Annotated in this window: 114 protein-coding genes, 2 tRNA genes and 1 riboswitch (2 of these 117 only partly in view); of the genes, 49 read left to right on the top strand and 67 right to left on the bottom strand. The window is 72.8% G+C overall.

Features of this window, described 5'->3' with window-relative positions:
• On the top strand, nt 1-681 hold the 3' end of the coding sequence (locus RMN56_RS10985; RefSeq protein WP_313723712.1) for an NHL domain-containing thioredoxin family protein. Its footprint begins 1,152 nt before the window's first position; only the last 681 of its 1,833 coding nucleotides appear in the window; its start codon lies off the left edge, out of view; the stop codon is at nt 679-681.
• A 60-nt stretch (nt 682-741) separates the two neighbouring features.
• On the opposite strand, the gene RMN56_RS10990 is transcribed toward RMN56_RS10985, so the two are convergent.
• From RMN56_RS10990 to RMN56_RS11000, 3 genes are read right to left on the bottom strand one after another with little or no spacing between them, the layout of a single operon-like run.
• Nucleotides 742-1,491 (bottom strand): LamB/YcsF family protein, encoded by a 750-nt coding sequence (locus tag RMN56_RS10990; RefSeq protein WP_313723713.1) that lies wholly within the window; start codon nt 1,489-1,491, stop codon nt 742-744.
• Complete coding sequence (locus tag RMN56_RS10995; RefSeq protein WP_313723714.1) at nt 1,475-2,353, bottom strand: 5-oxoprolinase subunit C family protein; 879 nt, start codon at nt 2,351-2,353, stop codon at nt 1,475-1,477. Before RMN56_RS10995 ends, RMN56_RS10990 begins: the two co-directional genes overlap by 17 nt.
• Nucleotides 2,350-2,961 (bottom strand): 5-oxoprolinase subunit B family protein, encoded by a 612-nt coding sequence (locus tag RMN56_RS11000; RefSeq protein WP_313723715.1) that lies wholly within the window; start codon nt 2,959-2,961, stop codon nt 2,350-2,352. The genes RMN56_RS10995 and RMN56_RS11000 overlap by 4 nt, the downstream gene beginning before the upstream one ends.
• Before the next feature lie 76 nt (nt 2,962-3,037).
• Here RMN56_RS11000 and trhA point away from each other — a divergent pair, with 76 nt between their 5' ends.
• Nucleotides 3,038-3,715 (top strand): PAQR family membrane homeostasis protein TrhA, encoded by a 678-nt coding sequence (gene trhA / locus RMN56_RS11005; RefSeq protein WP_313723716.1) that lies wholly within the window; start codon nt 3,038-3,040, stop codon nt 3,713-3,715.
• Nucleotides 3,716-3,783: 68 nt separating this feature from the next.
• Here trhA and RMN56_RS11010 read toward each other — a convergent pair whose 3' ends face one another.
• Nucleotides 3,784-4,074, bottom strand: a complete 291-nt coding sequence (locus RMN56_RS11010) for a DUF6458 family protein (RefSeq protein WP_151465410.1) — start codon at nt 4,072-4,074, stop codon at nt 3,784-3,786.
• A 117-nt stretch (nt 4,075-4,191) separates the two neighbouring features.
• Here RMN56_RS11010 and RMN56_RS11015 point away from each other — a divergent pair, with 117 nt between their 5' ends.
• Nucleotides 4,192-4,728 carry a SixA phosphatase family protein gene (locus RMN56_RS11015; RefSeq protein WP_313723717.1) on the top strand — a complete coding sequence of 179 codons (537 nt, stop codon included), beginning with the start codon at nt 4,192-4,194 and terminating at the stop codon, nt 4,726-4,728.
• Between the two features lie 28 nt (nt 4,729-4,756).
• On the opposite strand, the gene RMN56_RS11020 is transcribed toward RMN56_RS11015, so the two are convergent.
• The 4 genes from RMN56_RS11020 to RMN56_RS11035 all read right to left on the bottom strand — a co-directional run bounded on the left by RMN56_RS11020 (nt 4,757) and on the right by RMN56_RS11035 (nt 9,053).
• Nucleotides 4,757-5,026 carry a DUF6458 family protein gene (locus RMN56_RS11020; RefSeq protein WP_013283345.1) on the bottom strand — a complete coding sequence of 90 codons (270 nt, stop codon included), beginning with the start codon at nt 5,024-5,026 and terminating at the stop codon, nt 4,757-4,759.
• Nucleotides 5,027-5,200: 174 nt separating this feature from the next.
• A complete protein-coding gene (locus RMN56_RS11025; protein ID WP_313723718.1) occupies nt 5,201-7,057 on the bottom strand; it encodes an acyl-CoA dehydrogenase in 1,857 nt (618 codons plus the stop codon).
• A gap of 138 nt (nt 7,058-7,195) precedes the next feature.
• On the bottom strand, nt 7,196-8,323 hold the full coding sequence (locus tag RMN56_RS11030) for a PP2C family protein-serine/threonine phosphatase (RefSeq protein WP_313723719.1): 1,128 nt from the start codon (nt 8,321-8,323) through the stop codon (nt 7,196-7,198).
• Nucleotides 8,324-8,423: 100 nt separating this feature from the next.
• Complete coding sequence (locus tag RMN56_RS11035; protein ID WP_313723720.1) at nt 8,424-9,053, bottom strand: septal ring lytic transglycosylase RlpA family protein; 630 nt, start codon at nt 9,051-9,053, stop codon at nt 8,424-8,426.
• A 205-nt stretch (nt 9,054-9,258) separates the two neighbouring features.
• Here RMN56_RS11035 and RMN56_RS11040 point away from each other — a divergent pair, with 205 nt between their 5' ends.
• The 3 genes from RMN56_RS11040 (at nt 9,259) to RMN56_RS11050 (ending at nt 11,386) form a co-directional block, all read left to right on the top strand.
• On the top strand, nt 9,259-9,798 hold the full coding sequence (locus RMN56_RS11040) for a phosphoribosyltransferase (protein ID WP_313723721.1): 540 nt from the start codon (nt 9,259-9,261) through the stop codon (nt 9,796-9,798).
• A gap of 40 nt (nt 9,799-9,838) precedes the next feature.
• A complete protein-coding gene (locus RMN56_RS11045) occupies nt 9,839-10,858 on the top strand; it encodes a questin oxidase family protein (protein WP_313723722.1) in 1,020 nt (339 codons plus the stop codon).
• Between the two features lie 93 nt (nt 10,859-10,951).
• A complete protein-coding gene (locus RMN56_RS11050) occupies nt 10,952-11,386 on the top strand; it encodes an ASCH domain-containing protein (protein WP_313723723.1) in 435 nt (144 codons plus the stop codon).
• 4 nt (nt 11,387-11,390) lie between these two features.
• Here RMN56_RS11050 and RMN56_RS11055 read toward each other — a convergent pair whose 3' ends face one another.
• Together RMN56_RS11055 and RMN56_RS11060 are read right to left on the bottom strand one after the other, a co-directional pair.
• On the bottom strand, nt 11,391-12,269 hold the full coding sequence (locus RMN56_RS11055; protein ID WP_313723724.1) for an LLM class flavin-dependent oxidoreductase: 879 nt from the start codon (nt 12,267-12,269) through the stop codon (nt 11,391-11,393).
• Between the two features lie 49 nt (nt 12,270-12,318).
• Nucleotides 12,319-13,371 (bottom strand): MerR family transcriptional regulator, encoded by a 1,053-nt coding sequence (locus tag RMN56_RS11060; RefSeq protein WP_313723725.1) that lies wholly within the window; start codon nt 13,369-13,371, stop codon nt 12,319-12,321.
• Nucleotides 13,372-13,513: 142 nt separating this feature from the next.
• On the opposite strand from RMN56_RS11060, the gene RMN56_RS11065 reads away from it, so the two are divergent.
• Nucleotides 13,514-13,834: a PadR family transcriptional regulator gene (locus RMN56_RS11065; RefSeq protein WP_313724709.1), complete on the top strand. Its 321-nt coding sequence runs from the start codon at nt 13,514-13,516 to the stop codon at nt 13,832-13,834.
• A 55-nt stretch (nt 13,835-13,889) separates the two neighbouring features.
• Entirely contained in the window at nt 13,890-14,978 is a 1,089-nt protein-coding gene (locus RMN56_RS11070; RefSeq protein WP_313723726.1) for a hypothetical protein, read from the top strand.
• On the opposite strand, the gene RMN56_RS11075 is transcribed toward RMN56_RS11070, so the two are convergent.
• Both RMN56_RS11075 and RMN56_RS11080 read right to left on the bottom strand, forming a co-directional pair.
• Nucleotides 14,923-15,525, bottom strand: a complete 603-nt coding sequence (locus RMN56_RS11075) for an NUDIX hydrolase (protein WP_313723727.1) — start codon at nt 15,523-15,525, stop codon at nt 14,923-14,925. The genes RMN56_RS11070 and RMN56_RS11075 overlap by 56 nt on opposite strands.
• Nucleotides 15,526-15,556: 31 nt before the next feature.
• Nucleotides 15,557-16,450 carry a LysR family transcriptional regulator gene (locus RMN56_RS11080; protein WP_313724710.1) on the bottom strand — a complete coding sequence of 298 codons (894 nt, stop codon included), beginning with the start codon at nt 16,448-16,450 and terminating at the stop codon, nt 15,557-15,559.
• 115 nt (nt 16,451-16,565) lie between these two features.
• On the opposite strand from RMN56_RS11080, the gene RMN56_RS11085 reads away from it, so the two are divergent.
• The 5 genes from RMN56_RS11085 to RMN56_RS11105 all read left to right on the top strand — a co-directional run bounded on the left by RMN56_RS11085 (nt 16,566) and on the right by RMN56_RS11105 (nt 19,048).
• Entirely contained in the window at nt 16,566-16,922 is a 357-nt protein-coding gene (locus RMN56_RS11085) for a DUF1801 domain-containing protein (protein ID WP_313723728.1), read from the top strand.
• Entirely contained in the window at nt 16,919-17,305 is a 387-nt protein-coding gene (locus RMN56_RS11090; protein WP_313723729.1) for a VOC family protein, read from the top strand. The genes RMN56_RS11085 and RMN56_RS11090 overlap by 4 nt, the downstream gene beginning before the upstream one ends.
• 67 nt (nt 17,306-17,372) lie before the next feature.
• On the top strand, nt 17,373-18,371 hold the full coding sequence (locus tag RMN56_RS11095) for an aldo/keto reductase (RefSeq protein ID WP_313723730.1): 999 nt from the start codon (nt 17,373-17,375) through the stop codon (nt 18,369-18,371).
• On the top strand, nt 18,371-18,859 hold the full coding sequence (locus RMN56_RS11100) for a GNAT family N-acetyltransferase (protein WP_313723731.1): 489 nt from the start codon (nt 18,371-18,373) through the stop codon (nt 18,857-18,859). The genes RMN56_RS11095 and RMN56_RS11100 overlap by 1 nt, the downstream gene beginning before the upstream one ends.
• Before the next feature lie 42 nt (nt 18,860-18,901).
• Nucleotides 18,902-19,048 carry a hypothetical protein gene (locus RMN56_RS11105; RefSeq protein ID WP_313723732.1) on the top strand — a complete coding sequence of 49 codons (147 nt, stop codon included), beginning with the start codon at nt 18,902-18,904 and terminating at the stop codon, nt 19,046-19,048.
• A 27-nt stretch (nt 19,049-19,075) separates the two neighbouring features.
• Here the strand turns inward: RMN56_RS11105 and RMN56_RS11110 are convergent, their stop codons facing one another.
• Nucleotides 19,076-19,681, bottom strand: a complete 606-nt coding sequence (locus RMN56_RS11110; protein ID WP_313723733.1) for a hypothetical protein — start codon at nt 19,679-19,681, stop codon at nt 19,076-19,078.
• A 264-nt stretch (nt 19,682-19,945) separates the two neighbouring features.
• Between RMN56_RS11110 and RMN56_RS11115 the strand changes: the two genes are divergently transcribed.
• Nucleotides 19,946-20,800: a sulfotransferase family protein gene (locus RMN56_RS11115; protein ID WP_313723734.1), complete on the top strand. Its 855-nt coding sequence runs from the start codon at nt 19,946-19,948 to the stop codon at nt 20,798-20,800.
• Between the two features lie 56 nt (nt 20,801-20,856).
• On the opposite strand, the gene RMN56_RS11120 is transcribed toward RMN56_RS11115, so the two are convergent.
• The 4 genes from RMN56_RS11120 to RMN56_RS11135 all read right to left on the bottom strand — a co-directional run bounded on the left by RMN56_RS11120 (nt 20,857) and on the right by RMN56_RS11135 (nt 24,807).
• A complete protein-coding gene (locus RMN56_RS11120) occupies nt 20,857-21,789 on the bottom strand; it encodes a GNAT family N-acetyltransferase (protein ID WP_313723735.1) in 933 nt (310 codons plus the stop codon).
• A 318-nt stretch (nt 21,790-22,107) separates the two neighbouring features.
• On the bottom strand, nt 22,108-23,382 hold the full coding sequence (locus RMN56_RS11125; RefSeq protein ID WP_313723736.1) for a hypothetical protein: 1,275 nt from the start codon (nt 23,380-23,382) through the stop codon (nt 22,108-22,110).
• 17 nt (nt 23,383-23,399) lie between these two features.
• Nucleotides 23,400-23,909: an RNA polymerase sigma factor gene (locus RMN56_RS11130; RefSeq protein WP_313724711.1), complete on the bottom strand. Its 510-nt coding sequence runs from the start codon at nt 23,907-23,909 to the stop codon at nt 23,400-23,402.
• A 502-nt stretch (nt 23,910-24,411) separates the two neighbouring features.
• On the bottom strand, nt 24,412-24,807 hold the full coding sequence (locus RMN56_RS11135) for a nuclear transport factor 2 family protein (protein ID WP_313723737.1): 396 nt from the start codon (nt 24,805-24,807) through the stop codon (nt 24,412-24,414).
• 970 nt (nt 24,808-25,777) lie between these two features.
• Between RMN56_RS11135 and RMN56_RS11140 the strand changes: the two genes are divergently transcribed.
• Complete coding sequence (locus RMN56_RS11140) at nt 25,778-26,119, top strand: SMI1/KNR4 family protein (protein WP_313723738.1); 342 nt, start codon at nt 25,778-25,780, stop codon at nt 26,117-26,119.
• A 936-nt stretch (nt 26,120-27,055) separates the two neighbouring features.
• On the opposite strand, the gene RMN56_RS11145 is transcribed toward RMN56_RS11140, so the two are convergent.
• From RMN56_RS11145 to RMN56_RS11155, 3 genes are all read right to left on the bottom strand, one after another.
• Nucleotides 27,056-27,868: a hypothetical protein gene (locus tag RMN56_RS11145; RefSeq protein WP_313723739.1), complete on the bottom strand. Its 813-nt coding sequence runs from the start codon at nt 27,866-27,868 to the stop codon at nt 27,056-27,058.
• Between the two features lie 111 nt (nt 27,869-27,979).
• Nucleotides 27,980-28,939 carry a hypothetical protein gene (locus tag RMN56_RS11150; protein ID WP_313723740.1) on the bottom strand — a complete coding sequence of 320 codons (960 nt, stop codon included), beginning with the start codon at nt 28,937-28,939 and terminating at the stop codon, nt 27,980-27,982.
• Nucleotides 28,940-29,237: 298 nt separating this feature from the next.
• Nucleotides 29,238-29,378 (bottom strand): hypothetical protein, encoded by a 141-nt coding sequence (locus RMN56_RS11155; RefSeq protein WP_313723741.1) that lies wholly within the window; start codon nt 29,376-29,378, stop codon nt 29,238-29,240.
• A 153-nt stretch (nt 29,379-29,531) separates the two neighbouring features.
• On the opposite strand from RMN56_RS11155, the gene RMN56_RS11160 reads away from it, so the two are divergent.
• Both RMN56_RS11160 and RMN56_RS11165 read left to right on the top strand, forming a co-directional pair.
• The gene (locus RMN56_RS11160) at nt 29,532-29,885 is read left to right on the top strand and encodes a site-specific integrase (protein WP_313723742.1); all 354 of its coding nucleotides are present in this window, start codon (nt 29,532-29,534) and stop codon (nt 29,883-29,885) included.
• 122 nt (nt 29,886-30,007) lie between these two features.
• Nucleotides 30,008-30,223, top strand: a complete 216-nt coding sequence (locus tag RMN56_RS11165; RefSeq protein WP_313723743.1) for a hypothetical protein — start codon at nt 30,008-30,010, stop codon at nt 30,221-30,223.
• An 89-nt stretch (nt 30,224-30,312) separates the two neighbouring features.
• Here the strand turns inward: RMN56_RS11165 and RMN56_RS11170 are convergent.
• A tRNA-Gly gene (locus RMN56_RS11170) sits at nt 30,313-30,386 on the bottom strand.
• 223 nt (nt 30,387-30,609) lie between these two features.
• Here RMN56_RS11170 and RMN56_RS11175 point away from each other — a divergent pair.
• A complete protein-coding gene (locus RMN56_RS11175) occupies nt 30,610-31,593 on the top strand; it encodes a zinc metalloprotease (RefSeq protein WP_313723744.1) in 984 nt (327 codons plus the stop codon).
• Nucleotides 31,594-31,680: 87 nt separating this feature from the next.
• On the opposite strand, the gene RMN56_RS11180 is transcribed toward RMN56_RS11175, so the two are convergent.
• Nucleotides 31,681-32,226 carry a pyridoxamine 5'-phosphate oxidase family protein gene (locus RMN56_RS11180; RefSeq protein WP_313723745.1) on the bottom strand — a complete coding sequence of 182 codons (546 nt, stop codon included), beginning with the start codon at nt 32,224-32,226 and terminating at the stop codon, nt 31,681-31,683.
• Between the two features lie 78 nt (nt 32,227-32,304).
• Between RMN56_RS11180 and dcd the strand changes: the two genes are divergently transcribed.
• Nucleotides 32,305-32,883: a dCTP deaminase gene (gene dcd / locus RMN56_RS11185; RefSeq protein WP_073826900.1), complete on the top strand. Its 579-nt coding sequence runs from the start codon at nt 32,305-32,307 to the stop codon at nt 32,881-32,883.
• 60 nt (nt 32,884-32,943) lie between these two features.
• Here the strand turns inward: dcd and RMN56_RS11190 are convergent, their stop codons facing one another.
• Nucleotides 32,944-33,981 (bottom strand): C40 family peptidase, encoded by a 1,038-nt coding sequence (locus tag RMN56_RS11190; protein WP_313723746.1) that lies wholly within the window; start codon nt 33,979-33,981, stop codon nt 32,944-32,946.
• Between the two features lie 13 nt (nt 33,982-33,994).
• A riboswitch (cyclic di-AMP (ydaO/yuaA leader) is annotated at nt 33,995-34,130 on the bottom strand.
• Nucleotides 34,131-34,387: 257 nt separating this feature from the next.
• On the opposite strand from RMN56_RS11190, the gene RMN56_RS11195 reads away from it, so the two are divergent.
• The gene (locus RMN56_RS11195) at nt 34,388-36,394 is read left to right on the top strand and encodes an N-acetylmuramoyl-L-alanine amidase (RefSeq protein WP_313723747.1); all 2,007 of its coding nucleotides are present in this window, start codon (nt 34,388-34,390) and stop codon (nt 36,392-36,394) included.
• A 71-nt stretch (nt 36,395-36,465) separates the two neighbouring features.
• Here the strand turns inward: RMN56_RS11195 and RMN56_RS11200 are convergent, their stop codons facing one another.
• The 3 genes from RMN56_RS11200 to RMN56_RS11210 form a co-directional block, all read right to left on the bottom strand.
• Nucleotides 36,466-37,476 carry a C40 family peptidase gene (locus tag RMN56_RS11200; RefSeq protein ID WP_376787291.1) on the bottom strand — a complete coding sequence of 337 codons (1,011 nt, stop codon included), beginning with the start codon at nt 37,474-37,476 and terminating at the stop codon, nt 36,466-36,468.
• Between the two features lie 170 nt (nt 37,477-37,646).
• Entirely contained in the window at nt 37,647-38,651 is a 1,005-nt protein-coding gene (locus RMN56_RS11205; protein ID WP_313723748.1) for a hemolysin family protein, read from the bottom strand.
• Nucleotides 38,644-39,951, bottom strand: coding sequence for a hemolysin family protein (locus RMN56_RS11210; protein ID WP_313724712.1), 1,308 nt, complete (start codon nt 39,949-39,951; stop codon nt 38,644-38,646). The genes RMN56_RS11205 and RMN56_RS11210 overlap by 8 nt, the downstream gene beginning before the upstream one ends.
• A gap of 115 nt (nt 39,952-40,066) precedes the next feature.
• On the opposite strand from RMN56_RS11210, the gene RMN56_RS11215 reads away from it, so the two are divergent.
• Nucleotides 40,067-40,744, top strand: a complete 678-nt coding sequence (locus tag RMN56_RS11215) for a GOLPH3/VPS74 family protein (RefSeq protein WP_313723749.1) — start codon at nt 40,067-40,069, stop codon at nt 40,742-40,744.
• 72 nt (nt 40,745-40,816) lie between these two features.
• Here RMN56_RS11215 and RMN56_RS11220 read toward each other — a convergent pair whose 3' ends face one another.
• Nucleotides 40,817-43,015 (bottom strand): (Fe-S)-binding protein, encoded by a 2,199-nt coding sequence (locus RMN56_RS11220; protein ID WP_313723750.1) that lies wholly within the window; start codon nt 43,013-43,015, stop codon nt 40,817-40,819.
• Nucleotides 43,016-43,205: 190 nt separating this feature from the next.
• Nucleotides 43,206-43,469 carry a cell division protein CrgA gene (locus RMN56_RS11225; RefSeq protein WP_091316105.1) on the bottom strand — a complete coding sequence of 88 codons (264 nt, stop codon included), beginning with the start codon at nt 43,467-43,469 and terminating at the stop codon, nt 43,206-43,208.
• A 231-nt stretch (nt 43,470-43,700) separates the two neighbouring features.
• Here RMN56_RS11225 and RMN56_RS11230 point away from each other — a divergent pair, with 231 nt between their 5' ends.
• Genes RMN56_RS11230 through RMN56_RS11245 form a run of 4 tightly spaced genes read left to right on the top strand, consistent with a single transcriptional unit; the run spans nt 43,701 to nt 46,864 of the window.
• Nucleotides 43,701-44,507 carry a DUF881 domain-containing protein gene (locus RMN56_RS11230; protein WP_313723751.1) on the top strand — a complete coding sequence of 269 codons (807 nt, stop codon included), beginning with the start codon at nt 43,701-43,703 and terminating at the stop codon, nt 44,505-44,507.
• On the top strand, nt 44,504-45,928 hold the full coding sequence (locus tag RMN56_RS11235) for a class E sortase (RefSeq protein ID WP_313723752.1): 1,425 nt from the start codon (nt 44,504-44,506) through the stop codon (nt 45,926-45,928). The genes RMN56_RS11230 and RMN56_RS11235 overlap by 4 nt, the downstream gene beginning before the upstream one ends.
• Before the next feature lie 2 nt (nt 45,929-45,930).
• Nucleotides 45,931-46,209 carry a hypothetical protein gene (locus RMN56_RS11240; protein ID WP_313723753.1) on the top strand — a complete coding sequence of 93 codons (279 nt, stop codon included), beginning with the start codon at nt 45,931-45,933 and terminating at the stop codon, nt 46,207-46,209.
• A 4-nt stretch (nt 46,210-46,213) separates the two neighbouring features.
• The gene (locus RMN56_RS11245; protein WP_313723754.1) at nt 46,214-46,864 is read left to right on the top strand and encodes an aminodeoxychorismate/anthranilate synthase component II; all 651 of its coding nucleotides are present in this window, start codon (nt 46,214-46,216) and stop codon (nt 46,862-46,864) included.
• A 22-nt stretch (nt 46,865-46,886) separates the two neighbouring features.
• On the opposite strand, the gene pknB is transcribed toward RMN56_RS11245, so the two are convergent.
• The 7 genes from pknB to RMN56_RS11280 form a co-directional block, all read right to left on the bottom strand.
• Nucleotides 46,887-48,707 carry a Stk1 family PASTA domain-containing Ser/Thr kinase gene (gene pknB, locus RMN56_RS11250; protein ID WP_313723755.1) on the bottom strand — a complete coding sequence of 607 codons (1,821 nt, stop codon included), beginning with the start codon at nt 48,705-48,707 and terminating at the stop codon, nt 46,887-46,889.
• The gene (locus RMN56_RS11255) at nt 48,704-50,050 is read right to left on the bottom strand and encodes a serine/threonine-protein kinase (protein WP_313723756.1); all 1,347 of its coding nucleotides are present in this window, start codon (nt 50,048-50,050) and stop codon (nt 48,704-48,706) included. The genes pknB and RMN56_RS11255 overlap by 4 nt, the downstream gene beginning before the upstream one ends.
• A gap of 1 nt (nt 50,051) precedes the next feature.
• Nucleotides 50,052-51,554, bottom strand: a complete 1,503-nt coding sequence (locus RMN56_RS11260; protein ID WP_313723757.1) for a peptidoglycan D,D-transpeptidase FtsI family protein — start codon at nt 51,552-51,554, stop codon at nt 50,052-50,054.
• Complete coding sequence (locus tag RMN56_RS11265; protein WP_376787318.1) at nt 51,551-52,987, bottom strand: FtsW/RodA/SpoVE family cell cycle protein; 1,437 nt, start codon at nt 52,985-52,987, stop codon at nt 51,551-51,553. The genes RMN56_RS11260 and RMN56_RS11265 overlap by 4 nt, the downstream gene beginning before the upstream one ends.
• An 85-nt stretch (nt 52,988-53,072) precedes the next feature.
• Complete coding sequence (locus tag RMN56_RS11270; protein WP_313723758.1) at nt 53,073-54,518, bottom strand: PP2C family protein-serine/threonine phosphatase; 1,446 nt, start codon at nt 54,516-54,518, stop codon at nt 53,073-53,075.
• Complete coding sequence (locus RMN56_RS11275) at nt 54,515-55,000, bottom strand: FHA domain-containing protein FhaB/FipA (protein WP_074315675.1); 486 nt, start codon at nt 54,998-55,000, stop codon at nt 54,515-54,517. The genes RMN56_RS11270 and RMN56_RS11275 overlap by 4 nt, the downstream gene beginning before the upstream one ends.
• Nucleotides 55,001-55,006: 6 nt before the next feature.
• Entirely contained in the window at nt 55,007-55,795 is a 789-nt protein-coding gene (locus RMN56_RS11280) for an FHA domain-containing protein (RefSeq protein WP_026267912.1), read from the bottom strand.
• 209 nt (nt 55,796-56,004) lie between these two features.
• Here RMN56_RS11280 and RMN56_RS11285 point away from each other — a divergent pair.
• The 4 genes from RMN56_RS11285 to RMN56_RS11300 all read left to right on the top strand — a co-directional run bounded on the left by RMN56_RS11285 (nt 56,005) and on the right by RMN56_RS11300 (nt 58,961).
• Nucleotides 56,005-56,090: transfer RNA gene (locus RMN56_RS11285), tRNA-Leu, on the top strand.
• A 71-nt stretch (nt 56,091-56,161) separates the two neighbouring features.
• Entirely contained in the window at nt 56,162-57,271 is a 1,110-nt protein-coding gene (locus RMN56_RS11290) for an NAD-dependent epimerase/dehydratase family protein (protein WP_313723759.1), read from the top strand.
• The gene (locus RMN56_RS11295; protein ID WP_313723760.1) at nt 57,268-58,074 is read left to right on the top strand and encodes a WecB/TagA/CpsF family glycosyltransferase; all 807 of its coding nucleotides are present in this window, start codon (nt 57,268-57,270) and stop codon (nt 58,072-58,074) included. The genes RMN56_RS11290 and RMN56_RS11295 overlap by 4 nt, the downstream gene beginning before the upstream one ends.
• 284 nt (nt 58,075-58,358) lie before the next feature.
• Complete coding sequence (locus RMN56_RS11300) at nt 58,359-58,961, top strand: hypothetical protein (RefSeq protein WP_313723761.1); 603 nt, start codon at nt 58,359-58,361, stop codon at nt 58,959-58,961.
• On the opposite strand, the gene RMN56_RS11305 is transcribed toward RMN56_RS11300, so the two are convergent.
• The 3 genes from RMN56_RS11305 to RMN56_RS11315 all read right to left on the bottom strand — a co-directional run bounded on the left by RMN56_RS11305 (nt 58,929) and on the right by RMN56_RS11315 (nt 60,556).
• Entirely contained in the window at nt 58,929-59,327 is a 399-nt protein-coding gene (locus tag RMN56_RS11305; protein ID WP_313723762.1) for a hypothetical protein, read from the bottom strand. The two genes, RMN56_RS11300 and RMN56_RS11305, sit on opposite strands and share 33 nt — an antisense overlap.
• Nucleotides 59,328-59,483: 156 nt before the next feature.
• Nucleotides 59,484-59,705 carry a DUF397 domain-containing protein gene (locus RMN56_RS11310; RefSeq protein WP_313723763.1) on the bottom strand — a complete coding sequence of 74 codons (222 nt, stop codon included), beginning with the start codon at nt 59,703-59,705 and terminating at the stop codon, nt 59,484-59,486.
• The gene (locus RMN56_RS11315; RefSeq protein WP_189197556.1) at nt 59,675-60,556 is read right to left on the bottom strand and encodes a helix-turn-helix domain-containing protein; all 882 of its coding nucleotides are present in this window, start codon (nt 60,554-60,556) and stop codon (nt 59,675-59,677) included. Before RMN56_RS11315 ends, RMN56_RS11310 begins: the two co-directional genes overlap by 31 nt.
• Before the next feature lie 630 nt (nt 60,557-61,186).
• Here RMN56_RS11315 and RMN56_RS11320 point away from each other — a divergent pair.
• Complete coding sequence (locus RMN56_RS11320) at nt 61,187-61,474, top strand: hypothetical protein (protein WP_313723764.1); 288 nt, start codon at nt 61,187-61,189, stop codon at nt 61,472-61,474.
• Between the two features lie 100 nt (nt 61,475-61,574).
• On the top strand, nt 61,575-62,018 hold the full coding sequence (locus RMN56_RS11325; protein WP_313723765.1) for a hypothetical protein: 444 nt from the start codon (nt 61,575-61,577) through the stop codon (nt 62,016-62,018).
• Between the two features lie 3 nt (nt 62,019-62,021).
• Here RMN56_RS11325 and RMN56_RS11330 read toward each other — a convergent pair whose 3' ends face one another.
• Both RMN56_RS11330 and RMN56_RS11335 read right to left on the bottom strand, forming a co-directional pair.
• Nucleotides 62,022-62,945 (bottom strand): PASTA domain-containing protein, encoded by a 924-nt coding sequence (locus tag RMN56_RS11330; RefSeq protein WP_313723766.1) that lies wholly within the window; start codon nt 62,943-62,945, stop codon nt 62,022-62,024.
• A 101-nt stretch (nt 62,946-63,046) separates the two neighbouring features.
• Nucleotides 63,047-63,757, bottom strand: a complete 711-nt coding sequence (locus RMN56_RS11335; RefSeq protein ID WP_313723767.1) for a PASTA domain-containing protein — start codon at nt 63,755-63,757, stop codon at nt 63,047-63,049.
• A gap of 94 nt (nt 63,758-63,851) precedes the next feature.
• Here RMN56_RS11335 and RMN56_RS32640 point away from each other — a divergent pair, with 94 nt between their 5' ends.
• A complete protein-coding gene (locus tag RMN56_RS32640; RefSeq protein WP_376787292.1) occupies nt 63,852-65,336 on the top strand; it encodes a hypothetical protein in 1,485 nt (494 codons plus the stop codon).
• A gap of 77 nt (nt 65,337-65,413) precedes the next feature.
• Here RMN56_RS32640 and RMN56_RS11345 read toward each other — a convergent pair whose 3' ends face one another.
• Nucleotides 65,414-66,892 carry a glutamate-cysteine ligase family protein gene (locus RMN56_RS11345; protein WP_313723768.1) on the bottom strand — a complete coding sequence of 493 codons (1,479 nt, stop codon included), beginning with the start codon at nt 66,890-66,892 and terminating at the stop codon, nt 65,414-65,416.
• A gap of 252 nt (nt 66,893-67,144) precedes the next feature.
• Nucleotides 67,145-67,726, bottom strand: a complete 582-nt coding sequence (locus RMN56_RS11350; RefSeq protein WP_262284949.1) for a YceI family protein — start codon at nt 67,724-67,726, stop codon at nt 67,145-67,147.
• A gap of 101 nt (nt 67,727-67,827) precedes the next feature.
• Here RMN56_RS11350 and RMN56_RS11355 point away from each other — a divergent pair, with 101 nt between their 5' ends.
• Nucleotides 67,828-68,319, top strand: a complete 492-nt coding sequence (locus tag RMN56_RS11355; protein WP_313723769.1) for a MarR family winged helix-turn-helix transcriptional regulator — start codon at nt 67,828-67,830, stop codon at nt 68,317-68,319.
• A 230-nt stretch (nt 68,320-68,549) separates the two neighbouring features.
• Here RMN56_RS11355 and RMN56_RS11360 read toward each other — a convergent pair whose 3' ends face one another.
• The 6 genes from RMN56_RS11360 to RMN56_RS11385 all read right to left on the bottom strand — a co-directional run bounded on the left by RMN56_RS11360 (nt 68,550) and on the right by RMN56_RS11385 (nt 77,458).
• Nucleotides 68,550-71,171, bottom strand: a complete 2,622-nt coding sequence (locus RMN56_RS11360) for an ATP-binding protein (RefSeq protein WP_313723770.1) — start codon at nt 71,169-71,171, stop codon at nt 68,550-68,552.
• Nucleotides 71,172-71,296: 125 nt separating this feature from the next.
• Complete coding sequence (locus RMN56_RS11365; protein WP_313723771.1) at nt 71,297-72,445, bottom strand: acyl-CoA dehydrogenase family protein; 1,149 nt, start codon at nt 72,443-72,445, stop codon at nt 71,297-71,299.
• Nucleotides 72,446-72,528: 83 nt separating this feature from the next.
• Nucleotides 72,529-74,061, bottom strand: a complete 1,533-nt coding sequence (locus RMN56_RS11370; RefSeq protein WP_313723772.1) for an acyl-CoA carboxylase subunit beta — start codon at nt 74,059-74,061, stop codon at nt 72,529-72,531.
• Nucleotides 74,062-74,315: 254 nt separating this feature from the next.
• Nucleotides 74,316-75,236: a hydroxymethylglutaryl-CoA lyase gene (locus tag RMN56_RS11375; RefSeq protein ID WP_313723773.1), complete on the bottom strand. Its 921-nt coding sequence runs from the start codon at nt 75,234-75,236 to the stop codon at nt 74,316-74,318.
• Between the two features lie 161 nt (nt 75,237-75,397).
• Entirely contained in the window at nt 75,398-76,735 is a 1,338-nt protein-coding gene (locus RMN56_RS11380) for an acetyl-CoA carboxylase biotin carboxylase subunit (protein WP_313723774.1), read from the bottom strand.
• A gap of 96 nt (nt 76,736-76,831) precedes the next feature.
• Nucleotides 76,832-77,458 (bottom strand): TetR/AcrR family transcriptional regulator, encoded by a 627-nt coding sequence (locus RMN56_RS11385; RefSeq protein ID WP_313723775.1) that lies wholly within the window; start codon nt 77,456-77,458, stop codon nt 76,832-76,834.
• Nucleotides 77,459-77,570: 112 nt separating this feature from the next.
• On the opposite strand from RMN56_RS11385, the gene RMN56_RS11390 reads away from it, so the two are divergent.
• Complete coding sequence (locus tag RMN56_RS11390; RefSeq protein ID WP_313723776.1) at nt 77,571-78,764, top strand: MFS transporter; 1,194 nt, start codon at nt 77,571-77,573, stop codon at nt 78,762-78,764.
• Between the two features lie 6 nt (nt 78,765-78,770).
• Here RMN56_RS11390 and RMN56_RS11395 read toward each other — a convergent pair whose 3' ends face one another.
• Nucleotides 78,771-79,925, bottom strand: coding sequence for an FAD-dependent monooxygenase (locus tag RMN56_RS11395; RefSeq protein WP_313723777.1), 1,155 nt, complete (start codon nt 79,923-79,925; stop codon nt 78,771-78,773).
• A gap of 103 nt (nt 79,926-80,028) precedes the next feature.
• On the opposite strand from RMN56_RS11395, the gene RMN56_RS11400 reads away from it, so the two are divergent.
• The gene (locus RMN56_RS11400) at nt 80,029-80,601 is read left to right on the top strand and encodes a TetR/AcrR family transcriptional regulator (protein ID WP_313723778.1); all 573 of its coding nucleotides are present in this window, start codon (nt 80,029-80,031) and stop codon (nt 80,599-80,601) included.
• Here RMN56_RS11400 and RMN56_RS11405 read toward each other — a convergent pair.
• The 3 genes from RMN56_RS11405 to RMN56_RS11415 form a co-directional block, all read right to left on the bottom strand.
• A complete protein-coding gene (locus tag RMN56_RS11405; RefSeq protein WP_313723779.1) occupies nt 80,598-81,500 on the bottom strand; it encodes a sulfurtransferase in 903 nt (300 codons plus the stop codon). The two genes, RMN56_RS11400 and RMN56_RS11405, sit on opposite strands and share 4 nt — an antisense overlap.
• A 67-nt stretch (nt 81,501-81,567) precedes the next feature.
• Complete coding sequence (locus RMN56_RS11410) at nt 81,568-82,014, bottom strand: imidazolonepropionase-like domain-containing protein (RefSeq protein ID WP_313723780.1); 447 nt, start codon at nt 82,012-82,014, stop codon at nt 81,568-81,570.
• Between the two features lie 3 nt (nt 82,015-82,017).
• Complete coding sequence (locus RMN56_RS11415) at nt 82,018-82,788, bottom strand: SGNH/GDSL hydrolase family protein (protein WP_313723781.1); 771 nt, start codon at nt 82,786-82,788, stop codon at nt 82,018-82,020.
• 261 nt (nt 82,789-83,049) lie between these two features.
• Between RMN56_RS11415 and RMN56_RS11420 the strand changes: the two genes are divergently transcribed.
• A complete protein-coding gene (locus RMN56_RS11420; protein WP_313723782.1) occupies nt 83,050-84,591 on the top strand; it encodes a hypothetical protein in 1,542 nt (513 codons plus the stop codon).
• A 307-nt stretch (nt 84,592-84,898) separates the two neighbouring features.
• Nucleotides 84,899-86,308 (top strand): PQQ-binding-like beta-propeller repeat protein, encoded by a 1,410-nt coding sequence (locus RMN56_RS11425; RefSeq protein WP_313723783.1) that lies wholly within the window; start codon nt 84,899-84,901, stop codon nt 86,306-86,308.
• A 96-nt stretch (nt 86,309-86,404) separates the two neighbouring features.
• Here the strand turns inward: RMN56_RS11425 and RMN56_RS11430 are convergent, their stop codons facing one another.
• A complete protein-coding gene (locus RMN56_RS11430; RefSeq protein WP_313723784.1) occupies nt 86,405-86,779 on the bottom strand; it encodes a VOC family protein in 375 nt (124 codons plus the stop codon).
• A gap of 115 nt (nt 86,780-86,894) precedes the next feature.
• On the opposite strand from RMN56_RS11430, the gene RMN56_RS11435 reads away from it, so the two are divergent.
• The 4 genes from RMN56_RS11435 (at nt 86,895) to RMN56_RS11450 (ending at nt 90,287) form a co-directional block, all read left to right on the top strand.
• Nucleotides 86,895-88,664 carry a proline--tRNA ligase gene (locus RMN56_RS11435; protein ID WP_313723785.1) on the top strand — a complete coding sequence of 590 codons (1,770 nt, stop codon included), beginning with the start codon at nt 86,895-86,897 and terminating at the stop codon, nt 88,662-88,664.
• 55 nt (nt 88,665-88,719) lie between these two features.
• Nucleotides 88,720-89,139 (top strand): CBS domain-containing protein, encoded by a 420-nt coding sequence (locus RMN56_RS11440; protein ID WP_313723786.1) that lies wholly within the window; start codon nt 88,720-88,722, stop codon nt 89,137-89,139.
• Between the two features lie 69 nt (nt 89,140-89,208).
• Nucleotides 89,209-89,634 carry a SufE family protein gene (locus tag RMN56_RS11445; RefSeq protein WP_313723787.1) on the top strand — a complete coding sequence of 142 codons (426 nt, stop codon included), beginning with the start codon at nt 89,209-89,211 and terminating at the stop codon, nt 89,632-89,634.
• Nucleotides 89,635-89,654: 20 nt separating this feature from the next.
• Nucleotides 89,655-90,287 carry a DsbA family oxidoreductase gene (locus RMN56_RS11450; protein WP_313723788.1) on the top strand — a complete coding sequence of 211 codons (633 nt, stop codon included), beginning with the start codon at nt 89,655-89,657 and terminating at the stop codon, nt 90,285-90,287.
• Between the two features lie 51 nt (nt 90,288-90,338).
• Here RMN56_RS11450 and RMN56_RS11455 read toward each other — a convergent pair whose 3' ends face one another.
• The 8 genes from RMN56_RS11455 to RMN56_RS11490 all read right to left on the bottom strand — a co-directional run bounded on the left by RMN56_RS11455 (nt 90,339) and on the right by RMN56_RS11490 (nt 97,139).
• Nucleotides 90,339-91,361, bottom strand: coding sequence for a hypothetical protein (locus RMN56_RS11455; protein ID WP_313723789.1), 1,023 nt, complete (start codon nt 91,359-91,361; stop codon nt 90,339-90,341).
• The gene (locus RMN56_RS11460; RefSeq protein ID WP_313723790.1) at nt 91,358-91,855 is read right to left on the bottom strand and encodes a SigE family RNA polymerase sigma factor; all 498 of its coding nucleotides are present in this window, start codon (nt 91,853-91,855) and stop codon (nt 91,358-91,360) included. Before RMN56_RS11460 ends, RMN56_RS11455 begins: the two co-directional genes overlap by 4 nt.
• A gap of 198 nt (nt 91,856-92,053) precedes the next feature.
• The gene (locus tag RMN56_RS11465) at nt 92,054-93,052 is read right to left on the bottom strand and encodes an IS481 family transposase (protein ID WP_313723791.1); all 999 of its coding nucleotides are present in this window, start codon (nt 93,050-93,052) and stop codon (nt 92,054-92,056) included.
• A gap of 122 nt (nt 93,053-93,174) precedes the next feature.
• Complete coding sequence (locus tag RMN56_RS11470) at nt 93,175-93,723, bottom strand: YbaK/EbsC family protein (RefSeq protein WP_313724714.1); 549 nt, start codon at nt 93,721-93,723, stop codon at nt 93,175-93,177.
• An 82-nt stretch (nt 93,724-93,805) separates the two neighbouring features.
• A complete protein-coding gene (locus tag RMN56_RS11475; protein ID WP_262284969.1) occupies nt 93,806-94,000 on the bottom strand; it encodes a hypothetical protein in 195 nt (64 codons plus the stop codon).
• Between the two features lie 37 nt (nt 94,001-94,037).
• Entirely contained in the window at nt 94,038-94,817 is a 780-nt protein-coding gene (locus tag RMN56_RS11480) for an SDR family oxidoreductase (protein ID WP_313723792.1), read from the bottom strand.
• A gap of 635 nt (nt 94,818-95,452) precedes the next feature.
• Nucleotides 95,453-96,823, bottom strand: a complete 1,371-nt coding sequence (locus RMN56_RS11485) for an MFS transporter (protein ID WP_313723793.1) — start codon at nt 96,821-96,823, stop codon at nt 95,453-95,455.
• Nucleotides 96,824-96,878: 55 nt separating this feature from the next.
• Nucleotides 96,879-97,139 carry a hypothetical protein gene (locus tag RMN56_RS11490; protein ID WP_313723794.1) on the bottom strand — a complete coding sequence of 87 codons (261 nt, stop codon included), beginning with the start codon at nt 97,137-97,139 and terminating at the stop codon, nt 96,879-96,881.
• A gap of 221 nt (nt 97,140-97,360) precedes the next feature.
• Between RMN56_RS11490 and RMN56_RS11495 the strand changes: the two genes are divergently transcribed.
• Nucleotides 97,361-101,932: a cation-translocating P-type ATPase gene (locus RMN56_RS11495; protein ID WP_313724715.1), complete on the top strand. Its 4,572-nt coding sequence runs from the start codon at nt 97,361-97,363 to the stop codon at nt 101,930-101,932.
• Nucleotides 101,922-102,710: an MBL fold metallo-hydrolase gene (locus tag RMN56_RS11500; protein ID WP_313723795.1), complete on the top strand. Its 789-nt coding sequence runs from the start codon at nt 101,922-101,924 to the stop codon at nt 102,708-102,710. The genes RMN56_RS11495 and RMN56_RS11500 overlap by 11 nt, the downstream gene beginning before the upstream one ends.
• A gap of 55 nt (nt 102,711-102,765) precedes the next feature.
• On the opposite strand, the gene RMN56_RS11505 is transcribed toward RMN56_RS11500, so the two are convergent.
• Nucleotides 102,766-103,185, bottom strand: coding sequence for a CBS domain-containing protein (locus tag RMN56_RS11505; RefSeq protein WP_313723796.1), 420 nt, complete (start codon nt 103,183-103,185; stop codon nt 102,766-102,768).
• Nucleotides 103,186-103,302: 117 nt separating this feature from the next.
• Between RMN56_RS11505 and RMN56_RS11510 the strand changes: the two genes are divergently transcribed.
• Complete coding sequence (locus RMN56_RS11510) at nt 103,303-103,764, top strand: GNAT family N-acetyltransferase (RefSeq protein WP_313723797.1); 462 nt, start codon at nt 103,303-103,305, stop codon at nt 103,762-103,764.
• Between the two features lie 4 nt (nt 103,765-103,768).
• Here RMN56_RS11510 and RMN56_RS11515 read toward each other — a convergent pair whose 3' ends face one another.
• Nucleotides 103,769-104,716 (bottom strand): L-threonylcarbamoyladenylate synthase, encoded by a 948-nt coding sequence (locus tag RMN56_RS11515; protein ID WP_313724716.1) that lies wholly within the window; start codon nt 104,714-104,716, stop codon nt 103,769-103,771.
• Nucleotides 104,717-104,791: 75 nt separating this feature from the next.
• On the opposite strand from RMN56_RS11515, the gene RMN56_RS11520 reads away from it, so the two are divergent.
• Nucleotides 104,792-105,343, top strand: coding sequence for a hypothetical protein (locus RMN56_RS11520; protein WP_313723798.1), 552 nt, complete (start codon nt 104,792-104,794; stop codon nt 105,341-105,343).
• A gap of 51 nt (nt 105,344-105,394) precedes the next feature.
• A complete protein-coding gene (locus RMN56_RS11525; RefSeq protein WP_313724717.1) occupies nt 105,395-106,291 on the top strand; it encodes an aminoglycoside phosphotransferase family protein in 897 nt (298 codons plus the stop codon).
• Here the strand turns inward: RMN56_RS11525 and RMN56_RS11530 are convergent.
• The gene (locus RMN56_RS11530) at nt 106,285-106,887 is read right to left on the bottom strand and encodes a helix-turn-helix domain-containing protein (protein ID WP_313723799.1); all 603 of its coding nucleotides are present in this window, start codon (nt 106,885-106,887) and stop codon (nt 106,285-106,287) included. The genes RMN56_RS11525 and RMN56_RS11530 overlap by 7 nt on opposite strands.
• Before the next feature lie 63 nt (nt 106,888-106,950).
• Here RMN56_RS11530 and RMN56_RS11535 point away from each other — a divergent pair, with 63 nt between their 5' ends.
• Entirely contained in the window at nt 106,951-107,541 is a 591-nt protein-coding gene (locus RMN56_RS11535; RefSeq protein WP_313723800.1) for a dienelactone hydrolase family protein, read from the top strand.
• Nucleotides 107,542-107,545: 4 nt separating this feature from the next.
• On the opposite strand, the gene RMN56_RS11540 is transcribed toward RMN56_RS11535, so the two are convergent.
• Nucleotides 107,546-107,899 carry a hypothetical protein gene (locus RMN56_RS11540; RefSeq protein WP_313723801.1) on the bottom strand — a complete coding sequence of 118 codons (354 nt, stop codon included), beginning with the start codon at nt 107,897-107,899 and terminating at the stop codon, nt 107,546-107,548.
• Nucleotides 107,900-108,012: 113 nt separating this feature from the next.
• On the opposite strand from RMN56_RS11540, the gene RMN56_RS11545 reads away from it, so the two are divergent.
• The gene (locus tag RMN56_RS11545; protein ID WP_313723802.1) at nt 108,013-108,717 is read left to right on the top strand and encodes a VOC family protein; all 705 of its coding nucleotides are present in this window, start codon (nt 108,013-108,015) and stop codon (nt 108,715-108,717) included.
• Between the two features lie 19 nt (nt 108,718-108,736).
• Nucleotides 108,737-109,273 carry an alpha/beta hydrolase gene (locus tag RMN56_RS11550; protein WP_313723803.1) on the top strand — a complete coding sequence of 179 codons (537 nt, stop codon included), beginning with the start codon at nt 108,737-108,739 and terminating at the stop codon, nt 109,271-109,273.
• 64 nt (nt 109,274-109,337) lie between these two features.
• On the opposite strand, the gene RMN56_RS11555 is transcribed toward RMN56_RS11550, so the two are convergent.
• Nucleotides 109,338-110,015 carry a nucleotidyltransferase family protein gene (locus RMN56_RS11555; protein ID WP_313723804.1) on the bottom strand — a complete coding sequence of 226 codons (678 nt, stop codon included), beginning with the start codon at nt 110,013-110,015 and terminating at the stop codon, nt 109,338-109,340.
• Nucleotides 110,016-110,120: 105 nt separating this feature from the next.
• Nucleotides 110,121-110,271, bottom strand: the 3' end of a protein-coding gene (locus tag RMN56_RS11560) for a TetR/AcrR family transcriptional regulator (protein WP_313723805.1). Its footprint extends 575 nt past the window's final position; only the last 151 of its 726 coding nucleotides appear in the window; the start codon falls outside the window, past its right edge — the gene reads right to left on this strand; its stop codon occupies nt 110,121-110,123.

Genomic DNA, 110,271 nt, shown 5'->3' on the forward strand with positions numbered 1-110,271 from the left:
GGGCAGGGCCTCTTCGACTTCGGCCACGTCGACGGCCCGGCGGACCGGGCGCTGCTCCAGCACCCGCTGGGGGTGTGCGCACTGCCGGACGGCTCGGTGCTGATCGCGGACACCTACAACGGCGCGGTGCGCCGCTTCGACCCGGAGACCGAGCAGGTCGGCACGGTGGCCGACGGGCTGGCCGAGCCGAGCGACCTCGTGCTCACCGCCGAGGGCGAGGTGCTGGTGGTCGAGTCGGCCGCGCACCGGCTGACCCGGCTGGCCCCGGGCGCGTTGACCGCGGCGGGCGCGAACACCGTGGACGGGCCGCGGCACAAGCTGGAGCGCAAGCCCACCGACGTGGCGGCCGGCGAGCTGACCCTCGACGTGATCTTCACGCCCGCGCCCGGGCAGAAGCTGGACGAGACGTACGGGCCGTCGACCCGGGTGGTGGTCTCGGCGTCCCCGCCGGAGCTGCTGGTCGACGGCGCCGGGACGAGCACGGACCTGTCCCGCCGGCTGGTGCTCAGCGGCGACGTGGCGGAGGGCGTGCTCCAGGTGACCGCCCAGGCGGCCACCTGCGACGCCGACGTCGAGCACGCGGCCTGCCACCTCACCCGCCAGGACTGGGGCGTCCCGGTCCGGGTGGTGGCCGGCGGCGCGACCCGCCTGCCGCTGGTGCTGCGCGGCCTGGACGCCTGAGCCTCCGCGTTAGGAAGGGGCCCCTCCTCTACCGGAGGCGTTAACAAGGGGCCCCTCCTTTCAGGCGAGCGAGGTGGGGGTGACGCCGGCGTCGATGAGGGCGGCCCGGACCAGTTCGGCGCAGCGCACCGCGCCGGGGGTGTCGCCGTGGAGGCAGATCGACTCGACCGGGGTGGGCACCACGCTGCCGTCGACCGCCACCACGGTCTTCTCGGTGGCCATCCGGACCGCCCGCGTGGCCACCTCGTCGGGGTCGGTGACCAGCGCGTTCGCGGCGCTCCGGGGCACCAGCTGCCCGTTGGGCAGGTAGTTCCGGTCGGCGAAGCCCTCGGCGACCACCCGCAGGCCCGCGCCCACGGCGAGCTGGGCGAGCACGGAGCCGGGCGGGCAGAGCACCGGCAGCTCGTGGTCGTACCCGCTCACCGCGGCGACCAGCGCGGCGGCCTGGGCCTCGTCGCAGGCGGCCGCGTGGTAGAGCGCGCCGTGCGGCTTGAGGTAGCGCACGCGGGTGCCGGCGAGCCGGCAGAAGGCGTCCAGCGCGCCGAGCTGGTAGATCGTCTCGTCGCGCAGGACGGCGAAGTCGTACGCGATGTGCCGCCGGCCGAAGCCGGCGAGATCCCGGTAGCCGACCTGGGCGCCGACGGCCACCCCGCGCCGCGCGGCGCCGGCGCAGATCCGGTGCATGGTGGACGCGTCACCGCCGTGGAAGCCGCAGGCGACGTTGGCGGAGGTGACCAGCCCCAGCAGCGCCTCGTCGTCGCCGAGCCGCCAGATGCCGAATCCCTCACCGAGGTCAGCGTTGAGGTCCATGGAACGTCACCGTAGTCCCTGGGCGGGCCTGCGCGAGCGGGGTCACGTCCTCCACCACCCCGATGACCGGGTATCCGCCCGTGGTGGGGTGGTCGGCCAGGAAGATCAGCGGTTGGCCGTCCGGCGGCACCTGCACCGCGCCGAGGACGAGGCCCTCGCTGGGCAGCTCGCCGGCCACCGCGCGGGGCAGGGCCGCGCCGACCAGTCGCGCGCCGACCCGGTTGCTGGCGGGGCTGATCGCGTACGCGGTGCCGAACAGCAGGTCGAGAGCCGCGGGGGTGAACCAGTCCTGCCGGGGGCCGGGGTGCAGGGCCAGCCGCAGCTCCGCCGGCACGCCCGGGGCGACGGTGAGGTCCACCGGGGCCGGCGGGCCGGTCGGTGTGCCCACCGGCAGCCGGTCGCCGTCCCGTAGCGGGGGCGGGCCGAGTCCGGAGAGCGTGTCGGTGGCCCGGCTGCCGAGCACCGGCTCGACCGCGATCCCGCCGGAGACGGCCAGCCAGCTGCGCACCCCGGCGCGGGCCGGACCGACGCGCAGGGTCGCCCCGGCGGGCAGCGACAGCGGCCGGCCCAGGTCGCCGGGCCGGCGCTCGGCCGGCCGGGCACCGCCGGGCGGGTGCTCGACCAGCAGGTCCACCTCCGCGCCGGTGAGCGCCACGGTGACGGCCCGGGTGAACCGCAGCTCGGCGCCGGTCAGGGTGATCTCCAGGCCGGCGGCGTGCTCGGGGTTGCCCACGAGCCGGTTGGCCAGCCGCAGGGCGGCCGGATCGAGCGCGCCCGAGCGGGGCACGCCGAGGTGGGCCCAGCCGGGGCGGCCCTGGTCCTGCACGGTGGTGAGGGCACTGGCCCGGAGCACCTCGATCACGCGGCCACCAGCCGGACGCGGGTGCCCGGGGTGAGCCGGGCGGGCGGGTCGGCGCGCACGTCGAACAGGTCCAGGTCGGTCCGCCCGACCAGCAGCCAGCCGCCGGGCGAGGCGGTCGGGTAGATCCCCGCGTACGGGCCGGCCAGCGCCACCGAGCCGGCCGGCACCCGGGTACGCGGGGCGGCGAGCCGGGGCACCGCCAGCCCGGCCGGCAACCCGGTGAGGTACGCGAAACCGGGCGCGAAGCCGCAGAACGCCACCCGGAACTCGGTCCGGCGCAGGCGCTCGACCACGGCGGGCACGTCGACCCCCCAGTGTTCGGCGACGGTGGGCAGGTCCGCGCCGTCGTACACCGTGGGGACCCGGACCTCGGCGGTGCCGGCGGTGGTCTCCACGTGTTCCGGGCTCCACCCGGCGATCCGCGCGGCGGCCGCCGCCCGGTCCGGCACGCCGTCGACCAGGACGGTGGCCGCCGCCGGGACGATCTCGACGGCGCTCAGCTCCCCGGCCGCCCGGCGGCGCCACAGCTCGGCCCGCCACGCCTCGACCTGCTCGGGGCCGTCGCAGTCGATCAGCAGGGCGTACGCGCCGACGGGCCGGATCCGCATCCCTTCATCCTCGCGTCGGCGGCCGTGACAAGCCACACTACTTGCAAGTAACCTACGCTGTCGTAACCTGGTTGACGTGACCACCTCCGCACCGCTCCGGCTCAGGCCGGCCGACATCGGGAAACCCCGCATGCGCGGCTGGCTGCACACCTACGCGTTCTTCGCCGCGCTGGTCTGCGGCCTCGTGCTGTGCTCCGTCGCCGCCGTCCGCCCCGGCTGGGCGCCGCTGGTGAGCTGCGTGGTCTACAGCCTGACCGTGTGCGGCCTGTTCGGCACGAGCGCGCTCTACCACCGCCGGGTCTGGTCGGAGCGGGGCTACCAGATCATGCGCCGGATGGACCATTCGATGATCTTCGTGTTCATCGCCGGCACCTACACACCGTTCTGCACGCTGCTGCTGGACACCCGGCACGCCACGATCATGCTCGGCCTGGTGTGGGGCGGGGCGCTGGCCGGGGTGGCGATCAAGCTGATCTGGCCGCACGCGCCGCGCTGGGTCTCGGCCCCGCTCTATCTGGCGCTCGGCTGGGTCGCCGTGGCGATGCTGCCGGAGATCCTGCACGCCGGCGGCGTCACCGCCCTGGTGCTGCTGACGGTCGGTGGGACGATCTACAGCGTCGGCGCGGTCTTCTACGCGCTGCGCCGGCCGAACCCGTGGCCCACCGTCTTCGGCCACCACGAGTTCTTCCACGCCTGCACGCTCGTCGCGGCCATCTGCCACCACATCGCGATCTACTTCGCGCTGTTCGCCTGATCGCCGGTCCGGAAGACGGGCGAGGGCCCCGCGCCGTCGCGGGGCCCTCGACAGTTCGTGGTGCCGGGTCAGACCGGGTAGCCGGAGCCCGGGCGGCGCACCTCGCGGTACTCCTCGCGCACGACCCGGTCGTCCTGCACCGGCACGACCGGCTCGGCGACGACGCGCTCCCGCACCGGGGCGGCCACCACCCGGCGGCGGCTGTTCCAGAAGTAGAGCGTGGTGAGCAGGCCCGCCACTCCGGCGAGCATGAGCACCCAGCCCACCACGTTCAGGTTCAGCCATCCCAGGTTGGCGTCGATCGCGAACGCGAAGATCGCGCCGAGCGCGATGAGGAAGATGCTGGCACCGATGCCCATGACGTCGCCTCCTTGGCGTCCTGCTGGCGTTTCCTGCCCGCCGCGGCCATGGAATGAGGTAGCGGCACACATCGACATACCCAGGCGCCGAGATCGCCAATCAGGCAAGCTGAGCGCATGACCGACGGCACGAACCAGCAGCGGACGTTGGTGCTGTTGCGACACGCCAAGGCCGAGCAGTCCGCGGAGATCCCGGACGAGGAGCGGCCGTTGACCGCCCGCGGCCACGCCGACGCGGCCGCGGCCGGCGCCTGGCTGGCCCGGCACGCGCTCCTCCCCGACGTGGTGCTCTGCTCGACCGCCCGGCGGACCCGGCAGACCTGGCACGGGGTGGCGCTGGGCGCGACGGGATCCCCGCCGGAGGGAGGTCCGGCCGGGGCGGCGCCGGTGGTGCGCTACGAGCCGGCCGCGTACGACGCGCACCCGGACGTGCTGCTGGACGTGGTCCGGGAGGTCGACCCGAACGCCCGCTCCGTGCTGCTCATCGCCCACAATCCGGGCATCTCACTGCTCTCCGCGCTGCTCGACCCGGAGCGGGCGGATCCGGACGGGCTGCGCACCACCGACCTGGTCGTGCACCGGCCGACCGCGCGATGGGTCGAGCTGGGGCCGGGCGGGGCGCCCATCACGGCCCGGCACACCGCACGCGGCTGAGCCCGCCGCGGGCGGCGGGCTCAGCCGGTCAGGACGGTGGCGCTGTGGGCGGCGGCGGGTCCGGCGGCGGCGGCATCATCGCGGTCGGGTGGGAGAGCCGGTTCTCCTCCACGATGAGCGTGCGTGCCCGCTTGCGGCGGTCCTGCCAGAACCAGAGCGTGGTGAGCAACACGCCCAGCCCGGCCAGGATGAACACCCAGCCGACCGCGCGCAGGTCGATCCACCAGACGTTGGCCCGGATGGCGAAGGTCATGATCGCGCCGAGCGCGATGAGAAAGATGGCGCTGCCAATGCCCATGTGCGCTGCACTCCCCTGTGCGGTGGCCCTTGGGCGTGCCCTGTCGTGGTCCGCGACGGTTACCCGCCAGGGGCCGGGCCTATCGGCCGGGGGAGGAAAACACGGCGGCGGCCGGCGAGCTGTCCGCTCGCCGGCCGCCGGCCGGTCGTCAGGGTCGAATCACCCCGTCGGGGATCAGAACGCCTCCTCCGGGAGGTCCATGATCTCCAGGTCGGCGCCCTCGATGATCCGCCGGTCGGCGCCGATGCGGGGCAGCACCTCGCGGGCGAAGAACCGGGCGGCGGCCACCTTGCCGGTGTAGAACGCCTTGTCGGTGGCGGAGACATCGCCGCCGAGCGCCTTCAACGCCACGTCCGCCTGCTTCTGCAGCAGCCAGCCGACCACCAGGTCGCCGACCGCCAGCAGGAACCGGCGGCTGCTCAGGCCGACCTTGTAAAGGGCGCGGGCGTCGCCGCCCTGGGCCTCGGTCAGCCAGCCCATCATCACGCCGAGGATGTTCTGGATCTCGCCGAGGGCCTTGCCGAGCGCCTGCCGCTCCTCCTTGAGCTGGCCGTTGCCGGCCTCGGAGGCGATGAACTCCTGGATCTCGCCGGCGACCGCCATGAGCGCCTTGCCGTTGTCCCGGACGATCTTCCGGAAGATCAGGTCGAGGCTCTGGATCGCCGTGGTGCCCTCGTAGAGGGTGTCGATCTTGGCGTCCCGGACGTACTGCTCCAGCGGGTAGTCCTGAAGGAAGCCGGAGCCGCCGAAGGTCTGCAGCGACTCATGGCCGAGCAGCTCGTACGCCCGCTCCGAGCCGACGCCCTTCACCAGCGGGAGGAGCAGGTCGTTGACCCGCTTGGCCAGCTTGGTGGCCTTCTCGTCACCGGCCGCCTCGGCGACCGCGACCCGGTCCTGCCAGGTGGCCGTGTAGCAGACCAGCGCGCGCAGGCCCTCGGCGTACGACTTCTGCATGAGCAGGGAGCGGCGCACGTCCGGGTGGTGCGTGATGGTCACCCGCGGGGCGGTCTTGTCGGTCTGCTGGACCAGGTCGGCGCCCTGCACCCGGTTCTTGGCGTACTCCAGGGCGTTCAGGTAGCCGGTGGAGAGGGTGGCGATCGCCTTGGTGCCGACCATCATCCGGGCGTACTCGATGATCATGAACATCTGCCGGATGCCGTCGTGCTTCTCGCCGAGCAGCCAACCCTTGGCCGGCACGCCATGCTCGCCGAAGGTCACCTCGCAGGTGTTGGAGACCTTCAGGCCCATCTTGTGCTCGACGTTGGTGGCGAAGACGCCGTTGCGCTCGCCCAGCTCGCCGGTCTCCTCGTCGAAGTGGAACTTCGGCACGACGAAGAGGGACAGGCCCTTGGTGCCCGGGCCGCCGACGCCCTCGACGCCGACCGGGCGGGCCAGCACGTAGTGGACGATGTTGTCGGTCAGGTCGTGCTCACCCGAGGTGATGAAGCGCTTGACGCCCTCGATGTGCCAGGAGCCGTCCGGCTGCGGGACGGCGCGGGTGCGGCCGGCGCCGACGTCCGAGCCGGCGTCCGGCTCGGTCAGCACCATGGTCGAGCCCCACTGCTTCTCGATGAAGAGCCGGGCCCACTTCTTCTGCTGCTCGGTGCCCTCGACGTGCAGCACGTGCGCGAAGGACGGGCCGGAGGCGTACATCCAGATCGGGGCGTTGGCGCCGAGCACCAGCTCGGCGAGCGACCACCAGAGGGCGCGCGGGGCGTTGGTGCCGCCGAGGACCTCCGGCAGGTCCAGCCGCCAGAACTCCGAGTCCATGAACGTCTGGTAGGACTTCTTGAACGACTCCGGCAGCGGCGCGGTGTGCGTCGCGGGGTCGAAGACCGGCGGGTTGCGGTCGCTGTCCGTGTAGCTGGCGGCCAGATCCTCGCGGGCCAGGCGGTCGACCTCGGAGAGGAAGCTGCGGGCGGTGTCGACGTCCAGGTCCGTGTACGGCGCCTGGCCGAACGTCCGGTCCGCCCCGAAGACCTCGAACAGGTTGAACTCGAGGTCCCGAAGATTGCTCTTGTAGTGGGTCATGCTCGCTGGCCCCGCTTCCGGACAGGTGTTACCGATCAGTAACTCCAGACTGTATTACTCGCCGGTAGCCAACGACAAGCCGATCTCGGAAGTGACAGCGATTACACACTTCCGGTTCACCCGACGGTGACCGTCGGCTCAACTCTCGGCCGCGCCGACCTCCCAGCTCGGCACCGGCGTGGCGGCAGCGCTGCGCGGCCCGGTGTATTCCATCAGGACCAGCGCGATGTCGTCGTCGAGCCGGCCGTGCACCCACTCGACCAGGGCGGTCTCCAGCGAGGCCAGACCGTCGGCGACGGTGCCGTGGCCGAGCAGCCGCCAGGCCCGGTCGGCGGTCGGGAAGAACTCCCCGTCCCGGCGCGCCTCGCCCAGCCCGTCGGTGAAGAGCAGCAGCCGGTCGCCCGGCTCCAGCCGCTCCACCCGGGGCCGCACCACCGGCATGAAGCCGAGCGGCGGCGCGGGCGCCGGCGGTTCGAGCGGGATGACCGCGCCCCGGCGCAGCAGCAGCGGTGGCGGATGGCCACAGTTGACGATCGTGAGGGTGCCGCCCCGCTCCTCGACCAGCGCGGCGGTGACGAAGTCCTCGTCACCCACGTTGCGGGCCACCGCCCGGTCCAGGTCGGTCACCACCGCGCGGAGGTCCGCCCGCTCGTACGCCACGTGCCGGTAGGAGCCCAGCACGATGCTGGCCAGCCGGACCGCGTCCAACCCCTTGCCGCGCACGTCACCGATGATCATGCGGACGCCGTACGGGGTGTCCATCGCCTCGTACAGGTCGCCGCCGATCTCGGCGGTCGCCGTGGAGGAGATGTAGCGGGCGGCCACCGCCAGGGTGCCGACCTGCGGGCCGAGCGACCGGAGCACCGCCTGCTGGGCGACCGAGGCGAGCCGGGACAGCTCCGCGATCTGCTCGGACTGGCGCCCGCGGACCGCCGCCACGGCACCGGCGATCGCGGTGGCCAGCGCGATGCCGGCCACGTTGACCGCGGTGACCAGCGACATGGTCTGCTCCGCGAGGGCGAACGCGGCCCCGATCCCGGTGGCGAGCAGGCCCACCCCGAGCACCACCCGCCAGGACGCGAGCGCGGCGGCGAGGAACGGGGCGGCCACCATGAGCGCGATGTAGTGCGCCGGACGCCCGTCGGCCAGCTCGACGGCGGAGACGATCGCGAGCAGGGCGAGGGCCGCGCCGAGGCCGGCGCGGGATCCGGGGCTCAGTGGGCCGCGGCCCGACTGGAAGGGTTGCGTGCGTACATCGGACAGCATGCCTGATGGACGTGAACGGGTGAATGAACCTGGCCCGTCGTCCGAGGAGGTTCTGGCCGGCCGGATCCTGTCGCCGACCCGATCGCCGCCGGTCACCCGGTCAGCCGAGGACCTCGTACCTGACGGTCAGCTCGCCGAGGTCGGTCGAGGCGATCGCGGCGAAGGCGGCCCGGGACAGGTCCAGGCAGCGGCCCGCGACGAACGGGCCGCGGTCGTTGATCCGCACCACGACGGACTTGCCGTTGGCCGGGTTGGTCACCCGGACCTTCGTGTTGAACGGCAGCGTCTTGTGCGCGGCGGTCAGCGCGTCCGGGTTGAACGTCTCGCCGTTCGCGGTCATCTGCCCCTCGTCGTAGAAGGACGCGCCGCAGGAGCCGCTGTCCACGACCTTCGCGGCCGCGGTGGTCTTCTTCGCGGTCGGCTTCGGGCTCGCGGTCCGGGTCTTGCTCCGGGAGGCCGCCTGGGTCCGCGTCGCCGTCGGGCTCGGGGTGGCCTTCGGCGAGGGGGTCAGGCTCGGCGACACGCTCGGGGAGGCGGAGGGCGACGCCGAGCTGGGGGCGAGCGTGCTGGGCAGGGCCTCGACCGCGGCCGGGGTCGCGGCCGGCTCGGCCGAGGTGAGCTGGACGGCGCCGACCGTGCCGCCGATGGCGAGCACGACGCCGACCGCCGCGGTGGCGGCGATGCCGGCCGGTGAGGAGAACTTGCGGGTACGAAGGTGCCTACCAGCCACCGCCCGGTCCTTTCGTCTGCTGAACAAACCGGCTCGGACCGTAACGAGAGAAGCACTTCGGAAGTCAACGTGATCATGGTGCTATGCCCGCATTTACCCTGGTACGTGTAGCCGATCAAGCCAGCACCACTCCACCGAACGGATGAAGGAGCGCTGGCCGGGGCCGGTGCGACACCGCCTGGCACCGGTGCCCCAGGATGGAGGCGTGCTGAGCCGACGCCTGGTCGAACTGTTCCGGTGGGTCGACCCCGGCCCGGAGAGCAGCCATCTGGTCAGCGACCTCTCCACCTGGTGGCGCGATCCCGAGGTGCTGGCCGGGGTCGGGCCCGCCCTGGCCGGCCTCTTCCCGGCCACCCGGCCCACGGTCGTGATCGCCCCCGAGGTGACCGGGCTGCTGCTCGGTCCGCTGGTCGCGGTGGCCGCCGGCGCCGGGTTCCTGCCGGCCTACAAGGACGGCGGGGAGCGGCGCCGGGTCGGACCCGTGCGCTGGGCCGGGACACCCGCCGACTACCGGGGTCGGCAGCTCCGGATCGGCGTGGACGCCCGGCACCTCGGCCCCGGCGACCGGGTGCTGCTGGCCGACGACTGGGTGGCCACCGGGGCGCAGCTCGACGCGCTGCACCACCTGGTCCGGGACAGCGGGGCCGAGTTCGTCGGAACGGCCGCGCTCGTCGCGACCTGTCCGGCGCCGGTCGCCGAGCGGCTCCGGGTGCGTGCCCTGCTCACCGAAGAACAGTTGCCCTGAGGGTTGACCTCAAGGGAGCTTCAACTCCGAAGATCGACGCATGGACGACGGCATCCTGGACGAGGCGTACCAACGGCTGCACCGGACCGGCCCGGAGTTCGAGGGCTGGCTCTCCAACCACGGACCCATGGCGGTCGAGGCGCTGATCCGCCACGGCCACGGCACCCGCGTACACCGCTGGCTCGACGACTACCTGCGCCGGCTGGACGAGCTGCCCCGCGGGTTGCGACCGATCGACGACTGGCGGGCCGCGCTGGGCGACGCGAAACGCGCCGGCGACTGGCTCGCCCACTTCGACCGGGAGCTGCGGGAGCGCCCCTGGCGCCAGGTGCTCGGCGACTGGTGGCCGCGGCTGCTACCGGGCATCGCCGCCGGGGCCACCCACGGGGTGATCCGGGTCGGGCACGCGGTGCGGGTGCTGCGTACCGACGGGGAGAACCCGCAGCGGCTGGCCGAGCTGGGCCAGGCACTCGGCTACTGGGCCGCCCGCTGGCAGCCGGTGCCCGGGGCCGGCCCGCTCACCGGGCGATCCGACGTCCCGACCGCGCTCGCGGCGGTGCCCCGGCTGCCGGCCCAGACCGGCGGGATCCGGGACCGGCTGGGCCGGCTGACCGACGTACCCGAATGGCCCGGCGCCGTCGCGGCGCTGCACCCGCCCGCCGGCCCGGCCGCGGCCGAGCAGACCCTCACCGACCTGGTGCACCGGACCGCGCTGGACTACCTGCGGTTCGGGCACGGCAACCCGGTGATGCTGGTGCACGCGGTGACCGCGCCGACCGCGGTGCTGCGCACCCTCCCGGCCCTGGATCCGGCGCTCTGGGCGCCGAGCGTCGCCGCGGCCTGGTCGGCCACGGCCGCCGTGACCTCGGTGTACGCCCCACCCACCCCGGCCCCCGCACCCGCCGTTGCGGAAGGCGAGCCGGCGGAGGTGTTCGCCCGGGCGGCCCGGCACGGCGACGCGCACGTGGTGAAGCTGGCCGACGCGGTGCTGGAGGCGCACGCGGCGACCCGTGACGCCCGGGTGCTCGCCGCCGCCGGCTACGCCGGCCAGCTCATCTGAGGAGGTGCTCGACGGCGTCGCAGACCCGGCCCAGCCGTTGGGGACGGGCGAAATCCCGCGACGGGCCGACGGCCGGCGGTTAGCCTCGGCAGGATGTGGCCCCGCATCGGTGGACTCCGCACCCTCGCCCTCGGCACGCCGGGCGAGCTGCGCACCACCCTCAACACCCTCGTGCTCTCCGGCGTGAAGACCGCCACGGCCGGATTGCTGACCGACGAGTACGCCACCGAGAACGAGGAGCTGGAACACGTCGGCGAGCGCCTCGTCCTGGTGGACGACGACGACAAGCTGATCGGCGTCGTCGAGGTCACCGACGTCGAGGTGGTCCGTTTCGCCGACGTGTCCTGGGATTTCGCCCGCTCCGAGGGTGAGGGGGACCGGTCCATCGAGGAATGGCGCGAGGGCCACCGCCGCTACTGGGCCCGGGTGGGCTTCCCCGTCGACGACGACTCGCAGGTGGTCTGCATCCGGTTCCGGCTGGTCTCCGCCGGCGACGGCGGCATCAGCACCGGCGATCTGGGCACCTGACCGGTCAGAGCCGGCGCAGCTCGGGCAGCAGCTCCGCCGCCCGGACCAGCACCGCCTCGTCGCCGGCGTACCAGCTGCTGGCCCGGGGCCAGTGGGTCACCACGTCGGTGAAGCCCAGCCGCGCGGCCCGGGCGACCTGCTCGGCGAAGAAGTCCGCGTCGCGCAGGGAGAAGACCGGCGCCGAGTCCAGCGACAGGTAGCGGTCCAGGGTGGCCGGGTCGCGTCCCGCCTGCTCCAGCGTGCCGTCCAGCCGGGCGGACAGCTCGGCCACGGTCGACCACCAGCTCTCCAGGTCGTCGCCGCCGAGACCGGTGGTCACCCAGCCCTGCCCGAAGCGGGCGACCAGTCGCATCGAGCGGGGCCCGTTCGCGGCGACCACGAACGGCACCCGGGGCTGCTGGACGCAGCCGGGATTGTTCCGCGCGTCGACCGCGGCGAACCACTCGCCCCGCCAGGTCGTGCCGTCCTCCCGCAGGATCAGGTCGAGCAGCTCGGTGAACTCGGCGAACCGGTCGACCCGCTGCCGGGGCGGCAGGGTCTCCCCGCCGAGGACCGCCGAGTCGAAACCGATGCCCCCCGCCCCGAGGCCGAGCAGCACCCGCCCCTCGGAGACGTCGTCCAGCGCGGTCACCTGCCGGGCGAACGCCGCCGGATGCCGGAAGTTCGGCGAGGCGACCAGGGTGCCGAGGCGGATCCGGGAGGTCACCGTCGCGGCGGCGGTCAGCGTGGTCATCGAGTCGAACCAGGGGCCGTCGACCAGGTCGCGCCACCCCAGGTGGTCGTAGGTCCAGGCGTGGTCGAAGCCCCACTCGTCCGCCTGCCGCCAACGCCGCCGGGAGTCCGACCAGCGCTGGTCGGGCAGGATCACGATGCCAATTCGCATGATCGCCAGGGTACGACCCGGGTCGGACAGGCCGACCCGGGTCGGGGGACTACCCCTCCACCAGGTCGGCGACCACGCAGGCGATGTTGTCGGGCGCGCCCGCGGCGTACGCGAGGTCGACCAGGCGCCCGACGGCGGTCTCCGGGTCGTCGGCCCCGGCGAGCGCGGCGTGCAACGCCTCCGGGTCGACCACCGCCGCGAGCCCGTCGGAGCAGAGCAGGTAGCGGTCGCTGGCCAGGGCGGTCCGCAGCGCCAGGTCCGCCTCGACCTCGCCGGCACCGAGCGCCCGGGCCAGCAGGGCCCGCTGCGGATGCGCCCCGGCCTCGGCCGGGCTGAGCTTCCCCTGGTCGACCAGTGACTGGACATAGGTGTGGTCCTGGGTGAGCCGGGACAGCTCACCGCCACGCAGCAGGTACGCCCGGGTGTCCCCGACGTGCACCAGGGCCAGCCGGGTGCCGCGCCGCAGGACAGCCGTGAGCGTGGTGACCGGCTGGTGGGCGGCGGTCGCGTGGGCGCGTACCGCCCGGTCGGCGGTCGCCACCGCATCGGCCAGCGCGGCGAGCAGGTCGGTGGCGGGCGCATCGGCCGACTCCAGCGGCCGCAGGGCGTCCACGGCGGCGGTGCTGGCGGATGCCCCGCCCGGGCCCCGCATGCCGTCCGCCACGGCGAGCAGCGTCCCGCTGGCGTACGCGGTGTCCTCGTTGGATTCCCGGACGGCGCCCGTCTCGCAGCGGACGGCGTACCGGAAGGTGGTGTCGGACATGGTGGTGCCCCTCTCGGTGAGCTGGTCGACGAGGAGCGCGACGGCGCGGCCGCGGGCGGCCGTGTCGGCGCTGACCCGCCGCCACCAGGCGTCGACGGCCTCGGCGGCGGCCTCCGGCGGCAGGCCGCAGACGGCCCGGATCTCGGCCAGCGGCATGCCGGCCCGGCGCAGCGCGGCGATCAGCCGGGCCCGGTCGAGCTGGTCCGGCGCGTAGTACCGGTAGCCCGAGTGCGGGTCGACGGCGGCCGGTGGCAGCAGCCCCAGCTCGTCGTAGAGCCGCAGCGCCTTCGGCGTCAGGCGCGCCGCGCGGGCGAACGCCCCGATGGTCAGCAGCTCCACGAACCCATCCTCCTCGCGCCGCTCGTGTCTCGTCGTGCCGGTCGCGGCGACCGGCACGGACCACGCTGGGCCTTGCCGCAGGGGCAGGGTCAAGGCGTTGACGATGTATCGATCACTTAACTATGTTGCCGGTGTGACCCAGATGCGGGAGCCCACGTTCCTGATCCTCACCGTGCTCGCCGGTGGGCCCCGGCACGGTTACGGGATCATCCAGGAGGTCACCACGCTCTCCGCCGCGCGCGTCGCCCTGCTGCCCGGCACCCTCTACACCGCGTTGGACCGCCTCACCGCGCAGGGCCTGGTCGAGCCCGACCACGAGGAGGTGGTGGACGGCCGGCTGCGCCGCTACTACCGGCTCACCTCCACGGGCCTCGACGCGCTGCGCGCCGAGACCGCCCGGCTGCGCCAGCTCACCACCGCCGCCGAGACCCGGCTGCGCGCCCTGCGCCCCCGCACCGCCTGACCCGCGTCCCGGGCCGCCACCGGCCCACCACCCGACCGACCTGAAGGGGACGGCCATGCCACCGACGGGGGACCCCCTCGCCCGCCACTACCGGCGCCTGCTGCTCGCCTATCCGCGCGCCTACCGGCGGGAGCGCGGCGAGGAGATCCTCGGCCTGCTGCTGGACGGCGCGCCCGCCGGGCGGACCCGGCCCACCCGGCGCGAGGCGGCCGACCTGGTCCGGGCGGGCCTGCGCTGCCGCCTCGGCCGGCCGGCCAGCCGCACGGTCGGCGTGTGGGCGGTCCTCACGGCGCTGATCTGCGGGTTGTTCAGCGGCGCGCTGGCCGCCCGGGCCGCCTGGGAGACCTCCCGGCCGCAACCCGGCCGGGCCGAGTTCGCCGCGGCCTTCGCCGAGGCCTTCCCCGGCCACCGGCTCGGCGAGGACGTGTCGACCGCCCGTGCGCTGTTCGTCATCTACGGCCAGCCGCTGTCCCGGGCGTCCCTGCGCAGCCTGCTGCTGGGCGACGGTGGCGAATACCAGGAGGGGGTCGCCGGTGGCTCGGCGGCCGGCCCGATGCCGACGTCCGAGGCGGAGACGCTGGCCACGGCGCAGCGGCGCCTCCGGGACGCCGGCTGGCGGGTGTACGAGCCGACCTCCGAGGTGCTCCAGACCTGCGCCGACCCGCGCTGCGACCCGGCGAGCCAGCCGGTCGAGACCGTCCTGACGGCCCGCCGGGGTGACACCGTGCTCCGGGCCACCTTCGACGATCCCCGGACCTACAGCTCGTACCTCTTCGTGGAACTGCAGCGGGCCGCGCCGCCGGCCGTGCTGCCCGCCGCCGTGCTGGCCGGAGTGGTCGGCGGCGCGCTGGCCTGGCTGGTCTTCGCCTGGGCGAGCCGGCGCACCGAGCGCCGCCGGCGGGCGCCCCTGCTGCTGGGCATCACCCTGTTCCTCTGGTGGGCGCCCGCGCTGCTCGCCGGCCCGTCGCTGGCCCGACACCACCTCGACGAGCCGCACCCGAACTGGCACCCGCTCTGGGAGTGGCTCGGTCAGCCGACCCTCTCGCTGTTCTTCCTGCTCGGCCTGGCCAGCGCGCTGGTCCTGCTGCTCACCGCGCTGACGCCGCGCCGGGACCCGCGCCCGCTGACCGTGCGCCTCGGCTGAGCTTCGCCAGCATCCGGCGCAGGTGCGGCTCAACCGTCCCGGGCGCGGCCTCGGCCACCTCGCGCGGCGTCCACCAGCGGACGCCCCGGAACTCCGCCGGGTCGGGAATCAGCTTCTGGTCGCGGCTGCCCGCCAGCACGTACCAGAGGCTGACGTCGGTGTGCCGCCCCTCCGGCGGGCCCACGGTCTCGGTCACCGTGAGGAAGGCCGGGCGCTCGCCGAGGGCCGGCGCGAAGACGGCCGGCACGCCCAACTCCTCCAGCATCTCGCGGCGCACAGTCTGCGCGGGGTGCTCGCCCGGCTCGACGTGGCCGCCGCTGGGCAGCCACATCCCCGCCTTGCGGTGGTCGACCAGCAGCACCGCGCCGTCGGTCTCGTCGCGGAGCAGGAAATAGGCCACCAGGTGCGGTGAGGGGGTGCGCGGCTTCACCCGGCGGAAGATGTCCTCCGTCGCGGCCAGCCAGGCCAGCGTCGTGGCGCGGTGCCGCGCCTCCTGCTCGTCGCCCGGCGTGAGCGCCTCGACCAACGCCCGGATCTCGTCCTGCACATCGCCATGCTGCCAGCGGGGTCCGACAACCTCAGGCCGCCGGGGCGGGGTTGGCATCGACCGCGGCGCGGACGAACTCGCGTACCCGGGTGGTGGTGTTGCTGGCCAGCCACACCGGACCGCGCCGGATCGGCGGCGCGTCGTGGATCGGCACGTACGCCAGGTCCGGGCGGGCGTGGTAGTGCCTGGTCTGCTCACCCACCGGCAGCACCCCGCGCCCCATCGCGACCAGGGCCAGCATCTCGGAGAACGAGTTGCCGGCCGGGCCCCGCGGCACCGGCCGCCCCGACGGGGTGCGGTCCGGGGTGCGGTCCCGCTTGAAGGCGGCCGAGGTCACCGCCGGGTACTGCACCACCGGATGGTCGGCCAGCGCCTCCAGCGACACCGACTCCGCACTCGCCAGCGGATGGTCCGCGGCCACCGCGAGCACCCGGGCCTCGTGCAGCAGCGCCGGGCCGTTCGCCATGCCGTCGAAGGGGTACGCGGCGATCAGCACGTCGAGCGTGCCGTCCCGCAGGCTCGACCGGGTGGTGGCGAGCGGGGCCTCGTGGACGTGCACCACGCAGTCCGGATGGCGCTCGGTGAACAGGGTGACCGCCCGGAGCAGCACCGGGGCGGTCGACTCACCGACGTACGCCACCCGCAGCTCGCCGGTGAGCCCGCGCCCGGCGTCGACGGCGCGCTGGACCGCTTCCTCCATGCCGGCGACGAGCGGACGCAGGTCGTCGGCGAGGCGGGCGCCGATCGGAGTGAGCCGGACCACCCGGCTGGTCCGCTCGAAGAGCGGCGCGCCGATCCGGCGTTCCAGCTTCCGCACCACGTGGCTGATCCGCCCGGTGGTCACCCGCAGCCGCTCGGCGGTACGCCCGAAGTGCAGCTCCTCGGCGAGGGTCAGGAACGTCTCGACCTCGTACCGCTCCAGCACCGCCAGCCCCCACCGTTGAATCCCGGTCAACGATCGTAGCCCGATCGCGTCTTGGTCCGGATGGCGCCGCGGACGAGGGTTGACGGTGTTCCCGACACACCCAGGAGGACCACTCATGGATCCCGTCACCACCTACCTGACCGGCCTCGACGCGCCGCTGCGCGAGACCGGCGAGAAGCTGCGTTCCGTCATCGAGGCCGCGCTGCCGGAGGCCACCGGCGCCATGTGGCACGGCCACCCCGTCTGGGGGCTCGGCGACCGGCCCGGCAAGACCCCGGTCTGCCTGGTCAAGGCGTACCCGGCGTACGTCACCTTCGGGCTGTGGCGGGGGCAGGACGTCGCGGACGGCTCCGGGCGGCTCGTCCCGGGCGCGCGCCGGATGGCGTCGATCAAGCTGCGCGCCGTCGACGAGATCGACCCGGAGCTGTTCACCGGCTGGCTGCGCGGCGCGTACGCGCTGGAGACCCGGTGAGCGCCGTGCGGGTGACCGGCTTCGACCACCTGGTCCTCGCCGTCACCGACGTCGAACGGTCCCTGCAGTTCTACTGCGGCACCCTCGGCCTGGCGCCGGTGCGCGTCGACCGCTGGCGGGCCGGCGAGGTGCCCTTCCCGTCGGTACGCGTCAACGCCGACACCATCATCGACCTGGTCCGTGGCGAACCGGACGGGTCGAACGTGGACCACTTCTGCCTGGTGGTCGAGCCGCTCGACTGGACCGAGGTGGTCGACTCCGGCGTGTTCACGGTGCTGACCGGGCCGGTGCCGCGCTTCGGCGCGCGGGGCACGGCCACCTCGATCTACGTCCGCGACCCGGACGGCAACACCGTCGAGCTGCGCTGGTATCCGGGGTCTTGACTTCCAGTTCGCTCGAAGCCGCAGAGTGACAACCGGCAGAAGCACGACGCGGACCGGGGAGCGGATCATGAAGCGCACGTTGGGGCGGAGCGGCATCGAGGTCAGCGCGCTGGGCATGGGCTGCTGGGCGATCGGCGGCCCGTACGCCGGTGGCACCAACCAGTACGGCTGGGGCCGGGTCGACGACGACGAGTCGACCCGGTCCGTTCGCCAAGCCCTCGAACTCGGCGTCACCTTCTTCGACACGGCGAGCAGCTACGGCGCCGGGCACAGCGAGGTGGTGCTCGGCAGGGCGCTCGGCGCCGACCGGGACCGGGTGGTGATCGCCACGAAGTGGGGGTTCACGTTCGACGAGCGGACCCGGGAGGCGCTCGGCACGGACAGCAGCGTCGCGTACCTGCGCAGTTGTCTGGACGGCTCGCTGCGGCGGCTGGGGACCGACCACGTCGACCTCTACCAGCTCCATCTCGGCGACCTGCCGGTCGCCGAGGCTTTGGACCTCGTCGCCCCGCTGGAGGACCTGGTCACCGCCGGCAAGATCCGGGCGTACGGCTGGAGCACCGACGACCCGGAACGCGCCGCGGCCTTCGCCGACGCGGGCCCGCACTGCACGGCCGTGCAGCATGACATGTCGGTGCTGGCCGACCGGCCCGCGATGATCGAGCTGTGCGAACGGGCCGGCCTGGCCAGCATCAACCGGGGGCCGCTCGCCATGGGCCTGCTCAGCGGCAAGTACGCCGACGGCCGCACGGTGCCCCGGGACGACGTCCGCTCGCAGAGCTACGACTGGATGACGTACTTCCGTGACGGCGCCGGGGCGCCCGAGTGGCTGGCCCGGGTGGAGGTGCTGCGGGAGGTGTTCGCCACCGGCGGTCGTACGCCGACGCAGGGCGCGCTGGCCTGGCTCTGGGCCCGCAGCGGGGCCACCGTCCCGATCCCCGGTTTCCGCACCGTCGCCCAGGTCGAGCAGAACGCTGCCGCGCTCGCCCAGGGCCCGCTGCGGCCGGACGAGTTCGCCGCCGTGGAGGAGCTGCTGGCCGACCTGCGGGTTGCTAGCGTCGCCTGATGCCCGCACTCGAACGGCTCGCCGTCCGCCACGCTCCGGCCCTGCTCCGCTTCGAGCAGGTGAACCGGGCGTACTTCGCCCGGTTCGTGGCGGACCGCGGCGACGACTACTTCGCCGAGTTCGACGACCGGCTCGCGGGGCTGCTGGCGGAGCAGGACGCCGGGGAGTGCCACTTTCACGTGCTCGTCGACGGCGAGGACGGCACGGTGCTGGGCCGGTTCAACCTGGTCGACGTCGCCGACGGCGGCGCCGAGCTGGGCTACCGGATGGCCGAGCGGGCCAGCGGACGCGGCCTGGCCCAGGAGGGTGTCCGCCGGGTCTGCGCGCTGGCCCGCGACGAGTACGGGCTGCGCCGGCTGGTCGCCTCGGCGGCGCTGGCGAACCCGGCCTCCCTGGCGGTGCTCCGGCGGACCGGGTTCGTGCCGGTCGAGGAGGTCCTGCTCCACGGCAAGCCCTCCCTCCGGCACGTCCTCGACCTCACGAGCTGACCAGGCCTGCCCGGTCTGGCGTCGGCGGCTACCGTCACCGGGGTGATCGAGGAGCTGACTCGGCGCTATCTGCACGCGGTGGACCAGGCGCTGCCCGGGTACGTGTGCGGCCTCTACGTCGTCGGGTCCGCAGCCTGCGACAGCGTCATCGCGGTTGCCGACGACGCCTGGCGTCGCTTCGGCGGCTGACCCCGCACTCCGTCATCGTCCCGCCGGTCAGCGCCGCCGCACCGGCATCCCGTAGATCCCTGCGTCGCCGACCTGTGCGCCGTCGACCAGCATCGGGTTGAGGCTCCACCGGGCCGCCAGCTCGAGCACGTCGTGTTCGTTGGGCGCCGACTCGTACCAGGCGTCCCAGTCCTCCTCCTGCCAGTCCCGCCAGTTGTCCCCCCAGCCCCGGAGGCCCTTGCCGACCTCGCGCTCGGCCGGCGTGACGTCACCGATGAACAGCGGGACGTTGCCGTCAAAGGTGGCGAACACCCGCAGGACCACCCCGTCGACCGCGTGCGCCCACCCGTGAGAGGACCATCCCCGCTCGTTGACGAAGAACTGGACCTCACCCAGCCGCACGCTCAGGGCCGCCAACGACTCGGGGAACCGCGGATCGGCGGCGCTGTAGTCGAGCGGCGTGAGATCGCGTCGGCCGTGCGCCAGGGTCCACCCGTCCACGGGACCGGCCACGAACACGCCGGAGACGTACGCGCGGTCGACGCCCTCGTCCCAGGAGAGACGCTCGCGGTCGGCCAACCGCAGCACGTCGGCGACCTCCTCCGGGCTCCGCTCCCGCACGGCGAGCCACGTGGTCTTGAAACCAAACCCCATGCGGCTCATCATCGCGTCGACAGACCACCGGCGACACTCCGCCATCCGGTCGTCTCCAAGGCCAGGAACGCGGCCGGGAGGCGCAGCGGCGACGGCGACAGCAGTGGGTGAAAGGGATAAATGGCTTGCACAGGCGCCGCAATGAGAGTTTGACTGCTCGCCATGCCTTCCCCCTCACCGATCTTTGTTGCGGGAACGGGTCGTTCGGGAACGTCACGGATCGCCGACATCATCGGCGAACATCCGCTGATCCATCGGATTCCCATGGAGACCAAGTTCCTCGTCGACCCGGGTGGCCTGCGGGACCTGGCCGACGCGCTCACCTATCGATACGACCCCACCGTCGGTGAGGACGCCCTGCAACGGCTGAGCGACTTCCTCACCGTACGAGTACCCGGCCGGCGCGACGATCGCGGCAAGACCGTTCCCGAGCTGGTCGGCGAGCGGCGCTACCGGGACGCGGTGCAACGGCTCTGGCCGCAGTTGATCGCGTACACGTACGACGAACCCGCGCCCGCGGAGGGCTTCGGGAACGCCGACCGGCCCGCCGGGCCGTTCGCGCCGCTGAGCCGCCGGCGGGTACTTCCCAGGTATTTCAGCGACCGGGCCGAACTGCTCGGAATCCTGCGGGGCCTGATCGACACCCTGTTCGGCGGAGCAGCCGCCGACGCGGGCAAGCCGACCTGGTGCGAGAAGACACCGTTCAACCTGCTGTGCATGGAGTTCCTCTGGGAACTGGTCCCCGAAGCGACCATCGTGCACATCAAGCGTCACCCGGTCTCAGTGCTCGCGTCCCACCTGGCCCAGCCATGGGCGCCGCCCACCGTCGACGGTGCGCTCGCCTACCTCAAGCCGGTCTACCACCGATGGCTCACCTGGAGGAACACGGTCGACCTGACGGACAGGCGATACATCGAGGTGAAAGCGGAAGATCTCGCGGCCGACTGGCCCGGGCAGCGCCGCGCCCTGTTCGAACGGCTCGGCGTCGACGACTTCGCCACCGTTTCAACGTTCCAGTCGCACAAGCTGGCGTACCGCAACGATCAGTTCGACGACGAAACCCGCGAGTTCATCGAAGAAGCACTCGGCAAGGTCATCCCGGCCATGGGATATGAGTGACGGCTCCCGCTCCACCTTGACGACCGTTGCAGTGTCGGCGCCGGCCCTGTACTCGTCTAGGGCTGGACGTCGTTGGAAAGATTGATACGGATCTCCGTGTTGCGGTATCCGGCGCGACCGAAAGCTGCTGCCATCGGCGCGTTGCCCATGTCGGTGGTGGCGGTGATGCGCGACTCCCCGTTGGCCGCGTGAAGGCGGGTGATCTCGGCGAGCACCTCGTCCACGTAGCCGCGCCCGCGGAACTCCGGCACCACCCCGAGATAGCCGACGTTCACGTTGTACGGGGTTGCGGAGGGAATCCCCATGCCCGCCACCTCGCCCTCGCGCGTGTAGGCGATCCGCCACCACTCCCGCTTGCCCGGCGCACCGAGATAGAAGTCCATTTCTTCGCGCGCGGTCGCGTCCACGCCCTTGGCGGCCAGGTTCGCACGGGTCTGGGCGTCCAGGCTGCCCTCGGCGATTCTCCTGAACACCGCGAGGAACTCCTCGTCGGAGGCCTCGGCGAACCGCAGCCGGCTGGCCGCGGGGGGCACCCCGTCGGCGGGTGCCCACTCGAACTGCAGCCGCTCCACCTCCCGCGTGAGGCCCGCCGCGTGCGCCGCCGCCCGCCGCCACTCCACGGCCGCCGAGGTGGCCGGATCGTCGCGCCAGCCACCGGCGACCTTGATCGCGTACTGCACCGGCTCCGGGAACCCGGCCAGCGCGGCCCTGATCAGTTCGGCGGCGACGGTGGCACGGTCGCCCACGGCAGGATTGACGTCGAGGCAGTCGAGCGCGACCGGATGTGCGCTGCCCTTCGGCCCCCACCACAACGCCCGTCCCACGACCTGGCCGTCGCGCTCGGCGATCCAAGTCCATTCCGCCCGGTACATGTCGTCGGCCAGTTCGGCCAGGTAACGGTCGGCGCTGATCCACCCGACGGGCTCGGTCACGATCCACGAGGTCACGCGGTCGAGTTCTGCGGGGGCGGCAGCGCGGTAGAAGATCACCTGCAGAGACTAGTGCAGCTCCGCACCCTGATTCGCAGGCCGTGGCAACCTGAACAAGCGGTCAGCTCGCCGCGGTCGGGCGCACCCAATGTTGACTGGTGGTGACCGCTGCGCCGGGCACGCAGCGGGCACGGCGGCCGCTTCGGGGCGAAGGAAGGATCGCCCGGTCGATGAGCTGTGTGAGCAGCGGTGAGCGCGCGGTCCGACGGCGTCGACGAGGTCGTCAAGCGCCGCTCCGGCACCTGATTCGGCAAGGCACTCGGAGGCGTTGCCGCCGGGCCCGCCCTGCTCGGGCGGGCCCGGCGCTTCCTGGAGCAGCTATGAGCCGAGTCGTTGCCAGCCCTGATTTGTGGCGGAGGGACGGTACGACCACACCTGCTTTCCGCTTGTGGTCGTGACGGTCACCTGCACGGTGCTCCCGCTGACTTCCGCCTTCTCGATGCGGGTGACTCCGTTGGTGCCCGACCGGAGAACCTCCCAGCCGAGCGGGTAGTCCCCATCCTGCTGGAAGGATTGCAGGGTCTGCGACATCTCGCCCCTGGGGGACCGCAGCGTGAGGATGGCGAACGTCGCTTCGCCGTCGCTGGCGTCGACGAAGGAAACGCCGCCGATAGTGACGGTGTAGCGGGTCGTGCCCTTGTCGTCGCCGTTGTCCAGGTCGGCTTCGCCGACGCCATTCACCATCGGTACGCAGTAGACCCGACCGGACCCGTCGGGATTCCCGCGGCCCATGAGGAGGCCGGTGTTGCGGAAGTCGACCTCGTGGAAGTTCTTGGACGGTACCCGGAAGGTGGTCGGACCGCTCACCTGACGGAAGACACCATTCCGGAACGCGTAGCCCCGCACCTGTCGGTCACAGGCCGGCCACCCGTTGGTCTGGTACGGGCCATAGACGGCGAGCCGAACGACGCCGTTAGCGACCGTGACGGCCTCGTGGGAGAACGTCGCGGCCACGTTGGGGGTGTCCGCCGAGTTGATCACGTATCCCAACGGTGTCAGTGCACCGTTCGAGGCGACCTTCAGCGCCAGCAGCTGGGTGACGTTCACCGAGCCATCGTTCTGGCATCGGATGGTGGTGAGTTGCTCGTCGCCTGGCACGCCATCGAGGTCGGCCACGATCGGAGCCAACTCCCCGATGACCAGTTTCACGCCATCCGCGGGCTTCGTCGTACCGTTGACAAACTTCCTCGTCCCCTTCGCCTTGCACCCGTCTTCCAAGCCGGGAAACGCCGGGAGCTTGAGGGTGGCATTGCGCAGATCGGCCGCCGTCGGAGCCGACGACGCTGGAGTCGACGACGGCGAAGCCGACGACGGGCCGACCGAGGGAGTCGGACTCGCCGGTTCGACAGGGCTGGCGGATCCGACCACATTTGGTGGCGAGTTGTTACCCCGTGGGTTGGCGGCGTAGGCAGCGATCGGTACGGCGACCAGCATTGCACCGGCCACGCTGAATGCCGCGAGGCGGACTCTCCGCCGGACCGCCACCTTGTGGCGGACCGCGGGGGCACCCGGCGCCGGCAGGTAGGAGGAGCGCTCCACCGCATCGAATTCGGCGAGCGCGTTGTCGAGGAGGTTGTCGAAGTTCTCAGACATGAGAGTTTCCTTTCCGGTCATCCCTGGAGGTGCTCAGCGAGGGCGGTTCTCCCGCGACTGAGCCAACTTTTTACGGTGCCCTCGGCCACGCCTTCCTGCAGAGCGATTTCCGCGACGGACAACTGGCCCAGGTAGTGAAGGACGACGGCCTTGCGAAGCTTCGGCGGTATCTTGGACAAGGCCGCGACCAGCGCCACACGATCTGGTGACGGGCCGTCGTGATGTTCTTCGCGCTGACGGCGCAGGAACATCGCGGACGTCTTCTGTCGCCGGAGCCTGCTGGTGGCCAGATTCCACGCGACCCGACGCACCCAGGCATAGGGGTCTTCGTATTTTCTGATCCTGGCCCACCTGGTGTAAGCGCGGCAGAACGCCTCCTGGACCAGGTCCTGTGCCTCTGCTCGGTCACCCAGGTACGCGTAGAGCTGCGACCGGAGGACGTCGAACTTCGCCGCATAGAATTCGTCGAAATCGCGCTGGTCGTCTTTCCTCGACACTCGAGGTGCGGCCGCGGCTGCGGTCATCACTGCGGTCACGTTTCCTTCCTCCCGTGGTGCCACCCTCGTGGGCGGGCAGCACGAACACGTGCGGGCACTCCCGTCGGTTGCGTAAATCTTTTCCGGTGTCGCCCTGGGGCTCGGGCGGCAGGATGGGCAACGACCGAAACCGACAGCGTGTCAAGCAATCCCCGCCGAGTGGGCGACCCGGCTCGTCAGCCGTCGGCGGTGGTCGAGGTTGTGGGTGCCACCTGGCGGCCAAAGTCGACGACAACCCCGGCGCGCTCTGGAAACACCCTCGCCGCCCAGAGCGGGGCGAGCACCCGCGACCTGATGGCGCGGATGGGACACGACTCGCCGCAGACGATGATCTACCAGCACGCAACAGCGGAGGCGGATGGGGCCATCGCCGAGACGCTGCGGCACGCCGCATGATCCTTGGCCTTGGAACGTCGAAGGCCCTGGCCTACCCGGAGCCCGCCGCTGGCCCTTGCTGACCCCTGCGTCGGGGCACGGTTCGGGCACGCCGACCTCAAGACTTCGTCTGCGGCTTGGCTGAAAGGCCCCATAGCTCAACGATGCGATCGTTCTCGATGGCGAACATCTCCAGCATTGTTGCCGCCGAGCCATCGGCGAAGCCGACCATCTCGGTCCGAGTTGCCACGCGTTGGCCGTCCGCGACTAGGTCCTTGAGGGTTACCTTCAGGGCGGGATGCTGGTCCCACATACGCTGCCAGGCCCTTTGCACGCACTCCCAACCGCTGGCCTTCAACGGATGGCTGTAGAAGCTGCTGGCGAAGATGTCTTTGGCGGCCACCGCGTCCCGACGGTTGAAGGCTTCGTACATACGCTCTGCGATCTGGCGTCCTTGATCCACAAAGTGACTATGCCCCCACCCCACGACATCATCAGCCATCCCGATGCTCACTGATCCACCCTGGTCCATGCCGGCTGCTGTCAGGCTGTCGGTGCAAGGCCCGGTTGCCGCCGAGTCACTGCTACTGATGCTTGCCCTCCGAGGGCCAATAGGAGTGAGGCAGGGCTCGGCGGCCCGGCGTTGAGACTGGCGATAGGGCCATGCGCTTCGAGCGCCGTGCAGTGAGCGACCAGCACCAACGCTGCTACCGGGAACCCAACCCCTCGGGACGAGTGGAAGCAGGATTGTCGTGAACAGCGGGTCAGTGGCGGGGATCGACTGGGCGTCGCAGGTGCATGACCACACAGCCTTCCAGCCCGACCTGCACCGCACCCGCCAACACCGTCTCGGGTTGACATAGGGCACTCCTATTGAGGTCAAGGGGTGAGGGCGGCGAAGTCGGCGCGTAGGGCGGTGTAGACGTCGCGGACGATGTAGCGCTTCAGGCAGCGGCGGCCCGCCACGTCAAGCGGACCTTGACGGCTCGTACGGACGCTGGCGGGTCGGCGGTGGTCTGCTCGGCTAGCCCGGGTCAATGGCAGGCGGGATGGCCTACCGCAACCACCCATGGGCCGTAACCCGCCAACGGGCCGCCGGCGCGCGCCCAGGCGGCTGCGCGCGCGGCCCGCTTGTCGGGCCGCCTTGACCCGGGCGGCGATGACCTACCAGCACACCGCCCGTGAGCGCGACGAGCACATCGCCGACGCGCTCAGCTCACAGATCAAGCAGAGCAGGGGATCGGGTACGTAGCGGGCGCGGCCAGCGCAAGAAGTGGTAGCAACGACCGAGGCCCCAGCCAGGAAACCTGTCCTGAGCTGGGGCCTCACGGTGGAGCGGGTGACGGGAATCGAACCCGCACTGTCAGCTTGGGAATTGTCGATCTCGGGTAGGCCACGGGCTTGGCGGCCTGGTCTCGGCAGTCTCGCGCGGCCTCGGCAGGCCCCTGTTGTCCTCGCCCAGTGGCACGCTAATGGCACGCCGGGTGCTCGCCGCGACCGTCTGCCTGTACAGCCACCTTCTGATCCGTACCTTCGGCCGGTGCGATACCCAGCCGGCAGAGCAGTGGATGGATGGCGTTGGGGCTTGTATCGTCCCCGCCGTGACACGCTCCGATTGGTCGGATGTACGCGAGCAGCTTGACCGGCTCGCGGCTGCCCCCGGTGTCGATGCGGTGTTCGGTTCCGAGAGCCATGGTTGGAAGCTTGAGCCGCCGCTGAGCGCTGACGACCTGGCCGAGGCAGAGGCACAGTGGCGCGTGCGACTGCCCAACGAGTACCGCTCCTTCTTGCTGGAGGTGGGGCGAGGTGGCGTAGGGCCGGCGTAGGGCCCTCTTTCCTATGCGCCGCCGTGAACGGACGCTGGCAGTGGGAGGGTGACGGCGCTGATCTCACCGTCCTGGACACGCTAGGATCAGCCCTTTGCTCACGTCGAGGCATTCAATCCGGCCGATGCTCTGCCGCCTCGTCCCGGAGAGGCGGATTACGACTCGGAGGAAGAGTTCAACGAGGCTGAGGACGCGTACTGGGAGCAGCACGACGAACTTGTCTTCCAGCCGGAGCATTCGACCGGGCTGCTGTACTTGTGTCACCTCGGCTGCGCGTACCGGGAGGCTCTGGTAGTCAGCGGCACGGCTCGGGGCCAAATGTGGGCTGACGACACAGCTGGCATGGGCGGATTCCGGCCGCTCCTCGACGACAACGGAGCGCCGCTCGGATTCGCCCGCTGGTATCGCCGTTGGCTGGACGAGGCAGCGGGCGAGGTGTCAGATCGCCTCAACGCCTAGGGTTGGTGCTGTTGAGCGGATCTCCTCGTCGGGCAGTCGCCAGACCGGCCAGGCTCCCCGGACGGGGACAAGGTGGAGCGCCTCACCAGCCGAACGACCTTGGCCCCGTCCGGGGAGCCTGGTAGCCCTTGTGGTGCCCGGCGAGGGGATCCGCGGCTGATCTCTGAGGAGGGCCGGGGTTCGGGGCGGAGCCCCGAGGTCTCCTAGCTCCTAGTCGTCCCCAAGCGTGGCCGGCCGGCCCGGCCGATGCCGGCCGGAGGTCGCGAGCAGGCCGGGGCCGGGCCGGCGCGGCCCGCTTTGCGGGCCGCCTTGATCTGATAGAGCGCAATTCGGCAACCCATCGTGCTCTTAAGGTGTCGTGTCCCGGCTGATGCTTTACACCGGCGTCCCACCAGATGCTTTACGTGATCGGATTTCGGCGCGGGTGCGGTGAGGGATGCAGTCTCCTCCGGAGGGGTTGCCAGGGCCGAGCGACTGTCACTGCTTCTTCCATCGAGCGGCCAACTGGTCGTGCTGCGCGACGAGTTCGTCGCGGGTTGCTCCTCCGCCGTAGACCGAACTCCACAGCAGGTCGCGGAAGCGCAGGTAGTCGTGGTCCTCCGCAGTCGCCTTCTCGTCATCGTCAAGCGGCCAGCCTCTGCTCGCCATGTACTTCTCGCGCGCAGCCCTGATGTCGGCCATACGAATCACTCGTTGGTAGTCGTCGAACGCCGGGTCATCGGGGTTGATGACGGGCAGGATCTCAGCGCCTGATGGGAAACCCAGAGCCGCGGACAAAGCCAATACGGCATCCTCCATCACCGGCAGGTTGTCCTGATCGCTGCCAATGATGGCTGTGATGGCCTCTATCGAAGGCGTCCGGCCTGCTTCGACCGCCCAGGTACGCAACGCATGCACCGCGAGGTCCGGGTCGACCCGCCTGGGCCTACCCTCCACGTGCTGGTAGCCGCACGGCTCATCGTTGTTGGGCAGGTGCAGCGAGAAGCTGCGTCCCGCCGGAGTCCGGCCCTCCAGATGGGCGCAGGAGCTGTTGGAAACGTATGCCGCAACAGCTGGCGCCGCCGTGGCCGCCATGAGGTCGTCCACCCCCGCGGACAGCCGCAACTGCTCGGTGGCGAAGGGCCTGACGCCCACTCGCTGCCAGCCCTGGCCCAGGTCGTAGAGCCCAACCTTGTTGCCCCATGGGTTTGGCGTGGCGAAGTGAGAGCCGAACGCCTCCCGCACCCGCGGCTGCATCGGAAGCGTGGCGGTAGTCGGCCTTGCCAACAGCAGCGTCCCGAACCAACCCATGGGGCCGAACTCTACGGGGGTAACGAGATCTAGGCGTCAAGCATGTCCTGGGACGGATTCGTCAAGCATCAGGTGGGACTCGACAATCGTGCTCTTAAGGTGCTCTTAAGGTCAGAGCTTCCCGATCGGCTGCTGCGGCACTTTCAGGGCGGCGCCCGGCTGCGGGGTCACCAACTGGGTGGCCACACTGGCGCAAACCTTGGCACCGAACTCGAGGCCGCTCTTGGCCGGGTAGCGCATCATCACCGCCAGACTCCACTTGTCGCTGAGGGCCAGGCAGTTGACGTGCCAGTTGCCGTCGTAGGCGAGTTTGGTCCAGCCGTTCTTAATACTTACCGGGCCCTGGCTGGTGATCGATTCGGGCAGACCGTCGATGATGCCCCAGTGGCCGCCGCCCGAGCGCTCCTGCTGGTCCTCAACACTGCCGCGCACCTTGGCCATCTCGTCAACCACGAACTTGGTCCATTTCTTTCCGGCTGCCTTGCCGTCCCCGACGCAGTCACCGAGTCGAACCGCGTCTCGTGGGGACATCCGAGTAAAGCTCCACCAGCCGATGTAACCCGCGACGTTGCCTGGCTTGGTGTCGGTGAGCCCACAGATATCGGCCATCCGTTTGATCGATTCCGCGGAGCCGTCTGCCTTGTAGAGCGCGTTGGCCGCGTCGTCGTTGCTGTCTCGGATTGCTGTGTCGATCTGCTTCTTCCGGTCGGCGTTCAGCGGCTTGTCACCGAGACGCCGCAGATAGTCAGACGCAAACCAGACCTTAATCATCGACTCGGTGGAGTTCGTCGACGTCATGTTCTTGGCGCCGCTGATTTCGCCGGTCTTCCGATCCATCAACGCCCACGAGAAGAATTCGCCCGTGAAATTCACCGACACCGGGCCGGCAGCCAGGGTCGGCGGGGGCGGCGTGCTCGGGGCAGGGGCGGGAACTTTCTCGCCGTCGCCGACAACGCCGATGCGGGCGAGCGCGTCCCCGCCAGTGAAGCGAGCGTACGCAGCGGGCACCAACATGACGCTGCCCAGGAGAACCGCCACGATGGCGAGGAGCATGGTGACGCGTTGTCGCATGAGTGGGCGACTTCCAAATGTCTGGCCGGGGGCCGGCTCTACCGGAGGGCGAAAGCAAGACTAGGCCCTGATCTTCGCGAAGGGGAACCCGTCGGAACCGGAGAGGGTGCTAAACAGGGTTAGGCGCCGGATGGCGGGTAAGAAACGCAGGTCGCGCTGACCGTTCACCCTCCTTTGACCGGGGACCGGGCGGACCAGGCCCTACCGGACTTAGGACCTGGCCCCGTCCCGGCCCGACGGCTCGGGCTTCAACACGGCCGATTACTTGCGCCGGGCCCAGCGTGTTGATCTGCGGGCGTCAGTCGGCCACAAGCCCAGGGCGCCAGTTCGGCGTGGCACCGGCGAGGTCGAGTTGCTGGAACAGGCCCTTGGTGCCCTTTTCATCGACCGTCACATGGTGTGCATCGATCGTGACTGTCAGCCCGTGCACGTCGTACACGATCAGTGACTCGTCGAGCCAGTCCGGATCACCGCCGGGGGTGAAGTATGCCTGGTGCCCGTCGACGGTGGTGTTTGGCTGCGGCGGTTGATTGATGACCGGCGACGCGGCTGGGCCCGAGTGTTGCTCACCGATCTGCTACCGGAGCGGCCGGTGCTCACACTCGCCCAGGTCTTCAGGCTGGCCGGGATCGTGCCGCCCCGGTACCGCGCCCTGGTCCTGGTCACCACCTTCGACTGCCTGCGCTGGGGTGAGGTCGCCGCGCTGCAACGGCAGGACATCGACACCGCAGCCGGCACCATCCGGGTACGGCAGGCGTACACCGAACTGCGCGGGGTCGGCTTGGTGCTCGGTCCGCCGAAGTCCCGGGCCGGCCGCCGCAGGGTCAGTCTGCCGCCGGCTGTCGTCGAGGTGGTCCGCGACCACCTGGCCGCCGAGGTCGACGACAACCGGATGCGTTCGTGTTCACGACGGAGAGCGGGCGCCCGATCTGACGCGGCAACCTGAACAAACTCATCAGCTGGAAGGCCAACGTTGCGCGGATCGGGCAGCCGGACCTGCACTTCCACGACCTGCGGCACACGGGCAACCCGCTGGCGGCCCGTACCGGGGCGAGCACCCGGGACCTGATGGCCCGGATGGGACACGACTCAACGCAGGCCGCACTGATCTACCAGCACGCTACGACGGAAGCCGATCGGGCCATTGCCCGGGCGCTGCACGATGCGGTGCGCGCGGACCAGAAGAAGGCCAAGAAGACGACTGGCGGCGGCAAGGAGAAGGGCGGCAAGAAGGGCAAGAAGCGGTCGGCCGACCGGGACGAAGCCAGCGGCGATCAGGGCTAATGGCACGCCAATGGCACGCCGCATGATCCTTGACCTTGGAGCATCGAAGGCCCTGACCGGGACTGTCATCCTGGCCAGGGCCTTCACGCTGGAGCGGGTGACGGGAATCGAACCCGCACTGTCAGCTTGGGAAGCTGATGTTCTGCCATTGAACTACACCCGCAGGCGGCACCACTGTACAGGAGGTCACCACCTCCGTGCACCCAGGTACCCCCGCTGCCGCCGACGCATCGACCGAGCGCGACGCTCCGGGGCTACCAGGAAGAAGTTTCCTCACGGCAACATATGGTCGTTCTCAAATCCGTCGATCGGATGTAACGTCTCCTCCACGTTCTCCGACCGGGCGTGACATACCCCCTGTCGCGCCCGCAGAAAGAGGTGGGCCCATGGGACTTCGTCCCAACCTGCTGACCCGGCGTACCGCCGGCGTCGCGTCGACGACCCTCGCGCTGCTGCTCAGCACCGCCGCCGTAGGCGTCGTCCCCGCAGCTTCGGCCTTCTCGGCCGCCCCGTCCGGCTCCTGCGCCGAGCCGGCCGATGTTCACTCCGACGCCCGGGTCAAGAAGGGCGGACACGCCAAGCTGGACCCGAACGCGCTGACCGCCAAGCAGGTCCGCGAGCGCGACGCCGACCTCACCGCGGCGCTGCGTGAGCGGGCGAACTTCCGCGCCGGCGCCGGGGCCACCCCGCTGGCCACGGTGACCATCCCCGTCGTCGTCCACGTCATTCAGCGGGACAGCACCCGGGCCGGCGGCAACATCCCGGACTCGATGGTGACCCAGCAGATCGCCGTGTTGAACACGGCGTACAGCGGTGGTACCGGTGGCGCCGCCACCGCCTTCAGCTTCCAGCTGACCAAGGTGCACCACGTCACCAACGCCGCCTGGTACCCGATCGTCGAGGGCTCCTCCGCCGAGCGCTCGATGAAGACCTCGCTGCGCGAGGGTGGCAAGAACATGCTCAACATCTACCTGGGCGAGCTCAGTGACGACCTGCTCGGCTGGGCCACCTTCCCGCAGCGCAAGCTCAACAGCATGGACGGCGTGGTCGTGCTGAGCGAGTCGCTGCCGGGTGGCACCGCGACCAACTACAACCAGGGCGACACCGGCACCCACGAGATCGGCCACTGGCTGAACCTCTACCACACCTTCCAGGGTGGGTGCTCCGGCTCGGGTGACAGCGTCTCCGACACCCCGGCCGAGGCCTCGCCGGCCTACGAGTGCCCGACCGGTCGCGACACCTGCACCGGCACCGGCAAGGACCCGATCACCAACTTCATGGACTACACCTACGACTCGTGCATGTACCAGTTCACCGCTGGTCAGGCGAGCCGCATGCTGACCGCCTGGAACGCCTACCGCGCGGCCTGACCGCCGCGCACCACGCGCCGGCGCCGGTCCCGTCCTCGGACGGGCCGGCGCCGCCTCTGTTCGGGCCGGAACCCACCGGGTACGGGGTCAGGCCGCCGAGCGGCGGGTGTCGAAGCCGTGCCGGCCGCGCCGGCCTTCCGGGGCGAGCGGGTCACGCCGGGCCGGGGCGTTGGCCCCCGGGTCGAGCCAGACGCGCACCTCGGGCCGGCCGGTGCCGGGGCTGGCCACCTGGTCGCGCCGGGTCAGCATCGCCGCGTCGACGGTGAACTCGAACAGCCGCCAGTCGCCCTGCGGCGCGGCGCGGCCGATCCGGGCCACCCGGGCGACGGTCGCCGGGTCGGTCACCGGGATGGCCCGGCCGGCCACGTAGGCCTCGTCGTCGCTCTCCTCCGGCGGGAAGGAGTGCAGCGCGTAGCGGCCGTCGCGTTCGAGGTCGCGACGCTTGGGCGAGTCGATGACGAAGCACCAGAGCCCGTCGTCGGTGATGACCGGGGAGACCGGGTGCACGCGCGGGCCGCCGTCGGCGCGGACCGTGGCGAGGTAGCCGAAACCCGGCCCGTACTGCTGCAACAGGAGGCGGATCTCGTCGGCGAGTCGAGGCTCGTCGGCGGCGAATTCGGACCAGGAAGCCATGCGGACATTCTATCGAACAGGTGTACGAAGATGTAGTCCGACACGCAGGTCACCCGTACCGGTCGCTATGGTGTTCCGATGCTGCTCTCCGACCGCGACCTGGTCTCCGAGATCAAGGCGGGCACGCTCGCGCTGGAGCCCTTCGAGCCCACGCTGGTGCAGCCGTCCAGCATCGACGTCCGTCTGGACCGGTTGTTCCGGGTCTTCAACAACCATCTCTACACGCACATCGACCCGTCCGTGCAGCAGGACGATCTCACCTCGATGGTGGAGGTGCCCGAGGGCCAGCCGTTCGTGCTGCACCCGGGGGAGTTCGTGCTCGCCTCCACGCTGGAGGTGATCTCGCTGGGCGACCAGCTCGCCGGGCGCCTGGAGGGCAAGAGCTCGCTGGGCCGGCTCGGCCTGCTCACCCACTCGACCGCCGGCTTCATCGACCCGGGCTTCTCCGGTCACGTCACGCTGGAGCTGTCCAACGTGGCGAACCTGCCGATCACGCTCTGGCCGGGCATGAAGATCGGCCAGCTCTGCATCTTCCGGCTCTCCTCGCCGGCCGAGCACCCGTACGGCTCGGCGGTGTACGGCTCGCGCTACCAGGGTCAGCGCGGCCCGACCCCGAGCCGCTCCTGGCAGAGCTGGCGCACCTGGCCGACCCGCTGACCGACCGGCAGGCCGGAGCGGCGCAGGGGCCCCCGCGGCGCGGGAGCCCCTGCGGACCGGTCAGCCCGGGCGGCCGTAGCTGTTGATCTGGCCGTCGTCGACGCGCTTCATCGTGATCGGCTTGCCGGACTGGGAGGCGTGCACCACCCAGCCGTCACCGACGTACATGCCGACGTGGTGCAGGTCGCTGTAGTAGAAGACGAGGTCACCGGCGCGCAACTCGCTCCGGCTCACCCGCCTGGTCACGTCGTGCTGCTGCCGGGCGTTGTGCGGCAGCGAGACGCCGGCCTTGGCCCACGCCGCCATGGTGAGGCCCGAGCAGTCGTAGTGGTCCGGGCCGGCGGCGCCCCAGACGTAGATCTTGCCGATCTGGGCGCAGGCGAACTTGACCGCGACGCCGGCCGGGCCACCGGGGTAGCCGGCAGGGCAGGGCGCCGGGCGCAGCGGACCGCCGCCGCCGTTGCCGTAGACCTTGAGGCGCAGCTTCTGGAGCTTGACGATCTCGGCGTCGATCTGCTTCTTCTTGGCCGCGAGCTGGGCCTCGGTGCGCGACAGCTCGGTGATCATCTCGTCCAGCGGCTGCTTCTTGGCGGCGAGCTGGTCGCGCAGCTCGGCGACGGTCCGCACCTGCTCCTGCTGGCGGTTCGCGAACCGGTCGAGCAGGGCGAGGCCGTCGACCAGCTCGCTCGGCGACCGGCTGCCCAGCAGCGCGTTGACGGTGGAGAGGTTGTTGTCGCCCTTGTAGGCGTCGGCGGCGAGCCCACCCACCTGGCCGAGGGCGGCGTCCACCCGGGCCTGGAGCGGGGCGATCTGCTTGCCCAGCGCGGCGGCCTGCTTCCGCTTGGCGGCGAGCTGCTCGCGCGTGGCGTTGACCTGTTCGATGACCGGTTCGAGCTTGTTCCAGTCCTGGTCGATCTGGCGCTCGATCTCGGTGACCGACGGTTCGGCGTGTGCCGCCGTGGCGCCGCCGGTCAGGACGACGGCCGCGCCGACCAGGGCGGCGAGGGCGGTGGTGCAACGGGACCAGCGGGAACGCGGCGCAGCCGTCGATCGGTCGAACGACCGGACCGACGGTGGCCGCGGGGCATGGTGTGCCACCGGGCTTCCGTACTCCTTCTTCCTGGCCGCCTACCGGGTTAGCTGACGGGTTCGGGCGGGAAGGGAGGCGCCCTACCGCAGTGACTGCGGATTCACCCCAGTTACCTGGGTCCCCGGCTCGCCCGGAGGCGACTCGGCGGTGTCGGACCGTCACCACCCGGGTTGGACGGTGAAGCTCGCGGCCGACGATTGACCAGAGTAGAGAGCGTCGTTATCGTTCCGCAACCCAGGACGCCGTGACACTCCGTACGGCCTACCTGCCCGGAATGAAGGATTTCTTCACACGAGATTACTTGGCGGAAAGGTATTGACCCGGAGGGTGCGCGGGGTGAGGGTGAGGACGCAGTGACCCCCATCCCTGTCTGGAGGTTCGATGCACCTCTCACCCCCGCCGTCGGGCAGACGGATGCTGCTGGCAGCAGCCGTCGCGGCTGCCACCGCACTCGTGGCGACCGGCCCGGTGGCAGCCCAACCGCTCACCGCCCAACCCGCCAGCGACCGCCAGGATCAGTACGCCGCCGCCGCGACGGAGTACGGCGTGCCGCAGAGCGTCCTGCTCGGCGTCTCGTACCTGGAGTCGCGCTGGGACACCCACCCGGGCCAGCCGAGCACCAGCGGCGGCTACGGCCCGATGCACCTCACCGACGCCCAGCACGTCCTCGCGACGCCGGCCAGCGGCCACGTCAGCGAGGACGAGGACCCGCGGGGCGACGACTCGCGGCCGCTCACCCTCAACCCGGCCACCGCGGCCGCACCTGCGGAGGACGTGCTGCCGCAGGCGTCCCTGCAGACGCTCGACGCCGCCGCGGCGCTCACCGGCCTCGCCGAGGAGACGCTGCGCACGGACGCGGCCGCGAACATCCGGGGCGGGGCGGCGCTGCTCGCCTCGTACCAGAAGCAGTTGGGCTCGCCGGTCGGCGCCGCCACCGACCCGGCGGCCTGGTACGGCGCGGTGGCCCGCTACTCCGGCGCGGACACCGAGGACGCGGCGGCGGCCTTCGCCGACGAGGTCTACGACCAGCTCGGCCTGGGCGCGGCCCGGACCACCGACGACGGCCAGCGGGTGACCCTGGCCGCCACCGCGGTGAAGCCGGACCAGTCCGGGCTGCACCGGCTCGGGCTGCGCCGGGCCGAGCGGCCGGACGGCCTGGAGTGCCCGGTGCGGCTCGCCTGCGAGTGGATCCCCGCGCCGTACGAGGAGTATTACATCCCCAAGACCAAGACCTGGGACTACGGCAACCACGACATCGGCAACCGGCCTGCACAGCAGAAGCTCGAGTACATCGTCATCCACGACACCGAGGGCTACTTCGGCCCGAGCGTGAACCTGGTGAAGGACCCGACCTACCTCGGCTGGCACTACACGCTGCGCTCGGTGGACGGCTACGTCGCCCAGCACATCAAGGCCAAGGACGTCGGCTGGCAGGCGGGCAACTGGTACGTCAACGCCAAGTCCATCGGCATCGAGCACGAGGGCTTCGCCGGGCACGGCACCTGGTACACCGAGGCGATGTACCGGGCCTCCGCCAAGCTGGTCCGCCACCTGGCGCTGCGCTTCCAGATCCCGCTGGACCGGCAGCACATCATCGGCCACGACAACGTCCCCGGCACGGTCGCCGGAACCGTGGCCGGGATGCACTGGGACCCGGGCCCCTACTGGGACTGGTCGCACTACTTCGACCTGATGAAGGCGCCGTTCCGGTCCACCGGGAACGCGCACACCGGCCTGGTCACCATCGACCCGGACTTCGCCGCCAACCAGCCGGCCTTCTACGGCTGCAACCAGCAGCCGCCGGGCGTCCCCGACCCCGTGCCGCCGGCCGCCCCCTGTCCGCTGCGCGGCTCGTCCGCGGTGATCCTGCACACCGCGCCGAGCGCGACCGCCCCGCTGGTCAACGACCTCGGGCTGCGCCCGAACGGCACGCCGGACACCATGTACATCTCCGACCACGGCGCCCGCGCCTCGGCCGGTCAGACGTACGCGGTGGCCGACGTGCAGGGTGACTGGACGGCGATCTGGTACCTCGGCCAGAGGGCCTGGTTCTACAACCCGGCCTCGGCGCCGACCGCCAAGTGGTCGACGGGCTTCGTGGTGACGCCCAAGCCCGGGAAGACCACCATCCCGGTCTACGGCCGCGCCTACCCGGAGAAGGAGGCCTACCCGGCCACCATCCCGTTCCAGGGTGTCTCCCCGCTCCAGTACACGTTCTCGGCCGGCCAGCGGTACACGCTCGGCGGCGTCCTCCCGAGCGAGTACTACCGGGCGGTGTCGTTCGACGGTTCGGCTCCGGACGACCGGACGGTGGTCCGTGGCGACACCAAGTACGTGCAGATCCAGTTCGGCCACCGGATCATGTACGCGAACCTCGACGACGTGCAGATCCTCCCGTCCCCGATCGGCGCGCCCAGGTAGCAGCGGCGACGCTCGACGGAAAGGCCCCCGGTCCAGGTGGACCGGGGGCCTTCTCGTGGCTCGGGGACGGGTCAGGTGACCCGGACGAAGCCGGCGAGCGGTTGGGTGCTGATGCTCGACACCTGGACCGGCTTGCCGGTCCGTGGCGCGTGCACCATCACCCCGTTGCCGAGGTAGAGCCCGACGTGGTGCAGGTCGCTGCCGAAGAAGACGAGGTCACCCGGTCTGGCCTCGGAGCGGGAGACCTTGCGGCCCTCGTTCCACTGTGCACCGGTGAAGTGGGTGAGCGAGATGCCCGCCGCCTTGTAGGCGTACTGGGTGAGGCCGGAGCAGTCGAACGAGTTCGGGCCGGTGGCGCCCCACACGTACGGGTCGCCGACCTGCGCGCACGCCGTCCTGATCGCGGTGCGCGCGGCGCTGCTGACCACGCCGTCGATCTTCGGGCAGCCGGCCGGCCGGATCGAGGTCACCGGCAGCATGGCCGTGAGCCGCTTGATCTCGGAGTCGATCTGCTTCTTCTTGGTCGCCAGCTCCTTCTCCTGCTTGAGCTCGGTGGCGATCAGCGCGTCCAGCTTCTGCTTCTGCGCGTTGTACTTGTCCCGGACGGCGAGCACGCCGGCGATCTGCTTGCGCTGGTCGTCGGCGAGCCGGTCGAGGATGACCAACTGCTCGGCGAGGGTGCCCGGCCGGGTGCTCACCAGCAGGGCGCCCATCTCCTGGGACGGACCCTGGATGTAGTAGCGGGCGGCGATGTCGCCGACCTTGTTCATGGCGAGCGCCGACTCCAGCTCCAGCGGCACCATCTTCTTCTGCAGGTCCGCGGACTTCTTCTTGTTGACCTTGAGCTGGGAGCGGACCTTGTTGTACTGCTCGATCGTGGGTTCGAGCTTCTCCCACTGCTTGTCGATCTGCGCGTCGATCTCGTCCACGGACGGCGCCGCGTGCGCCGGGGCCGCGAGCATCCCGGCGCCGACCGCGACGGCGGCGACCACGGTGAGGAGACGGCGTACCACCCGGTGGAACCCGGCGGGACGGCCGGGCGACTGGCTCGGGGCGTGACGTTCAGGGGGCATGGTTGCCACCGGCACGGACTCCTTTGCAACCGACCGCCGGGCGCCTCGTGAGAGGGAAGATCGAGGCAGACGACCCGCAGCGGTCGGTGCCCCACATTAGGGAAGGCACGGGGGTGGAATCAAGGCGACGTTCAGTTCAATCACGTCTGCGCAACCGCTTGCACACCAAGGGTATTCGTTCACTTGCCAACGATTGCCGTCAATACGTCGTCGAGTGTCACCACACCGAGGGGTCGACGGCCGTCGCTCACCAGCACCATGTGCCGGCGCTCGCGGCGCATCGAGAGCAACAGGTCGGCCAGCGTACGGTCGGGCGGCACCACGGCCAGCGGCCGGTAGATGTCGGCCGGCACCGGCGCCCGGCGAGTGGCGCCCGAGTAGCCCAGCACGTCCTTCACGTGCACGAATCCGAGCACCCGGCGGGTGGACCGCTGCACCACCGGGAAGCGGGACCGGCCGGTGCGGGTGGCCAGCACCTCCAGCGACGCCGGTGAGACGTCCTCGGCCACCGTGGTCACCGTCGACCAGGGTTGCAGGGCGTCGGCGGCCGTCCGGCTGTGCAGGGCCAGCGCGCCGGTGATCCGGGCGTGCTCCTCGGCGTCCAGCAACCCCTCGGTACGCGCCTGCGAGACCAGCCCGGCCAGTTCCTCCGCGGTGAACACCGTCTTCACGGCGTCGGTCGCCTCCACCCGCCACAGCCGCAGCACCTGCCGGGCCGACCACTTCATGGCCAGCAGCAGCGGCTTGGTGGCCAGGCAGAAGGCGAGCATGGCCGGGCCGAGCCAGAGCGCCGACGGCTCCGGACCGGCCAGGGTGATGTTCTTCGGCACCATCTCGCCGACCACGGTGTGCAGGAAGACCACCACGCCCAGGGCGATCACGAAGGCCACCGGGTGCACCGCCGAGGCGGGCAGGCCGAGCGCCTCGAACGGCGCCTCCAGCAGGTGGGCCAGCGCCGGCTCGGCGATCGCGCCGAGGCCCAGCGAGCAGACCGTGATGCCGAGCTGCGCCCCGGCGATCATCAGCGGGATCTGGTTCATGGCCGAGAGCGCCCACCGCGCCCGCTTCGAGGTCGCCGCCAGCGGTTCGAGCACCGTACGGCGGGAGGCGATCAGGGCGAACTCGCTGCCCACGAAGAAGGCGTTGCCGAGCAGCAGCGCCAGGGCCACCAGCAGCTCACTCACCGTCGTCGGGCTCCTCGGGGCGGACCACCCGGACCTGCTCGATCCGGTGCCGGTCGACCTCCACCACGGTGAACTCGTGCCCGGCCTCCTCGACCGTCTCACCCGGCACCGGGATGTGCCCGAGCCGGGCCATCAGGAAGCCGGCCAGGGTCTCGTACGGCCCTTCGGGCAGCCGGAAACCGGTCTGCTCGATCAACTCGTCGGAGCGCAGCACGCCGTCCACCAGCACGGTGCGCTCGCCACCCGGCACGGTCAGCTCGACCGGCGCGGGATCGTCCACCACGGCCGGGTCGAACTCGTCGGCGATCTCGCCGACCAGCTCCTCGACCAGGTCCTCCACGGTCACCACGCCGTCCGTGCCCCCGTACTCGTCGACCACGATGGCCAGGTCGGCGCCGGCGTCCTTGAGCGCGGCCAGCACCCCGTCGAGGTCGAGGCTCTCCGGGACGTACACCGGTTCGCGGGCGACCGCGGCGACCGTGGTGGCGGCCCGGCTGGCCAGCGGCACGCCGAGCGCGTCCGGCACCCCGGCCACGCCGGTGACCAGGTCCAGCGTCTCCTCGTAGACCGGGAACCGCGTCCGGCCGGTCTGCCGGGACAGGTCGAGCAGCTCGGCGACCGTCGCGGTGGCCCGCAGCGCGATCACGTCGACCCGCGGGGTCATCGCCTCGGCGGCCCGCTTGTCGCCGAACCGGATGGTGCGACGCAGCAGCATGGCGGTGTCCGGCGGCAGCGCACCGGCCCGGGCCGAGATGGCCGCGAGCAGCCCCAGCTCCTCCGGGGAGCGGGCGCTGGCCAGCTCCTCCTGCGGCTCCACACCGAGCCGCCGGACCAGCCGGTTGGCCGAGTCGTTGAGCAGCCGGATCAGCCAGCCGAAGGTGCGGGAGAAGGTCCGCATCGGCCCGGCGGTGCCGAGCGCCGTGGGCATCGGCCGGGCCAGCGCGAGGTTCTTGGGCACCAGCTCGCCGAAGAGCATCGAGATGAGGGTGGCCAGCGCCAGGGCGAGCAGCCCGGTGAACCGTTCCGCCCCGCCGACCGGGCGCAGCAGCGGGGCGAAGAGGCGGGCCAGCGCCGGCTCGGCCAGGTAGCCGGTGAGCAGCGCGGTGATGGTGATGCCGAGCTGGGCGCCGGAGAGCTGGAAGGACAGCTCGCGCAGCGCCCGCCGTACCGTGGTGGCCCGGCCGTCGCCCTCGCCGGCGCGCCGGTCGATCTCCGCCCGGTCGACGGTGACCAGGGCGAACTCGGCCGCGACGAAGAACGCGTTGCCGGCGGTCAGCAGCACGAAGCCGACCAGGGGCAACAGCGTGGTAACCAGCAGGCCGTCGATGAGCGCGATTGTTCCACGGGCCGGCGGTGGGCACGAGCCGGCGGCCGGCCGGCCGGCGGGCTGGTGGATCGGACGTAGCGTGGATCGCATGAACCGCCTGCTGCTCACCGACGAACTGGTTCTGCTCGCCTACGACGACGCCGGCGCCAACCGGCTCGGCCGGCCGCACCTGGACTACGGCCTCGCCGGGGCCGTCCTGCTGGAGCTGGCCCTGGCTGGCCGGGTCGAGGTGACCGGCGGCCGGCTGGCGGTGACCGATCCCCGCCCGACCGGCGTGCCCCTGCTGGACCAGGCGCTCGCCGCCGTCGCCGGGGACCGGCCGCGCAAGCCGAAGGACTGGATCAGCCGGCTGGCCAAGGGCCTGCCGGACCGGGTGCTCGACGGCCTGGTCGCCGCCGGGGCGCTGCGCCGGGAGTCGGACCGGGTGCTGTGGGTGTTCCCGCGTACCCGCTATCCCTCGCCCACCGGCGCGGAGCCGGCGGTGGAGACGGCGGCCCGCGAGCGGATGCGGGCCGCGCTGGCCGCCGACGGTCCGGTGGACGCGCGGACGGCCGCGCTGCTCACCCTGACCCGGGCCGTCGGCCTGGACCGGAAGCTCTTCCACGAGCTGCCGAAGGAGCGGGTCAAGGCCCGCCTGGCCGAGATCGCCGCGGGCGACTGGGCCTCCGCCGCCACCAAGAAGGCGATCGAGGAGACGCAGGCCGCGGTGCTGGTGGCGACCACCGCCGCCGCCACGGCCGCCATCGCGACCACGACCGTCTCCTGACCGACGACGGCGGCGGCACCCGCGTGGGTGCCGCCGCCGTCGTGTTTCGTTCGGCTCGTCCGGGGGTACGCCTCAGCCGGCGACCGTCTCGGTCTCCCTCTCGCCCGCCGGGGCGTCCGGCTTGACCGAGCGGAGCAGCACGCTGGCCACGTCGACGACCTCGACCTGCTCGCCGGCGCCCTTGCCGTTGACACCGTCGTTGAGCATCGTCGAGCAGAACGGGCAGCCGACCGCGATGGTCTTCGCCCCGGTGGACATGGCCTCCTCGACCCGGTCCACGTTGATCCGCTTGCCGATCTTCTCCTCCATCCACATCCGGGCGCCGCCGGCGCCGCAGCAGAAGGAGCGCTCGCTGTTGCGCGGCATCTCGGTCAGCTCGCCCTGGATCGCGTCACCGAGCACCTCGCGCGGGGCGGCGAAGACCCGGTTGTGCCGGCCCAGGTAGCAGGGGTCGTGGTAGGTCACGCCGCCGTCGACCGGCTGCACCGGGGTGAGCTTGCCGGCGGCCACCAGGTGGGCCAGCAGCTGGGTGTGGTGCACCACCTCGAACTCGCCACCGAGCTGGCCGTACTCGTTGCCCAGCGTGTTGAAGCAGTGCGGGCAGGTGGCGACGATCTTCCGCTTGCTCTTCTCCCGGCCCTCGAACGCCTCGTTCAGCGTCTCCACGTTCTGCTGGGCGAGCATCTGGAAGACGAACTCGTTGCCGATCCGTCGCGCCGGGTCGCCGGAGCACGTCTCGCCCTCGCCGAGGATGGCGAAGGAGACGCCGGCCTCGTTGAGCAGGGTGGCCACCGCGCGGGTGGTCTTCTTGGCCCGGTCCTCGAACGCGCCGGCGCAGCCGACCCAGAACAGGTACTCGAAGTCGTCGACCTCGCCGACCCGCGGCACCTCGAAGCCGAGGCCCTTGGTCCAGTCCTCCCGGGTGTTCTGCGGGGCGCCCCACGGGTTGCCCTTGTTCTCCAGGTTGCGGAGCATGACGCCGGCCTCGGACGGGAAGCTCGACTCGATCAGCACCTGGTAGCGGCGCATGTCGACGATGTGGTCGACGTGCTCGATGTCCACCGGGCACTGCTCGACGCAGGCGCCGCAGGTGGTGCAGGACCAGAGCACGTCCGGGTCGATGACCCCGCCCTCCTCGGCGGTGCCGATCAGCGGGCGGTCGGCCTCGGCCAGGGCCAGCACGTCCATGTGGGCAAGCTGCGCGGCAGTGGCCTTCTCCTCGCCGGTCAGGTCCTTGCCGCCGCCGGCCAGCAGATAGGGCGCCTTGGCGTACGCGTGGTCACGGAGGCTCAGCACGAGCAGCTTCGGCGACAGCGGCTTGCCGGTGTTCCAGGCGGGGCACTGCGACTGGCAGCGGCCGCACTCGGTGCAGGTGCTGAAGTCCAGCAGGCCCTTCCAGGTGAACTGCTCGACCTGGGCGACGCCGAACTGGTCCTTCTCCGGGTCGGCCTCCTCGAAGTCGAGCGGCTTCCCGTCGCTCATCATGGGGCGCAGCGCGCCCAGGCCGGAGCCGGCCGCCTTCGCGGGCTCGCGCTTGAAGAAGATGTTGGGGAACGCCAGGAACCGGTGCCAGGCGACGCCCATGGTGACGTTCAGCGAGATCACGATGAGCCAGGTCATCGAGATGGCGATCTTGATGAGGGCGGCGACGCTGACGCCGGCCGTCCAGGCCGGGAGCGCGGCGCCGACCGCGTGGCTCAGCGGGGTGGCCCACACCGGGTACTCGAAGTGGTCGGTGGCGACCTTGAAGCCGCGGATCACGAAGCCGAAGATCAGGACCAGCAGCACGACCCACTCGACGAAGTAGCCCTGCCACATGGTCGAACCGGTGAACCGGGAGCGGCCGCCCGGCCGGGTGGGCCGGTTGCGCAGCCGGATGCCCATCAGCACGAGGATGCCGGCCAGGCCCAGGATCCCGATCCACTCGGTGGCCAGTCCGAAGATCGTCCAGTGCCCGATGATCGGCAGCCCGCCGCCGGGGGTGACCACCTCGAAGTACGCCTCGAGCACCAGCAGCGACAGCACGATGAAGCCGACCATCACGAACCAGTGCGCCGCGCCCACCACGCTCCACTTGAGCATGCGGGTGTGGCCGGCGGTCTCCACCAGCATCTTCTTCGTGCGGGCGCCCTTGTCGGTGAACCGCTCCGGCGCGGGCTGCCCGAGCCGGATGACGGCCGTCATCTTCATGACCGCGCGCACCGCAAGCCACACCGCCACGGCGGTGATGGCGGCCGCGAGGATCGTGGTGACGATCTGGACGCTGCCCATCGAGTTGGCCTCCCGGTCTGCTGCTTGTCAGTGCAGCCTACGCGCAAGGTTACCCAGCAGTAACGTGAGTCATCTCGCACCGGCCACGCCGCCCTGCCGACACCTTAGGGGCAGCGGGCGCCGGGCGCCGGTCAGGGGCGTCCCGGCGTGACGTACGCCCGGTGCGGCAGAGGCGGCAGAACCGGCGGGGTCAGCGCCAGCGGGAGAGCAGGATCAGCGAGGAGACCATCGCGCCGAAGCCCACGGCGAGGTTCCAGTACCCCCACGAGGCGACCGGGTACGCCTGCTCGGAGAGGTAGTAGACGACCAGCCACCCGATGCCCACCACGATCAGCGCGACCGCGGTGATCGGCAGCCAGACCGGGCTAGGCTTGCGCGTCGCCGCCGTCGCCGTCGGACGCACGTCCGTCGGCGGGGTGTACACCTTCTTCTTGCGGACCTGAGACTTGGGCACGACGCTCTCCAGAGGGGGGTACGACCTCGTCCGGCCTGACAACCGGGCGCGGGGGCGACGGTCCATGGCCAATAATGTTCGACAGCTAGCGTAGTCCGGCCGGACCCTCCAGGCCACGAATGGGGTCAGGCCGGTGCACGGAGTGACCGAAAAGAGCGGGACTTTTCGGGTCGAGCAGACCGGTCCGCGCCATCGCGGGCCGGAACGAGACGACGGGAAAGGGAACGCCCGGTGGAGTACACGTCCGGCGCCGCCTCCTGGCAGAAGGTCCTCCGGCGCGCGGTGGTCGGCCTGCTGCCGCGCCGGCCACGCCAGCGCCGCCCGGGCTGGTCGATCGGCGTACCCCTGATCGCCGCCGCGGCCGGCCTCCTCTTCACCACCACCGCGACCACCGCCGGCGGCACCCCGCTGCGGGAGGACCGGCGGCCCCAGCTCACCCAGTTGATCGAGGACCGGCGCGAGCAGGTCGCGGCCAGCGAGGCGAAGGCCGCCCGGCTGCGCGCCGGGGTCGAGGAGCAGACCGGCGCCCTGGCCGGCGCCGACGGCCCGATCAAGGCGCAGCAGGACCGGGCCGCCGCCACCCGCCAGGCCGCCGGTTTCACCGCGCTCACCGGCAACGGCATCACCATCGAACTGAACGACGCGCCCCGACGCGCCGACCAGAGCCTGCCCAAGGGTGCGAGCAACGACGACCTGGTGGTCCACCAGAGCGACGTCCAGGCCGTCGTGAACGCGCTCTGGGCGGGCGGCGCGGAGGCCATGTCAATCATGAATGTCCGCGTGCTCAGCACCAGCGCGGTACGCTGCGTCGGTAACACTCTGCTGCTGCACGGCCGGGTGTACTCCCCTCCTTTCAAGATCGTGGCAATCGGCGACCCTGCCGCCTTCCAGCGGGAACTCGCCGCGTCCAAGGGAGTCCGGTTGTTCAGGGAAGCCGTCGACCACTACCAACTCGGCTACACCGAGACCGTCTCCGCGGTCACCGTGCCGGCGTTCGAGGACTCGACCGCACTGCAGTCGGCCAAGGTGCCGCGGTGACCCGGGACGATCCCCGGGAGCGTGACGGGCGCCATCGCGACCCGAGCGAGGACCCCACCGCCTTCCTCCCGAAGGTCGACCGGCCGGCACCCGCCCCGCCCCGCCCCCCGCTCGACCTGCCCTGGCCGGACCAGGCGGCGCCACCCTCGGCCACCGAGCAGCCGCCGGCGCGACAGCGCCCGCCCGCGGCCCCGCCGCCGGCCTGGCCGGGCGACCGCAACCGCCCGCCCGCCCCCACCACGCCGCCGGTGTCACCGCCACCCACCGCGCCCCAGAACCCCGCCGCCCCCCGCGACCGGCGTCCCCCGGGTGCCGCGCAGGACCAGCACCGGCCGGCCCCCGGGCGCCGACTCGACCCGCCGACCGCCGAGGTACGGCCCTCCAGCCCCGGTGACGCGCCGACCGCGTTCATCCCCCCGCTCGGCGACCGGCGCGATCGCCAGCGGGCCGGGAACCCGGTCGAACCCCGCCGCGCCGAGGGGGCGCGTCCCACGGCGAACGGCCCGGCGGACCCGGGTGCGACCGCGCTGATCCCGGCCGTCAGCCGCCCGCCGGCCCGTCCGGCGGCGCTGGACCACACCGCGCTGATGGGCGCGGTGCCCCCGATCCCGGACACCGGCGACGGCGACCCGGGCGGCACCCCGGCCGAGCCGCCGCAGCCCCGCCGCGGGGAGCGGGTGGTGCAGCTCCGGCCGGAGCAGACCGGCGAGGGATACAAGAGCGTCTACTCCGAGCTGACCCGGCCCACCGTCGGTTCCCGGCTGCGTTCGATCGTGCGCGGCACCGGCGAGGTGCTGATCACCTTCGGCCTGGTGGTGCTGCTCTTCGCCGGCTACGAGATCTGGGGCAAGGCGGTGATCGTCGACGCCCACCAGAACGACCTGAGCAGCCAGCTCGCCCAGGAGTGGGGGGCGGACCCGACGGTCGGGCCGACGACCGGGCCGAGCGCCAAACCGAAGCCGCCCGCCGAGGGCAAGCCGGTCGCCGGGCTCTACCTCCCGAAGTTCGACAAGCACTGGGTGGTGGTCGAGGGGGTCAGCCCGGACGACATCCGGTACGCCCCGGGCCACTACCCGAAGAGCGCCATGCCGGGCCAGGTGGGCAACTTCGCCATCGCCGGGCACCGCATCCGGGCCACCTTCTGGCGCCTCGACGAGTTGCGCCCGGGCGACGCGGTCGTGGTCGAGACGCAGACCGAGTGGTTTATCTACAAGGTCTACCAGCAGCGGATCGTCAAGCCGTACCAGGTCGAGGTCGTCGCGCCGGTGCCGGGCAAGCCGAAAGAGCGGCCGACCGAGAAGCTGCTCACCCTGACGACCTGCAACCCCAAGTTCGACAACTACCAGCGGCTGATCATCCACGCCCGCCTGGACCACGTCCAGACCAAGGCGGCGGGTCGCCCGGCCGAGCTGGAGGGCTGAGCGTGTACGGCTGGATCTGGCGGAAGCTGCCGCTCGGGCTCCCTGGAAAGCTGATCGGCTCGGTGCTGCTGGCCGTCGCGACCGTCGCCCTGCTGTGGTTCGTGGTCTTCCCGTGGGCCGAACCCCTCCTGCCCTTCGACGACGTGCAGGTCACCCAGGACTCCGGCGTGCCGGGGGACGACGGCGGCGGGCTCACCGAGCCGAGCGAGCGGCCGTCCGAGGAGGAGATCCCCTACAGCACCGAGTCGAACAACGCCCCGCCCTCCACCCCGAGCAGGTGACCCGATGCGCGTCCTCGTGATCGACAACTACGACTCGTTCGTCTTCAACCTCGTGCAGTACCTGGGCCAGCTCGGCGTGGAGTGCGAGGTGCGGCGCAACGACGAGATCGACGTCGCCGAGGTGGGCCGGGCGGGCGCGGACGGCGTGCTGCTGTCGCCCGGGCCGGGCAGCCCCGACCGCGCCGGCATCTGCCTCGACGTGATCAAGGAGTACGCCGGCAAGCTCCCCCTGTTCGGGGTCTGCCTCGGCCACCAGGCCATCGGTGAGGCGTTCGGCGCGACCGTGACCCGGGCGCCGGAGCTGCTGCACGGCAAGACCTCGGACGTGCGGCACCACGGGGTGGGTGTGCTCGCCGGCCTGCCCGACCCGTTCACCGCCACCCGCTACCACTCGCTCGCCGTGCTGCCCGAGACGCTGCCCGACGAGCTGGAGGTCACCGGCCGGACCGGCTCCGGCGTGGTCATGGCCATGCGGCACCGCACCCTCCCGATCGAGGGCGTCCAGTTCCACCCCGAGTCGGTGCTGACCGAGGGTGGCCACCTCATGCTGGCCAACTGGCTGGCCGTCTGCGGTTACCCCGAGGCCCTGGAGCGGGCCCCGGAGCTCGCCGCCGAGGTCGACGCCCGCCGCCGGGCCGCGTTCGCCGCAGCCTGACGGCGACGCGTCAGGGTCAGGGTCAGGGCTGGTCGAACCGGCCGGGCGGCGTGGTCGGGAACGGGAAGCCCCCGCCGCCCCCGGTGCCCGGGGTCGTCGGCGTCGTGCCCGGCGACGGGGTGCCCGGGCTGGCGCTGTCGGTCGGCTCCGGCGCGGGGACGTCCACATAGATCGTCACCCGCTCGTTCCGAGCCAGCTTCGTATTGCCCTTGGGAGTCTGTCGGCTGACCTTGCCGGCCTTGTCCGGCGTGACCTCCTCGCCTTCCAGCGTCCGCACCTTGTAGCCGGCGTTCTCCAGCAGCCGGACCGCCTGGTCCTCGGGGAAGCCGACAACGTCGGGCACCTCGTTGACGTTGCCCCGAGAAACCTTGACCTTCACCTCGGTCCCCGCGGAGACCGTGCTGCCCTCATTGGGATCGACGTCGACAACGGTCCCCATGGGCAGGCTGCTGTCGACGTCGTCGGAATCGACCCTGAGGTCCAGCTTCTCCAGCTGCTGCTTCACGTTCTTGAACTGCGAGTTCACCAGCCCGTCCGGGATGGTGACCTGCTTCGGGCCGCCGCAGATCTGGACCGTGACCGCGGTGTTCTTCTCCACCCGCTGGTTGAAGGCCGGATCCTGACCGACCACGGTGCCCCTCTGGCAGGTGGCATTCTGCACCGGGTCGCCGGCCGTGAACCGCAGCCCGGCCTGGGTGAGCGCGGCCTGCGCCTCCGCCTGGGTCCGGCCCTGCAGCTGCGGCACGTTCACCTTCTCGGCGCCGGTCTGGTTGAGCCAGAGGGCGGTGGCCAGGGCGATCACCGCGAGCACGCCGAGCGCGGCGAAGGTCGCGATCACCCAGGCCGAGCTCTTCCGCTTGCGCGCGTCACCGACCCGGGCCGGCGGCTGCTGGCGGGTCTGCGGGCCCATCACCTGGGTCTGCTGGTAGCCGCCGGCACCGGCCGGCGCCATCGGCATGGTCTCCTCGACGGGCATGACCGGGGTGGCCAGCACCGGCCGGCCGGCGGCGGCGCGGAGCAGGTCCGCCCGCATCTCGCCGGCGCTCTGGTAGCGGTTCAGCGGGTTCTTGGAGAGCGCCTTGAGGACGATGGCGTCCACGGCGGGGTTGACGTCCGGGTTGATGGTGCTCGGCGTGGGCGGCTGCTCCCGTACGTGCTGGTAGGCGACGCTGACCGGGCTGTCACCGACGAACGGCGGGTGCCCGCAGAGCAGCTCGAAGAGCACGCAGCCGGCCGCGTAGACGTCGGAGCGGGCGTCGACCGCCTCGCCGCGCGCCTGCTCGGGAGAGAGGTACTGTGCCGTGCCGATGACCGCGCTGGTCTGCGTCATCGTGGTGGCGCCGCTGGCCAGCGCCCGGGCGATGCCGAAGTCCATCACCTTGACCTGGCCGGTCTGGGTGAGCATGACGTTGCCGGGTTTGATGTCCCGGTGGATGATCCCGTGCCGGTGGCTGAACTCCAGCGCCGCGCACATGTCGGCGCAGATCTCCAGCGCCCGGCGCGGCTGGAGCCGGCCCTCGGCGCCGAGCACCTCCTTGAGGGTCCGCCCGTTGACGAACTCCATGACGATGAACGGCAGCGTCTCGCCGGTCGGGGCGGTCTCCTCGCCGGTGTCGTACACGGCGACGATGGCCGGGTGGTTCAGCGAGGCGGCGTTCTGCGCCTCCCGGCGGAACCGCATCTGGAAGGTCGCGTCCCGGGCCAGGTCGGCCCGGAGCATCTTGATCGCGACATCCCGACCGAGCCGGAGATCGCGACCGCGGTGCACCTCCGCCATGCCGCCGTAGCCGAGCAGCTCGCCGACCTGGTACCTGCCACCGAGCAGGCGGGCCTGCGCTGTCATCGCGTCTCTCGTCCTTCGCTCGTCGTCGTCTCGCCGCCAGCCGGCCGGAGCCGTACCTCACGACGGTACGACGTGGGAACCGGATAGTCGCCCCCGTGGGCCCGCACCGCGCCGGAGGTCACGCTCACCGGAGCAAGCGCGCCGGGGTCACCGGCCGCTGCGTTGTCCCGGATTTGGTAGGAAATGACCCCGGAACAGACAAGGATCAGCACGGCCAGCACGATGGCCAGCACCCAGCGTCCGGCGTGGGACCGGCGCGGGGCGGGCGCGACCGGCGGTCGGGCGTACCCGAGGGGGTTGGGCTGCCGGGGCGGCGGGACGGCCGCCGCACCGCGCGGCGCCACCGGCGGGCGGGGCTGCGGGAGAGGCGCCACCGCGGTCGGGCGCGGCGCCACCGGCGGTCGGGCGGCCACCGCGGGCGGGCGGGGCTGCGGTCGCGTGGCCGTCGGGACCTGCGCCCGCGCGGCCGGCGCGGCCGGGGAGGCGGGTACGCCGGAGATCGGGTGACCGCCCCGCGCCTGCTGCGACAGGGCGAGCTTGGCCTGCCGGGCGACGCTCGCCAGCGCGGCGGCGCTGGGCCAGCGGGCCGCCGGGTCCTTCGTGAGGGCCCGCTCGACGATGGCCCGCACCTGCGGCGGGATGTCGGCGGGCAGCGGCCGGGGCGTCTCGCGCACGTGCTTCATGGCGATCTCGAGCGGGTTGTCCCCCTCGAACGGCCGCCGGCCGGCCAGGCACTGGTACGCGACCACCCCGAGCGCGTACACGTCGGAGGCGGGGGTGGCGACGGCGCCGGTGGCCTGCTCGGGCGAGATGTAGGAGGCGGTGCCGAGCACCGAGCCGGCGGCGGTGAGCTGGCCGACCAGGTCGGAACGGGCGATGCCGAAGTCGGTGAGCACCAGCGTGCCGTTGGGTCGGACCAGCAGATTGCCGGGCTTCACGTCCCGGTGCACGATGCCCTTCTCGTGGGCGGCGTGCAGCGCGTCGGCGGCCTGGGCGAGCAGGGCCATGGTCCGGGCCGGGGTGAGCCGGCCGACCCGGCTGAGCGTCGACGAGAGCGCGTCGCCCTCCACGTACTCCATGACGAGGAAGGCGATCTGCTGGTCGCTGCCGAAGTCGTAGACGTCGACCACGCCGGGGTGGTTGATGGTGGCCATGGTGCGCGCCTCGCCGCGGAAGCGCTCGGCGAAACCCGGCTCGTCGAGCAGGGCGGGGAGCAGGCTCTTGACGGCGACCGTACGGCCCAGCACCTGGTCGGTGCCGCGCCAGACGTCGCCCATGCCACCGCTGGCGATCCGCTCGTCGAGGCGGTAGCGGTTGCCGAGCTGCACACCCGGGCTGAGCATGTCAGCGGCCTTCCGCGATGGCCGCCGCCATGATCCGGCCGCCGATCCGGGCCGCCTCGGCACTGCCGCCGCTGCCCGCCTGCTCCAGCTCGACACACACCGCCGAGACCGGGGTGCCGTTCTTGTCCAGCGCGAAGCCGATGAACCAGCCGTGGTCGGGGGTGTTCGGGCCGGACTGGGCGGTGCCGGTCTTGCCGCCGACGGTGTAGCCCTCGATGGCGGCCTTCCGGCCGGTGCCCTCCTTCACCACGTTGAGCATCATGTCCTGCAGGTCGGCCGCGACCGGGCCGCTGACGGGCCGGCGCAGCTCGCGCGGCTTGGCGGCGTCGTAGACGGTGGTGCGGTCCGGTCCGAGCAACTGCTTGACCAGGTACGGCCGCATCTGGCTGCCGCCGTTGGCGACCGTGGCGGCGATCAGCGCGCCCTGCAGCGGGGTCATCCGGACGTTGTTCTGGCCGATCGAGGACTGGGCCAGCGCGGCCGGGTCGGTGCTGCCGTCCGGGTTCTGCATGTCGCCGGTGCGGCTGGCCGCCACGGGCAGGCCGCCCTTCTCACCGGCTTCGCCGACCGTGAGGTCGTCCTCCTCGAAGCCGAACGCGCGAGCCTTCTCCTTGATCTTGTCGGCGCCGAGCCGGCCGCCGAGCCGGGCGAAACCGGTGTTGCAGGACTCGGTCACCGCTTCACGCAGGGTGACCTGCGACTCCGGGCAGATCGTCGGGGCGGCGTTGCGGATCGGCGTGCCCGAGGTCGGCGGCGTGTAGGTCGACCCGGCCGGAATCTCGGTCTGCTGGGTGACGCCGTTCTCCAGCGCCGCCGCGGCCACCACGATCTTGAAGGTGGAGCCGGGCGGCAGGGTCTCGGCGAGCGCGCGGTTCGCCAGCGGCCGGTCCTTGTCCTTGTCGAGCTTGTTGTATTCCGCCGTGGCCTTGCTGGTGTCGTGGCTGGCCAGCGGGTTCGGGTCGAAGCTCGGCATGGAGACCAGGGCCTGCACCGCCCCGGTCCGCGGGTCGATCGCGATGGCCGCGCCGCGCTTGGCACCGACCTGGTTGTCGTTGAGCTGCTTGTACGCCGTCTCCTGGGCCCGCTTCGAGAGGGTCAGCAGCACGTTGCCGCCACCGGTCTGGTCACCGGTGAACATGTCCTTGATGCGGTTGGCGATGAGCTGGTCGCTGGTGCCGGCGAGGAAGTCGTTCTCCAGCCGCTCGATGCCGGTGTCGCCCAGGTTGACCGGCTTGTAGCCGAGCACGTGCGCGTACATCGCGCCACCGGGGTAGGTGCGCTGGAACTTCAGCTTGCCGTCGGTCTCCTTGCTGAGCGCGACCGCGGTGCCGCCGACCTCGATGTTGCCGCGCTTGCGGTCGTACTCGGCGACCTGGACGCGGCCGTTGTAGTCGCTGTTGCGGTATTCGTCGGCCTTGTAGCCCTGGATCCAGTTCAGGTTGGCGAAGAGCAACCCGAACAGGATCATGACGACCACGCCGACGCGGCGCAGGGGTGCGTTCACGGCCGGATCACCTCCGTGGGGGCACCGTGCAGCTGCTCCGGCGGGCCGCCCGAGGGCCGAGCCGCCGGGCCACCGCCTCCGGTCACCGGCCGGCGAGCGCCGTCGGAGACCCGGAGCAGCACCGCGATCAGCAGCCAGTTCGCCATCAGCGACGAGCCGCCGGCGGAGAGGAACGGGGTGGTCTGGCCGGTCAGCGGGATGAGCTTGCTGATCCCGCCGACGATGACGAAGACCTGCAGGCCCAGGGTGAAGGCCAGGCCGCCGGCGAGCAGCTTGCCGAACGAGTCCCGGACCGCCAGCGCGGCGCGCAGCCCCCGCTCGACGATCAGCAGGTAGACCACCAGCAGCGCCGAGAGGCCGAACAGGCCGATCTCCTCACCGATGCCGGCGAAGATGAAGTCGGTCTGCACCTCGGGCAGCAGGGTGGGCTGGCCGCCACCCGGGCCGGCCCCGAACAGGCCGCCGGTGCCGAGCGTGAGCAGGCCCTGGACCAGCTGGTAGCCCCGGTCGTACGGCTCGGCGAAGGGATCCAGCCAGATCTGGGCCCGGTCGTAGAAGTTGGCGAACGGGCCCCCCACCGTGTCGCCCAGCACGTACGCCAGGTAGGCGCCGCCGAAGAACAGGATGAGGCCGATGAGCAGCCAGCTCACCCGTTCGGTGGCGATGTAGAGCGTCACCACGAACATGCCGAAGTAGAGCAGCGACGTGCCCAGGTCCTTCTCGAAGACCAGCACGAGGAGGCTGATCAACCAGACCACGAGGACCGGACCGAGGTCCCGGCCGCGCGGGAAGTCGACGCCGAGCACCCGGCGGCTGGCCAGCGAGAGCACCTCGCGCTTGCGGACCAGGTAGTAGGCGAAGAAGGCGAGCAGGGCGAGCTTGGCGAACTCACCCGGCTGGATCTGCCCCAGCCCGGGCACGATGATCCAGAGCTTCGCCCCGTTCCGCTCGGAGAACCGCGCCGGCAGCACCGCCGGGATCATCACCAGCACGATGCCGGCCAGCCCCAGGGTGTACGCGTAGCGCGACAGCGAGCGGTGGTCACGCATGACCGCCAGCAGCCCGGCGGCGAGCACCACCGCGCCGAGCGTCCAGGCGAGCTGCTGCCCGCCGAAGCCGGCGAAGATGCCCAGGGTCTCCCGCTGCTCTGGGGCGGCCTCGGCCAGGTCGTAGCGGCGCAGGAAGCCCACGCCGATGCCGTTGAGCAGGGCCACCGCGGGCAGCAGCGCCGGGTCCGCGAACGGCGCCAGCCACCGGATCACCAGGTGCAGGCCCAGGAAGACCAGCCCCAGCGCGGCGGCCGGGATCCAGAAGTCCGGGGTGACCGTGTCGAGCACGTTCGCCTCGACCGTCGCCGCGTACGCCGCCACCAGGACCATGGCGAGCAGGAGCAGGGACAGCTCGGCGTTGCGCCGGGACCGGGCCAGGCGCACGCCGGGCTGCTCGCCCGTCGAAGCGGGCGAGGCGGCCGGTGCGGCGGCTGCGGTCACGGATGTGTCCTCGGGGTCGAGCCGGCGCTCACTCGGGCGACCGGCAGCCGGCCGGGTCGACCGGCGGAACCGTGTCGGAGGGGCCGGCGTCGGGCGTGGTGGTCGGCGTCGGCGTCGGAGTCACGGCGACCGTGGCCGTGGCCGTGGCCGTGGCCGTGGGGACGGCGCTGCCGTTGACCGCCGGCGCCGACGGGCTGCCGGCCACGGACGGGGTCGGGCTGACGGGTCCGGCCGTCGGGCTGGGCGGGCAGAGCGGCTTCAGGTTCGGGTTGGCCGGGTCGTCGCTGGTCAGCTCGGCCAGCCGGCGCTCGGCGTCCGGCTCGCTCCTGGCCTGGATGCCCTGCTTGACCTGCTCCTGGGCGGCCAGGGTGAGGTCGTCGAGCTTGGCCTCGCTGGTGGCGTGCACGTTGGAGAGGTCGAGCCCGGCGACCTGGCCCGGGACGCCGCGGAACACGGCGAGCTGCCCGTCGTCGGTGGCACCGACGTAGTACTGCCGCTGGGTGTAGCTCCACCCGCCGAAGAGGCCGCCCCCGACGATGACCAGCAACGCCAGCAGCATGGCCGCGGTGCGCAGCGGGTGCCCGCGACGCCGCTCGGGCTCGTCGTCGCGGTTGTCCGCCGGTTCCTCGGGCGCGGGCGCACGGGGAGCCGACAGCGCCGAGGCGCGGGCCGCCGGGGTGGAGACGTCGGCCGAGGTGGCCATGCCGCGGTCCCGGGCGGCGGCGCCGCCGACGATCGGGGACGCCTCGACGATGTCCTGGTCGGTGGCGTCCGCGATGATCACGGTGATGTTGTCCGGGCCGCCGCCGCGCAGGGCGAGCTGCACGAGGCGCTCCACGCACTGCTGCGGGTCGGTGTACTCGCGCATCGTGTCGGCGATGGTGTCCGCGCTGACCACACCGGACAGGCCGTCCGAGCAGATCAGGTAGCGGTCGCCGGGGAGCACCTGCCGGACGCTGTATTCCGGGTCGATGTCCCGGCCGTCCAGCGCCCGGGTGAGCAGCGAGCGCTGGGGGTGGCTGCTCGCCTCCTCCGCGCTGATCCGGCCCTCGTCGACGAGCATCTGGACGTACGTGTCGTCCTTGGTGATCTGGGCGAACTCACCGTTGCGCAGGAGATAGGCCCGCGAGTCACCGATGTGGACCATGCCGAGCTTGCTGCCCGAGAAGAGGGTCGCGGTGAGCGTGGTGCCCATGCCCTCCAGCTGCGGGTTGGCGTCCACGGTGTCGCGGAGCTGTTGGTTGGCGGTGCCGACGGCGGAACGCAGCGCGTCGACGAGGGCGTCCCCGGGGACGTCCTCGTCCAGGGGCGCCATGGCACCGATGACGATGTTGCTGGCGACGTCACCGGCGGCCATGCCGCCCATGCCGTCGGCAACGGCGAGTAGCCGCGGCCCGGCGTAGACGGAATCTTGATTACCGTCTCGGATCAGACCGCGGTCGCTGTGGGCCGCGTAGCGCAGGGTCAGAGTCATGGCCGTAATTCGAGGGAAGTGCGGCCGATCCGGATCGGCACGCCGAGGGGGACGGGGGTTGGTCCGGTGACCTTAGCGCGGTCCAGGTAGGTGCCGTTAGTCGATCCGAGGTCCTCGACGAACCACTGCCCGTCGCGCGGCACGAGCCGGGCGTGCCGCGCCGAAGCGTAGTCGTCCGTGATCACCAGAGTCGAGTCCTCGGCCCGGCCGATGGTGATCTGGGCTTCGCCGAGGGTGATCCGGGTGCCCGCCAGCTGACCGGCGGTGACCACCAGCTGGTGCGCAGCCCTGCCCCGCTTCACCTTCGCCGGTTTCGCCGCCTGCCCGGTCGACGCCCCGACCGCGCGTGGCGCGGCCACCAGGCGACCCGACCGGGCCCCCGCGAAGAGGTCCCGGCGGATCACCCCGACCACCGTGAACACGAAGATCCACAACAGGATGAGGAACCCGAACCGGGCGACGGTGATGACGAGTTCCGGCAACGCGGGTCAGCCGTCCACGCGGAAGGTCAGGGTCGTCGTGCCGAGCTGGATCATGTCGCCCGGGTTGAGGGCGACCGCGGAGACACGCTGGCCGTTGACCATCGTGCCGTTGGTGGAGCCCAGGTCGGTCAGCACGACCTGGCCGCCGTCGAAGTCCAGCCGGGCGTGGCGCCGGGAGATGCCGACGTCGGGCAGGCGCAGGTTGGCCTGGTCGCCGCGGCCGATCACCGTCGAGCCCATCTGGAGCGGGTAGGTGCGGCCGTCGCCGGACACGAGCCGGACGTTGCGGCCACCGCCGTGCCCCGGCGGCGGGCCGTAGCCGCCGCCCTGGTCGTAGGCGGGGTAGGCCGGACCGGCGTCGTAGCCACCGGGCGCGGAGACCGGGGCGACGTCGCCGCCGGTGTAGACCTCCGCGGTGACCCGGAACATTCCGGTGTCCAGCCCCTCACCACGCTCGACCTCGACGATCACGTCGCCGTAGACCGTCCACGCCTGCTCGCCGATGAACTCCGCCTGCGACTGGGCCAGTTCCTGGGCCAGCGCGGCGGCGTACGGCGCCAGCCGACTGTGGTCGTACGGCGAGAGATCGATCACGTAGCGGTTGGGCACCAACGTGCGCCCACCGGCCAGGATCGCCTTGTGCGCCTCGGCCTCCCGCTGCATGGCGTTGAGGATCTCCACGGGGTGGACCACCCCTTTGAAGACCTTGGCGAAGGCCCCCTCGACCAGGCCTTCCAGACGCTTCTCGAAGCGTTGCAGCACGCTCACCGGCTCCTCCTCGGGTCCCGAGGCAATGATGGTATCCGGACACCGCCTCCGCAGCTCACACGCCGCTCGGCCGGCTGCCGGCGGCCCGTTCGTGACCAGCCCCGCGATCGTGCTAAAGTTTCGTCCGCCACGAACGGTGATCGCTCGTGGCGATGACCGGGAACAGCGTAATATGTCCGGGCACCCGCCGCAGACGGTGGGAGCGGGATGAGATACGGTGTTGCAGGTCAAGCCACGGGGAAGTGGCGGAATGGCAGACGCGCACGGTTCAGGTCCGTGTGCCCGAAAGGGCGTGGGGGTTCAACTCCCCCCTTCCCCACCATCACGAGGGCTCCGCACTCAGCGGGGCCCTCGCGCCGTATCGGGGCGTGCCGGACGTCACGCTATGCTCCGATGGTTTCCCTGCCCCCGATGGACCAGGAGTGGCGTGTGAGTGTCGCGTTGGTGACCGGTTCGGGCGGTCTGATCGGCTCCGAGGCGGCCCGGCACTTCGCCGGGCTCGGTCTCGACGTGGTCGGCATCGACAACGACATGCGGCGCTACTTCTTCGGCGAGGACGGCTCGACCGCCTGGAGCCTCGACCGGCTCGCCGGCGAGCTGGGCCGTGCCTACACCCACCACGCCGTGGACATCCGGGACCGGGACGGCCTGGAGCAGGTCTTCAAGAAGTACGGCTCGGACATCGCCGTGGTGATCCACAGCGCCGCCCAGCCGAGCCACGACTGGGCCGCCAAGGAGCCGTACACCGACTTCGACGTCAACGCCGGCGGCACGCTCAACGTGCTGGAGAACACCCGGCGGCACGCCATCGACGCGGCGTTCATCCACTGTTCCACCAACAAGGTCTACGGCGACCGCCCGAACACGCTGCCGCTCATCGAGCTGGAGACGCGCTACGAGCTGCCCGAGGACCACCACTGGTACGACGGCATCACCGAGGACATGTCGATCGACGAGTCGCTGCACTCGATCTTCGGCGCCTCGAAGGTCGCCTCGGACGTGATGGTCCAGGAGTACGGCCGGTACTTCGACATGAAGACCGCCTGCTTCCGGGGCGGCACGCTGACCGGCCCGGCGCACTCCGCCGCCGAGCTGCACGGCTTCCTGGCCTACCTGATGCGCTGCGTCATGGAAGGCCGGACGTACAACCTCTTCGGCTACAAGGGGAAGATGGTCCGGGACGCCATCCACTCGCGGGACGTGCTCACCGCGTTCGAGGCGTTCTTCCGCGAGCCGCGCTCGGCGCAGGTCTACAACCTCGGCGGCGGCCGGCACTCGAACACCTCGCACATCGAGGCGTTCCGGATCGCCGAGGAGATCACCGGCCGGGTAGCGAAGATCAACTACGTCGAGCAGGCCCGCACCGGCGACCACCAGTGGTACGTGAGCAGCATGGCCCGGTTCGAGGAGCACTACCCGAACTGGAAGATCACCTACGACGTGCCGATGATCCTGCGCGAGATCTACGAGGCGAACGTCGACAAGTGGGTGCCGAAGGCATGACCACCGGCACCAAGCGGAACGTGCTCGGCGTACTCGTCGACGCGACCGACTACGCCCGGGCGACCGAGGCCGTGGTGGCGGCCGCGCACGACCGCCGCCCGCTGGCCCTCACCGCGCTGGCCGTGCACGGCGTGATGACCGGGGTGCTCGACCGGGCGCACAACGCCCGGCTCAACTCCTTCGACGTGGTCACCCCCGACGGGCAGCCGGTGCGCTGGGCGCTCAACCTGCTGCACGGCGCCGGCCTCACCGACCGGGTCTACGGGCCGGAGCTCACCCTGCGGGTGCTCGCCCGCTTCGCCGCCGAGGGGCTGCCGGTCTACCTCTACGGCTCCACCGAGGCGACCCTGTCCCGCCTGGTCCCGGCCCTGGAGCACAAGTTCCCGGCGCTGAAGATCGCCGGCGTCGAGCCGTCCAAGTTCCGGTCGCTCCAGCCGGGCGAGGACGCCGAGATCGCCGACCGGATCAAGGCCAGCGGCGCCCGGCTCGTGCTGGTCGGGCTGGGCTGCCCCCGGCAGGAGGTCTTCACCTACGCCATGCGGCCGCTGCTGGACATGCCGCTGATGGCCGTCGGCGCGGCGTTCGACTACCACGCGGGGCTGCTGCGCAACCCGCCGCCGTGGATGCAGCGGGCCGGGCTGGAGTGGTTCTGGCGGCTCGGCCTGGAGCCGAAGCGGCTCTGGCGCCGCTACGTCATCCTCAACCCGGCCTACCTGGCCCGGTTGGCCGCGCAGAAGACCGGCGTGTGGAAGGCCACCCCGCCGCCCCCGGCCACGGAACGCCCGGCCACCTTCGACGTCTGAGCCCGCAACGACGTCCGGCGGTCGCCCCGAGGGGGACCGCCGGACGCCGGTGGGAGAGGTTGGCTCAGGGGACGTTCACCGCCGTGTCGTCGACGACGCTCGGCGTCTGCAGCGGGCCGATCGACGCTGACCGGTCGTTAAGAGGCTAGGTCAGCGGTGCGGACGCTGTGAACATGCCGGATCCGCCATAACGCCGACGGGATGACCCCTACGGGAGGCGTACGGGAGGAACCGGGGTGCCGCCCCGGATTCGGTGGGCGTCGATCCGGGCCAGGCTGGACATCATGGACGAGCCTCTCACCGTGCTGCTCCCCGTCGCCGCCGTCTGGCTGGCCGCCGGCGTGGTGGCGGACGGGCTGCCCCGGCTGGACCGCGCCCGCGCGCTGCGACGGCGTACCGGATGGTTGTCCGCCCTGGTCCTCACCGGCCTGGCGCTGACCGCGACGGTCCTCGCGGTGGGCCTGCAGAGCGCCGGGGCGACGGCGCTCGACCGGGCCGCCGCCGGGCTCACCATCGCGGCGGCCCCGGCGCTGGTCGTCGCGGTCTGCACGGTACGCCGGGTCCGGTGGCTGCGGGCCGGCGCGGGCGCGTTCGCCGCCGCGCCGGACACCCCGGCGCCGCACGGGCTGCGGGCGGCCGCGGCGCATCCCCTGATCGGGCTGCCGCTCCAGGTGACCGCGCTGGCCGCGCTCGGCACGGTGCTGCCGGCCGCGGGAGTCGACCTGTTCGCGGGACCGGCCGTCACCGGGCCCGCGATCACCGTCGCGGTGCTCGGTGTGATCGCGATCGGGGTACGCCACGCCCTCCGGCACAACCGCCTCGCCGAGCGGGCGCTGCCGCCGGCGGCCACGGCGTCAGCGCGGGCGGGGCGCCCCCTGCACGTATAGCAGCTCCAGGATCGCCCGGGTCGCCTCGAACCAGCGGTCCAGCCAGCCCGGCGGGGGCACGCTGCCCTTCGGCGGCAGCTCCATCAGCAGACCGCGCAGCAGCGGATGGTCCACGAGGGACTCCTGCTGCTCCATCGGCCAGCCGGTCGGCGGGAAGGACGGCTCGGTGAGCGGGTTCGGGTCGAGCGACGGCAGCGAGAGCGGCGGGCCGGGCTGTTCCGGCGCGGCGGCGTCCCGGCCGATCTCGGCGTCGCCGGAGCCCACCTCGGTGAGGACGCTGTCCCGGCGCGCCCCGCGGTACTTGCCACCGAACCGCTCGGGCTTGCCCGGGCCGTTGGTCAGATTCTCTGAACCGATCGTCGTCATCCGTTTCGCCTGCCTCGCTCGGTTGCCGATCTGTGCGGTTCAACGAGGCGGAACGGAACTGGCGACGGGTGCCCGGGACCGGCCGGCCGCAGACGAAATGGTCCCGCCCGGCGACGCTGCCGGGCGGGACCACGCTTCTGGGGGCGGGTCACCGGGTCAGTGCCCGGCGAACGCACCGCCCCTGGCGCCGGCGACGAAGGCGTGCCAGTCACCCGGGGCGAAGACTAGGGCCGGGCCCGTCCTGTCCTTCGAGTCCCGGACGCCGACCGCCCCGGTCACATACGCGACCTCCACACAGTTGTCACAGTTCGGCCCGCTCTTGGAGCTCTTGAACCACGTCGCCTGCGTCAGGTCCACGGGGAACTCCTTGGTCGCCATTTCCACAACGGCTCCTCTGCCAGTTTTGCGATGTGTGCGATGGATTCCTCCGGGCGAATGGCCGCTGCTCGAATGTGATCGAAGATGAAGCTGTACTTCTGTAGCTCGTCGCTCTTCTCGAGGAAGAGCCCACCCGTGGCGTTCTCCGCGTACACGACATCGGGATCACTCGGTTCGGGGAAGCTGAGGATCGTGAAGGTCCCGTCCATGCCGGCGTGCGCGCCCACCTCGAAGGGCAGGACCTGCAACGTCACGTTCGGCAGTTCGGCCACCTCCACCAGCCGTTTGAGCTGGCCACGCATCACCGCGTCGCCGCCAACCGGCCGGCTCAGCACCGCCTCATCGAGCACCACCCACAGATCGACCGGATCGTCCTGGGTCAACAACGACTGACGGCCCAGTCGGACACGCACCCGCTGTTCGACCTGTTCGGCGGTGAAGTCGGGCCGAGCGGCCCGGATCATCGCCCCCGCGTACTCCTCGGTCTCCAACAGGCCCGGCACGACCTGTTGTTCGTACGCCCGGATCGAGCTGGCCGCCGCCTCCAGTCCCACATACGCCCCGACCAGCACCGTGCTGTACGGATGCCACCAGCCCTTCTGCCGGGCCTCGCGGGCGATCTGCACCAGCTCGTCGCTCTCGGCGCCGACCACCCCGTAGATGCGGAGCATGTCCCGCACGTCCCGGGGTGTCGCGGTGGTGTGACCGGTCTCGATACGGGAGATCTTGGAGGCCGAGCACTCCAGCTGCTCGGCGACCGTCTCGATGGTGATGCCGGCGGCTTCCCGCTGCCGGCGGAGTTCCGCCCCCAGGCGTCGACGCCGGATGGTCGGGCTGCGCCGTTCGCTCACGACGTCACCCCACGGGACGATGGATGGGGATTCCCGCTCCTCGCGCGCACCCGGCTACCTCCGGTCGGTCGCGCCCGGTTTCACACCCGCCGTGGGCGCGACCGGCGTACGGCGGGCGAGCGTTCGCGGCAGGGGGTGGTGCCGGTCATCGACCGGCCGCGACGGGCGAAGCCGGCGTCCAGTGTGCCGCCCCGGGACCTGAGGCTTCAAGCGTCCCGTTCACGTGTCCTGCTCGCGTATCGGCAAAAGTCGACGTGCAACTTGCATGAAGCACGTCGCTGATGCACTCTGTCGGTATGGCACGGGTTACTCACCGTCTTCGCATGATCTCCGGGCGTGGTCGCACCCACGGGCCGCGGGACGGCGGGAGGGGAGCCGTCCCGCGCCCTGTGACCTGCCCCGGGATGAAGACCCCGCCGCTGCACGCCAGCTTGGCTGTGGCGGCGGGAGCGGTAACCGGGAGCAGCCGGGTGATGGTCGGGTGGCGGTCCGCCACCGCGGGTACGGCCCGACCAGCACCGACCCACTGATCAGCCGGTCCACGAGGTAGATCCCCCGTCACCGGACCGACCTGTCCCCCAGATCAGCCCACGCCGGCCGCCCGCCGGCCGATCCTTCCCAGGAGCCCATGTGCTTCCCCGCTCCGGTGACGTACTGCACGTGACGCGCGCGGCGAGTGTCCAGTTCCTCCGACCGATCATGTTCCGGGTCATCCGGGTGCTCGACTGGCCGACCTATGACGGTTGGCTCTGGCTCGACGGCTACGAGTTGAACGCGGCGGGGGACGCGGTCAACCGGCGGTCGATCTTCGTACAGCAGGAGGGGCTGCGGCACCTCCAGGCCGCACCGGCACCGCGCCCGCACACCGTCCGGACGGCCCGCCGTCCGGTGGTCCGGACTCCGGTCCGGGTCGGCTGACCTCACGAATCCCGGTCGGGGGGCGTACCGCCGGCCATAGAATCGGTACGCCCACCCCGGCAAACGCTCCACCCCGCGCGCCCCGGACCCTGAACCTGGGATGGTCATGGTCAATCTGCCCGCCGCGCGGCGGCACCACCGGTCCCGTATCGGCTACGCCTTCGGGCTCCTCGCGTTCCTCGGCGTCGCGACCGCACTCGCGCTCGTGGTCCGCCACCCCGCCTTCTCCGCGACCCAGGAGTTGACGGAGCCGGTACCGGCTCCGGAGATCACCGTGGCCGGTGAGGGCAACCGGCCGGCCACGGAGGAGGACGGGCCGGCCTGGGTCGATCCACCGGTGGCCGACGCGCGGGCCGGCGACCTCGTCCCCCCGCCGACCCCCGACCATGCCGGGGGCGGGACCGGGGCCGGGGAGGCCGCGCTCGCGGAGCACCCGTCGGCCGCCACCGAACTCAGTCGGTCGCTGTTCTACTCCGGCCTGCTCGGCCTCGGCATCTCGCTGGCCGGGCTGGGCCTGGTCGGCACCCGCCGCCGCCAGTGGTGATGCTCAGCCGGTGGCGGTGGCCGTCGGCGAGGGCGTCGCGGTGGTGGGGTCCGTCGTCGGCTCCGCGGCCCGGGCGACCACGATGCTGACCCGGTCCCCCTCGGCGACCGGCTCACCGGCCTCCGGACTCGTGTCGATCACCGTTCCGGCCGGCCGGTCCGACGTCCGGTACCGCACCCGGTAGTCCACGCCCAGCCGGTCGAGGGCTGCCCGGGCGGCGGACTCCGGCAGCCCCACCAGCGGCGGCATCGGCACCTCGGCGGCCGCCGTGGTGGTCGGCGGGCTGCTCGGCGGCGAGCTGCTCGGCGCGGCCGTGCTCGGCGTCGCGCTGGTCTGTGGGGCGGTGCTCGGCGCGGTCGAGGGCGCCAGGCCCGGCTCGGCGCCGCGGTCCGCCGCGCGGAGCGCCAGCCAGACACCCAGGCCGATCAACGCGATCAGCACCAGCGCGAGGACGCCCAGCAGGATCGGCATCCACCAGCGACGACCCGACTGCTCCTCCGGGTACCACTCGCTGCCGGGCTCCGGGTACCCGGCCGGCCGGGGTGGCGGCACTCCGGCGCGCCCGGACCAGGCGGGACTGACCGGCTCCTCACGGGCGGTGGCGTCGATCGGCCGCCGCGCTCCGGCACCGCCGTCCCCGCGGGGCATCGGGCGGGTCGCGTCGGCGCCCCCGCCGCCGGCCGGGTTCGTCGGCATCGCCCGGGTGGCGTCGGCATCCTCGGCGCCGGCCGGGTTTCGCGGCATCGGGCGCGTCGCATCGGCATCCTCGCCCCGGGACGGGCCACGCGGCATCGCACGGGTCGCGTCCGCGTCCTCTGGCGTGGCGGGGCGGTCGGGTGGCGTGGCGCGGGTGGCGTCCGGGTCGGGAGGCAGGGCCCTCGTGGCGTCCGGGTCTTCGGCGGGCGGCTCCTGGCGGTCGTCGCTCATCGCACGTCCTTTCCCCACCGGGACAGGGCGGCCTGGCCCTCCGCCGTCCACGGTAGCCGTCCGCCACACCATCGGCCGGCATCAGCGCGCCGCTCCCCCCGTCACGGCGAGGGGAGCGGACTGGCGGTCGGCGCGGTGGAAGGGTCGTCGCCGCAGGTGAGCGTCACCGGGTCGTTCCACCGGGCCGCGCTTCCGGGTACCGGGTCCTGCGCGGTGACCGGACCCTGGCGGCCGGTGCGGTAGCGGGGGTAGAGACCGGCCGCCACCAGGTCGTCCGCCGCGTCGGCACAGCCCTGGGCGAGCAGGTCGGGCACGGCGACGGTCGGCGCCGGGCCGGCGACCCAGAGGGTGACGGTGACGCCGCGCTTCACGGGAGTGCCGGGGTCGGGCGAGGTGCGTTGGACGGTACGGCCGGAGCCGCTGCCGAACACCAGCCGCCAGCCGAGCTTGCGGTCCCGCAGCTCTCGGCGGGCCTGCTCGAAGTCGGTGCCCACCAGCTGCGGCACGGTCAGGCCTGCGGGTTTGGTGGTGCGCGTACCGGTCGGCCGGTCGTCTCCGGTGCTCGGCTCCGCGGCGGCCGGAGTGGTGGCGTCGACCGTGGGTGCGGTGGGGCCCGCCGCCGGCGGCGGGGTCGGCCCGTCCGGCTCGCCGGCCAGGATCCAGCCGCCGCTCGCCCCGATCACCGCCAGCAGGACCATCGCCAGGCCGCCACCGAGGAGCAGCCGGGTCCGGTCCCGCGTGGATTCGGCGCGTACACCCGGCTGCCCGTCCGGGTACCCCTCGTCCGTCATCACGTCCCTCGCCTCAGTCACCGGCGACCGTATCCGGCGCCACCAAGCCCCTCGCGGCCGATCCGGGCTCCGCCACCACTCGCCGCGCCGACCTTGGGACGCTACGCTCCCCGGCATGGCCAGACGGGGCTGGGGAGGATCGACCGCCGCCGCGCTCGGCGTCGCCGCCGGTACGGGCGCCGCACAGCTCGGCTTCGGCTACGGGCTCGGCATCATCAACTGGGCGCCGGCCGGCGCCGCCCGCGTCGATCCGGCCTGGGTGGCCAGCCTCGCCTGGGCCACGTGGATCTCCGCGACCTCGGTGATCGCCGGCGCGGTCTGCGCCCAGCGACTGCGCGGCGCCGACGACGACGAGCCGGCGGGCAGCCTGCCGCGACTCGGCCTGGCGCTCGCCGCCGGGGTGGGCGCCGTGATCACCGTCCTGCTGGTGGCCGTGCCGGCCCGGGCCGCCCGGGTGCCGGACACGTCGTCGCCGCAGGCCGTGGCCGCCGGGTACGCGGCCGCCGGGCTGGTGCTCGGCGTGCTGCTCGCGACGTGGGCGCTGCACACCCGGGCCGCCGCCACCAACCTCATCGCCACCACCGGCTGGCTCTGGCTGCTCGCCGTGGTGTCGGTGGTCGACGGGGTTCTCTCCGGCCGTGGCCTGACCACCGCCCAGCTCGGCATCTGGCAGATCAGCGCGGACAGCGGCAGCTTCTGGATCCGCGACTACTTCTACTGGCCCGGGGCACTGCTCTCACTCGGCTCCGCCCTGCTGATCGGGGTACTGGCCGCCCGGCGGGCGGTCCGCGTGCCGGAGCGGCGGGTCGGGGCGGCCGCCTCCGGGGCGGCCGGTCCGCTGCTGGTCGCGCTGGCCTACCTGCTCGCCGTGCCGAGGCTCGCCGGGATCGCCGCCGAACAGGTGTCGGCCCACCTGATCGCCCCGTACGCGGTGATCGCCGGGATCGGCGGCTCGGTCCTGATGGCCGCGCTGGCCCAGCGGGCCGGGCGCCGCCCTCCCGAGGGGGCCGGCGTCCGTGTGCCCCGCCAGCGCACCGGGGCGGCGGACGAGCTGACGGCCCCCGACGACGACCCGCCGACCGGTGAATCCGCCGAGGACGGGCCGACCGACGACAGGCCGACCGAAGACAAGCCGGCACGCCGGTTCTTCGGGCGCCGCCCGGCCGGTGCCGGCCCGGCCTCGCCGGGTGCCGAGAGCCCGGCCGGCGGGACGGACCCGATCAGCGAGCCCGTCACGCCGGTCGGCGAGCCGGGCCGGCCGGTCACCTCCGGGGGCGGGCGCGGCGAGCCGGTCCCGTCCGCGCGCACGGTCGGCGAACCGGCGAAGGCGGATCGACGGGATGCGGCGGCACCCGCCGGCACACCGGACGACACCGCGCGGGCGGTGGCGGGTGGCCGGCGTGGCCGGGCCGTGCCGCCCCAGCGGCGCCCGGAATCCAGCTCGACCATCCGCATCGAGCCGGCCCGGACCGGCGCCGATCCGGTGGCGGCGGACCCGGAGACCGCGGAGGCCCCGGGCGGGAGCGGGCCGGCGAGCGCGGCGGAGAGCGCCGCGAGCGCGCCGGCCACCGACCCGAAGGCCCGCCGCCGCAACCGCTGACGCCGGCCGCCGATGAGCGGCGGGCGAACCCGGCTCGAGGTGGCCGGGCCGCCCGGCGCGTTCCTGGACCGCGGCGGTCAGTCGACCGGCCAGGTGTGGACGGGTTCGTTGCCGCGTTGCAGCTCGGCGTAGCGCTGGACCATGTGGTGCAGGGCGGCCTCCCGGTCCATGCCGCGGTGGCGCTCGGCCCCCCACACCGTCTCGGTCTGCCAGACCGCGCCGTTGCGGCCGGTGCGGCACCGCTCCTCGATCACCCCGAGGAGGCGGTCGCGCTCGGCCGGGGCGACGCCGAACCGGTCCAGCCCCTCGGCGGCGGTGGGCAGCAGCGTGTCGAGGACGAGCGTGGTGACCGGCACGTCGCCGAGCCCGGGCCAGTGCAGCGCGGCGTTGATGCCGCGCCGGGCGGCGGCGTGGAAGTTCTCCTCGGCGGAGCTGAAGGTGAGCTGGCTCCAGATCGGCCGGTCCGCCTCGGCGAGGCCGCGGGCGAGGCCGAAATAGAAGGCCGCGTTGGCGAGCATGTCCACCACGGTCGGTCCGGCCGGCAGCACCCGGTTCTCCACCCGCAGGTGTGGGCGGCCGTCCATGATGTCGTAGACCGGGCGGTTCCAGCGGTAGACGGTGCCGTTGTGCAGGCGCAGCTCGCCGAGCTCGGGCACCCCGCCGGCGTGCAGCACCTCGACCGGGTCCTCGTCCTCGCAGATCGGCAGCAGGGGCGGGAAGTAGCGGACGTTCTCCTCGAACAGGTCGAAGATCGAGGTGATCCAGCGCTCGCCGAACCACACGCGGGGGCGTACGCCCTGGGCCTTCAGCTCGTCCGGGCGGGTGTCGGTGGCCTGCTCGAACAGGGCGATCCGGGTCTCCGCCCAGAGCTGACGGCCGTAGAGGAACGGCGAGTTGGCCCCGACAGCCACCTGCACGCCCGCGATGGCCTGCGAGGCGTTCCAGTAGTCGGCGAAGCTGTCCGGCGCGACCTGGAGGTGGAACTGGAGGCTGGTGCAGGCCGCCTCGGGCGCGATCGAGTCGGTGTGCGTACGCAGCCGCTCGACGCCGCGGATGTCCAGCTCGATGTCCTCGCCCCGGGCCCCGACGATCTGGTCGTTGAGCACCCGGTAGCGCTCGTCGGTGGACAGGTTGTCGGCGACCAGGTGGCGCTCGGTGAGGGTGGGCAGGATGCCGACCATCACGATCTTGGCGTCGGACTTGGCGGCCCGCTCGTCGGCGCGGCTCAGGCTGCTGCGCAGGTCGTGGGCGTAGTCGGCGAAGCCGGTGCCCTCGATGAGCCGGGGGGAGGCGTTCAGCTCCAGGTTGAACTGCCCCAGCTCGGTCTGGAAGAGCGGGTCGGCGATGTCGGCCAGGATCTGGTCGTTGCGCATGGCCGGCTCGGCGGCGGCGTCGACGAGGTTGAGTTCGATCTCCAGCCCGGTCATCGGCCGGTCGGCGTCGAAGCCGAAGTCGTCCAGCATCAGCGCGAAGACGTCCAGGCACCGCCGGACCTTCTGCCGGTAGCGGACCCGGTCCTCCCGGGAGAAGGCGCCCTGCTCGACGTCTCTGCCCATCTGTCCTCCCGGCGCCGGCGCCACGGAACCGTACTGTTCCGCAACGCATTGTGAACCATTCACGTTGAGTGCGTAAGTGCGCCCGGGGCCGCCGATCGGAGGCTGGGCGCAGGTCTGCACTCCTACCCAGCCGGGGGCCGCGGCACCGGGGTCAGCCTGCGAACACCACGTGACAATTCGCACCGACCGCGTACGACGACGGGCCCGCGCCGTCGGGTGACGGCGCGGGCCCGTGGTGTCGTACGGGGAGGATCAGGCCTGGCGGACGGCCTCGCCCTCGATCTCGATCTTGATCTTCTTGCCGACCAGGACGCCGCCGGTCTCCAGCGCGACGTTCCAGGTCAGGCCGAACTCCTCGCGGTCGATCTCGGTGGAGGCCGAGAAGCCGAAGATGTCCTGGCCGAAGGGGCTGCGGCCGACGCCCTCGAACTCGACGTCCAGGTCGACCGGGCGGGTCACGCCCTTGATGGTGAGCTCACCGGAGAGGACGAACTCGTTGCCGTCGCGGGACTTCACGCCGGTGCTGCGGAACTCCAGGGTGGGGAACTGCTCGGCGTCGAGGAACTCCGGGCTGCGCAGGTGCGCGTCGCGGTCGGCCTGGGCGGTGTTGATGCTGGCCGCCTGGATGGTGGCGGTCACCGACGACTGCGTGGGGTCCTCGGCCACGGTGATGGTGGCGCTCGCCTCGGCGAACTCGCCGCGTACCTTGCTGACCATCATGTGCCGGGCGACGAACCCGACGCGCTTGTGAGCCGCGTCCAGCAGGTAGGTGCCGGCGGTCGGGATGGTGAGACCCTCCCAGTCGCGGGTAACCGCTTCGATGCTGCTGGTCATGCTGCTGTCCTCCAGGAGAGATTGTTTAGTAACCCAACGACTGACTGAGCAACTATAGGCACAGCAATATTCCCCGTGTCAAGGACTGCTAGGATGGCAGCGTGGACCAGAACGTGTTCGACGATCCCCGGATCACCGCCATCGGCCTCCTCTTCGAGGCCAGCGCCGGGCTGTCGGCCCGGTTCGCCGCCCAGTTCGAGGAGCACGGCCTCTCCCCGGTCGAGTTCGAAGTGCTGATGCGGCTCACCCGGTCGCCGGGTCACCAGCTGCGGATGACCGACCTCGCGGCGCAGACCTCCCTGTCCACCAGCGGGGTCACCCGTGTGGTCGACCGGATGGAGCGCGACGGCCTCCTCCGCCGCCGGGCCTGCCCCTCCGACCGGCGCAGCTCGTACGCGGTGGTCACCGCGGCCGGCCTGAGCCGGCTGGACGACACCCTGCCCGGGCACCTGCGCATCATCGAGGAGTGGTTCACCGGTCAGCTCACCCCGCCCCAACTGGAGGCGCTCCTGGACGGGCTGCGCCGGGTCCGCGACGCGGTGCACCCCGGGGCGACCGCCGGCAGCACCGAGCCGGCGCCCGCCGACTGCTGATCGCCGGACGGCCCGGGGCGTACCGACGGGTCACCGGCAGAAAGACCGGCAGAACCGGCGGGACACCGGGTCAAACTTCCGCAATATCGGAAAAATCTCCCACGCTGGCTGGATAGGCTTCCGGACAGCGGGGGGGGCACCGGGGGGTGCCGGCGCGAGCGATGAGCGAGGGGCAGCACCAGGGGGCTTCTTCGCTCGCGCCACCCCCGCGCCTTCTGTTCCCGCCCGCCTCAGCCGCCCCGGCCGGCGCGTTCCCGGCGGGCCACCAGCGCGTAGAGCAGGGCCTCCTCCCGGGGCACCAGCCTGATCCCGGTGGCCCGGCAGGCCCGGTCCAGCCGGTCCAGCACCGCCACGTCGGTGGTGCTCGCCGCCAGCCCCACCAGCGCCTCCACCAGGTCGCGCCGCTCCCCACCGCCGGCCGCGGAGTCGGCCGCCGCGCTGAACCACTCCGCGGCCAGCTCCCGGTCTCCCCGGTGCAGGGCGAGATGGCCCTCGATCACCGCGCAGACCACCTCCTCCGGCGGGACGTCCCGGCGCTCCCCCGGTGGGTCCAGGGTCTCCACGTCCAGCGGCCGGCGCCGCCCCGGCACCGGGTGGGCGGGCCGCAGCTCGGCCACCACCTCGAGCGCCTCCGCGGCCCGCCCCTGCAGGGCGAGTGCGAGCCCGACCGTGCCGAGCACCCGCCGCCACCGCCCCGGTTCGCCCAGCTCGACGAGCGCGCCCGCCACCCGCCACCCCTGCTCGACGGCGTCGACGTACCGGCCCTCCAGCCGGATCACCTCGGCCAGGTCGGCCCGCGCCAGCAGGCGGAGCCGCTGCTCCCCGCACTGGGTGGCCAGCCGGTCGACCGTCGCCAGCCGGCGCCGCGCGCCGGCCAGGTCCGCCACCCGTACGTCGTGCCAGGAGAGGTGCTGGTGGGCCACGGCCATCTCACGTACCCGGCCGTGCCGGGTGGCCAGCTCCAGTGCCGCCTCGGCCTGCTCCCGGGCCTGCCCCTGCGTGCCGGCCGCGCTGAGCAGCACGCAGAGCACCGACCGGGCCGACAGCTCCCCGGTCACGTCCCCGGCCGCCTGGAAGATCGCGAGCGCGTTCCGGGCGGCCGGCAGCTCCGCGCCGCCGGCGCCGTGCTCGGCGGCGAGCCGGGCCGTCCCGAGCAGCGCCCAGGCCCGCAGCACCGGCGACGCGTCCGCGGTACGCGGGTCGGCCAGCAGCCGGCGCAGCCAGCGGCGCCCGGACACGTCCCGTCCGCGCAGCCGCCACCAGCGGGGCAGTGCCGCCGCCAGGAGCAGCGCGGTCGCCGGATCGTCCTCGGCGGCGTGCGCCAGGGCGGCGGTGATGTCGCTGGTCGCCTCATCGAGCAGGTGCACGGCGTCGGGCAGTTCCCCGCCGACCAGGTTCGGGGCGGTCCGGCGCACCAGCCCGGCGACGACCACGGCGTGCCGGCGCCGGATCCCGGTCAGCTCCCCTTCGACGGCGGCCTGCTCGGTGGCGAAGTCGCGGACGGCGTCCACCAGGCGGAACCGGAACGGGCCGGCGCCGCGGACGCTGAGCAGCCCGAGTTCCCGCAGCCGGTCCAGCAGGGGAACGGCGTCCCGCCGCTCCTCGCCGTCGGCGAGCAGGTCCTCGGCCAGCTCCACGGACCAGCGGTTGCGGAATGCGGAGAGCCGGCGCAGCGCCGCCCGTTCGGCGGGCGCGAGCAGGTGGTAGCTGGTCGCCACCGCCTCGCGCAGGGTCACCGTGCCGGCGGCGAGGTCGGCGGCCTCCCAGCCGGGACGCCCGCCCGCCAGGTCGAGGACCCGGTCACCGTAGCGGTCGAGAAGTTCGGTGACGTCGAGGATCCGGCCGCGCGCGGCCATCAGCTCGATGGCCAGCGGCAGCCCGCCGAGGCGGCGCACCAGCGCGGCGAGTGCCGGCAGCTCGGCCCGGGTCGGCGGCTCGCGGCGCGCCTGGGCGAGCCGGGCGATGAACAGGGTCGCCGCGGGCCAGCGGGCCAGCTCCGTCACATCGGCCGGGTCCTGGCCGGCCGGCGGCACGTCGAGCGGCGCGACCGGCCGGACCAGCTCGCCGGGGAGCCCCACTGGACGCCGGCCGGTGACCAGCACCCGCAGCGTCGGCGCCGCCGCGACCAGGGCGCGCAGGGCCTCGGCCACCGGGCCGGGCGCCCGCTCCACCGCGTCCACCAGCAGCAGCGCGGGCCGGCCACCCAGCCGGCAGGAGAGGTCGGCCAGCCGGTTCACGCCGAGCACCGCGACGGAGGCGGCGAGCACGTCGGCGGCGTCGGAGCCCTCGCCGACCAGCACCCCGGCCACGCCGGCCGGGTGGTCGGCGGCCGCGCGGTAGGCGACGGTGAGGGCGAGCGCGGTCTTGCCGACACCGGCCAGCCCGACGAGGCTCACCACCGGTCGCTCGGCGAGCAGGGCGGCCACCTCGTCGACGTCGCGGTCCCGGCCGAGCAGCGGGACCGGCTGGGGCAGCGCGATCGGCGTACCCGAATCGGTGGCGCCGGCGCCGGTGACCGGAAGGTGCCGCGCGGCCGGGCCCGGCGCGGCGGCGACGTCGGGACCACTCACCGGCAGGTCGGGCGCGGCGGTCTGCACCGGGCGGGCGGCCGCGAGGAACGCCTGCCGGGCCGGACCGGTCAGGCCCAGGGCGTCGGCGAGCAGGTCGACGGTGGTGCGCTGGGGTCGGGTGGCCCGACCCCGCTCCAGGTCACGGACGGTCCGCACGCCGACGCCGGCCCGGGCGGCCAGCTCGGCCTGGGTGAGCCCGGCGGCGAGCCGATGCCCGCGCAACAGGTCGGGCAGCGGGGTACGACCGCCCGGGCTCCGCGAACGATCATGAGCCGGAGTCATGGGCACGAAGAGTACGGATCGGGTCGGACGCTCCACAGCCCATCGTCGGGCAGCTGACCGTCCACTGCCGATATCCGACAGACGGTGGAGCCCGCCCGGGTCCGACCGGACCGGGCGGGTTCCGCTCACATGCCGAGATCGCGGGCGATGACCATGCGCTGCACCTCGCTGGTGCCCTCGCCGATCTCCAGGATCTTCGAGTCGCGCCAGAAGCGGGCCACCGGGTACTCGTTCATGAAGCCGTAGCCGCCGTGGATCTGGGTGGCCTCGCGGGCGTTGTCCACCGCGATGGTGCTGGCGTGCAGCTTGGCGATGGCCGCCTGCCGCTTGAACGGCTCGCCGGCAAGCATCCGGGCGGCCGCGTCGTAGTACGCGAGCCGGGCGGTGTGCGCCTTCAGCTCCATGTCGGCGATCTTGAACTGGATCGCCTGGTACGCGCCGATCGGCTGGCCGAACGCCTCGCGCTCCTTCGCGTACCTGATCGACTCGTCGACGCAGCCCTGGGCGAGGCCGACGGCCAGGGCCGCGATGGCGATCCGCCCCTCGTCGAGGATGCGCAGGAACTGGGCGAAGCCCCGGCCGCGCTCGCCGAGCAGATTCTCCGCCGGCACCCGGCAGTCGTCGAAGGTGAGCTCGTGGGTGTCCGAGGCGGTCCAGCCGACCTTCGAGTAGCCGGGCGCGACGGTGAAGCCCGGCGTGCCGGACGGGACGATGATGGTGGACAGCTCCTTCGAGCCGTCCGGCTTCGTGCCGGTCACCGCGGTGACCGTGACCAGCGCGGTGATGTCGGTGCCGGAGTTGGTGATGAACGCCTTCGAGCCGTTGATCACCCACTCGTCGCCGTCCAGCACGGCCCTCGTCTGCGTGCCGCCCGCGTCCGAGCCGGTGCCCGGCTCGGTCAGCCCGAAGCCCGCGAGGGCCTCGCCGCTGAGCAGCTTCGGCAGCCACCGGGCCTTCTGCTCGTCGCTGCCGAACCGGTAGATCGGCATGGCGCCGAGCGAGACCGCCGCCTCCAGGGTGATGGCCACGCTGGAGTCGACCCGGGCCAGCTCCTCCAGGGCCAGGCAGAGCGCGAAGTAGTCGCCGCCCATGCCGCCGTGCTCCTCGGAGAAGGGCAGACCGAACAGGCCCATCTTGCCCATCTGCCGGATGATCTCGTACGGGAAGGTGTGCTGCTCGTAGTGCTCGGCGATGGCCGGGGCGACCACCTCGCGGGCGAAGTCCCGCACGCTCTCCCGCAGCGCCTCTTGTTCCTCGCTGAGCCGGAAGTCCATCTGATCCTCCTGATGGGATGCCTCTGTGGACGGGCCGCCGGGCGCTCGTGGCGCCGGGTCGGGTGGTGCGGGTCGGGGTGCGGTCAGACCGGCGTGACGCCGTGCCGGCGCCTCGCGAAGTGCCGCTCCTTGCCGCGCGCGGCGGCGAACCGCCGGACCAGTTCGGCACGCAGCTCGTGCGGCTCGACGATGGCGTCCACCACCAGCTCGCTGGCGAGCCGGACGATGTCGATGTCGCGCTCGTACTCCTCGCGCTTCGCGGCGACGAACGCGGCCCGCTCGGCCTCGTCCCCGATCGCGGCGATCTTGTTGGCGTAGACGGCGTTGACCGCGGCCTCCGCCCCCATCACGGCGATCTTCGCGGTGGGCAGCGCGAGCGTCGCGTCCGGCTCGAAACCGGGGCCGGCCATCGCGTAGAGGCCGGCGCCGTAGGCCTTGCGGACCACCACACAGATCTTGGGTACGGTCGCCTCGGAGATCGCCGTGATCATCTTGGCGCCGTGCCGGATGATGCCCTGCTTCTCCACCGCGCTGCCGACCATGAACCCGGGCACGTCGGACAGGAACAGCAGCGGCACGTTGAACGCGTCGCAGAGCTGCACGAACCGGGTCGCCTTGTCGGCCGAGTCGACGAAGAGCACGCCGCCCTTGAACATCGAGTTGTTGCCGACCACGCCGACGACCTCGCCGTTCAGCCGGCCGAAGCCGATGGTCAGCTCCTTGGCCCAGAGCGCCTGGATCTCGAAGAAGCTGCCCTCGTCGAGCAGGCCCTTGACGTACCGGCGCATGTCGAACGCCTGCCGCTCGCTGACCGGGACCAGCGCGGCCAGGTCGGCCTTCTCCGGCGCGGGCGCCGCCTCGACGGCGGGCGGGGCCTGGGTCCAGTTGGTCGGTAGGTAGGACAGGTAGCGCTTGACCACGTCGAGCGCCTCGGCCTCGGTCTTGCAGAGGAAGTGCCCCACACCGGACTCAGCGCAGTGCACCTTGGCCCCGCCCATCGCCTCCAGCGTGGTCTTCTCGCCGGTGACCATCTCGACCATCCGGTCGGAGCCCAGGTACATGCTGGCGTTGCCGTCGACCATGGCCACCACGTCGCAGAACGCCGGGATGTAGGCGCCACCCGCCGCGCTCGGCCCGAACAGGGCGCAGACCTGCGGGATCGCGCCCGAGGCGCGGACCTGGTTCCAGAAGATCTTGCCGGCGCCGCGCCGGCCGGGGAAGAGGTCGACCTGGTCGGTGATCCGGGCGCCGGCCGAGTCGACCAGGTAGACCATCGGCACGCTGGTCGAGTAGGCCCGCTCGATGATCCGGATGATCTTCTCGACGGTCCGGGCGCCCCAACTGCCGGCCTTCACCGTGGAGTCGTTCGCCATGAGGCAGACCGGCCGGCCGTCGATGGTGGCCGTGCCGGTGACCACGCCGTCGGCCGGCAGCCCCTCGGCCATGGCGTTGGCATAGAGCCCGTCCTCGACGAAGGAGCCCTCGTCGACCAGGTACGCGACCCGCTCGCGGGCGAAGAGCTTGCCCTTCGCGGCGTTCGCCGCGTGGTACTTGTCCGCACCGCCGGCCCGGGCGCGCTTGCGCAGCTGCTCCAGAGCCTCACCGTCGAGCGTCACGCCGACTCCCATTGCCACCGGCTGCCTCGTGAGCGCGCCGACCGACCTGAACGATCGTTAGGCTAGCGCATTCCCACCCCCTCCGGCGACCCACCCACGCACGCCCCACCCGCCCGCCACCCGCCCACCACCCGCCGGCCGCCCGCCCGCTGCCGGCGTTGATCAAGAAGTTTGCGTCTGGCTCGGGCTCGAATCCGACGCAAACCTCTTGATCAACTTGGTCAGGGGCGGGTGCGGGTGGGTGTGGGGTGGGATCAGGAGGGGATCGGGGTGAGGCGGGTGCGGGGGCCGGCGCGGAGGACGCCGGACGGGAGCTTCTTGCCGACCAGGTGTTCGGCCAGCTCGGCCGCCTCGATCAGGGCGGCCAGGTCGATGCCGGTGTCGATGCCCATGTCGTGCAGCATGTGCACGGCCTCCTCGGTGGCGAGGTTGCCGCTGGCGCCGGGGGCGTACGGGCAACCGCCGAGGCCGCCCACGCTGGCGTCGAACTCGGTGATGCCGAGCTCCATGGCGGTGAGCATGTTGGCCAGCGCGGTGCCCCGGGTGTTGTGGAAGTGCAGGAGCACCGGCACGTGGGCGTTGCGGTCCCGTACGGCGGTGACCAGCTCGCGGACCCGGCGGGGCGTACCCATGCCGGTGGTGTCGCCGAACGCCACCCGGTCGGCGCCGTCCCGGACCACCCGGTCGACGATGCCGGCCACCCGCTTCGGGTCGACGTCACCCTCGTACGGGCAGCCGAAGCTGGTCGCCACGATCACCTCGGCGGTCGCGCCCGCGCCGTGCAGCAGGTCGATCAGCTCGGCGATGTCGTCGAGCGACTCCTCGGTGGACCGGTTGACGTTGCGCCGGTTGTGGGTGTCGCTGGCCGAGACCACCACCTCGATCTCGGTGAAGCCGGCGGCGAGGGCGCGCTGCGCGCCCCGGGTGTTCGGCACCAGCGCCGAGTAGCGCACCCCGTCGGCCTTCGCGGCCCGCTGCCACACCTCGTCGGCGTCGGCCATCTGCGGGATCGCCTTCGGGTGCACGAAGGACACGGCCTCGATCCGCCGCACGCCGGTGCCCGAGAGGGCATCGAGCAGCCGCACCTTGGCCTCGGTCGGGATCGGCTCTTCGTTCTGGAGCCCGTCCCGCGGCCCGACCTCCCGGATGGAGACGAACTCCGGCAGTTCCGCCATAAGGGGTCACCTCACTGTGACGGTGTTGGGTGATGGGTCCTCCCAGCATCCCACCCACCCCCGGCCCCCCGGCGATCATGAAGTTGGCGGCAGATTCTGCCCGTTTTGTCGCCGCCAGCTTCATGATCAACCGCGCCGGGGAGGAGCAGGGGCGGGCCGGGTCAGCGCATGCGGGAGACGATGCCGGTGTCGTAGTCGCCGGACAGGAACTCCGGGTTCTCCAGCAGCTCGGCGAAGAAGGGGAGGTTGTTCTTCGGGCCGGCGATCTCGAACTGGGCCACCGCGGCCCTCGCCCGCTGCACCGCCTCGTCCCGGGTGGCTCCGCTGACGATCAGCTTGGCCAGCAGGCTGTCGTAGAACGGGGTGACCGTGTTGCCGGCGACGTAGCCGGAGTCGACGCGTACGCCCTCGCCGGCCGGCTCGTTCCAGGTGCTGATCGCGCCCGGGCCGGGCAGGAAGCGCTTCGGGTCCTCGGCGTTGATCCGCAGCTCGATGGCGTGCCCGCGCGGGGCGAGCGCGTCCGGGTCGAAGGTCGGGGCCAGGCCGGCGGCCACCCGCAACTGCTCCTCGACCAGGTCGACGCCGTAGACGTACTCGGTGACCGGGTGCTCGACCTGCAGCCGCGTGTTCATCTCCAGGAAGAAGAACTCACCGGACGCGGGATCGAGAAGGCACTCGACCGTGCCGGCGTTGCGGTAGCCCACCGCCTCGCCCGCCCGGACCGCCGCCGCCAGGAACCGCTCACGCAGCTCGGGCGACACCGCCGGGGACGGGGACTCCTCGACCAGCTTCTGGTTGCGCCGCTGCACCGAGCACTCCCGCTCGCCGAGGGCCACCACCCGGCCGTCGGCCAGGCCGAGGATCTGCACCTCGACGTGGCGCACCCGGGGGAAGTACCGCTCGATCAGCACGGAGCCGTCGCCGAACATCCGCTCGGCGAACGAGCGGACCTTGTCGTACTCGGTGCGCAGCGCGGCCTCGTCGGTCGCCACGCCCATGCCCATGCCGCCGCCACCGGCCGCGGCCTTGACCATCACCGGGTAGCCGATCTCCGCGGCGGCGGTGACCGCCGCGTCCAGGTCGGCCGCCGGCTCGGTGGTGCCCGGCGCGACCGGCACCCCGGCCGCCGCCATCAGGTTCCGCGCGTTGATCTTGTCGCCCATCGCGGTGATCGCGTCCGCGCCGGGCCCGACCCAGATCAGGCCGCCGGCCTGGACGGTACGGGCGAAGTCCGCGTTCTCGGACAGGAAGCCGTAGCCGGGGTGGATCGCCTGGGCGCCGGTGTCCTTCGCGGCGGCGAGGATCGCCTCGACGTTGCGGTAGCTGAGCGCGGGATTGGCCGGGCCGACGCAGACCGCCTGGTCGGCCTCGGTCACGAAGGGCAGGCCGGCGTCGGCCTCCGAGTGCACCGCGATCGCCCGGATCCCGAGCCGCTTCGCGGTGCGGATGATCCGGCGCGCGATCTCGCCCCGGTTGGCCACCAACAGCGATTCGAACAAGGAAGGGTCCCTTCTTGACGCCTCTTGCATAGCAGGGGCCCCTTCTTAACACGCGGAGGACGCGCGCGCTTAACGGGCGTTAAGGCGCGTCGGGTGTCAGGCCGGGTCGGTGGGCGCCAGCAGCGCGGCCAGCGTGGCGCCGCGCAGCAGCTCGGCCCGGCGGCGGCGGTCCACCTCGCCGCCGAGGAACGGGGTGGAGTTCATGAGGCCGAACGCGGCGTGCGCGATCACCCGCGCCTCGCCGTCGGGCAGCCCGGGGTGCAGCGCCGTCAGCACGGTGACCCACTCCTCGACGTACATCCGCTGGAGGCGGCGGATCCGGCGGCGCGGCTCGTCCGGGAGCCGGTCCAGCTCGTGCAGGTGCAGGGCGATCACCGCCGGGTTGGCCAGCGCGAAGTCGACGTGGAAGTCGATCAGCGACTCCAGCGTGCCCCGGGGGTCGTCGGGGTGGTTGGCGGCCCGTTCCCGGCCGCCGGCGAGCAGCCCTTCGCTGACCGGGATCAGCGCGGCGACCAGCATCGCCTCCTTGCCGGCGAAGTGGTGGTAGAGCGCCGGGCCGGTGACACCGGCGGCGGCGCCGATGTCGTCCATCGACACACCGTGGTAGCCCCGCGCCGCGAAGAGCCCGACCGCGATCTCCAGGATCTCGTCGCGCCGGGACCGGCGCCGGCCCGCACCCGTCGCGCCGTTCGCCGCGCCCCGCGCCTGCTGTTCCACCGCCACCGGACCAGCCTAGACCGCGCGCCCGAGCTGGTGGAGTCTCGGTTACCCGTCGGTTGCCCCACACCCCCGCCACTTGACCCTCGACCCGGTTCAGGCCGCAGGGTCCGTCGGCATGACCGCCACCGTGCTCGGCCGGGACTACCGGCTGCTCTGGTCCGCCGCCGTCTCGTCCCGGTTCGGCGACGCCCTGCGTACGCCGGCCCTGGCCCTGCTGGCCGCCGCGCTCACCCGCGACCCCCGGGCGATCGCCGCGGTGACCGTGGCCGGACAGCTCCCACCGCTGCTGTTCGGGCTGCTCGGCGGCGCGTACGCCGACCGGTGGGACCGGCGTCGCACCATGGCGGCGGTGGACGGGGCCCGGGCCGTGGTGGTGGCCGCGCTGGCCGGGCTGGTCGCCTCCGGCCGGGCCGGGGTCGCCGCGCTGGCCGCCGCCGCGTTCCTGCTCGCCACCCTGGGCACGCTCTTCGACGCGTCCGCCTTCGCGCTGCTGCCGTCGCTCGTGTCGCCGGCCGCGCTGCCCACCGCCAACGGCCGGCTCCAGGCCGGCACGGCCGTGGCCGGTGGGCTCCTCGGCGCCCCGCTGGCCGGCGTCCTCTTCGCCCTGGCCGCGGCACTCCCCTTCGCCGTGGACGCGCTCACCTTCGCCCTCGCGGCCGCTCTCGCCCTCGCCCTCCGCCCGCTGCCAGCGGCGCCGCCCCGCCCGCCGGGGCCGGGGGTGTGGCGGGAGGCGTGGGCCGGGGTGCGGTGGGTGCGCCGGGACCGGGTGCTGTGGGGAGTCACCCTCGCCGCGGCGGGGTCGAACCTGGCGATCAGCGGGTTGATGGCCGTGCTGGTGCTCTACGCGCTCGGGGCGCTGCGGGTGCCGGCGCAGGCGTACGGGCTGTTCGCGGCAGGGGTGGTGGTCGGTGGGCTGCTCGGGGCACTGGTCGCCGGACGGATTGCGACCCGGTTCGGCACCCTTCCCGCGCTGCGCGGGGTGCTGCTCGGGCAGACCGTGGCGCTGGCCGCGTTCGCCCTGGCCCGCGGCCCGCTGGCCGGGGGCGTGGTGCTGGCCGTGTTCGCCGCCGGCACGACGATCTGGAACAGCCTGTGGTCCGCGTACGGGCAGGGGCACGTGCCGGCGGAACTGCTCGGGCGGGTCGGCGCGGCGCAGCGGGTGATCGGGCTGGCCGCCGCACCGCTCGGGGCGGCGCTGGCCGGGTTGGCCGGCGAGGCGTACGGGGTGGGCTGGGTGGTCGGCGCGGCGGCGGGGGTGTTCGCACTGGTCACCGCCGGCGCGTGGGGAACGTTGCGCGGGGCCGCCTGATCCGGGTCAGCGGCCGTCCGGCTCGAACCCGGCCAGCCGCACGGCGAGCCGCCGCCGGGCCGGGGGCAGCCCGGAGGCGACCCGGAGCACCAGGTCGCGCAGCGGGCGGGCGGCCGGCGGGACGGCGGCGAGCCGGGTGAGCCCGGCGGCGAAGCCGAGCACCTCCTCGGCGAGCGGGCGGCGGGCGGTGGCGTACCCGTCGAGGAGCGTGTCGGGACCCCCGGTGAGCACCGCGGCGAGGGTGTCGCCGAGGGCGACCGCGTCGCGGAGGCCGAGGTTCATGCCCTGCCCGCCGGCCGGGCTGTGCACGTGCGCCGCGTCCCCGGCGAGCAGCACCGGGCCGGACCGGTAGCTGCTCGCGATCCGGTGGTGGATCCGGAACCGGGAACTCCAGCGCACGTCGGTGACCCGGTCCGGGCGCCGGGCCGGTCCCCGCTCGTCGAGCAGCGCCTGGAAGTGCCGCGCCTCCGGCTCGCGCGGCGCGTCGTCCACCGCGGCGACCAGCCGGACCAGCCCGCCGGGCAGCGGCGCCCAGACCAGTGGGCCCCGCCGAGCCAGGAAGAGGTTGACCTGGTCGCGGGGCAGCGCGCTGTCCACCCGGACGTCCGCGAGCAGGAACGACTCGCCGGGGTCGGCCGGCCCGCCGAAGTCGATGCCGGCCAGCTCGCGGACCGGGCTGCGCATGCCGTCGGCGCCGACGACCCACCGGGCCCGGAGCGTCTCGCCGCCCGCGAACGTCGCGGTGGCGCCGGCACCGTCGAGGTCGAGGCCGGTCAGCTCGTACGGCCGGAGCACCCGGCCGCCGAGCGCGGTGAGCCGGTCGGCGAGCACCGCCTCGGTCTCGGCCTGGGAGACCAGCAGCGCGTACGGGTAGCGGGACGGCAACCGGTCGAAGGGGACGGTGAGCAGCACCCGGTCGCGGTCGCGGACGGTGAACCGGGTCGACGGCAGCCCCCGGGCGGCCAGCGGTGCGGCGGCGCCGATCCGGTCCAGCACCTCCAGGGTGCCGGCGTGCACGACGGCCGCCCGCGAGGTGACCGGCGGGGTGGGCAACCGGTCCACCACGGTCGCGGTCACGCCGTGCCCGGCCAGGGTGACGGCGGCGGCCAGGCCGGTCGGGCCGGCCCCCACCACGAGGACGTCGGTGCGCTCGGGCAGCATGGCCCACCTCCAGGCTCGCCAACAACTGTTTGCCAACACTTGTTGACAACGGTAGGCGCGTCCCGGTTTCGGTGTCAACGCTTGTTGGCCTACAGTTGTGGGCATGACCGACACGGCACCCCGCGCCCGGCGCTCGGACGCCACCCGGGCGGCCATCCTGCGCGCGGCCCGCGAACGCTTCGCCGCCGACGGCTACGAGCGGGCCACCATCCGGGCCATCGCCGCCGATGCGCGCATCGACCCGTCGATGGTCATGCGCTACTACGGCAGCAAGGAAGGGCTGTTCGCCGCGGCGGCCGAGTTCGACCTGCGCCTGCCGGACCTGGCCGCCGTGCCACCCGACCGGCTCGGCGAGACGCTGGTCCGGCACTTCCTCGGCCGCTGGGAGGGGGACGAGACCCTCGCGGCGCTGCTCCGCGCCGCCAGCACCAACCCGGGCGCGGCCGAGCGGATGCGCCTGGTCTTCGCCGACCAGCTCGCCGCGGCCGTGGCCGGCTTCGGCACCGACCCGGCGACCACCGGCCGCCGGGCCGGCCTGGTGGCCAGCCAGATCCTCGGGCTGGCCTTCACCCGGTACATCGTCCGGCTGCCGCCGGTGGTGGAGATGGCGCCGGAGGACGTGGTCGCCTGGGTCGCCCCGACCCTCCAGCGCTACCTGACCGGTCGACCGGCCTAGCCGGCGAAGCTGCCCGGCTCCTCGCCCCGCACGACGGGGGCCCGGACCAGGTTGCCCCACTCGGTCCACGAGCCGTCGTAGTTGCGGACCCGCGGGAACCCGAGCAGGTGGTGCAGCACGAACCAGGTGTGGCTGGACCGCTCACCGATCCGGCAGTAGGCCACCACGTCGTCCGACGGGCTCAGCCCGAGCTGGTCGACGTAGATGGCGCGCAGCTCGTCCACCGGCTTGAAGGTGCCGTCCTCGTTCGCGGCGGCCTTCCACGGCTTGCTCACCGCGCCCGGGATGTGCCCGCCGCGCAGCGCGCCCTCCTGCGGGTAGGCCGCCATGTGCAGCATCTCGCCGGTGTACTCACCCGGCGACCGCACGTCGACCAGCGGCCGGCCGGCGGTCACGTGCGCCATCACCTCGTCGCGGAACGCCCGGATCGGCGCGTCGTCGCGCTCCGGCACCGGGTAGTCGGCGCGCGGCCGGTTCACCGTGTCCTTCGACATCTCGCGGCCCTCGGCCACCCACTTCATCCGGCCACCGTCGAGCAGCCGGACGTCGGCGTGACCGAAGAGCCCGAACACCCAGAGGGCGTACGCGGCCCACCAGTTGAAGTTGTCGCCGTAGAAGACCACCGTGTCGTCGCGGCCGATGCCCTTGGCGGCGCACAGCTCGGCGAAGCTCTTGGCGTCGAGGTAGTCCCGGGTCACCTGGTCGTTCAGCTCGGTGTGCCAGTCGACCTTCACGGCGCCGGGAATGTGGCCGGTGTCGTAGAGGAGCACGTCCTCGTCGGACTCGACCACCACGAGACCCTCGTCGCCCAGGTGCTCGGCCAGCCACTCCGTGGTGACCAGACGCTGGGGGTCGGCGTAGGACTGGAGGTGGGGATTCGGATCGCTCGGCACAGGCATGGTCCCCAAAGTACGCCGGATCACGGCACCGCGACCGGCCATCGGCGTGTGGTGGGGCGAACACCGGTCAGGCGCGGCGGTGCACCAACCGTCCGGCGACCACCGTGGCCAGGCAGGAGCCGTCGGCGGCGAACACCGCCAGGTCGGCCCGGCCGCCGACCACGAGCGCCGGAGGCCGGGCGGCGGCCAGCACCGCCACCTCGTTGCGCGCGGCGGCGGCCCGCAGCGCCGGGTCGGTGACGTGCTCGGCGAGCACCGCGGCAGCGCCGAGCCGAAACAGGGCGTGCACCCGTTCGCGTGGGCTCGGCGCGGGCGGCAGGGGCCCGTCGTGCACCAGCGCCGGCCCGAGGGCACCGGCCCAGCGCCGCACCCGCACCTCCGGGTACGCCCCGGTCAGCTCGTCCACCGGCGCGACCGCCTCGATCCGGTCGCCGCTCACCAGCACGGCGTGTCCCGGCCGGGGCTCGTCGTCGAGGGTGAGCCGCAGCAGGGACGCGGCGTGCAGGGTCCGCACCGGTCAGTCGAGGGTGATCGGCCCGAGCACCGGCCGCTTGGCGGTGATCAGGTCGCCGGAGGAGCGGCCGGTCAACCGCCGCTTGATCCAGGGGGCCAGGTGCTGGCCGGCCCAGCGCAGGTCGGCGGCCCGGGCGGCCAGCCACGGGGTGGGCGCCGGGTGCGGCGGCACCATGAGCCACTCCTCGTCGCAGCCCACGCCGAGCGCGCTGAGCACCTGCCCGGCCACCCGCCGGTGCCCGGCCGCCGACAGGTGCAGCCGGTCGGTGCTCCAGAGCATCGGGTTGAGGTAGGTGTCGTCCGCGTACAGGTCGACCAGGATGGCGCCGTGCCGCTCGGCGACCTCGCCGACCACCCGGTTGAGCAGGGCCACCCGGGGTGCCACCAGCCGCTGCCCGGGCAGCCGGGCCATCACGTCGGCGAACCGGAACAGCACCACGTCGGCGCCCCCGGCGCGCAGCTGGCCGATCACCGCGTCGAAGCGCGGCACGAAGGCGTCCGGATCGAAGGTACGGCGCAGCACGTCGTTTCCGCCGGCCGCGAAACTGATCAGGTCGGGTTTCATGGCCAGGGCGGCCGGCACCTGCTCGGCCACGATGTTCGGGAACAGCCGGCCCCGGATGGCCAGGTTGGCGTAACCGAAGTCGGGGCCGGCCTCGGCGGCGAGCCGGGTGGCGACCAGGTCGGCCCAGCCGCGGTAGGTGCCGTCCGGATACGCGTCGTCCATACCCTCGGTGAAGCTGTCGCCCACCGCCACGAAGCTGCGCCAGCGCACTGCGCCTCCCTCTGACTGACCCGGCAGAGCTGCGTCGGCCAGTCTCGCACCGACCGGGCTCCGCCCGCCCGACCCCCGGGCGCGACGTGGCGGAGGTCATCGACGGCCAGGCGTGAGCAGAGTCATCGGGACAAATGTCCCGCTTGGTGGGTCCGGGGCAGAATCCGTCCGCGGGACCGGGGATGATGTTGCCCGTCATCCGGCCCGGGGTGGAGGCGCCCGCCGCCGCGGCTGGTCAGCGACGGCGCGAACGAGGAACGCATGACCCAGGGACACCCCGCGGCCGCCTTCCCGGCCGACGGTCAGCCGCACCCGCCGGGCCAGGCGTATCCGGCCACACCACCGGGCTTCCCCGCCGCGCCCGGCTACGGGCCGCCGGGGGCGTACCCGGGCGGGCCGGGGCAGCCGGGCTTCGGGCCGTACCCGCCGGCCCCGCCGCCGCCGAAGTCGCGGCGCGGCCTCTGGATCGGGCTGGGCGCCGGGGCGCTGGCGCTGACCCTCTGTGCCGGCACGGCGATCGGCGTGGGCGTCGGGTTGAGCAACCGCGGCGAGGACGCGGCACCGAAGGCCGCCGCCGCGGCCAACGGGGTGACCGTCACCCAGCAGGAGCTGGACGACCTGCTGGCCCGGCACAGCAAGGCCCTCGCCGACAAGGACCTCAAGGGCTACCTGGCCCCCTTCGACCCGGCCCGCAAGGACCTCGTCGCCGGCCAGACCCGGCTCTTCACCAACCTGGGCAAGCTGCCGCTGGCGGTCGGCCAGTACCGGACCGTCGCCCAGCAGGGGCGGACCACCGACAGCTTCGGCCGCGGGGTCAGCTTCCAGCTCGACGTCTCCTTCGTGCACCAGTTCGAGGGGTACGACCTCACCCCGGTCGCCGAGTGGTACCGCTGGACCGTCGTCCGGGAGAGCCAGAGCGCCCCGCTCAAGGTCACCGCGGTCACCGGGGCGCCCGCCGCGCTGGGCAACTCGAAGACGGTCTACTACCCCGGCCCCTGGGACAAGTGGCGCGACATCCACGTCGAGCGCACCGCGCACACCCTGGTCATCACCGACGCCGCACTGGCCGCCCAGGCGAAGCGGTACGCGCCGGCCGCCGAGGCGGCGGTGGCCGACGACTTCGCCGCCTGGCAGGCCGGCGGGGTCACCGCGAGCATCCCGAAGGGCTTCGTCATCAGCCTGGTCAAGGGAAAGCAGGACCTGGGCTCGCTCTACCGGATCAACAAGGAGAAGACCACCGAGTCCGGCGTCTCGATCGGCATGATCGCCGCCGACCGGAAGCAGGACATCGACATCGGCGGCAGCCGGATCGTGATCGACGTGGCCGACCGGTCGTTCTTCGCCGCCGGCAACACGCGCGGGCCAAGGGAGATCTTCCGGCACGAGGTGGGTCACTCCCTGGTCGCCAGCCTGGAGGACGCCGACAAGCAGGATTCCTTCGACGGCATCGAGAACTGGGTCGTGGAGGGCTTCGCCGAGTACCTGGCCCACCGGGGCGAGCCGCTGCGGTCCAGCGGCCGCAGCGCGCAGGCCCGGTCGATCGTCCGCTCCGGCGACTGGGACGGCACCCTGCCGAGCAACATCGACTGGGACTCCCCGGGCCGGGTCAGCTTCCACTACTGGCTCGGGCACGCGGCGATGACCCACCTCGCGGAGAAGTACGGCGAGCAGAAGCTGTTCCAGTTCGTGACCGCCCGCTACCGGGGCGCGACCGCCGACCAGGCCAGCCGGCAGGTGCTCGGCGTCCCGCTCGCCGAGTTCCAGACCGGCTGGGCGGCGTACGTGCGGGCGCAGGCGCGCTGAGCGGGAACCCGAGGAGCGAACGATGACGAACCCGCAGTCCCCCTGGCAGCCGCAGCCCGGAGCACCGGGCGGCCCACCGGTCCCGCCGCAGCCCCAGTTCCCGCCGCCACCGCCCGGGGCCCAGGTCCCGCCGCAGCCCCAGTTTCCGCCGCCACCGCCCGGGGCGCAGGTCCCGCCGCAGGCCCCGAGTGGAGGGGCACCACCGCCTCCGCAGCCGGGCTGGCCGCAGCCGCCGCAGGCCCCGCCCGTGCGGGGCGGGCACCCGGGCTGGCCGCCGGCACCGCAGGCCGGTCAACCCGCGTACCCGGTGGCTGGTCAGCCCGCGTACCCCGTGGCCGGCCGGCCGGCGTACCCGCCGCCGGGTTGGCCGGGGGCGGCCCCGACCGCGCCGGCGGCGCCCAGGCGGCGCGGTCGCCTGGCGCTGCTGATCGCCGGCGGGCTGGTGGCCGTGCTGGCCGTCGGCGCCGGCACCGCCTGGGGCGTCTCCCGGCTGGTCGGCGGCGGCTCGGACGGTGACGACGAGCTGAACACCGCCTGGGTGCTGGACTTCCCCGAACGGCAGGACACCGGCCTGACCACCTACGACCAGCAGGACATGTTCGGCGCCTGGCTGGCCGGTGACACGGTGGTCCGGGCGCAGGGGGACGGGCTGCTCGCCTACCGGCTCTCCGACGGCGGGCAGGCCTGGGGCGCCCCCGCCCCGGAGGGCACCTCACTCTGCGTCGCCGCGCAGGCGGTGACGGAGGGCCGGGGGGCGGTGGCGGTCGGCTCCGAGCAGTCCTGCAACACAGTCGCCGGCTTCGACCTGACCAGCGGCAAGCTGACCTGGCAGGCGAAGGTCCCGGCGCCGGTCCGCGAGGGCCGGGACGCACTGGCCGCGCCGGACCTCTCCGTCGCCGGCCAGCAGGTGATCGTCCGCTCCGGCGACACCATGATCGGGTTCTCGCTCGCCGACGGGAAGCAGTTGTGGCGCACCACCGGGGAGAAGTTGCTGCCCGGCCGGGACTGCGGCTTCAAGGACATGCGGGCCGCCGAAGACCTCGTGGTGGTCACCTACGGCTGCTCCGTCGGCGGCGAGGTGGACGCCGTCGACCCGGCCACCGGCAAGGTGCGCTGGCGGCAGCGGCTGCCCGAGGCGAAGGTCACCGACGGTGTGCTGAGCGTGCGGCCGCTGATCGGCCTGCCCGCGCTGGGGCACGAGAGCTACACGGTGCGGGACCCGAAGACCGGCCGGGAGACCGCTTCGTTCACCGACCCGATCGACGGCACCGAGCTGTGGGACGTGCCGCCGAACCGGTCCAACGCGATCGACGGCCCGGCCGTCTACCAGTTCCTCGCCGACGACGAGACGCTCTACTACCCGACGTTCCCGAAGAACGTGCCGGGCTCGGGGCGGTCGGCCAACCAGATCATCGCCATCGACCTGGCCACCGGGAAGCGGCGCTGGATCTCGTCCGGGCACAGCCCCAGCAAGGTCGAGCTGATCCGCCGGGACGAGCAGGGCCTGCTGGCCTGGGAGACCGGCGACCGGCGGAAGGTGCCGCCGCGCCTGGTCCGGATCGATGCCGCGACGGGCACGGTCAGCCCGGTGGCCAAGGGGCCGTCGTCGGCCGGCTTCGAGGGTGAGGACGCCAAGGTCATGGAGCGGGACGGGGTCGTCGTGATCGTGCCCTGGAAGCACGTCGTGGCGGACCGGGCGATCACCGTGCTGCGCTGACCGACACGACGCGGAAGGGGCGGGCCACTGGAGGGTGGACCGCCCCTCCGGGTGCGGTTGTTGTCACTGGGGCAGCAACGGATGCACCCACAATGCTCAGAGGTACAGGCAGAACGGGTGGCCGGCGGGGTCCAGGTGGACACGGACGTCGTCCTGGGGCTGGAAGTCCGCCACGGTGGCACCCAGGGACACCGCGTACGCCGACGCCGCGTCGAGGTCGTCGACCTTGATGTCGAGGTGGGCCATCATCTGCGGCTCGCCCGGGCCGGCCGGCCAGACCGGTCGCACGTACGCCGGCTCGGTCTGGAATGCCAGCCCGGCACCGCCCCCGGACGCGACCAGGACGACCCAGTCCGGCTCGTCCTCGTCCCGGGACCACCCGAGCAGCCGTTCGTAGAACCCGGCCAGCTCGCCCGCGTCGGGCGCGTCCAGCACGGTCGTGGTCAGCGTCAGCCGAGGCCTCTCATCCATTCCTCTCTCCTACCCCCGCACCGGCGCCTCCACCCCGGACACCGGACGGCCGGGATCCGCCGGAACGGGGACGAATACGATCGCCCGCCGACGCCACCCGCCGTACGCTGCCTCAATGCTGCTGCGCATGTCGACCCTGCTGCTCCGGACCCTGCGCGAGGACCCGGCCGACGCGGAGGTGCCGAGCCACCGGCTCCTGCTCCGGGCCGGCTACGTCCGCCGCGCCGCACCGGGCGGCTACACCTGGCTGCCGCTGGGCAAGCTGGTGCTGGACCGGGTCACCGACATCGTCCGCGCGGAGATGGCGGCGATCGGCGACCAGGAGGTGCACTTCCCGGCGCTGCTCCCGGCCGAGCCCTACCGGACCAGCGGGCGGTGGACGGAGTACGGCGACGACATCTTCACCCTCGAGGACCGGAAGGGTGCCGAGCACCTGCTCGCCCCGACTCACGAGGAGATGGCCGCGCTGCTGGTGAAGGACCTGTTCAGTTCGTACCGGGACCTCCCGGTGACGCTGTTCCAGATCCAGACCAAGTTCCGGGACGAGGCCCGGCCGCGGGCCGGCCTGCTGCGCGGGCGCGAGTTCCTCATGAAGGACGCCTACTCGTTCGACCTGGACGAGGCCGGGCTCCAGGCGGCCTACGACCGGCACCGCGACGCCTATCAGCGGATCTTCACCCGGCTCGGGCTGGACTTCACCGTGGTGCACGCGATGTCCGGGGCGATGGGCGGCTCGGCGTCGGAGGAGTTCCTGGCCGCGACGCCGGTCGGCGAGGACACCTACGTGGGCTGCACCGCCTGCGACTACGCGGCCAACACCGAGGCCGTGGTGAGCCGTGCGCCGGCGGCCGGGGACCCGGAGGCGCACCCGGAGGCGGAGGTGCACGACACCCCGGAGACGCCGACCATCGCGTCCCTGGTCGAGCTGGCCAACGCCCGCGCGCTGGCCGGCCGGACCGACTGGACCGCCGGCGACACGTTGAAAAATGTGGTGCTGGCCGTGCGCCGGCCGGGCGCCGAGCAGGCGGAGCTGCTGGTCATCGGCCTGCCCGGCGACCGCGAGGTGGACCTGAAGCGGGTCGAGGCCGCCCTGGCTCCGGCCACTGTGGCGGTCTTCGACGACTGGCTGGCCCACCCCGAGCTGGTCCGCGGCTACCTCGGTCCGCAGATCCTCGCCAAGCACGGGGTTCGCTACCTGGTCGACCCGCGCGTGGTGGCCGGCACCAGTTGGCTGACCGGCGCCAACGAGCCGGGCCGGCACGCCACGAACGTGGCCTGCGGGCGGGACTTCACCCCGGACGGCACGATCGAGGCCGCCGAGGTGCGCGCCGGTTACCCCTGCCCGGCCTGCGGCACGGGCGAGCTGACCATGCGCCGGGGCATCGAGGTGGGGCACATCTTCCAGCTCGGCCGCCGCTACACCGACGCGTTCGCGGTCGACGTGCTCGGCCCGGAGGGGAAGCCGGTCCGGCCCACCATGGGCTGCTACGGCATCGGTGTGTCGCGAGCGGTCGCGTCGGTCGCCGAGCAGCACCACGACGATCGAGGGCTGGTCTGGCCGGCCGAGGTCGCGCCGTGCGACGTACACCTGGTGGCGGCCGGGAAGGGGCCGCAGCTCGACGCGGCGCTGGAGCTCGGCGGGCGGCTCTCCGCCGCCGGCCTGCGGGTGCTGGTCGACGACCGCACCCACGTCTCGGCCGGGGTGAAGTTCACCGACGCCGAGCTGATCGGCATCCCGCGCGCCGTCGTGGTCGGCCGCCGGCTGGCCGAGGGGTACGTCGAGCTGCGTGACCGGGCCTCCGGCGAGCGGATCGAGTTGCCGGTGGACGGCCTGGTCGAGCGCCTGCTCGACGAGTCGCGTGGGGCGGGCCGCAACGGGGTGTAGCGGACGCGCCACGGGGTACCGCAGACGGATCGACCAAGGTGTTTCGGAGGCTCTCATGTACCGGGTCAGTGACGTGATGACCAAGCAGGTGGTCTACCTGCCCGCGGAGACCCCCCTGGACGAGGCGGCCAGGGTGATGAAGGAGTCGGACATCGGCGATGTCGTGGTCACCGACGGAGCCACCCTGGCCGGCATGCTGACCGACCGCGACATCGTGGTGCGGGCGGTCGCCGAGCGGGCCGACCCGGGGAGCACCACGATCGGTTCGATCGTCACCCGCGAGGTGGTGATGATCGAGCAGCACTGCACCGCGGGCGAGGCGGCCGCGCTGATGCGCGAGCGCAACATCCGGCGCGTGCTCGTGTGTGACAGCGACCGCAAGCTGGTCGGCATCGTCTCCCTCGGCGACCTGGCCATGCAGCTCGACCCGAACTCCGCGCTGAGCGACATCAGCGAGGCCGCCCCCAACCTGTGATCCGCCCGACCCGGTGCCCTTCCCGACCGAGACCGGGGGCGCCGGGTCACCGGCGGTAGCCTGGCGGTCATGTCCGAGATGCCGACCAAGCTGGCCGAGATCGTCGACGAGTTCGCCGCCGCCCCGCGCGACGTGGTGCTGGAGATGCTGCTGGAGTTCTCCGACGTGATCCCGCCGCTGCCCGAGGGCGTGGACCGGGGCGACCTGGAGCAGGTCCCGGAGTGCCAGACCGCGTTCTTCCTGCGTGCCGAGGTCAACCCGGACCGGACGGTGAGCACCATCTTCGACTGTCCGCCGGAGGCGCCGACCACCCGGGCGTTCGCCGGCATCCTCGCCGAGGGGCTGGCCGGCGCGAGCGCCGAGGACGTGCTGGCCGTGCCGGACGACCTCTACCAGCGGATGGGCCTGGCCCAGGCGATCAGCCCGCTGCGGATCCGTGGCGGCAGCGCCATCCTGGCCCGGCTGAAGCGGCAGGTCCGGGAACAGATCTCCTGATCGACGGGTTGTCGCTGGTCATGGAGATCGAGATCTACGCCGACGTCGTCTGCCCCTGGTGCTGGATCGGCAAGCGCCGCCTGGAGCAGGCCCTGGAGCGGTACGACGGCGAGGTGACCGTCCGGTTCCGGCCGTTCCAGCTGGACCCGACGCCGGTGACCGAGCCGAAGCCGCTCATCGAGGCGCTGGGCGCGAAGTTCGGCGGCCGGGACCAGGCCGAGGGCATGGCCGCCCACGTCACCCAGGTCGCCAAGGGCGCGGGGATCGAGATGCACTTCGACCGCGCGGTGGCCGCGAACACCTTCGAGGCGCACCGGCTGGTCCGGTTCGCCACCGAGCGGGGGCGGGCCGCCGAGCTGGTCGAGCGGCTCTACCGGGCGCACTTCCAGGACGGCATCGACGTCGGGTCGACCGACGCGCTGGTCAAGCTGGCCGCCGAGGTGGGCCTGGACGAGACCGAGGCCCGGGACTATCTGTCGTCGAACCTCGGTCGGCGGGAGGTGGCCGCCGACCTGAGCGAAGCGCACCAGCTCGGCGTCTCCAGCGTGCCGACCTTCGTGCTCGCCGGGAAGTACGCCGTGACCGGCGCCCAGGAGCCGGAGACCCTGCTGGCCGCCCTCCACGAGGTGGCACAGCGGGAGGCGTCCGCGTGATGTTTCACGTGGAACAAGATCGGATCGGCTGAGGGCAACCCGCCTCAACGCTCAGGCCGGCGAGAAGACGACCTGCCAGGCCCCGGTGACGTATTCGGGCTCGACGTCGATGGTCACCGGGTCTCCGGGGCGCAGGTGGAGACCGAACTCGCGCGTCCACCCGCCGTTCCGGTCGCCGAACCTGCCGACGGTGTTCGCCTCGTAATCCCACCACTCACCGGTCATGATCTCCACGCCGTTGACGCGAACGTGGAGGAGCCCCGGCGTCTGGGCGAGCAGGTCGACGGAGTCGGTCGCCTTCCAGGTCAGGGTCCGCTTGACCGGACGCGCCGGGTCGACCGGATCCGATTTGATGATGACGGCGTCCGGGCAGAGCGCCTCGGTGCAGCCGGCCATGAGGGTCCGGCGCAACGGCGCGAGTGGTCCTGATGGCCGGGGCGGCAGCGGGTACTGATCGAGCGGGATCCGCACACCGATTGCGAGCCCGAAAGTGCCGCTGTCCGGGATCGGCACCGGGACCGTGTCCGTCCCGTCGAACCGCTTCGCCCCGGTGATCGTCATGACGAACGTGGCGGACTCGCCGACCGCCACGTCGAGCCCGTCCCAGCTCAGCTGCCGACTGGAACCGCCGCACCCGAGGCCGTAGAGGAAGTGGCCGTTGACGCTCACCCGCTCATCGGGCTCGCTGTCTCCGGTGCCGTCGCAGCGGGTGAAGATGACCAGGTCGAGCGTGGTGGGCACGATGGTCAACTCGATGCGGCGCTCCGGCAACGCGGCGGACTTCGCCGCCACGACACGAGCCCCCTTGGCGTACTCCGGAAACCCTTCGACGGTGCGGACCGGCGACGGACTGTCCGCCGGGGTGGGGGTGACGTCGGTACGGAACCCGGGCACGACGGCGGCCACGGCGATGCCGGCCAGGGCGACCACCGCGCAGGTGGTCCAGGCCGCGATCCGGCGCCGCCGCGCCACCACCTTGGCCTGTACGCCCCGCAGCCGCATACGGTGCACGAGCTGGTCGGCCGGGTCGCTGGAACGCTCGTCGAGCACCTGCTTGAGGTCGGTCAGGTTCATCCCAGCACCCCTTCCGGCGTCAGCGTCTCGTCGAGGCGGAGCTTCGCCACCGCCCGGCTGGCCTGGCTCTTGACCGTCCCGACCGAACAGCCCAGGACCTCGGAGATCTCGACCTCCGAGAGGTCCTCGAAATAGCGCAACACGAGCACGGCGCGCTGCCGGCGGGGAAGCTGGCCCAGCGCCCGCCAGAGGCGGTCCCGGTCGTCGATGCCGGCGTGCGGATCGGCCTCGGCGGTCGCCTCGGGAAGATCGGCGGTCGGCAGCTCGCCCCACCATCTGCGCCGCCACGACGAGGCGTACGCGTTGACGATGATCCGGCGCACGTACGGCTCGGGGTCACCGTCGATGCGCCGCCATGCCTCCCAGGCCCGGGCCAGGGCCGTCTGCAGCAGGTCCTCGGCCAACGACCAATCTCGGGTGAGCAGGAACGCGGTACGCAACAGCCGTGGTGAGCGGGTCACGACGAAGTCGTCGAAGCCCTCCGGTGTGATCACGTGCCCGCCCTCCCGCGCAGTCGGTCACGAGGTAGTACCGGCCGTGACGCGAAAAGGTTGCACGACCGGCCGCCGCTCGACTCAGCCGGGGTGGAACTGGGCGCAGACCGAGGGCCGGGCCGGCGGCGCGCATACGAACAAGCCCCGGGCGGCCTTGGGTTGGCGGGCAGACCCGGGGCTTGAGATGCGACTGACGGCTTAGGTGTGCTGTCCAGGGACGTTGGTCAACCTGGTGATGGGTGGTAGGCCGCCGATGGCTGAGTGAGGCCGGTGGTAATTGTAATGATGCAGGAAGGCCGGTAGGGCTTTCCTGCGGGCTTGTTCGCTGTTGTAGAAGCGGGCGATGGCCCAGCCGTCGGTCAGGGTGCGGTGGAAGCGCTCGACTTTTCCGTTGGTCTGGGGCCGGTAGGGGCGGGTCTTCTTCGGCCGGATGCCGAGCTCGGTGCAGGCATCACGCCAGGCGAAGGATTTGTAGGCCGAGCCGTTGTCCGACAGCACGCGTTCGACGGTGATGCCCCGGGCGGCGAACCAGGCGACGGCGTTGCGCAGCACGTCGATCGCGGTCGCGGCTTTCTCGTCATCGCGGATCTCGGCGTAGGCGACGCGGGAGTGGTCGTCGATGACGGTATGCACGAACGCAGTACCGATCTGTGGTTCGTAGGTTTTGCTGCGGGCTCCGGTGCGTCCGGCCGTGGCCTCACGGTTGCGGCGGCCTTGGACCCGGCCGACGTAGCGCCAGCCGCCGCCGTCAGGAATGCTGCCGTACTTGGTGACGTCGACGTGCAGCATCGCCCCGGGCCGGTCGTGTTCGTAACGCCGGACGGGTTCGCCGGTGATCCGGTCGAGATGGCTGAGCCGGCTGAGCCGGCAGCGGGTCAGCACCGCATGCACGGTCGAGGCCGGGATACCGAGCCGCCCGCCGATCTGCACTGGACCCAGCCGCTGTTTCCACCGCAGATGCACAATCTTGCGGACCACCGGCCGTGGTGTCCGGGCCGGGCTGTGATGCGGGCGTGACGAGCGGTCCTGCATCCCCGCCTCGCCCTGCTCGGCGTAACGCTGGGCCCATCGTTTCGCCGTGCGCCAGGACACGTCATAGCGTTCGGCGGCCCGCGCGACCGGCCAGCGTTCCTCGATGATCAAACGCGCCAGCCGCAGACGCGCGCGTGGAGTCAAAGCAGCATTACGGTGGAGCACGAAGGCCTCCTGTTGCCGGAGCGGTTCCTAGACAGCTCCACTCCACAACCGGAGGCCTTCACCCGTCCAGGATCTAGATCAGGTCGTCACACAACCTCGACCAACCTGCCTGGACAGCACACTTAGGCCGGTCGGGCCAGGTCCTCCACCACCGTTGCGCCGGGCAGCGCGCCGAGCGCCGGCCCGGGCAACGCGATCTTGCTGTGCCGGACGCCGGAGCCGATGATCACGTGCGGCGTGGCGATCACGCGCGAGTCGACCAGGATCGGCCAGTCCTCCGGGAGCCCGATCGGGGTGATCCCGCCGTACTCCATCCCGGTCAGCTCGACCGCCTCGGCCATCGGCGCGAAGCTCGCCTTGCGCACGTCGAGCATCCGGCGGACCACGCCGTTCACGTCGGCCCGGGTGGTGGCGAGCACCATGCAGGCCGCGTAGCGGATCTCGCCGCCCCGCTTGCCGGCGACCACCACGCAGTTGGCCGACTCCTCCAGCCCCACCTCGTACGCCGCGCAGAACGCCGCAGTGTCGGCCAGCTCAGCGTCGATCGGGGCGACCAGCACGTCGTCCACATCCACCGGAGCCTCGTCCGGCCAGCGCTCGATCGCGGCGGCCACCGGCGCGGCCAGCAGGTCCAGTCGGGTACGGGCGGGCTCGGTCTTCAGCGTCCCCATCACGGCTGCGATCCTCGCACCCGCCGGGCGGCTCCGCTCACCGACGTCCCGACCGGCCCGAATCGCGGACGAGGTCGACGGTTCAGCTGCCGGTGAGGAAGGCGTTCTCCCGGGCGAACGTGCGGTCCTGGTGGGCCGCCAGCTCCTCGGCCCGCAGGGCCTGGGCGCGGTGGGTCTCGACGTCCTCGATGCCGTGCCGGACCCCGAGCCGGATCACGCCGTAGAGGAAGACGAAGCCGAAGACGTAGAGGATCACGGTGGTGAGGAAGACCAGCATGCGGCCACGGTAGGGCGGCCCGGAACCGCAAGAGGTTTCATCTCCGGCCGGTTCCCCCGTACGTGTCGGCGAGGTGGTCGGCCCATGTGCGGGTGCCGGTCGGGGTGGCGGTGGTGGTGAGCCCGCCGACGCGCAACTCCCGGCCGAGCCGACCCGGGATCCGCACCGGCAGCAGCGGACGGCGCGACCGCCGCGCCTCCCGCCAGGCGCGGACCGCCTCGTCGTAGCGGAGCACCTCCGGGCCGCCGAACTCCTCGATCCGCCCCGACGGGCCGGCGGCCAGCATCCCGGCGAGCCGGCCCGCCACCTCGCCGGGGTCCACCGGCTGGGCGAGCACCTTCGGGTCCCCGAACACCGGGCCGAGCCGGCTCGCGGCCCGCAACAGGTCCTCCAGGAACTCCGGGAACTGGGTCGCCCGCAGCACGCTCCACGGCACCGGCCCGGCCGCCACCACCTGCTCGGCCGCGAGCTTGTGCCGGTAGTAGCCGAGCGGCACCCGGTCGACGCCGACGATCGAGATGTAGACCAGGTGGCCCACCGCCGCGTGCCCGGCGGCCAGCGCCAGCCGGCGGGTGCCCAGCACGTCGATCTCGTGGGTGCGCCGGTTCGGCGAGGAGGCCAGGTGCAGAACGCCCTCCATCCCGTCGACCGCCGCGGCCAGCCCCTCACCGGTGGCCAGGTCGGCCGTCACCCACTCGACTCCGGCGTCGGTCCGGCGCCGCCGGCTCACGGCGCGGACCGTGTGGCCCTCGTCGCGCAGCCGGGGCAGCGTCACCCGCCCGAGCCGTCCACTCGCCCCGGTCACCAGCACCCGCATCTCGTACTCCCCTCCACGCGCTCGCTCCCTCCTGGACGGCGGCGGCCGGCCGAAGGTGACCGGCTCCGCGGCGGCTCACCCCCGGCGGCTCGACTCCAGCGGGTCGAGCACGGTCACCAGCGCGAAGAACGCGATCACCACCTCGCTGACCACCCAGCCGTGCCGGTCGGCCCAGGTCCGGAGCCGGGGCAGCCGTCGCGGCCCGCCCGCGGGCCAGCAGCAGGATGAGCAGCGGCACGGCGAGCAGCCCGAGAGTCAGCAGGACGAACGGCAGCAGGTGCCACCACGCCAGGTCGTGCCGGGCGACGCTGGCGCCGACGGCCGCCATGGTGAGGTCGTCGCTCGGGGCGGTGGCGAAGAGCGAACCGGGCGACGTCGGTTGCCGCTCGCGCCTCCGTACCGCGGAGCACCCTGGTGAGCAGCCAGCTCAGCGTCACCCCGGCGACGACCACCGCGCCCGCACCGGCGAGGTACCCGAACGAGGCGGCTCGGGGCCGCTCGGCCGAGGCGAGGAGGACCGCCGCGACCACCTGGGTCCCGGCCACCATCACCACGGCCAGCGGCAGGATGGTCAGGAAGTTCACGGCCCGCCCATCCTCCCGGGCGGCCAGCGGGCCCGGGCCGCTTTGCCCGGATCATCGTCGGGCGAGCACCACCCGGCCGGCGAGCAGCACGCCGAGCAGCCCGCAGCCGGCCGCCACGGCCAGCGTCGTCGCGTAGCTCGCCCGGCCCGGCGCCGAGCCGGCGGCCAGCACGGCACCGGTCAGCGCCAGCACGGTGGCGGCGGAGAGCGAGTCGCCCAGCTGCAGTGCCGAGCTGTTCCGGCCCTGCTCGGCCGGGGCCGACAGCTCCAGGGTGAGCACCGACAGCGACGGGTAGAGCAGCCCCATGCCGAGGCCGGCGACGGCCCAGGCGAACACCGCGGGCGCCACCGGCACGGCCGGCAGGAGGGCCAGCGTGACGCCGGCCGTGCCGGCGGCGATGCAGGCCAGCCCGATCCGGGGCAGGGTGGCGGCGGAGCGTGGCGCGGCGATCCGGCCCTGGATCCACGAGCCCACCGACCAGGAGAGCGCGCCGACGGTCAGCACCAGCCCGGCCGCGGTCGGCGAGAAGCCCCGCTCCCGGGACAGCATCAGTGGGATCACCACCTCCGCCCCGGCGAACGCCGCCGAGGCCAGGCCGCGCAGGCCGATCACGGTCGGGAGCCCCCGGGCGGCGCGCAGGAACCCCGCCGGCAGCAGCCGCGGTGCGCAGACGAGCAGCCCGGCCAGCGCCGCGCCGATCAGCCCGGCGGCGAGCGCGCCGCGCTGCTGCCCCCCGTAGTGCAGCAGTGCGGCGCTCGCCCCCGCCCCGCAGGCCCAGCCGATCCGGGCCAGCGCACCGGCCGGCGGCCGGGTCGGCACCGCGGCGCCCAGCGCCCGCAGCCCCGGCTGGACCAGCAGCACCGCCGGCACCGCGACCGCCGGCACCGCGAGGAACACCCAGCGCCAGCCCAGGTGCTCGACGATCAGCCCGGCCACCGCCGGACCGACCAGCGACGGCACCACCCAGGCCGCGGCGAACGCGGCGAACACCCGCCGCCGCAGCTCCTCCGGGTACGCCTGACCGACGATCACGTAGAGCGCCACGGAGAGCAGGCCGGAGCCGAAGCCCTGCACGACCCGCCCGCCGACGAGTACCTCCATGGTGGGCGCGGCGCCCGCCACCACGAGACCCGCCACGAACCAGGCGACCCCGTGCCACATGGCCGGGCGCGGCCCCCGGGCGTCGCACCAGATGCCGGAGGCGACCATGGCGACCACGCCGGAGGCGAACGGGCCGCCGAAGGCGAGCGCGTAGAGGCCGAGACCGTCCAGGGTGCGCGCGACGGTCGGCATGGCGGTGCCCACCGCGAGCGCCTCGAAGGCGAGCAGCGACACCAGGGCGACGCTGCCCACGGTCATCGCCCGCAGCCGCGGCGACCAGAGGTGTGCGGGCGGGGCCGGCGGTGCGGCGGTGACGGTCATGGGCTCAAGCCTCGGACCTCAACCGGGATTGAGGTCAACGGTGAGCCCCGTCTCGTCAGGCCGACTCCAGCGCCTCACCCACCCCCTTCACCAGTCCCGAGTAGTGCTGGTCGGCGAGAAGGTGCCCGGCCGTGACGACCAGGGCCAGCGGCCACTCGATGACCTGGAGCGCGGCGAGCACGCCCAGCCCCGCGTAGTAGGCCAGCTTGTCGGGCGGGGGCACCGCCACCTCGCCCAGGAGCGGAATCTCCACCCGCCGGCAGTACGTCTTGATCATCTCCCGCGACCCGCTGAGGTTGCGTGTCAGCGTGCTCATCCGCGCCTCCCCGGTTCCGACAACGACAGCGATCTTCCGAGCGGCATTCCACCGGCCTCCCCGTCCATGCCCCGGGCAGGGCGGAAACTTCCTCCACCGGAGGGGCATAACGGACGCTCCGACGGGAAGTCGGGCTCGCCGGGACGAGGTGCGGGAGGCGAGATGGCGTACGACGACGGGAGCACCGGAAAGTGGGGCCGGGAGCCCGGCCGTACGCCTCGATGACCTCGCTGGGCCGCGTCGCCGGCCTCCTGCTGTCGCCGGCCGCCGTCCCCGACGCGGTGGCCCGGGTCGCGCGTACCGTCGCCACCGCCGTGCCGGACACCGCCCGTACCGTCGGGTCCGCCCTGCCGGAGACGGCCCGGAACGCCGTGCCGGACAGCGTCGCCGACGCGGCGGGGACCGTGGGCGCGGCGGCGACCCGGCTGGCCCACCTCGCCGGCCTGACCCGGCGCCGGGTCTGGTCGCGCGACGGCCGGCATCACATCGAGGTGCACGGCGTCTGCCAGGACGGCGGGGACCAGCTGGCCCGGCAGGTCGAGGCGGCGCTGGAGGCGATGCCCGGCGTGACCTGGGCCCGGGTCAACGCGCCGTCCGGCCGGGTGATCGTGGCGGTCGAGGAGCCGAAGCCGAAGCTGCGCGACCTGATCGCCACCGTGGCGCGGACCGAGCGGGTCTGCCCGCACGAGCCAGACCCGGACGTGCCGCCGCCGCATCCGCCCGAGGAGGGGCCGCGCACCCCCCGGACGATGGGCGCGCTGGCCTCGGACGCGCTCGGCCTGACCATCTCGGCGGCCACCCGGATCCTGCCGTTCACCCCGCTCCCCGGCGAGGTCGCCGGCTTCCTCGCCGCGGTCGACCTGCATCCGAAGCTGCACGCGCTCGCCAACCGGGGCCTGCGCGCCGACCCCCGCGCCGACCTGCTCTTCCCGCTCGCCGAGGCGGTGGCCCAGGGGCTCGCGGGCGGCTGGACCGGCATCCTGCTCGACGGCGCGCAGCGGGTGGTGCAGTGGGGCGAGGCACGGGCCCAGCGCACCGCCTGGGGAAAGGCCGAACCGAGGCTGACCGGCGAGCCGGACCGCGCGGTCGCCCGGGTGCCGGACGGCGAGCGGCCCTGCCCGGTCCCGGACGGTCCGGCGGAGCGCTACGTGAGCCGGATGCTCGTCGCGGGCGCGGCCGCCGGGGCCGCGGCGCTGCCGGTGGCCGGCGGGAAGCGGGCCGCCGCGCTGGCCCTGTCGTCACTGCCCAAGGCCCCGGGCAGCGGCCGCGAGGGTTACGCGGCCCAGCTCGGCTGGATGCTCGCCCGGCGCGGCGTGATCGCCATGGACCGCGGCGTGCTGCGCGAGCTGGACCGGATCGACACGGTGCTGCTGGACGCCGCGGCCCTCGGCTCCGACCGGGGCGTGCTGGCCGATCTGGCGCCGCTGCCCGGCGCGGACACCAATCAGGTGGCCGGCCGGGCGTTCGCCCTGTTCGACCCGGCCGACCCCGACGCCGTCCGGAACGCCGACGGCTGGCGGCTGGGCCCGCTGGACCGACTGGACGCCGACGACCCCGGGGACACCCCGGACAGCGAACGGCTGCGCGGGGACGGCGGCCGGCTGCTCGGGCTGGCCGAGGGCGGCCGGCTCGCCGCCGTGCTGCGGGTCGAGCCGGAGCCCGTACCCGGGGTGGACGCCCTGGCGACCGCGACCCGCCACGCCGGCCTGCGGCTCGTGGTCGCCGGGGACGACGACGGCCGCTACGACTTCGCCGACGCCCTCGTGCCCGGCGGCCCCCGGCTCGCCGACTCGGTCCGCGACCTGCAGCGGGAGGGCGCGGTGGTGCTGGTGGTCTCGGGCGACCGGGCCGCGCTCGGCGCCGCCGACTGCGGGCTGGGCGTCTCCGCGCCGGAGGACCTGCCGCCGTGGGGGGCCCACCTGCTCGTCGGCGACGACCTGCGGATCCCCGCCCTGCTCATCGACGCGGCCGGGGTGGCCCGGCGGATGACCGGGCAGAACATCCGGATCGCGATGGCCGGCACCGGGCTGGGAGCGCTCGGCGCGTTCACCGCCGACCGGGAGCTGCTGCCCGGCCGGGCCCTCGCCGCGGTGAACGGCGCCGCCGCCCTCGCCTTCGCCCACGGCGTCTGGCGGGCCCGGCGGCTGCCGGACCGGACCGGTACGCCGGCACCCGCGCTCACCGCCTGGCACCTGATGCCCGTGGCGACCGTCCTCGACCAGCTCGGCACCCACGCCGAGGGGCTGACCGGCGAGGAGGCGGCCCGCCGCCGGCGCGCCGTGACCGGGGACGGGGGGCCCGGGCAGGGGCCGGCCGGGCTGCTCCGCGTCTTCGTGGAGGAGCTGTCGAACCCGCTCACCCCGGTGCTCGCCGCCGGGGCGGTGCTCTCCGCGACGTTCGGTTCGCTGGTCGACGCCGCCCTGGTCGGTGGCGTGGTGGGCGGCTCGGCGCTGATCGGCGCGGTGCACCAGCGCAACACCGAACGGTCCCTGGCCGCGCTGCTGTCCCGCTCGGCGGTTACCGCCCGGGTGCTGCGCGACGGCAAGGAGCGGGTGGTGGCCGCCGAGGAACTGGTCGCCGGGGACGTCGTCGCGCTGGGGTCCGGCGACGCCGTCCCGGCCGACTGTCGGGTGCTGACCAGCGACGGGCTGGAGGCCGACGAGTCGTCCCTGACCGGCGAGTCGCTGCCGGTGGGCAAGAGCCCCGAGCCGGTGGTGGCCGCCGCGATCGCCGAGCGGCACTCGATGCTCTACGAGGGCACCACGATCGCCGCCGGTCACGGCACCGCCGTGGTGGTGGCCACCGGCGAGGAGACGGAGGCGGGGCGCAGTCTCGCCCTGGCCCGGCAGGCGCCCCCGGCCAGCGGGGTGGAGAGCCGGCTCGGGAAGCTGACCAGCGCCGCTGTGCCGCTGGCCGCCGGCTCGGCCGTCGCGGTGGCCGGGGCGGGGCTGCTCCGGGGCGTACCCCTGGTGGAGACGGCGGCGACCGCCGCGAACCTGGCCGTGGCCTCGGTGCCCGAGGGGTTGCCGTTCCTGGTCAGCGCCGCGCAGCTGGCGGCGGCGCGGCGGCTGGCCGAGCACGGCGCGCTGGTGCGCAACCCGCGGACCATCGAGGCGCTGGGTCGCGTCGACGTGCTCTGCTTCGACAAGACCGGCACCCTCACGGAGGGGAAGCTGCTGCTGGCCGGGGTGGGCGGCGACGACGACCGGTACGCCCCCCCGGACCGGCTGGACGAGCCGCTGCGGCTGACCCTCGCCGCCGCGCTGCGGGCCACCCCGGCGGCGGCCGACCCGGACCAGCTGCCCCAGCAGACCGACCGCGCGGTACGCCACGGCGCGGGCACCGCCGACGTCGTGGAGCAGACGGGCGCTCCGGACTGGACGGCGGTGGGCGGGCTGCCGTTCGAGCCGTCCCGGGGCTACCACGCCACGGTCGGCCGCACCGGCGACGGGCTGCTGCTCAGCGTGAAGGGGGCGCCCGAGTCGGTGCTGCCGCGCTGCGCGGCCCGGCGGACCAGCGGGGGCGACACGCCGCTGGACCCGGCCGGCCGGGACGCGCTGCACGCGATGCTCGCCGAGCGGGCCGGGGCCGGGCACCGCATCCTGGCCGTGGCGGAGTGCCGGGTGGCTGCCGAGTCGGTGACCGACGAGCAGGTCGACGGGCTGGTCTTCGTCGGCTTCCTGGCCTTGGCCGACGGGGTGCGGGACAGCGCCGCGCCCGCGGTGCGGCGGATCCGGCAGGCCGGCGTGCACACCGTGATGATCACCGGGGACCACCCGGCCACCGCCGAGGCGATCGCCGCGACCATCAGCCCCGATCACGGCGATCAGCGGGTGGTCACGGCCACCGAGCTGGACCGGCTCGACGACGAGGCCCTCGCGGAGCGGCTCATGGCCACCGACGTGGTGGCCCGCTGCACCCCGGCGCACAAGGTGCGGATCATCCAGGCGTTGCAGCACCGGGGCCGGACGGTGGCGATGACGGGCGACGGCGCCAACGACGCCCCGGCCATCCGCCTGGCCGACGTGGGCATCGCGCTCGGCCAGCGCGGCACCCCGGCGGCCCGCGCCGCCGCCGACCTGGTGGTCACCGACGACCGGCTGGAGACGATCATCGCCACCCTCGTGGAGGGGCGGGCCATGTGGTCGTCGGTCCGCCACGCGCTGAGCATCCTGGTCGGCGGCAACCTCGGCGAGATCGCGTTCAGCGTGCTGACCGCCGCCAGCACCGGGCGGTCGGCGCTCACCGGCCGGCAACTGCTCCTGGTCAACCTGCTCACCGACCTGGCGCCGGCGCTGGCCATCGCGGTCCGTCCACCCGCCTCCGACGGGGCCGACCACCTGCTGCGGGAGGGACCCGACACGTCGCTCGGCGAGACGCTGACCCGGGAGATCGCGCTCCGGGCCGCCGCCACCACGCTGGGCGCGACCGCCGGCTGGACGATCGCCCGGTGGACCGGCCGGGAGCGCCGGGCCGGCACGGTCGCGCTCGCTTCGCTGGTCGGCACCCAACTCGGCCAGACCGTCCTGGCCGGCGGCACCAGCCCCGCCGTGCTGGCCTCCACGGCCGCCTCGATCGGCGCCCTGATCGTCGTGGTGCAGACCCCCGGGGTCAGCCAGTTCTTCGGCTGCACCCCGCTCGGCCCGGTGGGGTGGAGCATCGCCGCCGGCTCCGCGCTCGGGGCCACCTTCGCCAACGGCGCGCTGACCCGGCTGGTCGACCGCCTGCCCCAACGTGGAACCCGCCCGCATCGGGAGGCCGATCAGGGGTACGGCGAGGAGCATGACGCCTGAGGTGACCTTCGTCGGTACGGCGACGACGCTGCTGCGGCTCGGCGGGTTCACCCTGCTCACCGACCCGAACTTCCTGCACCGGGGCCAGCGGGCCTACCTGGGCAGGGGGCTGTGGTCCAAGCGGAGCACCGACCCGGCGCTGACCATTCCCGAGCTGCCCGCGCTGGACGCCGTGGTCCTGTCCCACCTGCACGGCGACCACTTCGACCGGGTGGCCCGGCGCGGGCTGGACCGCTCCCTGCCGATCGTCACCACACACCAGGCGGAACGGAAGCTGCGCCGCTGGGGGTTCCAGGCGGCGGAAGGGCTGCCCACCTGGCGGTCGTACGAGCTGCACCGCGGCGACGAGACGGTGCGGCTGACCGCGCTGCCCGGCCAGCACGGGCCGGGCGCGCTGAACCGGCTGCTGCCCGACGTGATGGGCACCCTGGTCGACCTGGAGCAGGCCGGCCAGCGCCGATTCCGGCTCTACGTCACCGGCGACACGCTGCGCCGCCCGCAGCTCGCGCAGATCCCCGAACGGTTCCCCGACATCGACGCCATGCTGATCCACCTCGGCGGCACCCGGATCGCCGGCATCCTGCTCACCATGGACGCGCGGCAGGGCGCCGACGTGGTGGAGCTGATCCGCCCCCGGCTCACCGTGCCGATCCACTACGACGACTACCCGGTCTTCCGCTCCCCGCTGCGGCACTTCGTCGAGGAGGCCCGCCGGCGCGGCTTCGTCCGGCAGGTCCGCACCATCCACCGTGGGGAGACCGTGCCGCTGACCCCCTGACGTGGTTCGCCGCCCCATCCTGCGAACGGCCGGAGGGGCGGCGGAAGGGACCTGGTCAGGCGCGCTCGGAGATCGCCTCGATGAGGTCACCCACCGGGCGTTCCGGCAGCGAGCGGGCCACGTCGGCGACGGCCACGATCCCGACGAGCTCGTGCCCGTCGATCACCGGCAGCCGGCGTACCTTGTGCTTGCCCATGGTCCGCAGGATCTCGGCCGCGTCGTCGTCCGCGCCGATGGTCACGGCCTCGCCCTGGGCGAGCTCACCGGCGGTCACGTCGGCCGGATCCTTGCCCTGGGCCAGCACCTTCACCACGATGTCCCGGTCGGTCACCATGCCCTTGAGGCGGTTGTCGTCGCCGCAGATCGGCAGCGAGCCCACCCCGAGCTCGGCCATCCGCCGGGCGGCGGTCCGGAGGTCGTCCTGCTCCCGGACACAGCTCACGTCGCTGGTCATGATCTCGCGTGCGGTCGGCATTGGCATGACACCTCACTTTCGGGGGGTTGTTGCCCGTACTCCTACCCTCAGGGACGGCAGCCATGCGGCGGTGGAAACGGGTTCCCTGGCGGCCTTCGTGGCGGCTAGGGTGCCGGCGTGCCGTCACCCCGCCTGGAGCAGATCACCCCGGACAACGTCCTGGCCGCCTGCGCGATCGCCGTCCGTCCCGACCAGGAGAGCGTGGTCGCCCCCGTGGCGCGGTCGCTGGCCGAGGCGTACGCCCAGCCGGCGGTCGCCTGGCCACGGCTGATCGTGGACGACGACCGGCCGGTGGGCTTCCTGATGGCCTTCCTCGACATCCCATGGCGTGCCGACGACCCGATCGACGTCCGCTCCGGCCTGTGGCGGCTGAACATCGCCGCGGACGAGCAGGGCCGGGGCTACGGGCGGTTCGCCGTGGCGGCGGTCGCCGACGAGTTGCGCCGCCGGGGCACGGACCGGATGTTCGTCACCTGGGCGCCGGGTCCGCACGGCCCGGAACGCTTCTACCACCGCCTCGGCTTCTCACTGACCGGGGAGACGAGCGGCGACCAGGTCGTCGGCGTGCTGGCCGTCTGACGGGTCAGTGCCAGGTCGCGGCGGCCCGCCGCAACCGGTCGTTGATCGCCCGGCCCACCCCGACCTCGGGGACCGGCTCGGCGACGATCTCGGTGACGCCGGTGGCGTCGAGCCGGTGCAGGGCGTCGAAGAGCCGCGCGGCCGCCACGGTCAGGTCACCCTCGGGCGACAGCACCTCCACCGCCGCCCAGTCACCCCGCGCCGGTGGCTCCCGGAAGGCCAGGAACCCGCGCCGGCCGCCGTCCCCCTCGGCCGCCGCGCCCAACCGCAACGGGGTACGCGGAGCGTAGTGCGCGGCCAGCGTCCCGGGCGCCACCGGCTGGCCCGAGCTGCCCGCCCGCACCTCGACCGGCCCGGCCGCCTCGACCAGCGCCTCCACCGGCAGCGCGCCCAACCGGAGCACCACCGGCCGCCCGCCCCGGGCGTCCACGATGGTCGACTCGATCCCGCACCGGGTCGGCCCGCCGTCGAGCACCACGTCCACGGCGGCGCCCAGCCCGGCCACCACGTGCTCGGCGCGGGTGGGGCTGAGCTGGCCGAACCGGTTGGCGCTGGGCGCGGCCACCGGCACCCCGGCGGCGGCGATCAGCGCCCGCGCGGAGGGCTCGTCGGGCACCCGCACGGCCATGGTGTCCAGGCCGGACGTGACGATCGGCGGGATCGCCGCCGGGCGGTCCACGATCAGGGTGAGCGGGCCGGGCCAGAAGCGCTCCGCCAGCGCGGCCACCGCCGGTGGCACCGCGCCGACCAGACCGGGCAGGTCGGCGGCGTCGGCCAGGTGGCTGATCAGCGGGTCGAAGCTGGGCCGGGCCTTCGCCTCGAAGATGCGGGCCGCCGCCCGGGCGTCCAGCGCGTTCGCGCCCAGCCCGTAGACGGTCTCGGTGGGGAAGGCGACCAGGCCGCCGGAGCGCAGGACGGCGGCGGCCTCGGCGATGCCGCTCTCGGCCGGCAGGACGCGCGGGGATCCGGTGCTCACGCACCCGACGCTAGCCTGCCGGAGCGGCCGGCCCGGCACTACCCTGCCCCCATGGGCAGGCGAGTGGCGCTGGCGGTGGCCGCCGTCCTCGTGCTGGTCGGCGGTCTCGGCGTGCTGACCGCGCTGCCGGCCGTCCAGCGGGCCATCTCGCCGGACACCGAGCCCACGCCCCTCCCGCTCCGCCTCGCCGGCCCCCGCTACGACGACCTGACCGTCGACCTCGACCCCGGCCGGTACGCCGTCTGGGCCACCCGGCCGACCAGCGCCCCGGACCGCGACCGCTGCCGGGTGACCGGCCCCGACGGGCGGCCGGTGCCGGCGACCGATCCCGGGCACGTGGTCGAGTGGACCGAGGTGGCCACCGACGACACGGTCTGGACCTGGACGTCGACCTTCGCCGCCCCGGTGGCCGGCGGCTACCGCCTCACCTGCCGGCTCGACCCCGGCGCCCCCGGCCAGCAGTACGCGGTCACCCGGGAACCGGACCGCCGGCTCGCCCTGCGCCTGCGGCTGGCGCTCTGGCGGGGTCTGCTGGTGGCGGCCCTGCCGGCCGGCCTCGTGGTCCTCGCCATGACCCTGACCTGGCGCCGCCGGGCCGAGTAACTCATTTGCGGCCTGCGCCGGGGCCGACCCAGGATGATCGCCGTGACCCGGATGAAAATGCACGCCGACGAGGTGCACACCGACGTCGACCTGGTCCGCCGGCTGCTCGCCGGTCAGTTCCCGCAGTGGGCCGACCGGCCGCTGCGCCTCGTCCCCTCGCACGGGACGGACCACGACGTCTACCGGCTCGGCGACGACCTGGCGGTGCGGCTGCCCCGGATCGGCTGGGCCACGCAGCAGGCGGCCCGGGAGGCCGAGTGGCTGCCCCGGCTCGCCCCGCTCCTGCCGCTGGCCCTGCCCGTGCCGGTGGCCATGGGCGCTCCCGCCGAGGGCTATCCCTTCGACTGGTCGGTCTACGAGTGGCTGCCGGGTGAGAGCGCCAGCACCGGCCGGTACGACCGGGACGCGGCGGCCGTCGACCTGGCCGCCTTCATCGCCGCGATGCGACGGATCGACACCGCCGGGGCGTACCCCCGGCCACCTCGCGCCCGGGGTGCGGACCTCGCGGAACTGGACGAGGCGGTGCGCGACGCGGTGCGCCGGCTCGGCGGCCGGGTCGACGGCGCCGCGGTGCTGCGCGCCTGGCAGGAGTCGCTGGACGCGCCGGCCTGGCGCGGACCGGGGCTCTGGCTGCACGGCGACCTGCTGCCGGGCAACCTGCTGGTGGTCGACGGCCGGCTCTCCGCGGTCATCGACTTCGGCGGGCTCAACGTCGGCGACCCGGCCTGCGACCTGCAACCGGCGTGGAACCTGTTCACCGGCGGTAGCCGCGCCCGGTTCCGCGCCGAGCTGGCGGTGGACGACTCCTCCTGGCTGCGCGGCCGGGGCTGGGCGCTGCTCCAGGCGGTGATCGCCCTGCCCTACTACTGGGACACCAACCCGGGGATCGTCCGACAGACCTCCCACGCCCTGCGCGAGGTGCTGGCCGACGCGGCCGCCCGCTACTGAGCGGTGTCGGGCCGCTCGGCCGCGTCCCGGTCGGTGTCCGGGAGGGTGGGCACGTCGGTCGGGTAGAGGCCGGCGACGAACCCGTACACCTGGTCGCCGGCACGGGGGATCTGGGCGAAGCGGCGGGTGAGCGCCTGGACCTCCGCCCAGAACGTCCGCACCTCCTCGATCGGGATGCGCGCGTGGACGAGCGTGCACCGCAGGTCGTCGGTGGCGTGGGCCGCGGCCGCCTCGGCGGCGGCCTCGGCCAGGCCGTTGATACGGGCGACGACCTGCTTGTCCTCGGGCCGGTTGAGCACGCCGACGTAGAACGTGCGGGCGACCCGGCCGTAGAACCGCTCCTCGATGGCCCGGACCCGTCGCGTCCGCACCACCCGGAGCAGGCCGGCGTCCACCAGCAGGTTCACGTGGTAGGCCACGCTGCTCTTCGGACGGTCGACCGCGCGGGCCATCTCATTGACCGTCGCGGCCCGCTCCAGGAGCAGCTCCAGCAGGGTGGAGCGCAGCGGGTCGGCCAGCGCGCGTAACTGCTCGGGCGCGCTGACCACGAGCATCTCGTCGAGGTCGTAATCCGGGATCTGCTGATTGACCGACATTTCTCGACCGTTCTAGAATTCTGGATCATTCGATCGCTCTGGTTCGTTGACAGGAGTCTAGAGATGGCCGACATCGTCCTCTTCCATCACCTGCAGGGGCTCACCGACGGCGTCCACGCCTTCGCCGACCAGCTGCGCGCCGGCGGGCACACCGTGCACACACCCGACCTGTTCGACGGCGAGCGCCCGGCGACCATCGAGGACGGCGCCGCGCTGACCAAGCGCATCGGCGGCGCGGTGCTCGACGAGCGCGCCGACCGGATCGTGGCCGACCTGCCGAAGGAGCTCGTCTACGCCGGTTTCTCCTGGGGCGCCGCCACGGCGCAACGGCTCGCCCAGACTCAGCCCGGCGCCCGCGGCGCCCTGCTCTACGAGTCCTGCCTGCCGGTCACCGGCGAATGGGCCGTCGGGCCGTGGCCCGACGGTGTCCCGGTGCAGATCCACGGCATGGACAAGGACCCGTTCTTCGCGCTGGAGGGCGACATCGACTCCGCCCGCGAGCTGGTCGGGATCGTCGGGCCCGAGCGGGGGGAGCTGTTCGTCTACCCGGGCGACGCGCACCTGTTCACCGACAGCTCGCTGCCCTCCTACGACGCCGACGCGACGGCGCTCGCGGTGCGGCGCTCGCGGGAGTTCCTCGACCGGGTCGGCTGACCTGTCAGTGGCACAAAGCCGCCACGTTGACGAAGAGGCAGCACGAGGCGATCGTCGTCACCAGGATCGCGCCGGCCGCCCGGAGCGCGACGTCGACGCCACCCCGTCCGCGCCGGGTGACGGACAACGTCTGCTCCAGGACGACCAGGAACACCCAGCCCGGCAGCAGCAGCGTCAGGTAGAAGTCCCAGGCCGGGTTCGCGAACGCGCTCGCGTTGCCGTTGCCGCCGTAGTTGGGGCAGTCCTCGAAGCGGGTGATCGGCTGGAGGACCGCCAGCAACGCCACGAAGAAGGCGCCGCCGACGAGGCAGACCCGGAAGCCGCTGAGACGGGACGGCGGCTTCCGGTCCTCGATCATCGGCTCAGCCTAGAGGCATGCCCGGTTCCGTCGGCTTGCCGGAAACCACGAACCTCGGCGAGCGGCTCCGAAACCGCCTTGTTGTCCAGCTGGCGCGTCTCTACGGTGCAGGGATGCTTGCGCGAACGCTGACGGTGACCTTCGATGCGCACGATCCGGCTCGCCTGGCGCGGTTCTGGGCCGGGCTGCTCGGCCGGGAGGTCGTCGAGGACGCCGGTGCTGTGCTCCTGCCCGGCGATGACACGCAGGTCGGCCTCCGGTTCGTCGCGAGCAACACGAAGAAGATGGGGCCGAACCGCATCCACCTCCACCTGACCAGCGCCCGGCCCGACGATCAGGAGCACACGGTGGCGACGGCGCTGGAGCTCGGCGGCGGCCACCTCGACGTCGGGCAACGCCCCGAGGAGGGGCACATCGTCCTCGCCGACCCCGAGGGCAACGAGTTCTGCGTGATCGAAGCGGGCAACGGCTTCCTCGCCGGGTGCGGCCTGCTCGGGGAACTCGCCTGCGACGGCACCCGGGAGGTCGGCCTCTTCTGGAGCGCGGCGCTGGGCTGGCCGTTGGTGTGGGACCAGGACGAGGAGACCGCGATCCAGTCACCGCACGGCGGCACGAAGGCCGCGTGGGGAGGCCCGCCCGTGGCCCCGAAGAAGGCAAGGAACCGGCAGCGCTTCGACCTCACCCCGGCCGACGGCGACCAGCAGGCGGAGGTCGAGCGGCTGGTCTCCCTCGGGGCCACCCAGCTCGACGTCGGTGCGGACGGCGCCGTCGAGCTGGCCGATCCCGACGGCAACGAGTTCTGCGTCAGGCGGAACTGATCTCGATAAGGTCGTTCGCATGGCTGACGCTGTCGTGATTCCCGGCGCCTGGTTCGGTCCGGGCGCTCCCCTGCTGATGTACGCCGGGGACGTGGCGGAACAGCGGGGCGCAACGGTACATCGACACTCGTGGTCGCAGGAGATTCCGAAACTCGACCAGCCGGAAATCGAAAGCTGGGTCGGCGGCGAGATCGCCCCGTTGATCGACACCATTGGCGGTCGCCCACTGCTGATCGGCAAGTCGCTGGGCACGAACGCGGCAGCGATCGCCGCCGAGAGATCCTTACCGGCCGTGTGGCTCACGCCCCTGCTCACGCTGCCGTGGGTGGCTGACGCGTTGAGTCGCGCGACCGCGCCGTTCCTGCTCGTGGGTGGCACCGGCGACGCAGTGTGGGACGGTGACATCGCCCGCCGGTTGACGCCCCACGTGCTCGAGGTCGGAGGCGCGGATCACGGCATGTACGTACCGGGCCCACTGACCGAGTCGATCGCGGTGCTCGGTCGGGTCGTGGTCGCCGTGGAGGAGTTCCTCGACGCGATCAGCTGGCCCGGCTAGGCCCCTGGTCCCGCTCCTCACCCGCATCCGCCGGCTGGCTCCGCTGGCACGGGTTGCTGTACGACTACGGCGGAGCGACCGTGACGCGCGGCCATCGCCTGCCGGGGTCATGGCGCGACAGACGCGCTCGGGAAAGCTCGACCGTGATCCGTCGTGGGTTGCGCCGCCAGACGCCATCGAGCAGGTCGTCCAGCCCGAACGGGGCACAGACGTGCAGTGTCTCGGCAGCGTCGAGCCGCACCGCCACACAGGTAGCGGTCTCGGGCCAGGTCGCCACGGCATCGGCTATGGAGTGGAGTGCAGCGACCCGCCCCGTACCGAACACGCTCTCGTACCAGGTGTGTACGGCGGCCTGGTTGGTCGCCTCCCACGGGACCGCGGGATCGTGACGTCGTAGAAGCTCGGTAGCGGCGGCGTCATTGCCGGGGGTGAGGTCGTTCGCGTCGAAGAAGGCGACATCGACGTCCCGAACGTCCCGCGGATCGAAGCCGCCTCCGTACCGCTCGCCCCAGACGAGATCCCGGAGAACACCGGCACCTACCCACGCGTCCGATAGGCCGGACTCCCGGACGGTCCTCAGCACATCGAGCAGCCACGGACACGATGCGATCACCCCGGCCAGCTCGGTGGTCCGTGAGCTGCGTGGCTCAGTCGACAGCGGGTCGACGAACCCGACGGGAGGCTCGTCGACGTACCGGCCTCGTCGGTACTCCTCGTCCGAAGCGGACCCCTGCACACTCACCCTGCCACGCTGTCAGATAACCGTGATCCGTGCGCCCTCTGTAGCGGGCTGTGTTGACCTTCGGCAGATCCGGATGCCTGGTCGAGGCGTCCCGTGCTCAGCTGATCACGTGTGGGGATGGCGGGTGATGCCGTCCAAGATGGTGGTCAGGTTGTGGTGGAAGGTTTCCTCGGCGCTGGGGTGGGCGCCGTCGATCACGAGCCGGGCGACCGTGGGGTAGCGGCCCGTCTCGAGCATGCGGGTCAGGTAGGGCCCG

This window comes from Micromonospora halotolerans (assembly GCF_032108445.1).
Classification (GTDB): Bacteria; Actinomycetota; Actinomycetes; order Mycobacteriales; family Micromonosporaceae; genus Micromonospora; species Micromonospora halotolerans.

Coding starts and splice junctions, on each gene's coding strand:
- RMN56_RS10990 (WP_313723713.1), bottom strand. CDS start 1,491: ATGGACCTCAACGCTGACCTCGGTGAGGGATTCGGCATCTGGCGGCTC.
- RMN56_RS11000 (WP_313723715.1), bottom strand. CDS start 2,961: ATGCGGATCCGGCCCGTCGGCGCGTACGCCCTGCTGATCGACTGCGAC.
- RMN56_RS11010 (WP_151465410.1), bottom strand. CDS start 4,074: ATGGGCATCGGTGCCAGCATCTTCCTCATCGCGCTCGGCGCGATCTTC.
- RMN56_RS11015 (WP_313723717.1), top strand. CDS start 4,192: ATGACCGACGGCACGAACCAGCAGCGGACGTTGGTGCTGTTGCGACAC.
- RMN56_RS11020 (WP_013283345.1), bottom strand. CDS start 5,026: ATGGGCATTGGCAGCGCCATCTTTCTCATCGCGCTCGGCGCGATCATG.
- RMN56_RS11025 (WP_313723718.1), bottom strand. CDS start 7,057: ATGACCCACTACAAGAGCAATCTTCGGGACCTCGAGTTCAACCTGTTC.
- RMN56_RS11030 (WP_313723719.1), bottom strand. CDS start 8,323: ATGCTGTCCGATGTACGCACGCAACCCTTCCAGTCGGGCCGCGGCCCA.
- RMN56_RS11045 (WP_313723722.1), top strand. CDS start 9,839: ATGGACGACGGCATCCTGGACGAGGCGTACCAACGGCTGCACCGGACC.
- RMN56_RS11050 (WP_313723723.1), top strand. CDS start 10,952: ATGTGGCCCCGCATCGGTGGACTCCGCACCCTCGCCCTCGGCACGCCG.
- RMN56_RS11055 (WP_313723724.1), bottom strand. CDS start 12,269: ATGCGAATTGGCATCGTGATCCTGCCCGACCAGCGCTGGTCGGACTCC.
- RMN56_RS11065 (WP_313724709.1), top strand. CDS start 13,514: ATGCGGGAGCCCACGTTCCTGATCCTCACCGTGCTCGCCGGTGGGCCC.
- RMN56_RS11070 (WP_313723726.1), top strand. CDS start 13,890: ATGCCACCGACGGGGGACCCCCTCGCCCGCCACTACCGGCGCCTGCTG.
- RMN56_RS11085 (WP_313723728.1), top strand. CDS start 16,566: ATGGATCCCGTCACCACCTACCTGACCGGCCTCGACGCGCCGCTGCGC.
- RMN56_RS11095 (WP_313723730.1), top strand. CDS start 17,373: ATGAAGCGCACGTTGGGGCGGAGCGGCATCGAGGTCAGCGCGCTGGGC.
- RMN56_RS11100 (WP_313723731.1), top strand. CDS start 18,371: ATGCCCGCACTCGAACGGCTCGCCGTCCGCCACGCTCCGGCCCTGCTC.
- RMN56_RS11110 (WP_313723733.1), bottom strand. CDS start 19,681: ATGGGGTTTGGTTTCAAGACCACGTGGCTCGCCGTGCGGGAGCGGAGC.
- RMN56_RS11115 (WP_313723734.1), top strand. CDS start 19,946: ATGGAGACCAAGTTCCTCGTCGACCCGGGTGGCCTGCGGGACCTGGCC.
- RMN56_RS11125 (WP_313723736.1), bottom strand. CDS start 23,382: ATGTCTGAGAACTTCGACAACCTCCTCGACAACGCGCTCGCCGAATTC.
- RMN56_RS11145 (WP_313723739.1), bottom strand. CDS start 27,868: ATGGGTTGGTTCGGGACGCTGCTGTTGGCAAGGCCGACTACCGCCACG.
- RMN56_RS11150 (WP_313723740.1), bottom strand. CDS start 28,939: ATGCGACAACGCGTCACCATGCTCCTCGCCATCGTGGCGGTTCTCCTG.
- RMN56_RS11165 (WP_313723743.1), top strand. CDS start 30,008: ATGGCCCGGATGGGACACGACTCAACGCAGGCCGCACTGATCTACCAG.
- RMN56_RS11175 (WP_313723744.1), top strand. CDS start 30,610: ATGGGACTTCGTCCCAACCTGCTGACCCGGCGTACCGCCGGCGTCGCG.
- RMN56_RS11180 (WP_313723745.1), bottom strand. CDS start 32,226: ATGGCTTCCTGGTCCGAATTCGCCGCCGACGAGCCTCGACTCGCCGAC.
- dcd (WP_073826900.1), top strand. CDS start 32,305: ATGCTGCTCTCCGACCGCGACCTGGTCTCCGAGATCAAGGCGGGCACG.
- RMN56_RS11195 (WP_313723747.1), top strand. CDS start 34,388: ATGCTGCTGGCAGCAGCCGTCGCGGCTGCCACCGCACTCGTGGCGACC.
- RMN56_RS11215 (WP_313723749.1), top strand. CDS start 40,067: ATGAACCGCCTGCTGCTCACCGACGAACTGGTTCTGCTCGCCTACGAC.
- RMN56_RS11220 (WP_313723750.1), bottom strand. CDS start 43,015: ATGGGCAGCGTCCAGATCGTCACCACGATCCTCGCGGCCGCCATCACC.
- RMN56_RS11245 (WP_313723754.1), top strand. CDS start 46,214: ATGCGCGTCCTCGTGATCGACAACTACGACTCGTTCGTCTTCAACCTC.
- pknB (WP_313723755.1), bottom strand. CDS start 48,707: ATGACAGCGCAGGCCCGCCTGCTCGGTGGCAGGTACCAGGTCGGCGAG.
- RMN56_RS11255 (WP_313723756.1), bottom strand. CDS start 50,050: ATGCTCAGCCCGGGTGTGCAGCTCGGCAACCGCTACCGCCTCGACGAG.
- RMN56_RS11270 (WP_313723758.1), bottom strand. CDS start 54,518: ATGACTCTGACCCTGCGCTACGCGGCCCACAGCGACCGCGGTCTGATC.
- RMN56_RS11290 (WP_313723759.1), top strand. CDS start 56,162: ATGGTTTCCCTGCCCCCGATGGACCAGGAGTGGCGTGTGAGTGTCGCG.
- RMN56_RS11295 (WP_313723760.1), top strand. CDS start 57,268: ATGACCACCGGCACCAAGCGGAACGTGCTCGGCGTACTCGTCGACGCG.
- RMN56_RS11300 (WP_313723761.1), top strand. CDS start 58,359: ATGGACGAGCCTCTCACCGTGCTGCTCCCCGTCGCCGCCGTCTGGCTG.
- RMN56_RS11305 (WP_313723762.1), bottom strand. CDS start 59,327: ATGACGACGATCGGTTCAGAGAATCTGACCAACGGCCCGGGCAAGCCC.
- RMN56_RS11310 (WP_313723763.1), bottom strand. CDS start 59,705: ATGGCGACCAAGGAGTTCCCCGTGGACCTGACGCAGGCGACGTGGTTC.
- RMN56_RS11325 (WP_313723765.1), top strand. CDS start 61,575: ATGGTCATGGTCAATCTGCCCGCCGCGCGGCGGCACCACCGGTCCCGT.
- RMN56_RS11330 (WP_313723766.1), bottom strand. CDS start 62,945: ATGAGCGACGACCGCCAGGAGCCGCCCGCCGAAGACCCGGACGCCACG.
- RMN56_RS32640 (WP_376787292.1), top strand. CDS start 63,852: ATGGCCAGACGGGGCTGGGGAGGATCGACCGCCGCCGCGCTCGGCGTC.
- RMN56_RS11345 (WP_313723768.1), bottom strand. CDS start 66,892: ATGGGCAGAGACGTCGAGCAGGGCGCCTTCTCCCGGGAGGACCGGGTC.
- RMN56_RS11350 (WP_262284949.1), bottom strand. CDS start 67,726: ATGACCAGCAGCATCGAAGCGGTTACCCGCGACTGGGAGGGTCTCACC.
- RMN56_RS11360 (WP_313723770.1), bottom strand. CDS start 71,171: ATGACTCCGGCTCATGATCGTTCGCGGAGCCCGGGCGGTCGTACCCCG.
- RMN56_RS11365 (WP_313723771.1), bottom strand. CDS start 72,445: ATGGACTTCCGGCTCAGCGAGGAACAAGAGGCGCTGCGGGAGAGCGTG.
- RMN56_RS11375 (WP_313723773.1), bottom strand. CDS start 75,236: ATGGCGGAACTGCCGGAGTTCGTCTCCATCCGGGAGGTCGGGCCGCGG.
- RMN56_RS11390 (WP_313723776.1), top strand. CDS start 77,571: ATGACCGCCACCGTGCTCGGCCGGGACTACCGGCTGCTCTGGTCCGCC.
- RMN56_RS11395 (WP_313723777.1), bottom strand. CDS start 79,925: ATGCTGCCCGAGCGCACCGACGTCCTCGTGGTGGGGGCCGGCCCGACC.
- RMN56_RS11400 (WP_313723778.1), top strand. CDS start 80,029: ATGACCGACACGGCACCCCGCGCCCGGCGCTCGGACGCCACCCGGGCG.
- RMN56_RS11405 (WP_313723779.1), bottom strand. CDS start 81,500: ATGCCTGTGCCGAGCGATCCGAATCCCCACCTCCAGTCCTACGCCGAC.
- RMN56_RS11420 (WP_313723782.1), top strand. CDS start 83,050: ATGACCCAGGGACACCCCGCGGCCGCCTTCCCGGCCGACGGTCAGCCG.
- RMN56_RS11430 (WP_313723784.1), bottom strand. CDS start 86,779: ATGGATGAGAGGCCTCGGCTGACGCTGACCACGACCGTGCTGGACGCG.
- RMN56_RS11435 (WP_313723785.1), top strand. CDS start 86,895: ATGCTGCTGCGCATGTCGACCCTGCTGCTCCGGACCCTGCGCGAGGAC.
- RMN56_RS11440 (WP_313723786.1), top strand. CDS start 88,720: ATGTACCGGGTCAGTGACGTGATGACCAAGCAGGTGGTCTACCTGCCC.
- RMN56_RS11445 (WP_313723787.1), top strand. CDS start 89,209: ATGTCCGAGATGCCGACCAAGCTGGCCGAGATCGTCGACGAGTTCGCC.
- RMN56_RS11450 (WP_313723788.1), top strand. CDS start 89,655: ATGGAGATCGAGATCTACGCCGACGTCGTCTGCCCCTGGTGCTGGATC.
- RMN56_RS11455 (WP_313723789.1), bottom strand. CDS start 91,361: ATGAACCTGACCGACCTCAAGCAGGTGCTCGACGAGCGTTCCAGCGAC.
- RMN56_RS11470 (WP_313724714.1), bottom strand. CDS start 93,723: ATGGGGACGCTGAAGACCGAGCCCGCCCGTACCCGACTGGACCTGCTG.
- RMN56_RS11475 (WP_262284969.1), bottom strand. CDS start 94,000: ATGCTGGTCTTCCTCACCACCGTGATCCTCTACGTCTTCGGCTTCGTC.
- RMN56_RS11480 (WP_313723792.1), bottom strand. CDS start 94,817: ATGCGGGTGCTGGTGACCGGGGCGAGTGGACGGCTCGGGCGGGTGACG.
- RMN56_RS11485 (WP_313723793.1), bottom strand. CDS start 96,823: ATGACCGTCACCGCCGCACCGCCGGCCCCGCCCGCACACCTCTGGTCG.
- RMN56_RS11490 (WP_313723794.1), bottom strand. CDS start 97,139: ATGAGCACGCTGACACGCAACCTCAGCGGGTCGCGGGAGATGATCAAG.
- RMN56_RS11495 (WP_313724715.1), top strand. CDS start 97,361: ATGACCTCGCTGGGCCGCGTCGCCGGCCTCCTGCTGTCGCCGGCCGCC.
- RMN56_RS11500 (WP_313723795.1), top strand. CDS start 101,922: ATGACGCCTGAGGTGACCTTCGTCGGTACGGCGACGACGCTGCTGCGG.
- RMN56_RS11505 (WP_313723796.1), bottom strand. CDS start 103,185: ATGCCGACCGCACGCGAGATCATGACCAGCGACGTGAGCTGTGTCCGG.
- RMN56_RS11520 (WP_313723798.1), top strand. CDS start 104,792: ATGGGCAGGCGAGTGGCGCTGGCGGTGGCCGCCGTCCTCGTGCTGGTC.
- RMN56_RS11525 (WP_313724717.1), top strand. CDS start 105,395: ATGAAAATGCACGCCGACGAGGTGCACACCGACGTCGACCTGGTCCGC.
- RMN56_RS11530 (WP_313723799.1), bottom strand. CDS start 106,887: ATGTCGGTCAATCAGCAGATCCCGGATTACGACCTCGACGAGATGCTC.
- RMN56_RS11535 (WP_313723800.1), top strand. CDS start 106,951: ATGGCCGACATCGTCCTCTTCCATCACCTGCAGGGGCTCACCGACGGC.
- RMN56_RS11540 (WP_313723801.1), bottom strand. CDS start 107,899: ATGATCGAGGACCGGAAGCCGCCGTCCCGTCTCAGCGGCTTCCGGGTC.
- RMN56_RS11545 (WP_313723802.1), top strand. CDS start 108,013: ATGCTTGCGCGAACGCTGACGGTGACCTTCGATGCGCACGATCCGGCT.
- RMN56_RS11550 (WP_313723803.1), top strand. CDS start 108,737: ATGGCTGACGCTGTCGTGATTCCCGGCGCCTGGTTCGGTCCGGGCGCT.